Source organism: Pedobacter alpinus (assembly GCF_042684645.1).
GTDB classification, from domain to species: domain Bacteria; phylum Bacteroidota; class Bacteroidia; order Sphingobacteriales; family Sphingobacteriaceae; genus Pseudopedobacter; species Pseudopedobacter alpinus.
The window spans coordinates 1-115,343 of the sequence record NZ_JBHULV010000046.1 but is presented as its reverse complement, the minus strand read 5'-3'; the positions used below and the strand labels follow the sequence as shown (position 1 = coordinate 115,343).

The window sequence follows — 115,343 nt, the reverse complement described above, 5'->3', positions numbered from 1 at the left end:
ATCAACTGTTGTATGTCTAACTCCCATATCAAAAATGACTCTTCCTCTACCTTCGGCAAAAGGAATTTCCCACATAGATTCTAAACCCGCCCTATTGGTTTCGGCATTAAAAGTTTTAAAAACCTCCTCAAAACCTAACAATCTTAATTTACCACTATTAATAATATCCAAACATTCTTGTTTAGCAATTGCATACATTTTATCAGGAGCAAGATCCGGGTCAGTACTTAAACGGGTTTGACCATCTAAATGCTTAGAGAATCCACCAGCATACAAAGCTAATCTAGCTCTCAAACCTTTAGCAAAAGCTTTATTTACTCTTTCTACAGTACTAGTCGTAGCTGTTTCATTAGGCCAAGGTAATAGTGCAGCAGCTTCATCTAGATCTGCTAATAATTGTTTGTAAACAACATCTTTATCACTTCTTGGTAAGTACTGAGTTTCTGTAGTGATGGGTTCAAAACGGGCTGGAACATTCCCCCATCCCTTAACCAGATCATTATATAACACTGCTCTGAGAGTTAAAATCTCTCCTAATATTTGAGCTAATTGTGGGTTACTTTGTACATTTCCGTATGTTCTTAAGCCTACAATAGCAAGATTTGCCCTTTCTATTGCTTCATAAAATTTTGCCCAGGCATTGTTGCTAGTATTCATTTGCCCATTATCAACATTAGTATTATAGTTAGATAATCTGGCTTGTTCTGCCGTGATGTTTTTTAAACTGTTGTATACTTCTACATCATTATTAACACCATAATTAACCAAATACCTACCTCTATAAGAATTTGTTTCGCCAAAAGATTGTAATATTCCTGCTAATGCTGACTCTGCAAGAGCTGGTGTTGAGAAAACAACAGAGGCATCTAAGGCAGATACATTTGGAGCATCAAGGGTGTTTTTACAGCCACTTATAAAGTTAATGGCTGTAATTATTGTTAATATATATATTATCTTTTTCATCTTTCTAAAATTTAACTAAGTATTAAAAATTAACATTTAAACCAATCACGTAAGTTTTACTCTTAGGATATGCTGAATAATCAACACCTGGAGTTAAAGGATCGTTACGTCTTGTAGAAACTTCTGGATCAAAACCAGAGTAGTTAGTTAGTAATAATAAATTATAACCTGATGCATAAACTCTTAACGACTTCATTTTTAATTTTGTAGTTATACTTTTAGGTAAAGTATATCCTAAAGTTACAGTACCTAATCTTAAAAAAGAACCATCTTCTACTGCCCAATCACTTAAAACATATCTAGACATGTAAGGAGACCATAAACTAGAATTAGCATTTAAAGCCTCTAGCTCTGTAGGGTCATTACTAATGGTCCCATCAGGTTTTAGGTTATTCCAACGCTGACCGTTTTCCATAATAGTAAGCATGTTTCTTGAACTGTATTTACTTGTAGAAGTATATTCTATTTTATTGGCATTATAAATATCGTTTCCATAACTCCAGTTAAAATATGCAGCAATATCAAAATTATAAATTCTTGAATTGATGGAAAATCCACCAGTATTTAATGGTGTAGCATTACCAATAATTGTTCTATCGGTTAAGTTTACAAAACCATTTCCATCTGTATCTACCAATTTCATGGTACCTGGTCTTAAATTCCCTACAACACTAGTTGCATCTGCAACACCTGGTTTTAATACCCATTTATTGCCTACGTATCCTGTAAAATCAGACACTTCATAACGACCAGCATTTTGATATCCGTAAATACGACCAACAGAAGCACCTTCAGTTACTCTAAAATCTTCACCAATTTCTGTAGATGCCCAACCAGATTGTGCTGCATAATTTGCTAAACCACCTAAATCAATAACTTTATTTCTATTAAAACTGATGTTGCCATTAAAGCTTAAATCGAAATTATCTTTTCTTATTGCGCTCCAATTTAAAGCAAACTCAAGTCCTTTATTTTCTGTCTCTCCTAAATTACGATATTGATTGTCGTAACCTGTACCTGCTACTGGGAATAAGATTAATAAATCTTTAGTTCTATTCAAGTAAGCCTCAACTGTACCAGATATTCTTGAATTTAGTAAAGAAAAATCTAAACCTATATTTTTAGTAACTGTTGTTTCCCACTTCAAATCAGGATTAGCCATAGTTTTAGACGGCGCCAAAAGATTTGAATAACCGTTTGAATATATAGGTGTACTTGCAGAGTTTGGCTCTAACAACTGAACTGTTTGTCCTGGAGGAATATTGTTATTACCTGCAGTACCATAACTTGTTCTTAACTTCAAATCATCTAACCAAGATTTAGTACCTTCCATAAAATTCTCTGCAGATATTCTCCAAGCGGCTGATGCAGAAGGGAAATAACCCCATCTGTTTCCTTCTGAAAATTTAGAAGAACCATCTGCTCTAAAAGTAGCACTCAATAAATATTTACCTTTAAAGTCATAATTTGCTCTACCAAAAAAAGATAACAAATTATCATCAGGACTAAATGTTTTAGTGCTTTTGCTTTCTTTACCTTGCCCTGTTAAATTCTTAGCATTCTCAAAATTAAAAGATGACGGGAATCCATAAATTAATGTATTATAATCATTTTCCTCCCTCTTAATATATTCTTGACCTATAACTACATTTAAATTATTATTTTTATTTAAAATCTTCTTAAAATCGTAGTTTAAAGTATTTGTGTTTCTAAAAGTGTTTCTAGTTGTATTATTAAATATGATGGCAGGAAAACCTTGGAAATTTGCAACATTGTTTGTTACAAAATAAGTAGTGGTACCATAAAATCGATCTTGATCATTTTTATAACCATCGTAACCCAATTCTGTACGAAACTTCATATTCTTAACCACCTCATAAGTTAATGCCCCATTTAAATTGTACACTTTTCTTTGCACAAATTGGTCATTATCACTTATTGCTTCGCGAGGATTGTATAAGTTAAAATCAGGATCGGTTAAATCATTATCCGTTAAATCTCCTACTGGAAATGGTGGATAAATCATCGCATATTTTAAACGAGAGTCTGCAGATGATTTCTCATTTTGCTCATTAGCTCCTCCACCTTCAGTTTTCGTGTCAGCATATCTAATTCCAAAATCTAAAGTCAATTTATCATATAGTTTATGATTTAATTTAAAATTCAAGTTTTGTCTTTCGTAGCCAGAACTTAACATAATTGCTTTATCTTTCACAAAACTATGGCTTAAACTAAATTTAGTTTTTTCACCACCACCGCTTATATTTAAATTTTGATTATAAGTAGTTCCTGTACGTCCAAAAACAACATTTTGCCAATCATTTGGTACTACTTGCTTATACAAGTCTATATCTTGAAAATTACCAAAATATCTAGTGTAATCATCAGGGCTATTGTCTAATAAAGATCTTTCGTATTGAAAAAGAGCATAGTCATACGGAGTTAAAACATCTAAAGTTTTTGATAACTCTCTAATACCTGTAAAAGAACTCAAACTAATTGCTGTTTTTCCTGTTTTGCTGTTTTTAGTAGTTACTAAAATAACCCCATTTGCGCCTCTCGAACCATAAATAGCTGTTGATGAAGCGTCTTTCAATATATCAATAGATTCAATATCAGCAGGTGCAATATCAGAAATTGAAGCTACCGGAAATCCATCGACAATATATAGTGGAGAGTTATCTCCAGTCAAAGATCCACCTCCTCTTACTCTTACAGTAAGCTCAGCATCAGGAGAACCTTCAGTAGATGATATATTAACACCAGCAACTCTACCTTGAATTGCTTGTATAGCAGAGGAAACAGGTTGGGCAGCAATAACATCAGCACTCACTGAAGAAACAGCTCCTGTTAAATCTTTCTTTCTCACAGTACCGTAACCGATAGCAACTACTTCATTTAACTGTACAGATTCACTCTCTAATGAAATACTAACTACTTTTTGATCAGTTAATTTTACTTGCTTAGACTTATAACCTAAATATGAAAAAACCAAAGTTTCTCCAGTTTTTGCTTTAATGGAATATGATCCATTAACATCAGTTAATGTTCCGGTAGATGAGCCTAAAATAGAGACTGAAACACCTATTAAAGTTTCTTTGTCGTCGGTTACCTTTCCGGTAATTACTCTTTCTTGAGCAAATGAAATTCCAAAACTGAAATTTACAATTGCCAACAGGAGTAGTAGTTTTTTCGTCATAGTTTTTAATAAATTGGTTTTATAAAAATTAAACCCAAAAAAATACATCCAAAAATTTTAAAATTTACTAAGATGTAAAAGAATTTTCTTCGGTTTTTTTGTAATTGGTTATAACAATGATAAGTACTTTAAATGCTAAAAAAGAGGGATATTAGGTAAATAACTGTGCAATCGATGCCGGCAACGTTATCGATTGTTTTTTAAAATAAATTTCACTTTAAATTTCTTAATTTAGCAATACACTCATCCAGTAAAATAATTAAGATATGTTTAAGCCAGTTACTATTAAAGATATAGCTAAAGAACTAAAATTATCAACTTCAACAGTTTCTAGAGCATTACGTGGAGGTTATGAAATTAGCGATGAGACTAAAAAACTTGTACTGGATTATGCAGAAAAAATCAATTTTAAACGTAATCCAATTGCCTTAAGTTTAAAGGAAAGAAGAAGCTATTCTATAGGAATTGTGGTATGTGAAGTAGCTAATGTTTTTTTCTCGCAAGCAATTGATGGTATAGAGTCTATTGCGTATAGTAAAGGTTACAACACAATTATTTCTCAAAGTCATGATAAGTACGAAAGAGAGGTAATTAATATGGAGCATTTGGCTAACAGATCTGTTGATGGTATCATCATATCTTTAGCGGCAGAAACAAAAAACTACGAGCACATTGAAAAACTACATAAACAAGGTTTACCAATTGTGTTTTTCGATAGAATTTTAGAAAGTATGCAAACCCATAAAGTAACCAGCAATAATGTTAAAGGTGCTTTTGAGGCTACCGAATATCTGATTAAAAAAGGGTGTAAAAAAATTGCACACTTAGCCAATTCTGAGCAGTTATCAATTACTGCGCAGCGGCAAATTGGTTATAAAGATGCATTAACTAAACATCATATACCTTTTAAAAAAGAGTATGTAAGATATTGTGAACATGGCGGAAGCATGAAAGATGAGGTTGAACAGGCAATGATTTCTTTATTAAATTTGCCTGAAAAACCTGACGCAATTTTTGTGGCAAGCGACAGATTAAGCATGGGATGCTTAGCTGCATTAAAAAAACATCATTCTGAGAACATTATTGTAGCAGGTTTTAGTAATTCTGATGTAGTTGAGCTCTTTAGCCCATCGCTATCTTGTGTTAGACAACCGGCTTTTGAAATGGGACAAATTGCAACTGAAATGCTAATTAGTATTATTGAAGCAAAATACCCTGTAGAAGAATTTGAAACAAGAATATTAGATACCACTTTTAGTCCAATTGCTTAGTGATTTTTAAAAATGATTTTAAATTCCGCAGTCCATCTAATCCAAAATTTTATAACTAAACATAACTAACTGAATATTATTTAATTACAAAAAATTGGTTTAAAAAAAGTTTGGTGTTTATTTAAATTTTCCGTGATAATTTCCTTATTAAAGGCAATAAAAAAAATCCCAACATGGTTATTAGCAGTTGGGATTTTTTTGAAAGTTGCTACCTAATTTAACTTCAACAAATAGTTGATCTATTTTTTTATAAATTTTGCAACAGATTTCTCTGCTCCGTTATTAAATACCAATACATAAGTTCCTGATGGAATTGCTGATAAATCTACTTTTGTAAAAGTTGAAGTAGATTGGACCAAAATACTCGCTACCTTTTTACCATTCATAGAAATAACTTCAATTGAAGCTTTTTCTGAAGCCATAGCATGGGTGATATTCAACTCGCTAGAAACTGGATTAGGGTATAAACCCAAGTTAATATTCCCCGAATTATTTACCACTTTTAAATCGCTGTATTTATTTTTTCCATCTAAATCAATTTGATTTAGGCGGTAATAAGACTGTCCAATTAGCGGTTTAGCATCAACAAAACTGTAGGTATGAATTCCAGAAGTATTAAACGCTGCAACAGTTCCTACTTTTTCAAAAGTTTTGCCATCAAATGTTCTATCTAATTCAAAATTAGCAGTGTTTTTTTCGTTTGTTGTTTTCCAAGCTAAGTTTACTTTTGGAGCTAAATCTTTTGCTAATGTTGCTGTAAAAGACAATAAATCTAAAGGTAAAGTTTGCACTGCATTGGCCATTTTACTTAGTGCGCCAAATTCGCCAACTGCTTGTACGGTATAATTATAAGCTGTCCCAGGTACTTTGGTTGCATCAGTATATTGACTATTTAAAGTAAAACCAATTACATTATTATTCCTAATAACAACATACAATCTGGTATATGCAACTGCATCCCAAGTTAAGCTAGCACCACTAAGTTGTAAGTTAGCTGGCTGGTTTGGTGCTTCTGCCATTAAACGAGGATCCCAAGAATCTCCACTACGTAAAATCACGTTTTCGTAAGTGTAGTTTGCTGCTTCTTGATCTGTTAAAGTCTTTTGTGCTGTTCCGGTTACTGTACCTGTTACTACTCCGTTAGCATCTTTAGTATCATACTCGTAATTAGAAATACGTTGACTTAAATCAACTGGGTTACCTGCACTATTTACAGTATTGTAATCTGCAGCAATAGCCGGAATAGCACCAAATTTATAGAACCAACCAGCAGGATAAATATTTGTGTTTTGCCCCAATTTTGAATTTAAAAACACTGTTTTTGGAGCATTTTGCCACTGACGACCAAAGTAAACATTAACTGTAGATGGGATAGATTTATTAATGATGCAATTGCTAAAAACATAACCCCAAGCTGTACCCACACCATGACTTGGAGCCACAATATAACCACCATCTGCTCTGTTAACAGTAATTGTATCTCTATCAAAAAACACATTACCACCTCCATAAATAAAATCTACCGCACCTTCTATTTTAGTGTCTTTTACATAATGTCTATCTGCAATATTGCTATAAGCTGTTAGATAAGTATCTTGATAACTACGTAACCAGCAATGATTAATTGCAAATTTATCTGTTATTGAATATAAAGCTAAAGCTTGTGGACCTGCCAAATTCTCATAACCAAAACTGTTTTCTAAAGTAATATTTTCAAAATAACAATCCTTAGAATTTACCACCATTGTAGCTCCTAAACTAACATGAACAGCTGTTGGCCCTCCACTTAACAGATTATCAGAAATAATAACACCTTCTCTGCTTTGTCCTATCAAATGAATAAAAGGCTTGGTTGAAGGAATATCATGGTGACCAGTGTATTTACCATTTTTGATGTAGATTAACCAAGGTGTTGTACGATTTGATGGCGCTGCTGAAATTGCCGCAATAACACTTAAATAGTCACCAGAACCATCTTTAGCCACAACAGCATCAAATAGTTTTTTTGTGGGTTCTACTCTTACCCCAGTACTAAATGTTAATGTTGTACCAGCAAATGAATTTCCTGATTGGTCTGTTAAAGCTCCTGCCGGAACAGTTAAAGTGTATTGAGTATTGTAATTTAGTTTTTCGTAAGTAAATGTGGCGGTTTTTGAGCCATAAACTCCTGTTAAAGTCTTTCCATCCAATGTGATAGCCCCGGTACCAGCTTTAACTTTCTCATTAAAAGTTAAAACAACAGAACCGTTTATAGTAGCCGTAGCAGAAGCAGCAGTAGGAACAGTGGAAACTAAGGTTGGTGGAGTTACATCATTTACAACCACTTTATCTGCAAATACAAAAATATTGGTAAAAGCGGTACCGTCGTTATCAGCTGTGGTTCCTAGTATTGGGCTAGATACATCTGCAATCCACTTTAAATAAACTATTGTTTTACCTTCGGCATCAGCTGGTAAAGTAATGTTTAAGTCTTTCCAAGTTGAATTATATGCAGTTGTTATATCAACCGATGCTAGATCTGTATAGGTTACATCGTCTAATGAGTATTGTAATTTTTGGATTGCATAGCACTGGTAATTGCCAGATACTAAAGATTGAACTTGTAAATTTTTATACCCAGCTGTTGAAAATGAAGCTTTTAAATATCTACGTGTAGTTGCAAAGTTGGCTGCTGCTGTCCAAAATCTAATAGCTGGATAAGATGGACTAAAAGTTCCGGGGCTTGAAAGCCAATTTACAGCTATTCCTGTTGGTTCGTAAACAGAAATTGTGCCCGTATTTGTACTTTCAGAATAAAACTCGGCGGTTTTATTTTGCTTAATAGCTTGGTCTTTAAAATCCCAACCTACTATAAAAGGTATTTCATCAAACGTAGCTGTATAAGTTGCATCTGCATTTACAATTACTGTGCGTTGTAATGCGGTAGAATTATTTTCCCAAAAGCTAAAAGTTGTCACCCTGTTTGGCACAACTGTCATGGTAACTTCTGTTCCGTCTTGGTACTGTCCTCCTACTGGTTCCGGACTTAATGCTACTTTACCCCAAATAGAACCTACTACATTCACAGTAAAATTACGAAGTACTACCGATTTAAATACCGCTTTTAGGTTTTTTGCCGCATCCATTGTTACGGTGTAAGGATTTGAAGTGGAAAGTTGGGCATCACCATTTGCTGCATCTACCCATTTTACAAACTCATAACCAATATTAGGTGTTGCCGTTAAACTTGTTGTTGCATTTAATTCATATTTATCACTTGATGGTAAGCTTGTTATCGCACCAGAATTAACCGGACTAACAGAAGTAGTTAATATTTGTGGATTTAAGAAGGTATAGTTACCATAAATTTTTAAATCAAAAAGATAACCATTTTGCGCATCATTTATATTAGTAAACTTTAATGCCACATTACTTTCGTTGATGTTTGCAATAACTTCTTGCCCAGCAGCAGGATTTGCAGCGGCAGAAGATACCAATACCCAATCAGCATCTGTACTGTTTTTTTTCCAAAGTTTAAACCCTCTACCACCTCCTGTTGCACCATGTTTAAAAATTACTTTAGTAACGGAATTTAATGGTGAAAGTGTGATGTAAGACCCGGCTACTTTTTGTGATTGAGCATAACCCAAACTTACTTGTGTACCTCCGGTTGTTGGAGTGTTTGGTGGATAAACAAACCTAGTAGCATCTGCACCTGTTGGTACTACATTTACTTGAAAAAATTTAAATGCAATGGTTTCATTAGAGAAATCTGTTGTTTTGTTTACAGTTTGCTCTGTTGTAGATGTTAATACTGCCCAGTTCTGGAAATCTGTTGAATAAAGCAGTTTCTCTTCTTGAGCTTTCAATTTTCCTACACAAAGGAAAAAAGTAAAGAAGAATAAAAAGTAAAGTTTTCTTTTCATAATTGTTTAATAAAATTGGTTAGTAATTGGTTGGTTGTATTTTTGGATTGGATAACTATTTTATTTTCCAGCCACTTAAAATTGCATCCTTAGTGTAAGATTTCACTTCTTCATCTGTTAATTGATGAGACCAATCGACTCGTTTATCTGGCGTAAATCCTAATCCTTTGTTTTTATATTCGGCGTAAAATGCGGTTGACTTATTGGCTTCCTTTCGCCAAAAATCCCATCCTTCTGGTTTTATAAATGCTGGCATTTCACAATTTATGTAAACTACCTTCGCATACGGCCGCCAGGGTCTTCCTAAATAATAGGAGATCCCCTCATCGCCTGTTATTTTACAATCTAAAAAGACATACCCAAATTTTGATTTTTCTGGTGTTGATGCTGCAGTAATAAATTGACCTCCTTTTTTACAGAAAATCTCGCAATTTTTAAATAATGCAGTGGCAGGTCCGAATATAAAATCAGTTGTTCCTTCTATATAACAATCTTCATAAAACTGGCGACTTCCTGCTCCATAAGTATAAAGTGTATCTTGAAATCCTAGAAAGCTGCAATTTTTAAAATGTGCCTTATCGCCAGCTACCCAAACGGCTACAGCCTGCCCTACTGGGCCTGCAGAATTTTCAAATGTGATATTCTCGGCAGAAAAACCTTCGCTATAAATGTAAATTGAAGATGAACCTGATGTTCCTAAAGATTTTCCTAAATCGTTAAGCGTTCCAGCAAAATTATCATAGGTGAGGATGGTTTTATTTTTATGTTCACCTATAAATTTCACATTCTTTTTGGTTACAGAAACAACTATCCGTTCTTTATAAATACCTTCTTTAATATAGATTGTAGTTACCTTATCGGAAATATCAGCAACAGCATTAACCGCCGCTTGAACGGTTCTAAAATCTCCAGAACCATCGGTTGCTACCACAAAATCATGTGATTTCGCAGTTACAGATGACATTAGAAATAAAAAAATTACGAGAAATGTTATGTTCTTCATTACTTCAACTGATTATCTGTAATGTTTTTAACCAAACTATTGATGTAAACTTCTATATTGGTATAACCTGTACTTAAATCGAAACTGGCCGCATTAGCAATTTTAGGATCTAATTTTTTTTCAGTTTCCCAAGCATCTGGCATTCCGTCATTATCGGTATCTGTCAAAACCGTTCCTTGAGTCAATTCTGGCCACCCGTCAACATCAGCTTGGGTATCAATAATACCATTAGTGCTGCCGTTTGAACCCGCTTTAAAAAATGTTCCGTTGCGAGTGTGCAATATTATTCTGGTATCAATAAAATCTCTTTTTAAAGATGCACCAGCATAATTTAATACACTCTCATAAGCTTGTAGCGCAGTTTGTGTAGTTACATTATTATTGATAGGATGTTGCGTATTTAGTTTCATTGCTATTTTATCAGCTTCTGAAACTGTACCATAACTACTATGGAATTGATTTAAAACGCCAAAAGACCAGTTATTAGCCGTAGCGTTGGTACTTCCTGCAACATAATTACCCTCAATAAAAAACTTACCCCAAATATCGTACACCTCTGTACCTACATTTTTATTTTTATCGATAGAGAAAATTCGTTCTTTTTTGCCTGTAGCTGGGCCTGGTTTATAATAATTATTGACGATGTTGATATTCATCCCTTCGCCACCGTAAGAGCTATTATTACCCCAATTATAAATAACATTGTTGCGGTAATCTACCAAATCTGTTAATGCATAAGCTTTACCTGCTTCTTCTCCAAAGCGGGGATTACGGCTATCGTGATTTGCCATTAAATTATGATGGAATGAAGCTTTTTTACCTCCCCATACACCTCCGTAACCATGCCCGCCTTTACCGTGGACAGAATTTCTTAAACTTTCGGAAATGATACTCCATTGTAAAGTGAAATTTTCATTTGCATAAAAAGAAACACATTCATCTGTTGACCAGCTCATTGAACAATGATCAACCATAATATTCTTATGGAATCTTCCTCCAAAGGCATCACCTTCAACTTTTGCAACATCACCCATTCTAAAACGGAGGAATCTATAAATCACATTATCAGCATCATTTACTACATCATAATCTGCTAAACAAATTCCATCGCCTGGAGCGGTTTGTCCGGCAATGGTGATATCTCCATTTCTTATCTGTAACCTGCTTTTAAGCCTAATAGTTCCAGAAACTTCAAACACAACTATTCTTTTTCCGCTTTGGTTAATGGCATCTCTTAAACTTCCGGTACCGCTATCATTAAGATTTGTGACTTTAATTACTTTACCGCCTCGCCCACCGGTAATATCTTTTGCAAAACCTTCGGCTCCGGGAAAAGCATAAGCCGTTTCTGTAACTTTTACTGGCTTATCATCTGTAATAGGCTTTACAGGATTTGTAATTCCTGTATCATCATTACCCTTACTTTTCTTTTTACAAGCGGCATTTAGTCCACAAAAAACAAAAAAGAGTATTAAAATTTTTATATTACTTTTCATTTATCTGTTTATAATAAACATTTCTAAAAAAACTTGAAAACAGGTTATAATTTGATGTCGACAAGATTGCGACATGGTTTACCAAAACTAGTTATAGGGAGAAAAATAGAGGTTCTAATTTTGGTACAATTGGTTTAAATTTTGGTACTTAGGGATAAAAAACTCACCTAAAAAGCTTTATTCCATCGCTCAGCCATAATTTGTTTAAGATTTTTTTTGAAGAAGTTGCTGGAACGATGGTAAAATAATTTGTTAAGTAATAAGATTTAAGCTATTTTCTTATCATTGCCATTTCATTAGCGGCCATTATAAAAGCGCCCATTCCTTTAGGGTCGTCTTGAATTACAGGTTCGCTCAAGTAATAATCATAAGAACCACTTCTGTAAGGCTTGCCGCCTAAACCAGAAACTTGAACCGTCCCGTTTAAATGCAACAAACCATTACTATCTTTCTCTAAAAAAGTTTTTTTGACACCTGAAAACCCAGTTTTAGCAACCGAAATATAGTTTTTTGGAAGCACCCCTAAACGTACTCCTTTTGCTAAGGTGTAAACAAACATGTTTGATGCAGAAGCTTCGGGGTAATTGCCTTTTTCATTTTGTTTATCTAGCACTTGATACCACAAACCATTATTACCTTGTACCTTTTTAATTGCATTAGCGAATTCCTGTAAAATTTCTTCTAAAACTTTTCTTTTGGGGTGTTCTATTGGAAAAAACTCTAAAACATCAACCAATGCAATACCATACCAACCCATTGCCCTACCCCAAAAATTTAGAGAAGTTCCGGTTTCTTTATTTGCCCAAAGTTGCTCTTTAGATTCGTCCCAGCCATGGTATAATAAACCTGTTTTAGGGTCTTTGGCATGTTTGTTTAATAAGATGAACTGATTTGCTATATCGTTAAAGTTTTCAGGTTCATTAAATATTGCCGACCATTCTGCATAAAACGGTTGCCCCATATAAATACCATCTAACCACATTTGGTGTGGATAAACCTTCTTATGCCAAAACCCACCTTCTTTTGTGCGTGGGTGAGTTTTTAATTGTTCTCTTAAATAACTTGCGGCTTGTTTATATTTTTCTTCTTTGGTTTGTTTGTACAAAAAAAGTAAAACACTTCCGTTTTTAACGTAATCTATATTATAACTTTCTAAACTATACCTATCAATTTCTCCATTAGGTTGTACAAATAAATCCATAATGTGTTGCATGTACTTAATATACTTTTCATCATGGTTCCGTTTGTAAATTCCTTCCATTCCTTTAAAAAAAACGCCTAAATCATACGACCATTTTGCGGGTTTTCCTTTTTCATGTGTTAAAGAATCTGGCCATTTTACCATAATGGTTTTAGCCATATCCTCTGCAAGTTTACCTGCTTCTTTATTTTTATTTTGAGCATTTGCAGTAAAGGCAAAAAGCAATACTGAAGCTAAAAGTAAGTTTGTAGTTCTGTTATTATTGAACATCCTGTTTAGTTTAAAATTCTTGAGGTGCTTTGATATTAAATTTTAATAAGTCAACATTTTTGAATCAGCACCATGATTAAAGACAGCCTTAACATCTTCTTTTTTTCTATCTAAGTTTTTAAGGAGAATGTTTTTGGATGATATGCCGTTTATATCTAAAGTGATTTTATTTTTCTTATCAAAGTTTACTTTATCTAATAAAATATTCGAACCATTTTCTATGTAAACGCTTGGTACATTTTCCTTGGCAATAATTTTAGAATTTTCAATGGTTATATGGGTAGCATCTTTAATTTCTATTGCCTTATTTACATTCAAATAAAGGTTATCCATTTTTATGTTGTTGACCGCCATTTCTGGTAAGCCTCTTATAAAAACCCCTATTTCTGCTCCATTACAAACAACATTACTAATTTCTATATCTTTAAACTGCGGTGTTTCTACAGAAACTTTTGGTACTTCAACTTTTTGATTTGGCAGCGGAGGTTTTGTCCAGTAATACATATCAAAGTAAATGGCTTCATGCACAATATTAGACATGTTGATGTTTTTGATATAAATTTTCTCAACCACTCCTCCCCTGCCTCTAGTTGATTTAAATCTTAAACCTTTATCTGTACCAATAAAAGAACAGTCGGAAACAAAAATATTTTTTGCACCACCAGACATTTCGCTACCCACAACAAAGCCACCATGACCAGCATAAACAATATTGTTTCTGATGATGACATTTTCCGTAGGCATATTGCGTTTTCTACCTTCTTCATCTTTGCCAGATTTTATACAAATGGCATCATCACCAACATCAAAAACGGAACCTTCTACCAACACATTTTTACAAGACTCAATGTCAAGCCCGTCGCCGTTTTGCGCATAATCTGGGTTTTTGATGTTTAAATTTCTTATAGTCAAATTACTAGACATAAGTGGATGCAAATTCCAGGCTGGAGAATTTTGTAAAGTAACGCCTTCTAAAAGAACGTTATTACAACGTGTTATTACCACCAAGTTTGGTCTTAAAAAATCTTTTATAGGTTCAAAGTCGCTCAATTTTGCATTAGGCAATAATAGAACAGAACTTTTTTCAAGGTAGGCTTTTTTAGTTTTTTCTGTAGGAATCCAAATTTTACCATCATCGCTTACCAATCCACCAGAAGCTATTTTAGCTTTCCATTCGCGTTCTGTCAGTTTATCTTTACCAACCATTCTCCAAGCATCTCCATTCCCATCTATTATCCCTAAGCCGGTAATTGCTATATTTTCTTGGTCTGTTGCCATAACAGGAGATTCATTTCTAGCAGATGGTTTCCCTTCATAATTTCCTTCTATAATTTTATATTGATTAAAATCTGATGTAAATTGAAGAAAAGCATTACTTTCCAGATGTAAATTCACATTGCTTTTTAATTTTATTGGTCCGCTTAGCCAATAACCAGCCGGAACTAAAACAACACCTCCCCCTTTGCTACTACATGTATTTATAGCTTTATTTATACTTTCGGTATTTAGCGCAATCCCATCAGCTTTTGCTCCAAAATCTTTGATATTAAATGTATCTGTTTTAAAAAATGGTTCATTTATTTTTGGAAGATTGTCCCAACTATAATTATTAGTTTGTGCTTTAAGGCCATTGATTGAGCAAAAAAGAGCAGTTATACCTATAATTATTAAACTGTTTTTTGATTTCATTTTATGATTTTTTAATGTTATTTAATCTATTTAATTACTCCTGTTTTATTAACCATTGTTCGCAAAGATTAACCTATAAAGCTGTTGAACTAAGATTATTTCTTATTGCAACTGTAGATATACCTTTAGTAAAAACTTTATCTAAAACCAAAAAAGCATACAAACTTGGTAATTTATCAGGTTTAAAATATTTTGATTTTAGGTATATATTGGTTACACAAACTTAACGGATTTTAATTTCATTAGCCTGTAATCAAGTGCTTCAATTGGTTCGAAAATTGGTATATAGTGTTAAATTTTTGGTAAAAACTTACAGTAGTTAATTATTTGAACTAAAAAACCTTTAAACATTATTAAATTTTATTGTTGGTGTATGTTGTAGGACTAACTCCGAATTTTGCTTTAAAGCAGGTACTAAAATATTTAGGGTTGTTAAAACCAATGGCGTAAGCCACTTCAGAAATGTTTTTTGAGCCTGTTTCTAACATTTCTTTTCCTACATCTAGTCTGGTATCTCGCACAAATTCAACAGGTGCTAAGTTGGTTAAACTTTTAAATTTTTTGAAAAAAGCAGATCTACTCATATTCATCAAATCTGCAACAGTATCAATATTAAAATCTTTATCCTCTAAGCGCTCTTTCACCACTTTAATAGTTTTACTCAAAAACTCTTTATCTTCTGCTGTAATTAAGTTGTTTTCAGTTATATCCTTTTGTTCAGAAGTAGCTTCTCTATCTAAAACAGATTTAAAAATGGTTTTTCGTTGCTTAATAATTTTGTCAATTGCAACTGTGAGCAATTGCATATCAAATGGTTTTGGTAAATAATAATCTGCACCGTATTTTAAACCCGTAATATGGCTTTCGGTTGAGTTTTTTGCTGTGAGTAAAATAACCGGTATATGACTTGTTAGTGAATTGTTTTTTAGCTTATCCAGCATTTCCATTCCATCCATTTTCGGCATCATCACATCCGATAAAATTAAATCTGGCTGGATATCTAAAGCTTTTTTTAAACCTTCTTGGCCATTTTCTGCAGTTTCTATTCTAAACTTATCACTAAATTTATCAGATAAAAAGTTTCTTAATTCAAAATTATCATCTACTATTAAAACTAAAGATGGTTGTAATTCTTCAATATGAGGTTCTAAAATTTCATTAAAGTCTTCTTCATTAAAATCAATTACTAATTCGTCTTTTTCTAAATCTGCCACAAAAACAGCAGTTTCAGAAATAGGATTTTCCATAAACCTATTTAACTCAATAGTAATTTTTAATCCTCCAGCGTTATTATTTTGGGCATAAATACTTCCATCGTGAAGCAAAACTAACTCCTTAGCTAAAGCCAAACCAATACCAGAGCTTTTTACAGCTACTTTATTATCTCCTTCATAATAAATATTAAATATTTTCTGTAATTCAGTATCCAAAACACCCGGCCCTTGGTCTGATATTTCTATTTTACACCTTTTACCGTTATCAAATTCTTCAATATTAACATTTACCTTACCGCTAATTGGAGAAAATTTTATTGCATTAGCTAATACATTATAGATGATAATTTCAATTTTTTCAATGTCCCAATGACTTTTTAAACTGGTTAACGTAGAGGTTATTTGTACATTCAAATGTTTTTTACTGATGGCATCTTCAAAATAGCCGATTAAGTTTTTAACAAACGAAATTACCTCAATATCTTGTAAATTAAGTGTTGCTTTTCCACTTTGTACTTTCCTAAGATCTAGTAATTGATTTACTAACCTACTCATACGATTTGCATTTTTAAGCACAAGTTTAGCGTATCTTCTGCCCTTATCGCTTAACTTTTCATTGTTCAAAACCTCTGCTATCGGGTTAACAATTAAGGTTAAAGGAGTGCGTAGTTCGTGTGATATTTGTGTGAAAAAATCTACTTTTAACTCCGCCATTTTCTTTTCAAGTGCAATACCTTGGCGTAACTTTAACATGGTATAAATTACCCGCTGAATTATTATAATAGCAATTAACAATAAAAGAAAATATGTAGTATAAGCCCACCAAGTTTTCCAAAACGGTGGATTTATAACAATACTAATTGAACGAAATGGGATTGGGCTATAAAGCTCTTCGTTTAAACTCTTAACTTCAAACACATATTTACCCGGCGGTAAATTTGTATAAGTTACTGTCCGTTGTCCATTGGTGTTTCTCCATACATTATCAAAACCTAAAATTCTAGTTACGTAAACTTGCTTATCTGTAGCACTAAAATCAAGCGCTGCGAAATCTATGGTTACAATGTTTTGATTGTAATCTAAATTGATATTACTTAAATAACTAATATCATTTTTTAAGAAATCAGGGTTAAAAGTTCTTATATCATCTCCATTAATCTTTATACCCGTAAAAACCAAATTAGCCTTTGCTTTTTTTGAAAGAATTTTTGAAGGATTAAAGCTTAAAAATCCTTGCGTATTTCCAAACACTATTTTCCCGTCTGCCATCCTTACGCCAGAACTTTCAGAAAAACTCGCCTCTTCAGCTAATCCGTCAAAATAATTGAAATTTTGATGCTTTTTGGTGATTATTGAAAATTTTGAAATTCCGTTTTGGCTAGCAATCCAAAGATTTTTTTGATCATCTTCTGCACAACTCAGCAAAAAATCGCTTGGCAAACCATCTTTGGTAGAAAAATTTTGGAAAGTTAATGTATCAAGCGGATTATTTCCTATCGCCAAGTTAAGCCCGCCAGAAGAAGTAAGAACCCACATCTGATTTTTAGAATCGCGGTAAATAAATTGAACATCATTACCTCCCAAACTATGAATATTACCAGGCTGCTTTTTATATATTTTGAATTTGTAGTTTGTAGGAGAGCCGATATTAGGGTCAAAAACTACAAGACCTTCTGTTGTAGCTACCCATATTTTGCCATTTGCATCCTCCTTAATATTACGAATACGATTAAAGTTTCCGGCAGGATAATTTTTAAATGAATTATCAAGTGTTAATGCTTTGGTTTCACTTCCGTTTTTTTGCAACAAAATTAAACCTCCACTAAACGAGCCAGCCCAAATTCTACCTTTGCTATCTTTCAAAATAGTATATATGGAATTATCACCGCTATTTTTTAAAATTCTCTTTTCAAAATAGTGGTTGCTTAGCTTATATTTTTGTTGCTGCGCATCAACGGGTACAGCTTTAAATAACCCATTAGATTTTGTACCAAACCACATTGTTCCATCCTGTTCTCCATAAATGGCATAAATCCCAGAATTGAAAGGAATTTGGTGAACAAATAAATTATTTAATGGAATATTATTTTTAAGCACAATTAATTTTTGACCTTTTGTGCCCACCCACAAGCGTTTATGTTGGTCTGCGTAAATCCCCCTTACCTCATTATCCATCATAAAATTGGTATTGGCTTTTACCCTTTGTTGGTTAAATTCATATTGTTTAAGAACAACTTTATCAATCCCGCCTTTATCTCCTAAAACCCAAACTACATTTGGAGAAAAATAGAAAGTATGAAAAATTGAGCTACTCAATTGCCTTACTCCAAGCTTTTCCTCATCAGAAATATTTTGCATTTGTTGTTGCTCACTGTTGTAAAACATGAGTCCATATCTGCCTAAAGCTATCCAAACAATTTTATTAGCATCTTCATAAATGCTATAATTTGGCGTATTATCTTTGTCAAAAGCATATACCTCTTGCGGAAAAAGAGTGATAAGTTGCTGTGTTTTTTTATCAAAAAAAACAACGCCATAACTTTCTGATGTTATAAATAAATTACCATCACTGCTTTCAAAAATTGTATGTAATGCCGATTGGTTTTTAGTTGCAGCTAATAATTTGATTTTTCCGTTTTCAGTTACGGCTATTAGTTCTCCTTTATTTGTAGAACAAAATAGGGTATTACCGTCTTTTGATACTTTTATAGAAGTTATTATTCCGGTTGTTAGTTGATAGGATTTTATTGTGCTTTGATTATATTTTACTGAAAAAAGTTTACCAGCTGATGTGTACCAGATAACACTTTTTCCGTCATCCATTTTTTCAGTGTTAAGCCCGCGTGTTTTTTCCAAAAAGCTTGTAACGTAATCACAATCATTTATTTTTTTAAGCACACAAACTCCTTTAGGTGTTGATAACCAAACATTCTGAGCTTTATCTATATGGAAGAATGAGATTTTATCAAATCCCTTTTGGTTGATGTCAAACTTTTTATACTTGGGATATTTGCCTAAAGCATCCTGAATTAAAAAAACTCCTTTGTTTGCCGATAATAACCAAACCTGGTTTTTGGCTACTGCTAAAATTCGAGTAAATACCAATCCTTTTATAGACTCATCGTTTAATAATTCGTAAAGCGGTGTAAATAAACCAGTGCGTTTGTCAAACCTGTAAACCTGACTATCGTATGCTTTTATCCATAAAAATCCGCCTTCTTTATCTTCAACAATAGCATCAATTCTATTACTTTTTAAGCTAGAATTATCGCCAGGGTAAGATTTAAAGTTAATGAAGTTTTGGCCATCAAACCTGCTTATACCTGCCCAAGAACCAAACCAAACAAACCCATCTCTATCTTTTATTGCGGTTGTTACTTTATTATCGGAAAGACCATCTAAAGTAGAGTAATGCTTTATGCTAACCAAATTTTGCGCAGTGCTATGCAATGTCCAAAGGATGAACATCAACATTGAGTAAAATTTGATATTTAAAAACATTAAAGTTTCTTATTTAGTTTGAAAAGAGATGTCAATCTTTCATTGCATTATAAACTAATTTAGCAACTTCAACACCTCCTTCTGTTTGAAAGTGTGTATTGTCTTTTTGCCCATTTGGATAAGCATCATATTCTCCAGAATCTAAATTCATAAAATATTTATTACTCACATATTCTTCTCCTTTAGATGAAAAGAAAATCATAGAAAGCTCATTTAAATCAACCAGTTTTACGTTTAATTCTTTTGCAACTTCTTTTACTGCTTGTGGATATTCTCCGTGAACATTGCTAAGTTTTCCGTTTTCCCAAGGATAATTTCTTGCAACTGGCGTTAATAAAATTGGTAAAGCTCCTTTATCTCTGGTCTGGCTAACATACAAACGTAAAAATTCTTTATAACCGGGAATATCAACAAAGCGTTCTGGTTTATCTTTAGATGCATCATTGTGTCCAAATTGTATCATTACAATATCACCTTTCTTTAGGCTTTTGTAAACAGCAGACCATTTCCCTTCCTCAAAAAAAGTACGGGTACTTCTGCCACCTTTTGCTCTGTCATCTACTTTTATGCTGTCGGCTTTCGTTATATTTCTAAGTTTGTATAAACTATCTTTTAACAAAAGTGGTTGAAAAACCTGACCCCATCCTACCTGCGGAAATCTTTTTGATTGATAATCGTTTTCCAAAGAATAATCTGCCACAGTTGAATCGCCGATAAGGTAAACCGTTGCAATTTTCTTTTTAAAAATTGTAAATGATGCAAAAAGAATTAATGCCGGGATTGTTAAAAATTTAATTTGTTTCAATTTGATTATTTTAAAGGTTCTACCCTAAACCAATCAACATCTACATATCCCGAGTCGTTAATTTGAGTTTGTCTAACTGCATACAAGCCAATTTTTGCACCAACCCATTTTCCGGGTGTTGCAGTAAAAGTGGTTCCGGCATCAACAAAGTTTTTATTATCAAAACTATAAAACCAATTACATTTTGCGCCTTCACTTACTTTTACACGAACGTAAATAGCATTTGTTTTTAGCTTTAATAAAGCCGTTTCTTTTTCTTCTTTACCTTTTACTGCGCCTTCGCAAACTCCATAATTTAGGTATAAGCCATCTGCTTTACTTTTAATAGAAAGTGTGCTATAATCCTGACCTAAAATTACCAAACCAACACGCTCATTCTCTAATTTTTCATTTGGGGTAAAAGTTAGTTTGGTGGTAACCATAAATTCATCTGCTGGGAATTTTTGTCCTAAAATATTAGGCACATCCCATAAGTTTTTAGCTTCTTGTGGAACTTGCTTGGTATATAATCTTAAACTGCCATGGTTACTTGGCATTGCCCAAGTTCCGTTAGGGTTTGCTTGCCATTGCCATTGATTTCCTAATATTGGAGATTCAAACTCATCTGATTCTGCTGGCGTAACCATTGGCCACTTTTTGCCAACATTTGGTTTTTTGTATTCCAAAACAGGTTCTCCTCTACCGTCGTCATCTTTATCTAAACCTATTACAGGCCAGTCTTTTACCCATTTCATAGGTTGTAAATGCATTACCCTACCATAAGCTTCTTTATCTTGAAAGTGAAAAAACCAATCCTCACCAGTTTGCGTGTCCACCCAAGCACCTTGGTGAGGCCCATTTACAGATGATTTCCCTTGATCCATTACATTTTTACGCTCATAAGGGCCATAAACATTTTTTGACCTTAAAATTAATTGCCATCCGGTTGGCACCCCGCCCGCAGGTGCAAAAATGTAGTAATATCCGTTTCGTTTATAAAATTTTGGGCCCTCAATGGTTGGGTCGGTTTCATGTCCATCGTAAACAATAATACTTTCACCGGTAACTTTTGTACCTTCTAAGTTCATTGGTGCAATAGCAATTACACTTTTTATACCTGCCCTACTTCCTGCATAAGCATGAACTAAGTAAGTTTTTCCATTTTCGTCCCATAATGGGCAAGGATCAATTATTCCCTTACCAGCATAAACTAGCTCAGGTGCAGACCATGGTCCTTTTGCATTTTTAGCTCTGGTAAGATATATTCCAAAATCTGGATCAGGGTAATAAATGTAAAACTCGTTATTATGATAACGTATAGACGGTGCCCAAACTCCGTTACCGTGTTGTACTTTGTTAAAAACTTCTTCTGGAATTTGCTTTTGCAATACATGAGTAAGTATTGTCCAATTAATCAAATCTTTTGAATGTAAAATTGGCAAACCTGGCACATGATTAAAACTGGAAGATACCATATAATAATCCTCGCCCACTCTTATTGCATCCGGATCAGAGTAATCTGCATTTAAAACCGGATTTTTGTAATTACCATTACCTAAATCAGAAACCCAAACTTTAGAAATATAATTTGATTCTGACGGCTTACTTTCTTGAGCTTGAGCAATTGATAAACTTAGCAAACAAATAGGCGCTAAAAAATAACTTTTCATATATAATTTTTAATTAGGAATTCCTTTTTGAAGGAATATAACTGGGTTACTGTAATAGCAATTTTAGCTATTAAGTTAAACAATATGAAGAAAAGCACCGGTTTAATCTGTGCAAACGTTGCCGGGAAATAAAAAAAGGAGACTATTTTAAATAAAGAACTTAATTGCTTTTATAAAAAATATAGAATTTAAGGCGTTTTTATTTAATGATTTTAGAATAATGCAGTCCGCCGTTTCATAAAAAAAGTGGAAAGAGTACATTTCCACTTTTTTATAATTTTAAACAAGCTATATACGTAAAAACATAAAAAAGCCTTTCCGTTAAATATTTGAATTGCGAATTTTAAATTTCGGTATTAATTAATGACTGGGATTTGGCACTTTTAAGCAAAGCATCTATTACTTTCATATTGTTTTCGGCATCGTTTAGGGTAAACGGTACTTTTTCATCATTTAAAATAGCATCAGCAAAAGCTTCACATTGTAACTGATATTGATTGGCATTAAATATCATTTCCTTTTTACCAGCATCATTATTTAAAATAATTTTGCATTCGCCACTGGTTGGTGCATTACAAGGAACTTCAATTTCAATATGCCCTTTATCGCCTAAAACATGACAGCGTTGGTAACGATAAGCTTGAGTAGTACAAGAAAAGGTAGCTACAACTTGGTTATCGAAGTTTAAAATACCAGAGGTTAAAAAGTCAGTTTCAAAAACAACATCATGTGCAATTGAAGCAAAAACACTAATAGGTTCTTTATCTAAAATAAATCTTGGGTAAGAAATGCAGTAACAACCAATATCCATTAAAGCACCGCCACCTGCTTCTTTCCTGTTTCTAATATTATTACCATCAGCATTGTAATAAGAAAACAAGGTATGAATTGCTTTTACGTTGCCAATATCTCCCTTTTTTATAATTTCTTTAACAGCTAACCATTGCGGATGAAATTTATACATAAAACCTTCCATTAACTTTAAGTTAGGGAAATCTTTAACGTAGGCATTTAACTCAGCAGCTTCTTTAGCATTTAAGCCAATTGGTTTTTCGCAAAGTATGTGCTTCCCTTTTTTTAAAGCTTTTAAAGTATACTCTAAATGTAAATTATTTGGTAATGGGTTGTAAATAGCATCAATTTCATCGTCTAAAAACAAATCTTCGTAATTATTATAAACTTTCGGAATATTAAATTCGGCAGCTATTTTATTTACTTTTTCTGTATTAGAAGAGGCAATGGCTGCAACTTTACCGTTATTACTTAAATTAATTGCAGGAATAACATGGTTTAAGGCAATATTAGCTGTACTTAAAACTCCCCACTTAACGCTTTTACTCATCGTTATAATTAATCTACTTTTACAGTTAAAGGATTTTTTAAGTTTTCACTAAAGTTTTCTAAATAACTAAACCAGGCTTCTGGTTTTTCAAAATTCCCGCTTTTGCTCCATCCACCACCTTGGTAATAACTCACATTTTTATTTTTATCAGGTTCTACAACCATAAAAACATGTTGGTCAGATTCTTTTGTTTCTTTTACATTTGATAAAGGATACACCACTCCCACTCCCATAAATCCGTTTACAGTTCCTCCGTCTGCTTGGTCCCAATAGGCTACATAATTTGCAGCTTTATCCATTTTTTTTACGCCGTTATTCTTATGTTTTGTAACCCCAGCTGCAATTTGCAATGCCCCATCAGTAACATAATTATTTACAACTTTATTTAATTGACTGCCAGCATCTAACGAAATAGTTTTGGTTTCTGTTACATTTTTTCCATTCACTAAATATGGTTTATAACTCAATTTAAAACTGAACCTTATTGGGCCGTTATCTAAAATTTCATATTCAGAATAGTTAATAGGATAAATTATTTCGTTACCAACAATTGGCGATGCATTACCAGCTCCTAAGGTTATGCCCACGTGATATGCATCTACTCCTTCGCCATTATCTTTATGGTAATTATCAGATTTATACCATTTATTAATTACTAAACCTGATGTTCTTTTTGCCCAAAAATCAATCCCTTTTGCCATACCAGCCTTACCTTCTAAAGCTTCGCCATACATCCTAAAAGCTACTTTATCATTTTCCCAAGCAAAATCATCAAATCTTTCTGGTACTTGCCGACCGTAAACTTTAGTTTCATATTTAGCAGGCGTACCTTTTGTAATTAAAAACTTTTGGCTGCTTTGTGCATTAATATTGGTTTGAAAAATAATAGATTGAGGATTTTTTTCTCCGTTATAGATGATTTGAGAAGGAATTTCTTTGCCGCTACTCTCCTCTTTTACTATAATTTCATTAAAATTTAAATCTTTAAGTTTTGATAATCGCTTCCAATCAATTTCTATAGTTTCTGCAGTTTTATTCAATTTTGAAGAATTTTCCACTGTAACTGTAATAGGCTGATCTAAATTTTTTATGGAACTACAAGAAATAAATGTTGCATTTATTAACAAACATATAAACGCAATGGAGGCAATATTTTTGGGGAATTTCATATAGTTCTATTTAGGATTTTGAATTATTTTGAAAAATTTTATCTATTTAATTGATATTTAAAGCTTTAAAAACCTTTTAACTGACACATTTTTGCATAAAGTATTATTAAGCCTAAAAATAGAAATAAATTCTGTGAAACAATTTATTAATAGATAATGAATGCGTTTTATAATTGCATTTAGTTACTTTACATAAATAATGAATAACTTAAAAACTAAACAAATAAAATATGCTGCAACTGTTACAAGTTTAGTTTTAGCTTACTTAGCATTTGGTTATTTTATTGACGATAGAACAAATATTATAGCAATATGGGCGGCTCTAGCAGTTTGTTTTACATTGTACTTTATCATATTGAAAAAATACAACAACACCTTTTTAAACGATTATAACTTTAAACTTGCTTTAGCATTAAGGTTTGTATTTCTGTTTTCTTTTCCGCTTTTGAGCGATGACATTTACCGGTTTATATGGGATGGTAGCCAATTATTAAATGGTATAAACCCTTTTGCCTTTACCCCTACTGAACTGATAAATAATAATTACACTTGGTTAGATGTTTCACTTTTTGAAAAGATGAACTCGCCTGTATATTATTCTGTTTATCCGCCAATAAATCAATTGGCTTTTTCGGTAAGCGCTATACCCGGAAAAGGCAATTTAGTAGCTTCAATAATTATATTACGATTAATAATTATAGCTTTTGACATTGGTAATCTGATAATCATCAAAAAACTTTTAGCATTTTATAACAAAAACCCAAAGCTGCTTTTTATTTATGCGCTAAACCCTTTGGTAATTATTGAGTTTGCAGGTAATTTACATTTTGAAGCTGTAATGATATTTTTTAGTTTATTAAGCTTTTGGTTTTTACTACAAAACAGGTGGATTTTAGCTGCAATTGCCTTAGCTTTTGCTGTTTGTGCAAAACTATTACCGCTTATATTTTTACCATTATTTATTAAACAAATAGGCTTTAAAAAATCTATATATGCTGGCTTAATATGTTTGGTGGTAATACTTACCTTATTTTTACCGCTCATTTATAACATAAATCTTGCTCAAAATTTCGTATCAAGTATTCAATTATATTATGGTAAATTCGAGTTTAATGGCAGCATTTATCAGGTATTTAAACAAGTTGGCTGGAGCCTTTTAGGCTATAACCCAATCGCTTACACCAGTAAAATATTAATTACTTTAACCCTAATTGGTTTTTTAATTAGCTATTTAAAAACCGAAAACATATTGGTTAGCGCATTTTGGATGCTATTTACTTATACCATTTGTGGCGCAATTGTGCATCCTTGGTATATTTTATTTTTAATTACCTTAACTCCTTTTGTAAAATGGCGTTTTGCAATTTTATGGTCTGTACTTATTTGTTTAAGCTATTATACCTATCATACAATACCTTATCAAGAAAGTTTGCTCTTAGTGATTATAGAATATATTTTACTTTTCGGATTTATAGCTTACGAAGTTTGCTTTAAGAAATTACCCTTAAAAAAAATATACTAATTTTGTATTCCATCTATCAATATTTAGAAAATGTTAAGCAAAAACCCGCAATTAGAATTAGCTTCAGAATTTGTACAAAATACAGATAGAAACATCTTTTTAACGGGAAAAGCAGGAACAGGGAAAACCACATTTTTACATCAATTAAAAAAAACCTGCCCAAAAAGAATGGTAGTTGTTGCACCAACTGGCGTAGCTGCAATTAATGCTGGCGGTAGTACCATTCATTCCTTTTTTCAATTACCATTTGGTCCTTTTGTACCAGGTCAGTCAGAAAAGAACAATCAAAATCGCAAAATGAACCGCGATAAAATAAACCTGATTAAGAGCTTAGATTTATTAGTGATTGATGAAATTAGTATGGTTAGGGCTGATACTTTAGACAGTATTGATGAAGTTTTACGCCGATACAGAGACCGTACTAAACCTTTTGGTGGTGTGCAACTATTAATGATTGGCGATTTGCACCAACTTTCGCCAGTGGTAAAAGACGATGAGTGGGCTTTGCTAAAAGATTTTTACAGCAACATTTATTTTTTTAACAGCAATGCTTTAAAACAAACTTTTCCAATAAATATTGAGCTAAAACACATCTACCGCCAATCTGACGATTTTTTTATTGGAATATTAAACGCAGTGAGGGAAAATAAAATTGATGCTGAAACTTTAGCAAAGTTAAATTCAAGATACATCCCAAACTTTAATCCTCATGAAGATGAAGGTTATATTACTTTAAGTTCTCACAACTATTCGGCAAATCAAATTAATGAGGTTAAATTAGAAAAGCTAAAAAGTAAAGCTTATAAATTTACAGCTGATGTTAATGGAGATTTCCCCGAGTTTTCTTACCCTAACGCTTTTGAATTAACATTTAAAGTTGGTGCTCAAGTAATGTTTGTTAAAAATGATGTATCAAGAGAAAAACTTTATTTCAACGGAAAAATAGGGACGATAACAAAAATTAAGGAAGAAACAATTTTTGTAAAATGCCCCGGAGATTACCAAGAATTGGTAGTTAATAAAACAGAATGGCAAAACTTTAAGTATGAACTTAATACTTCAACCAAAGAAATTGAAGAAAATATAATTGGTACTTTTTCTCAGTTCCCTTTAAAATTAGCTTGGGCAATAACCATACATAAAAGTCAAGGTTTAACCTTTGAAAAAGCTATTATTGATGCAAACGCAGCTTTTGCTCATGGACAAGTTTATGTGGCTTTAAGCCGATGCAAAACTTTTGAAGGTTTGGTATTGCACTCCCCTATTAGTTTCAATAGTGTAAAAACCGACGGTACAGTTGCAAATTACACCAGAAATGCAGAAGAAAATGCACCAGATAAAAATCATCTTACGCAGTCTAAAATTGTATTTCAACAAAATTTATTGTACGATTTATTTGATTTTAAAACCTTAAAAGGAGCATTATTTTTAATAAAAAAACATGCAGAAGAAAACCATCAAACCATTAATGATGGCTTTTTAGATGATATTAATAAAATTAGAGAATTAGGCGATACAAAAATATATGATGTTGCTGAAAAGTTTAAACGTCAAATTCATGCTCAATTGCAAAACAATGTGTTACCAGAAGAAAATGACGATCTACAAGAACGTATAAAAAAGGGTTGTAACTATTTTTCGGAGCAATTAGAAACCATAAGCCAAGCCTATAAAGAACTTACTTTTGATGCTGATAACAAATCGGTTAAGAAACAAATTGAAGAAGACTTAGAAAACTTAAATAAGGAAATATTTATTAAACAAAGCGCTTTAAAATTATGTAGCGATGGATTTAAAACATTATCGTATTTAAAAACTAAAGCTAATGCCGAAATTGATTTTAATAATACGAAAAAAGCAGAGGCAAACATAACACCTAAACAAAGAGTAACAGTGGCGCCAGCTGGAGTAAAAAATGGTTCTCTTTTTCAGGTTATTAAAAAGTGGAGAGATGAGCTAGCAAGTGATAATGGCGTACCAGTTTACCAAATTTTACCACAAAAAGTATTAACAGATTTGGCTAACAAACTGCCATCTAACTTTGAAGAATTAGAAAGTATTAAAGGCATTGGTAAAATAAAAGTAAAACAATACGGTAACGAAATATTGACCATGATTGCTGATTATTGCCAAAGCAACGATATTAAGCAAGCCCCATTACAAAGTTTACTGAGTGCAGATGTAAGCAACAAAACAGATACAAAAAGAGTAAGTTTAAATTTGTTTAAAGAAGGTAAAACAGTAGCAGAAATAGCAATACAGAGAGGTTTTGTAGCTTCAACAATTGAAACTCACTTAACGCATTACATAGAAAGTGGAGAGATTTCTATTTTTGATTTTATGGATAAAACAAAAATAGATTTAATTACAGATTATATTGCTGAGCATAACCCAAACGCTATCAACCAAACAAAAGAAGCTTTAGGAAACGAAATATCTTACGGAGAAATTAGGGCTGTAATGAAGCATCTACAAATGCAGGAATAAAAAAAGGCTCGATTTTATTCAAATCGAGCCTTTTTTGCATAGTTGGATTTTAATTATAAAATCCAGCTAAATTTATATTCCATATTTGGAGTTTTAATTCTATCAGCAATTCTTAAAAGTCTGTTTGGTAAAGCAACTACATAATCTCTTGCTTTTTCTCCAGCTTCGTTCAAATCTTTCATGCTTTCCACATTCCAATCCTCAATTAAGTTTTTCAAAATGTCAACATAATCTACCGCAGTGTAAACACCTAAACGTTGTGCTGCATCAGTAAAATGCCCAAAAGTGTGCCCAATATTAGTACCAAACTCTCTTAAAAAATGCGCTGGCATTACAATTTTTTTGCGCATCATATCTTCAAAAGCTATCATTACTTCACTAGCATCAACTTCAAAAGCTTTGCTTATAAAAGCTTTATATGCTTTAGCATGACGAGCCTCGTCTGCAGCAATCACACCGCACATTTTAGAAAGTTGTTTATCGCCCGCATTTTTAGCTAACATGGCAACTCTTCTGTGCGAAACGTTTGTAGCAATTTCTTGAAAAGAAGTATAAATAAAGTTACGATAAGGATCATGACCTGTACCAATATCAAAACCATCTTGAATTAAGTATTGAGTAGATGCTTCCATCGCTCTCATATTCACTCTTCCGCTTAAATAAAGGTATTTATTTAATAAATCACCATGTCTGTTTTCTTCGGCTGTCCAAGCTCTTACCCACTTCATCCATCCACCTTGTTCGTTTCTTGATATATCATCAACCATAGTTAACCATGATTCATAGGTTGGTAAAGCTTCTTCGGTAATAGTATCTCCTACTAAAACGGCCATCAAATCATAAGACAGCTCTTTAGCGTTTCCTTGTAAATCTTTTACTTCATCAAAAAAAGTATCTTTGCTAGAGTCAGGTAAAAAATCGGCTGGTTGCCACATTTCTTCAACTGGCTTTAAATAATCTGCCATTTCATTCACCATAAACGGTTCTAAATAGCTTAGTACTTCTTTTCTCGATCCAATTGGTAATTCTATCATAAAAATATTTGAGAAACAAAGATAATGATATGCACAAACAATAACGAGTATTGCCACATAATCTTTACCGGTAAATGTAAAAAAAAATTAGTCACTTGTTAATTATAAAACAAACCAATACTTTTGCGGGTGATATGTTAAAACGCTTTATTTGCATATTCTTGGTTATTTTAATGGGCATTTCAACCTTTACTAGGTTGTTTTATTTTGCTGGCTACGAAATAAATAAAGATTATATAGCTAAGGTGCTTTGTATCAATAAAAACGTACCTGAGCTAAATTGTAACGGTAAATGTTTTTTATCAAAAAAAATTGCCGAGGCAGAAAAAAAAGAACAATCTGCTGAACGAAATACTCAAAAAGACATTACACAGCAGGTTATGCTGATTTCGACCTTTAATTTCTTATTTAAAGATACACAAACAACTATTCTACAAAAAGAATACCTTAACAATTATTCCCTTTTAAATTACTCTTCATTTTTTCAGCCTCCGCGTTTTTTAAGCAATATTTATTCTATTGGCTAATTAATTAGCTATCAATTTATTGTAAAAAAAAACAAAATATAAATGAAAAAACTATTTATAATGGCTTTTTTAGCCATTGCTATGGTGTCTTGTAAAAAAGAAGATACTGCAATTGTTGGAACCGGAACTTTAGATTTCGATTTTGAAAACGTAGTTAATAACGCTCCTCTGGTATTAGGAAATCAATCTTACACCAATGCACAAAACGAAAGCTTTACAGTGAGCACTTTTAAATATTACGTATCAAATATTGAATTAACTCATACTAACGGCACTATTTATAAAGCCCCAGAAAATTATTTTTTAATAGACCAATCTCAAAGCGAAACCTTTGCTCAACAATTAACAAATATACCTGCCGGTGATTATCATAAAATCTCTTTCACCATTGGTGTAGATTCTGCCCGTAATTTCGCTGGTGCACAAACGGGGGTTTTAGCTCCTGAGAAAGGAATGTTTTGGACATGGAATTCTGGCTATATTTTTTTAAAGATGGAAGGTACTGCTGATGCTTCTACTAAATCTACTAAGGCTTTGGCATTTCATATTGGTGGCGCTACTGCAACAACAAATGCAATCCGTAAAGTTTCTTTTAATATTCAAAATACGTTAAGAGTGCGTACTACATCAGCACCAGAATTGCATTTTAAGGTCAATGTTGCAGCAATGTTTACCGGAACCGAAGAAATATCTTTTGCACAATACAATACGATACATGGCGGTGCAAATGCACTAAAAATTGCAAATAACTACGCTCAAAGTATGTTTAGTTTAGACCATGTGCACAATTAAACATTTTTGTATTTAAAGTAAACCATTTATATAAAATAGCTGAAAAAAATATCAGCTATTTTATTCAAATTTTAAAAGATATATCATGAAAAAGGCAAGCATTTTTTCGATTATAGGTATCATCATTTTTATGGTTTCTTGTGCTAAAGACAACGACATCAATAAAATTATTAACGTGGTAATTCCAAACGGTTTTCCAGCTTTAGAGTATGATTTTAAGGATAATCAACCTACTCAAAAAGGGTTCGATTTAGGTAAAAAGTTATTTTACGACCCAGGTATTTCTAAAGACGGTACAGTTTCTTGCGGCACTTGCCACCAACAATTTGCTGGATTTGCAAATTTAGACCATACTACCAGCCACGGAGTTGATAATTGCTTCGGTAAAAGAAACGCCCCGGTAATGTTCAATTTAGTGTGGAGAGATAATTTTTTACATGATGGCGGCATAAAAAACCTAGAATTAGTGCCATTAAATGCAATGGTAGATGAATGTGAAATGGCTAATGATGTAATTACAATACTTAATTATTTAAAATCGAAGCCCGATTATCTAACGGCTTTTAGAAAAGCATTTGATAGTGATGAAATTACGTCGCAAAAAATGTTGAAAGCTTTAGCACAATTTACAGGTTTAATGATTTCTGCGGACAGCAAATATGACAAAGTTAATGCTAAAAAAGAAAGTTTTACCCCACAAGAACAAGCTGGTTATGCTTTGTTTTTGCAAAAATGTGCTAGCTGCCACACAGAACCATTATTTAGCGACAATAGCTTTAGAAACAACGGCTTGGACTTAGTTTATTTTGATAAAGGAAGATCAACCATAACAGATTTAGCTACCGATGATGATAAATTTAAAGTCCCAACTTTAAGAAACATTGAATTAAGCAGTCCTTACATGCATGACGGAAGGTTTAAAACTTTAGAGCAGGTATTAGATCATTATCAAAACAATATTAAAAACAATAAAAATTTAGACCCTGTTTTTTCTAAAAGCTTAGGCCTAAGTAATGATGATAAAAATAATATCATCGTTTTTCTAAAAACATTAACAGATTATACGTTTATTAAAAACCCAATATTCAGTGAAAATTAAACTCGTTATATTATTAACAATCATAACTTCAAGTACTTTTGCTTGCGATATTTGCGGTTGTTTTATGGGAATTACACCTTATGACAACCAAAGCAATTTTGGAGTTTATTACCGTTACCGTTCTTACAATGGGTACACCGGGCAAAAACAACAATTTTTTCCGTCAAATAGTTCTTTTTTACCAACAAAAAATCAAACAACTTTTTCGCAAGGACAACACAATGGCTTAAACAGCGATTATGAGATTTATAGAACCACGGAAGCAAGAGGTAAATATTTTATACAAAAAAGATGGGAAATTAATGCCATTATCCCTTATTTAAACAATTCTGAACGTTACAACAATCAAACTAGCACAATTTCTGGTTTGGGGGATATTAATGTTTATTCTGGCTATCATTTAATCAGAAAATTAGACCGAAAAATAAATCAACGTTTAATTACTGGTTTAGGAATTAAAATGCCAACGGCAAACCATACCATAAAAAGTGACGCAGGTATTACTTATTCTACGCCTTTTCAGCCTGGCACTGGCAGCACAGATGCTTTTATTTATGCCAATTACATATTAGGTTATAAAACTTGGGGGTTTAGCATCAATTCGTCTTACAAAATTAACGGAGAAAATAAGGAACAAGAGTCTATAGCAAATAGCACCACTAATTTTTTAAGTGTTTTCAAAAAAATTGAAATTAATAAAAATGTTAAAATTATACCTTCTTTACAAGCTGCTTATGAATATTCTAAAGGAGAAATGTATAAAGGAAATTTAACTGGAGAGCATGAAACAAATAATTTACTTACTGGTGTTGGATTAGATATATTTGTAAAAAACATAGCATTTAATACAAGCTTGCAAACCAATACATGGTCTGCAGTAACAGATCATCCGCGTAGCAGCGGGCGTTTAGTTTTAGGAATTACTTACAATATTAATCAACTTTACTATGCAATTAAATAAATTATATACTGCATTATTAGCAGTAACGTTACTATTTAGTACTTCTTGTAATAATGAAAAAGAAGAGCAAAAAGAAATGCAACACAAAGTAATGCATACCCATGATGAATTAATGAGCCAAATGGGCTTATTAATGGAAAACAAAAACAAAATAAAGGTTGTTTTATTAAAGTTAGATAGTCTAAAAAACACTAACCCAGATACAGATACAACGCTTGTTAAAAACAATTTAATGGCTGCAACTAAAGAATTAGAAAAAGCAGACGAAGACATGATGGATTGGATGCATGGCTTTAATCCAGATTATACTGGCAAAAAACACGAAGAAGTAATGGAATACTTAAAAGAGCAGGAAATTAAGATTCTTGTTGTTGAAAAAACCTTTAAAAACGTTTTAATAAAATCAGATTCTTTAATTAATAAATACAAATAAATGAAAAGATTATTCTTAGTTATATTTTCTATATCAATCATCTCTGCTTGTTCGCAATCAGAAAAAAAACTACCAATTTTAGGTGAAAGAGAGGCCGTAGAAAAAATAGTTGATGGAAAAACAGTGGTTGATACAGTTTATAAAACAATTCCGGATTTTAGTTTTTTAAACCAAGATAGCATTGTTATTAATAGCGATTCTTTAACTAACAGTATTTACATAGCTGATTTCTTTTTTACCTCCTGCCCTTCTATTTGCCCAATTATGAGTAAAAATATGCTTTCAATTTATAATAAGTATAAAGGAAATAATGAGGTTAGGTTTTTATCTTACAGCATTGACCCTAAACATGATACTATACCAGTTTTGAAAAAATACGCTACAAAATTAGGCGTTGAAGGCTCGCAATGGAGTTTTTTATTGGGTGATAGGGATACAGTTTATAACTTAGCAAGAAACGGATACATGTCTTACACTAAAGAAAATGCTGACGCTCCTGGAGGTGTAGAACATTCTGGTTACTTTATTTTAGTTGATAAAGAAAAAAGGATTAGAGGTGCTTATGATGGTACAGATAAAACTCAGGTAGAAACATTAACTAATGATATTGATATTCTTTTAGCCGAGTATAAAACCAATAAATGAGAAAAGCTTTTTTAATACTCACTTTCAGTTGTTTTGTTTTAGCCATATTTTTAACTGCTTGTGTTAATGAGGATAGTATTAAATATCAGCGTTATTATGCAGATGGCTCTCAACTTTACAAAACACATTGTGCAAACTGCCACATGGATGATGGCAAAGGCTTAGCGGCGCTAATACCACCATTAACAGACACTACCTATTTGATTAAAAATAGAGAAAAGTTGGTTTGTTTTATTGTTTATGGAATGAAAGATAGTATTGTTATTAATGGCATAGATTACCAAGGTGTTATGCCTGCTGAAAAACATTTAGCACCTATTGATTTGGCTAAAACCCTAACCTATATCACTAATTCTTTTGGCAATAAACAAGGTATTTATGATGTAACAGAAGTTGATAAATTTTTAAAAGCGTGTAACTGATAATATTTATACCTTTGTAAGGCAAATGGCTCTATCGCTGTTCTGATTTAATTATTAGGATGGAGGAAAGTCCGGGCAACATAGGGTATCCTGCTTCCTAACGGGAAGGCGTTTTGTAATAGAACGACAGAAAGTGCTACAGAAAATATACCGCTACGTTTAGGCGAAGTAAGGGTGAAAATGTGAGGTAAGAGCTCACAACTTTGTATGGCGACATGCATCGTGGTAAACCTCAGGAGTTGAAAGATCAAATAAATCTCAAACGTCAGGGCGACTCGTTCTGCTGTGTTAAATCACTATTGAGAAGGGTAGATCGTTAGACTGTAATAGCAATATTATGGCAAGATAAATGATAGAGACATTCCGAATTGTTATGGGATGACAGAACCCGGCTTACAAATTTGCATTATTACAAGCATTTTGAAGTCCTGCAGCAATTGCAGGGCTTTTTTTTTGTTTAAAGAATTTTTAATTGTCCAAAATTATATACACTTTTATATTATAGAAAATTATTTTATGGCAAAAATATTAATCATTGACGACGAAAGAGCAATTAGAAACACGTTAAGAGAAATTTTAGAATATGAAGACTATAAAGTTGACGATATAGACAATGGTGGTGATGGATTAGAGATGATGAAAAACATTGGTTACGATTTGGTATTATGTGATATCAAAATGAACAGAATGGATGGTATGGAAGTACTTACAACAGCCCAGGCTTCTCATCCAGATCTTCCTTTCATCATGATATCTGGCCATGGAACTGTAGAAACCGCTGTTGAAGCTTCTAAAAAAGGTGCTTTTGATTTTATTTCTAAACCGCCTGATTTAAACAGACTTTTAATTACCGTAAGAAATGCTTTAGATAGGGGTAGTTTAGTTACAGAAACTAAAGAGCTAAAACAAAAGGTTTCCAAATCTAAAACACGTGAAATCTTGGGAGAATCTCCTGCGATAGCTAAAGTAAAAGATACCATAGAAAAAGTTGCTCCAACTGATGCAAGAGTTTTAATAACTGGCGCAAACGGTAGCGGTAAAGAATTGGTTGCAAGGTGGTTACACGAAAAATCAAACAGAGCTAAATCTCCTTTAATTGAAGTTAACTGTGCTGCTATTCCTTCAGAATTGATAGAATCAGAATTATTTGGACATGAAAAAGGTTCATTTACATCTGCCATAAAACAACGTATTGGTAAATTTGAACAAGCAAATGGAGGAACCATATTCTTAGATGAAATTGGTGATATGAGTCCATCTGCCCAAGCAAAAGTGTTGAGGGCTTTACAAGAAAATAAAATAACCCGAGTTGGTGGTGAAAAAGAAATTGATGTGAATGTTAGGGTATTGGCCGCAACAAATAAAGATTTATTAAAAGAAATTGAGGCTGGTAATTTCAGGATGGATTTATACCATCGTTTAAACGTGATAAACATCCATGTTTCCCCGTTAATAGAAAGAAAATCTGATATACCATTATTATCTGAAAGCTTTTGTCATGAAATTTGCACCGATTACAACATCCCTGTGAAAAAAATTACAGCTGCTGCACATGAAACTTTAAAGGCTTTACCATGGACTGGAAATATACGTGAGCTTAGAAATGTGATTGAAAGGTTAATTATTTTAAGCGATACTAGTATTACGGAAGACAATGTAAAAGCTTTTGCAAACCCAAGCGGAAGTATTTACCATCCAGAAAATATTTTTGAAAATACAGCAGTGCCAGAAAAAGGTTTTGATTTTGAAGCTTTCCCTAACTTTCAGGATTTTAAAGACCATGCAGAAATGGAATTCATCAAGTTTAAATTAGAGAAAAACAATTGGAATGTATCAAAAACTGCCGAGGATATTGAAATACAAAGAAGTCATTTATACAGTAAAATAGACAAATTTGGATTAAAAAGAGCTGAATAATATTAGTGCAATTTTATCTTAGAGAAATCCTCAAAGTTTTGAATTTTGAGGATTTTTTTTGTTATGAGTGAATTGATTAGGCTATTTGCATCTTAAATACGCTATTTTGATAGCTTTAGAATTTTAAATGCACCTTGCCCTACAATAAAAAACACAATTGTTCCAACAATCAGGTCGGGGTAATTTGAGTTTGTCACATAAACAAGAACACCTGCTATAATTACACCAAAATTTACAATCACATCGTTTGACGTAAAAATCATACTTGCTTGCATGTGTGCTTCCTTGCTTTTGCTTTTTTGTAGTAAATACAAACATAGTCCATTACCAATAAGTGCCAGAAGCGAAATAATAATCATTGGCTGAAATGATGGAATTGTTTCTGCCCCAATAAATCGTCTAATTACTTCAATTAAACCAAAAAGGGCAAGTACAAACTGAAAATATCCAGCAGATTTTGCTATTTTCTTTTTTCGAGTCAACGTTCCTCCTACTGCAAAAAGTGCAAGCGCATAAACAAGACTATCAGCAAACATATCAAAGCTATCAGCAACAAGTCCCATCGAGTTTGAAATAAATCCTGTGGTAATTTCAAGCGCAAAAAAGAATAAATTAATAATCAATACCTGCCAAAGTAATTTTTTATCATGGTTTGTATTATCAGTTGATGGTATATAATTATCTACAGAAATGCTGTCAATAATTGAAGTATCAAATTTTAAATTATGAAGTCGTTGTAAAATTTGGTGGTGATTGTTGATATGAAAAACGGTAAGTTGCCTATTAGCAATATCGAAATCCAACGAATTAATATTAGTCAAATCTGCTAAAGTCATCCGTATCATTTGTTCTTCGGATGGACAGTCCATTTTTGATATTTTAAATGTAGTTTTCTGCATTGCTTTGTTAGGTTATGCCCCCTTATAGTTACAAATAATTAAACCAATACACCCCGCTCCTTCTTTAGTACTAAAAATAAAACCACAAAGCCTATTATAAAAAACACACCTAAACTTAATGCACTATTTCGCATATTCCCCGTTAATTCTTCAATAAAACCAAAACTGAATAATCCAGCAACAATTGCTAATTTTTCTGTAACATCGTAAAAACTAAAGAAAGAAGCTGTTTCTGCAATATTTTCTGGTAAATATTTTGAAAATGTAGAACGAGACAAAGATTGAATGCCACCCATAATTAAGCCAACTACAGCTGCCAAACCATAAAATTGATACTCGTTTTGTATAAAATACGCTGCAATACAAGTTGTAATCCAAATTAAAACAACAAACATAAGTACTTTAATATTACCATAAACTTTAGATAAACGAGACATTAAAAAAGCACCAAAAATAGCCACCAACTGAATAATTAAAATGGTAGCTATTAATTTAGAAGTTCCTAAATTCAAAATTTTCTCGCCAAAGTTAGCTGCAACCAACATAATGGTTTGCACACCCATTGCGTAAAAAAAATAAGCTAACAAAAAGGTTTTCAACACAGGCATTTCTTTTAATTGACCCCAAACTTTCCTTAATTCTTGATAACCATTAGCTACTTTCATTTGTATCTTTTTGTTATAACTAGGGCTGCTTTTTGGCAATACTGTAAAAGGAATATAAGAAAAACCTATCCACCAAATACCAACTAGTAGAAAGGATAAACGGGCCGGAAAAGAAGCGTCTGTTATCCCAAACAAATCTGGCATTAGCACAAAAACAAAACAAATAATTTGCAAAATTACGCTACCTATATAACCGTAAGCAAAACCTTTAGCACTTATTTTATCTTGCTGGTCTGGTGTGGCAATATCTGGTAAATAGGAATTGTTAAACACCATACCACCGCAGTAACCTATGGCTGCAATGGCAAATAAAATTACCCCAAGCTCTAAAGTACTGGCTTTAAAAAAATACAAACCACAACATGCGATAGCACCAATCCACGTAAATATTTTCATAAACAACCGCTTGTTTCCTCTAAAATCGGCAGTTGCTGTTAAAAAAGGAGTGATGATAGCAATGATTAAATAAGCAATAGCTAAAGCATAATTTGATAAAGCTGTGTTTACAAACGTTAGCCCAAAAAAATTAACCTTATCATCTGTTATCACTCCATCAATTTTTGTAGTAGTAATTGCAGTATAGTAAGCTGGGAAAATAGTAGAGGTAATAACGAGGTTATATGCAGAGTTTGACCAATCAAACATTGCCCAAGCTTTAATGATTTTTTTATCGTTTTTGGCGGTCATGGGTTAAATATATTTATCCATATAATGGATACAAATTATAAATAAAAAGGGCCAAGAATATTCTCAGCCCTTAAATATGTATAAATTAATTTACCTTTTAAAGCGTTTCTTTTAACCATTCAAAAAATTCACGTTGCCAAACAATTCCATTTTGTGCAGATAGTACCCAATGGTTTTCTTCTGGCAGGTATAGCAGTTTACTTTTAATTCCTTTTAACTGTGCTGTTTGAAAAGCGGCTAAACCTTGTTCAATCGGCACTCTATAGTCAACCCCACCTTGGATAATCATAATTGGTGTGTTCCAGTTATTCACAAATTCTACTGGGTTAAAATCTTTGTAAGATTTTGAAGCATCTTTTGTCCAATAAGGGCCTCCAATATCTTTGTTAGCAAAAAACAGTTCTTCGGTAGTGCCATACCAACTTCTCAAATCAAAAAGTCCATCATGTGCAATAAAAGTTTTAAACCTATTTTGATGAATGCCAGCCAACATAAAAGCAGAATAACCACCATAACTTGCACCAACGCAACCTAAACGACTTTTATCTACATAAGGTTCTTTAGAAATTTCATCTATTGCAGCTAAATAATCTTTCATTGCTTGTCCGCCCCAATCTCCACTAATTTCTTTATTCCAAGCTACACCGTTTCCTGGCATCCCTCTCCTATTTGGTGCAACAACAATATAGCCTTGTGCTGCCATCAATTGAAAGTTCCATCTTACAGAGTAGAACTGAGACAATGCAGATTGTGGACCACCTTGGCAATATAATAGCGTTGGATATTTTTTGGTTGGGTCAAATCCTGGAGGATAAATAACCCATGTGAGCATATCTTTTCCATCAGTAGTTTTAATAGTTTTAGCTTCAATTTCACTCATAGCCAAACCATCATAAACTTTCTTATTTACATGAGTTAGCGGAGTTAAATCACCTGAATTTAGATTGACTGTAAAAAGCTCTGCGGCATGATTCATATCTGTACGTGAGACCACCATGGTATTTCCGCTTTGCCCTATCATTCCATTAATGTCCCATCTTCCGTTGGTAACCATACGGATGTTTTTTTCTGTATTTTTTGATAAATCTTTTTCTAAATAAATTTCAAACAATTGCTCTGTTCCACTTTTATAAGCTAAAAAATAAATTTTAGTATTATCTGCACTCCAAACAAAACTACTCACAGTTTCATCCCAATTTTTAGTTAAATTGTAACATTGGTTTAGATTATAATCAAAAACCACGATGTCATTTTTATCAGACTCATAGCCATCCTCTGCCATGCTGGTCCAAGCTAGTCTTGAACCTTCATTATTAAAAGCAGGTTGCGTATCATAACCTAACATGCTAGAGGTTAAATTAACAGTATGTTGATTTTCTAATTCATACTTATAAATATCTGTATTGGTACTTTGGGCATAATCTTTACCATATTTCTTTTTAGTAACGTATAAAATTGCTTTACTATCTGGCGCCCAAATAATATCTTCCAAACCTCCAAAAGGTTTTTGCGGACAATCATAAGGTTCATCTTTCATAATGTCAGTTTCATCGCCAATTACACCATTATTGTAAGGAGCATAAAAAACATGAGAAAATTTTCCATCTTCCCAGGTGTCCCAATGTCTATTATTTAAATCTGTATAGATATATGCATTAGCTTTAGGTAAATCTGTGTACTTTTCATTAGCAACATTTTTAACCATGGCTACCTCTTTGGTAAATAATATATGTTTGCCGTTTGGCGATATTCTTACATTTTCTAAGCCTTCTTTGTAATTAGTAATTTGCTTAGCAGATGTACCATCAGTATTCATTTCCCATAACTGACCCTTGTAGCTGTAAGTTATTTTCCCAGTTTTGTAATCAGTTTTTACAACGCTTTCACTTCCAATACCATTTGTAATTTGTTTAGGTGCACCGCCATTTAAAGGAATAGAATATAAATTTCTTTCAGATTTATTGGCTTTTAAATCTGTTTTAGATATCCCGAAAATGACTTCCTTTTTATTTGGACTTAATGTTTCACCACTAACCTTACCCAGTTGCCATAGCGTTTCTGGTGTAAGGCTATTTTGTGCAAATGAACTTGCACTAGCCAATAAAAAGACTATTAATAGTTCTTTTTTCATGTTTTATAATATTAATTTAATATGATTTTAATTTAGGGTTTACACCTAATTTTAACGTAATTTAGATGTAATAAAACTCTTTTTTAAAGCTTAAATCCAGCCATTTTTAATGGCTTTAGAAGAAGCTTCAAACCAATTGCTACTATCCGTCTTTTTTAAAATATTTTTTCTGTGGGTATTAACTGTATGTACAGATATATTTAGTAGATGAGCAATTTTAGCACTTCTATTTCCTTCTGCTACTAACTTCATAATCTCTTTCTCTCTAACAGTAAAAACCTCTTTAACTGGAATAAAAGTGTTTTGATCTAAAGGTACATTATAATAAGATGGCTCACCGTCCATTCCAATAAAAGAAAGTAATGGTTCTCCTTTTAAATTTAAGTGACTAATATCACTATGAAATCCTAAAGATTTAGTAAAATTATTCTCAATATTATATTCTAAAGTAAAGGTTTGATGTAATATGTTTTTGTAATTACCAAAATTATCTAAAACCCTAAAAGTATATTGAAACTTATATTTCGTAAGTTTTTCGGCACTTAAGCTATGGTAAAATGAATGAATTTTGTGCTCAAAAGCAGCAAAAAAAGGTTGATCTTCTGGATGTATTTTGTTTACAAAATCATAAGCATTTATTTCGTTAGGTTGATAACCTAATATTTCGAAAATCTCTTTACTAATAAAATCGAATTCCCCAACACTCAAATTAAATATAAAATAATAGGTTGGCCCAGGCTGAAAAAAGTTGATAAACTTTTTTTGGGGATCTATTTCACTAGCAATTGAAGTTTTAGAAGGTATAGGTGTTAAACTATTCCAAACTTGTTTTGCTTTATAATAAATGTTATTCACAAATAAAAATTAGGGTAGATGTTTAAAAAATTATAAAAGAAAAAATTATCAATTTATAATTAAAAATATATTAAAAAATTACAGATTAATAACCGTCATTTCATCGTTTAACTTGAAAGCTACACAAACAAATTTAACCCTCAATCTTAAAGGTGACTGCTATAAAATTCAGCCATCACTTCTTGCGCTTTTTTGTTTTGCGGTGTCCAATCGTGGTTATTATTGGGGTCCATGCGCCTAAAAGAACTATACCATTTCCATGCAAAACCTCCGGCAAACCATTTTTCTTTCCAAAATGTTTTGTATAAAGCTTCATAAGCGATGGCTTGCGCTTCGTTATTTATAGGTCTTTCTTGATATTCTAATTCCCAAGATCGCCATGCTGGCTGATCCATGCTACGGTAACCGTACTCTGTAAATAATATTGGTTTTTCTTCTTTTTGGCTAAACTTCTGTAGTTTTTCTTTAATTGGTATCCAAGCTTTTTCTAACTCTTTAACGCTTGGTTTTTGTGCTTCCGAAAGTGGAAAATATGCGCTAACACCTACAAAATCTAATGCTTTCCAGAAAGAAACATCTTCATAATCGTCCCAATTTGCACAATAGGTAAGCTTTCCAGAATATATAGCTCTAATATCTTTGGTTAATTTAAGCCAAAAAGCTGGTCGTTTTTTAACAGCGTTCCTGTATTCTGTGCCTATACAAATCATCTCCACATTTTCTTCTGCAGCAAGCTTTGCAAAATACATGATGTACTTTTCATAATCTGCTTCCCAAATTTTCCACTCCTCTTCGGTATTTAAGTCAAAATCGCCAATCCAACCCCCTCTTTGCATCCAAACTTGAGGTTTAATCATCACTTTTAAACCTGCCTCATGCGCTTGTTTTACATTGGTTCTTAAACCTTCAACAGATTCGCCCCAATGTTGCCTTTCGGCAGAATAATTAACTTGAGGTAAATTTGGCCGACTGTAAGCATAAGGAATTAGTGAAGTCCAACCAACATTGATGTTTTTTAAATCATTGGTCCATTGGTTGTCAATTTCCCTTGGTGGCGCAACAAAGTTTACTCCATTAATTTTTGGCTGTTTTATGTAATTAGTACTTGCTTGCTTCCGCTGAGATTCTGCGTTAGTACATGAAAAGAGAAAAATGACAACAGTGAAAAAATATTTTAGTCTAATCATCATTTTTTGCATTGAAGTTTTTCCTAATAATTAATCGATTGATTTTTTTTTGATGGTTTTTGATAATTTCTAAACCAGCTTCTTATTTTTAATTCTATCACACCTAAAAACGCTTCTCTAAAAATTTTAGTGCTCATTTTAGAAGTTCCCTCTGTTCTATCCGTAAAAATAATGGGTACTTCTAGTACATTGAAACCATGTTTAATGGCTGTAAATTTCATTTCAATTTGAAAAGCATAGCCAACAAATTTAATTTTCTCGAAACTGATGGTGTCTAAAACTACCGCTCGGTAGCATTTAAAACCTGCTGTGGCATCTTGTATATTTATCCCGGTAATAAAACGTACATAAACAGATGCAAAGTAAGACATCAACACTCTGCCCATAGGCCAATTTACTACATTTACACCCTTAATATACCTAGAACCTATTGCTAAATCAGCACCGTTTTCACAAGCATTTTTAAGTTTAATTAAATCTTCTGGATTGTGCGAAAAATCGGCATCCATTTCGAAAATATAATTGTATTGATGTGCTAAAGCCCATTTAAAACCATGAATATAAGCTGTACCTAAACCCAGTTTTCCTTTACGCTCTTCAATAAAAAGATGTCCGTTATATTCGCCTTGTAGATTTTTAACAATTTGGGCAGTTCCGTCTGGAGAACCATCATCAATAACTAATATATGAAAACCATGTGCTAAAGAAAAAACCTTATGAATAATCTTTTCAATATTTTCTTTCTCGTTGTAAGTAGGGATGATGATTAAGCTATCGGGCACTTTCTATTGTGTTTTTTATAAAGTAAAGGTAATATTAATAGTGGATTTTGATATACACTAATATGGTTTGTTTTTTGTGATCCTCAAAAACATTTAAACAAATACGCCTCAAATAAAACTTTGAGGCGTATTTTTATTTTCACATCCAATGATGATGGAAATATCAAATAGAATAAGAATCTCTAATGAGCCGCGGTTTTAAAATCTTCGGCTCCGTGTGCCAACCTTTTAAGCGGTTTTAAAAGCAACAATACCAAAGCACCAAAAATGGTACAAAAAATGGCTATTCCTACAAATATCTCCATCTCACCTGCTGTTTGAGAATATTCTCCAACCCAACCCGCTATGTAATTACCCATTCCGGTAGCTGCAAAATAAGCGCCCATCATTAATGATGCATATTTTAGAGGAGCTAATTTGGTTACATAAGACAAAGCTACTGGAGAAGCACAAAGTTCGCCAATGGTATGAAATAAATAAGCTAAAACCAACCAATACATAGCAGAAGAACCATTTTCTTGATATTGCATAGAAGCTGCCGTCATAAATAAAAAACCCCAGCCCATAATTACAATACCAATTGCCATTTTAAAAATTGATGACGATTCTTTACCACTTCTTTTCCTGTTAAACCAAAATGCAGCAACAGCAGAACCTAAAGTAATGATGAAAAATGAATTTACTGATTGAAACCAAGGTGCAGGAACTTCAAAATTAACGAATGAAAGCATTCTGTTTGTTTTTTCACTAGCGTAAAGATTCATTAACCCACCAGCTTGTTCAAAAGCACCCCAAAAAACAATAATCATAATGAAAGATAAAAACATCACAATCATTCTGTCTTTTTCTACTTTAGTTAATGGCTTATTTACTGCCAATCTTTCTGCTTCTGGCAATGCTTTGGTAGCTTCACCAACTCCTACTAAATATTTTTGTCCATATAAAAAAACCACCTGCCCAATTGCCATTCCTATTCCTGCTAAGCCAAAACCATAATGCCAACCGTAATTAATACCTACAGAACCCACAATTACACCCGCCAATAAAGCACCAACGTTTATACCAATGTAAAAAATAGTAAAACCTTTATCACGTCTGTCATCACCTTGAGCATACAAACCACCCACCATTGTAGAAATATTAGGTTTTAAACAACCAACACCAGCAACAATTAACGCAATACCTGTATAAAAAGCCCATTCGGCTTGTATTGCTAAAATACCATGTCCAGCTACTAATAACCAACCGCCTAACATCACAGTTTTCTTTTGACCAAGTAACTTATCTGCCAAAATACCACCTGGTATAGATGCTATATAAACTAAAGCAGTATAAATACCATATAAACTAAGTGCTTCTATCTTTGTCCATCCAAATCCAGGATTTACATCAGTAGTGGAGGCAACAAGAAACAAAACCAACAAAGCCCGCATACCGTAGTAGCTAAATCTCTCCCATAATTCTGTAAAAAATAGGATGTACAAACCTACCGGATGTCCAAAAAGTTCTTTTTGATTGTTCATATATTGTTGTTAGAAATTAATGATTGTTTTTAAAAATAATGTTAAATATCAATTATAAAAATTTTTTCTTGTTTAGAAACAACCACTATTGATATTAATACATTTGTTATGGAATTATTACAAATTATAGAAGTTATTCTTTAATTACTGAATTTGTATTTTGAGCATCAAGAGCGGGATCAATAAAAAACTCATCAGCTTCATCTGGTAGGTTTTTCAATTTCATGTTTTCCTGAAAAATCCATTTACCTTGTTTCAATTTAAAACCATCATAAGATAAATCTGGTGCATATAAATCTGATATTCCTTCAGCTTTTTTAGACGGTGCAACTAAATGGTCAAATACAATTAGATTTTCACTTTTTACGTAACGCAACATCATAGATGCGCTTTTTGTATAATCAAAAATATGCCTACTATTGAAAGTATTTGTTTTCGCACCACTTTCTAAAACTTGTGTACCAAAAACAGGTTTATCATTTACAAATTTTAAGGTTTCAATTACTTTACTATTGGCTAAAGCCGATTTACCTTTCCAACCTAACAATAAATAATAAGGCTCTCTAATACCCGTAACTGGCACAATTTGGTAATAAACCGCCCCCAACCATTTGTTGGTTTGTAAAGTGGTATCGTTTAAGTTAATTAGGTTTTTTAAACTTTGGCTATTGTCTAACAATGGATATAATTCTAACTTATTAGGATTATTTACTTGTATTGCACCAAAATATCGGTAATCTCCGTCATTTGCTTGCGTAAACCACGAAAAAACTTTCAATTTATTATCATCAGATTTTTTAATGGATATAAAATCATGTAATTGATTAAAAGGATAGTAATAAGAGTTTTTTTCCTTTAAAGCGGCTACTAAAGTTTTTATGAAATCGTAATTTGCTTGCGTTCTGTTTATTTCTAAGGTATCTGTTGTGATAATTAAACCTAAATTTTTTAGCGAATCTTCATAAATTGCCAATTTACTTTGACCAAGTAAAAAGCTTGTTTTTAATAAAATTACCGATAAAATAATTATAATTTTTCTCATGTAAAGCATTAACGCATGTTTTCTATTACAATTGCACTGGCTCCACCACCGCCATTGCAAATACCTGCAACGCCTAATTTACCATTATTTTGTTGTAAAGTATTAATTAAAGTAACAATTATACGAGCACCCGATGCACCTAAAGGATGACCAATAGAAACTGCACCACCGTTAACATTTACATTATCGGGGTTTAATTGCATTTCTTTATTGTTGGCTATAGAAACCACAGAAAATGCTTCGTTAATTTCAAATAAATCAATATCTGCAATAGTTAAATCAGCTTTTTTTAAAGCTAATGGAATTGCTTTTGACGGAGCCGTAGTAAACCATTCAGGCTCTTGTTGAGCATCAGCGTAAGCAATAATTTTAGCCAATGGTTTTAAACCCAAAGCCTCTGCTTTTTCTTTACTCATTAATAAAAGTGCAGCTGCACCATCATTTAAAGATGATGCATTTGCTGCGGTAACCGTTCCGTCTTTTTTAAATACAGGTCTTAAACCAGCTATTTTATCAAAAATCACATTTGCAGGTTCTTCATCTGTGTTAATTAGAGAAACATTTCCTTTACGGTCTTTTATTTCTATATCAATAATTTCTTCTTTAAACTTTCCCTCTGCAATGGCAGCTTGTGCTCTTTTGTAAGATGTTATCGCAAAATTATCTTGATCTTCTCTGCTAATATTGCATTCTGCAGCGCATAACTCAGCCGCTGACCCCATGTGATAATCGTTATAAACATCCCACAAACCATCTTTAACTAAGCCGTCTGTTAATTCCCCATTTCCTAATTTGTAACCAGTACGGGCTTTGCTTAAATAATAGGGCACATTGCTCATGCTTTCCATCCCTCCTGCTACCACTACATCTTTATCACCAATGGCTATACTTTGTGCTGCTAACATTACGGCTTTCATACCAGAAGCACACACTTTATTTATTGTGGTATTAGGCACATTTGGTAAACCTGCAAATTTTGCAGCTTGAGTGGCCGGTGCCTGCCCTAAATTTGCTGATAACACATTTCCCATTAGCACTTCTTCAATTTCTTGAGGATTGATTCCTGTTTTGTCTAGCAATGCTTTGATAACAAAACCGCCTAATTGTGTTGCGGTAAATGATGCTAAACTTCCTCCAAAACTACCAATAGGTGTTCTTAAAGCTGCAACTATATATACTTCTCTCATGATATTTTAAATTTACTGGTTAATGCAAAATAGCCAATTAAAAATGGGCATTAAAATATTAGACCTATTATATTGAGAATTTTACTTTAGGATTGGGGTTTGTAAAGTTAAAGCATAGAAATTGATTTGGGCGTTTAAACACGCTTTACACTTTATCTTCATGCCCGAAAAAGGGCATAAAGGATGCCGTTTCAATCGTTAACGCGGAAAGCGTTTCACCGTAATACAAGGGTTTAGCAATGTGTTTTGTGTAGTCTAATTTTGCAAATTAAACCTATAAGGTTTCAAAAACCTTATAGGTTTCTGGTAAATGTGGTAATTTGTACGTCCTAAGCATAAAACAAGAGAGAAAAATATTGCTTTTAATTAGCCAATTGTTAGCCAAGATAAAATAGGATAACAAATAGTGCTAGCAGTTTTGTAAATAGCTATCTACCTCTGCTCTCAATTTTATAAGATCTCTTGATACAATTGCCCAAATAATTTCATCAGAAATATTATCATAAAATGAATAATTCTGTTTCGGGTGCCAATAATACTTTTAGCATTTAGTAATTCAAAATTTGGTTGCTGTTTCAAAATTCTTCCAACAGCTTCACCTATAATCTCTAAATTTCTTTCTACAGCTTTCTTAGTTTTTAAGTCATTTTTATAAGATATAAAATCTCTTTTATCTCCTAAAAAATCAAATATTTCATCAATGCATTGTTCAATATCAGCTAACCAAGCTTTAATCTTAATGTCCATAGATTTTAACTTTTGTTGCATCTAATTCTTGTCTAAAAAAACGATTTTTTACACCACGTTCTTCTATCAGGTCAATCTGTCTTTTTAAAAGATTTTCTAAACTTTTTTTTAAGCTAGAGTATAAATCTGCATACTTAAATGGGTCTGTTTCATCAAAATCAACAACCAAATCAATATCAGACTGCTCATTAAAATCTTTACGTAAAACAGAGCCGAAAGCAAATAAGGATTTCACATGATTACTTTTGCAAATGTTTTGTATCTCTTTTATTTTAAGTTGCTGAATACCCATATTCAAAAATAGTAATTATTATGTTGCTTTACTATTGTAGTAGCGACAATAAATTCCGCAAATATACCTCTGGCGGCATTATAAAAAATCTGAAACGCTCCAACGCCAAAAATCTAATAAACTATACACAGTAGAAACACCATCGTTACTAATGCATTCTGTACCTGTTTTTATAGTAGCTTTAATTTGTTTGAGGTTATTTTCCATTAGTTTGGGTATTTGTAAATATGTTTACCTCAAAATTCAGGATTTATAAGGTTCATATTCTTCATCTAAAACGAATAAACCTCCTTCATGCAGATATTCCCAAGTTGTACTGTTGTCTTGAAATGGTAGGGAGTGCCAATAATTCTCTATATATTCTACTTTTGGCTCTTCAAAATAAGCTTCAACCCATCTATAATCAACCTTAATTATTCTTGCTAAGCCAGCAATATTGACCAATATAACTTTAGGTTTTAATCGTTTTTCAGAGAACATTGATGCTATATTTTCTGAAGAAGCTAAAGTGTCGTCCATTAAGTAAATCGCAGATAATCTGCTTGGCGCCCAATCACAAATCTCTCTTCTTTTATTTTCAAAACTTAGTTCTATTTCACAATTCTTTAAAAGAAGTAATTCTTTTTCATTGTAGCCTTCTTTTTTATCTTTTCTTAATTTTGATGCTTCTATTAAATACCTATATCCTCGTGGTGACATAAATTCAACTGGTTTATCAGACATATCATTTCTTAATTCTTGCATTGACATCAAGTAAACGAACGGTTTATCTATTTTTCTTAAGAATGTAATCATTGAAGGAGTGAAAAAAGCACCTACTTCATTAGCAAACATTTGTGTTACTCCATCAGATAAATCAATACAGTGAATAAATTTTTTGTCGTTTATTATAATGTTTCTTACGTCCAGTATATCATTAGTCTGACAAAATGGAACTCTATTTGGACCATAAGTAAATAAAATATTATTATTTCTTAATTCTGTAAAAATACACTTGGTATCTACTAGGCTTGGTGTTTGGATATATAAAGTATTATAGTCACACACATAATCTCTACATTCATTTGTTTCTTCTATTAAATAATGGTATGGTGAACCCTTTTCCCTGTAAATACTACCTATATTGTCTTTGGCTAGAAGTTTTCCGAGGTCATTAAGTTTATTTTCTTGTTTCATATTTGAAATCCATCAGCTAGATAAGGTTATTTACTTTATTTGTTGATTTCGACTAAAGTTTAAGATGATTGATTTTGGATGTAAGGCATCGGAATACCTATTTTAAAAACCCTATTATAAGCTTTAATTTCCTTTTTAGCTTTTAATTCATCCTCAAAATTAAACTCAGGTTGTACTTTAATATCGCCAGCACTTGGATAAATAATCAAACAATCTATAATATCCGTTTTAGTTTTTGTGGACTTTAACTCTTCATAAACCTTTTTTAATCTAGCATAACCAGAAACTTGTCTAATATCTTGATGAATTTGACTAGCCTGATAGCTCACTTTATATTTGGCATCAACCACCATCTCGCTGCCTTCTGCGGTGATTAAAAAATCAAGCTGATTGCCGTAAGTTGAATATTGGACCTAACATAATTAGAAAATAATTTAATAAGGCAAATAAATTAAAATGAAATAATGTATGATTTCGATACATTAAACTCTATTTCTTTTTATTTCTATTCAATTCTTCTACAAGCTGATAAACTGTAGTACAAGGGCAATGCTTAGCATAGTTTTTATCAACTCCGAATTGCTTATGTAATTTTTTCGCCCTCCTTATTGCTAATTCTTGAGATGCGCCATTAAAATCATTATGCCTATCATAATGACCTTTACAATATTCAATAGTTTTTGCAGTATTATGAAAGCTTACCAATTGCCATTTAACTTTTAGAATATCATAAAGTTCTTCTCTTGTTATATTACTCTCAAGTTCTTGGTAGTGTAAAACAAACCATAATTCAAAAGCATCATTAGACCATGCTACTTTTAACCCATTTTGCTCTGCTTTATCTATAGAGCTGTTAAAATCTTGAGGTTGTGTGGCTGCTTCATCAGGTTTTATGTCATAATCAAACACACACCAAACCTCTCTATCTTTATTTTCTTCTTCTTGGCTCTTTTTTATTGCAAAATCAACCAATTTATTTTTGGTATTACACCCTCGCTCTATTATAACAGACTTTGAGGGTACTGGAAAACCCTCAAAGTAACAAGGCTCTGTATTTTTCCCTTCACAAATAATTAAAAATTTCTTTTTCTGTTCAATTTTTTCCTCAACGTAAGCAGTATTATTTACAAAAGCAATACTCCTTAGATAGGCTTCATATCTAGCTTCCTTACTTTGACTAATCGCCATAGTTTAGCTGATTTTCTTTAACTACCCAATCCATTTTATCTAGAAATGGAACCGCAGAATAACTACCTTGTAAATATTCTTTATCATAAGAGGCATCTTTACGCACTCCTTTAAATTCAATAAGACTAGTAGTTGAGCTTATACCAAACCTATTCTTATCTACCATGCAAATCTGGTCTCTTCTTAGTTTTGCTCTTCTAAGTAAACTTGCATCATGTGTAACAAAAATCAATTGAGCATGAAGTGGATTTGTTAATTCACTATTGAAAATTTGCACAATTTTTAACGTAAGATTAGGATGTAATCTAGCATCAAATTCATCTACTAACATTATACGCCCAGTTGCCAATGCATCTAAAATCAAAGAGCCTAGTGAAAATATTTTTGCAGTACCTTGCGATTCCCATTCTCCAAAAGGAACCGATATTTTATTAATAAATTCTCCTTTTTCATTATACCTAGAATGTAAAGAGAATAAGCTCACAGCCTTCCCTTTCTTTCCTTCTGAGATATTATTATTCATGTCTTTATGCAATTCCTTATCAACTAAATGATCGGGTAATTCGCCTATTTCTAATCCTTCAACTCCTGTGTCTGCAGCTATCATAAGTTCCTTAAGTGCCTCTTTCTCCTTTTCATTACCTTTCACTAATTTCCGCATAGCAGCACTAATTGCGTTGTCATCATAAGCACCATCAGCAGAAATAATTTTACGTATTTCATTCCGTAATCCCGAAAAAAGTAGGTTACCGCTCAATGCTCCAGCGGTTAAAAAAAGTGAGTCGGGCCTATATAGTTCAGTATTACCCTCAATGGCTTGGCTAACAAAAGGATCAGAATGAGATAGAATATCTTCATTTACTTTTACCCCATTGGGAGTTCGCATAAAATATTCAATTTGATCTTTCTCGCTATTTCCAGAAAATAACCATTCAAAATAGACTTTATCCTCAAATATTTGAAAGCCATATCTATAAACAATGCTTTGGTGTAAAAAAGAATACTGAAAAAAGACGGGTTGCTCATCCCATTCATTATCTGCTAACTGAAACCTATCGTCCCATATTTGAGCAGGAATACCTTCATTAGCTACAGAACGACTAACCATGTAGGTGAAAGCAGAGATTGCTGTAGCTAAATTACTTTTACCACTGGCATTTCCACCGAATATGGCTTTCGATTTCAGTAATCTTAAGCTGTCTTTTTCAAAAACATTTTCTTCTTCTAAACCTCCGTCATTTGCTCTTAAGGAACTAGCTTCTAAGCTGAATTTTTGAGGATCTTTGAACGAACGAAAATTCCCAAAATTGAATTCTATAAACATAATCCAAATGTAATATTATAATTGTGATTTTTTCACAATTATAAAGTCATATTTAAAATTAACTAAAGGGAGATTTAGAAATCAATTTTTTATTAATTTATTTATATCTCCCCCATACCCAACCTCCGGCTCCGCAGCTACATTTAAACCCTCCTCAACTTCTCCAACTTTTACCTGCCCATTCATTAACATAGGCAATAACCAATCTCTTAACTCTGCTAGTTTTTGGTTTTGTTTTAAATTGACTTGTCGTTTCTTTTCGTAAAGGGATGTAATATTCTGGAACTTCGTTAATAAGTTTTCTTCAGGTACTGCAACTATATAATTATTGACAAACATTTCAAAAAGTAAATTTTTGATCCCGCTTGTTTTGCCTTCAAAACCAAAGAGTATTCCATTATCATACGCTCTATTCCAAGAGTTTACAAAAAAGAAGAATTGATTTTCAGATTTTAATGAAACAGCTTTACAAAAGTTTGAGCAAATTAAAGGATTATCAAAACGCTCCAATACTTCCTTAGTAATAAATCCTAATCGTCCTGTAGATTGAGTTGGGCTACCTCCAGATATCTCAACCACTAAATCAAACTCTAACAATATTTTATGCTCATTCTTCTCTAGAATAAATCTTGTTGGAGCTTTAACTTCACCTTTTCCATTTATTCCATTAATATCAGCTCCCCTAATACATTCTACCTTTATAACGTAGTTTCCTTCGCTTTCCTCTTTACCCCAATCTCCACTTTTATCATTTAAAATAAAATTTGCCAAACTCTTCACCTCCCACCCCTCAGGAATCTCCCTTTTCAAAACCTCATTATAAACCATTTTACCACCAGAACTTTTATAAGGTTTACCATTGGCATCAGGAAAATCAAATTGAACAAACCAATAATCATAAAGCAATTTAGCCATGCCCTCCAATTCTTGGTTGATGCAGTTATTGAGTTCTATTTTATCATCTAATGCAGAAAGTACTGAGGCGATTTGTTTTTGGGTGGGGTATCTTTATAGCAAAGAACCTTAATAGGATGCAAATGATTTCTATTCATAGTTGGCACACCAGAGCCACTTTTATAATCATTTAATTTTAGTGATTTTAAGAGGTAAAAAATATATTTCACATTATTTCCTTTAAAATCCTTAATAAATAAAGACGTATTATGAGGAAAAAAATCCTGTTTAATCAAATGTGGTAAACCCACAGTACCACTACGGCCAATTGTAATACCAGGTGATTTTACTTTTGCAACATTATGATATCCTAAAACTCCATTTGATGATATAACTGGGATGTTACCTGTTTTAAATTCACTTTTCGGGAGGTCATACCCTCTTTGAAATTCTACAAGCTCACCTAATTCCGTGGTAGTTATTTTAATCATATCTCAGCCCCTTCAAAGCTTCCTCTATCTTTAATTCCAAAGCATTACTCTCTTTAAACAAATCAGCCAAGCTACTTTCAAAACCATTCATTTTAGCTTTAAATTCATCAGCTGTAATATCTGTATATTCAATTTTTACTTCAAAATACTGCCCAGCACTTAAAGAATAATTTTTAGCTTCCACTTCGGCAGCGGTTACCACTACACTAAAATCTTCTTCAGCTCGCTTTTCATTAAAAACATTAATAATTCGGGCTTCTTCATCAAAAGTTAAAACCGTACGTTGGTTTTTACCATCTTTTACAGTTTCGCCTAGCTTACTGGCATCCATTAAAACAATATGTTCGCTATCGCTCTGTTTATCCAAAAACAAAATAGAAACATTGGTGCCCGTACTGGCAAAAATATTACTAGGCATACTCACTACGCCACGTAACATATTGCGTTTTACTAAGGCTTCGCGTATATTTTTTTCTATTCCACTTTGTGCGGTAATAAAACCGGTAGGCACTACAATGGCGGCTTTACCTTTTGTGCTTAAGCTATGCATAATGTGCTGTATAAACAGCAAGTAAATGGCCATGCTTTCTTTTTTGGTTTTTGGCACATTGGGAATGCCAGCAAAAAAGCGACTTTTATTAATATCTGTATCTAAGGAGGCGCTAAAATCAGAGAAATCTAATTTAAATGGCGGGTTAGATACAATATAGTCAAATTTATTGTCTCGGTAATAAGGCTCTGCAATGGTATTGCCTTTAATAATATGCGGGATAGAATGCGAAAGGTTATTCAATACCAAATTTAAACGCAACATATTGCTTGATTTTTGCGAAATATCTTCACAGTAAATGCTGCAATTTTCCTCGCCAATGGCATGGGCAATATTCATGAGTAAAGTACCAGAACCCGCACTAGGATCATAACATTTTACGTTTTGCACTTTATCTGTCACCAATATAGCTGCCATAATACGGGCAACGGCATGTGGCGTATAGTATTCGGCATATTTACCACCGCTATCGGTATTGTAGTCTTTAATCAGGTATTCAAAAATGGTGGCAAAGAAATCATACTTCTCGCTAAACATGTGCTCAAAACTAAATTCGAACAGTTTGGAGATTAAAGCTTTGCAAAAATTATCGCGTTGCGAGGAATCGGATATAAAATTACTCAACTCGTCAAACATTTTATTTTTAGCGCCCGAGCTAGATTTTACCGAGAATATAGCCGTATTTTGAATGCTAATTTCTCTTAGCGTATCGTCAAATAGTTTGGCAAATTCGGGCTTATTTTGCCTATTATGTAAATAAGTAATGGTTTGGTGTGCTTTAATTTGTGGCGTATCGGCATTTACAAAGGATAGTAAAAACTGGTATTCCTCTTCTCCTATGGCTTCTAATGCTTCCTGAAAATTTTCGGCATTTTTTAAAATCTCGCTTTCTTTTTTTATTTCATACACAAACTTATCGTTGATAAACTTGTACAAAAAAACTTGGGTGATGATTTTAAATTCGTTGCCATCGTTACCTAAACCGTAATTGGCGCAAACACTTTTTAAGCTGTCAATTAGTTTTTTGGTTTGGGTAATAAAATTAAGGTCGGTCATTTATAGTCTGTTGTGGTATTGGTTTAAATATTCGCTGGCTATTAAGGTGTTAATGGCTTGCGTGGTGTTAAAATCTAATTTTATTTTCTGGTTTTTCACAAACTCGGTTGATACCAGGTTTAATAAATTGCGGTTAAAATAAGCTTCGTTATCTAACAGATTATGGTTATTTAACAATTGGGCATCGGCTAAATTTTTAACGTTGTACAAAGCATCATACAATTGTATTTCTTTGGTGCTTACATCGGCCCTAGCCAAAATGCGTTTATGTACGCGAGCATATTTTTCGTCATGCTCATATTTTGCTTTTAACAAATTGTTTTTTCGGTTCAGTTCTTTTGCTTTATCGTATATGGCATTTAACAAAAAAATGTTTTCTCGCATATCTTCCTGCCCTACTTCGTCTAAATTCTTTTTCTTAAAAATGCGTTCTAGTTCTTGCTTTAGGCTGATGAATGCCGGGTCTTTTGGGTCGAAATTATCTTGTAATGCCTCTCTTGTTTTTTTGAGCTGATTACGCAATTGGTCGGCTATAATTAATTCTTCTTCAGATACTTTTACAAACTGAAAGAAAATATCTTCTAAGGCACTATTGAGTAAATTGGTGGTATCGGCGTCGTTATTAATGGCATCAATAAGGTTTAATTTATCTAATTGTGCTTTGGTAATACCTAATAATTGGTTCAGTTTAAAGAAATCTATTTGCGCTAATAAATCATCAAATCCTTGTAGCCTGATGATGTTTTTTAACTCTTTGGCATTTTGCAATACCTTAATTAATTCGTTTAAATCTTTCTTGTTTTTTATCTGCTCTATTTGCAGTCTAAAAAGTTCGGCATTTTTAATATCGTAGCTAAATACAGCTTCTTTAATTTCTTGTATTTCTGATGCTATTTCTTCTTGCGATTTAAACAAACTGGTATAGTGAGACATTTCGTCGCCCAATTCGCTTTGCAATTCGGCAAAATAATTATCGTTGGTTTCTTTAAATGCCTTGCTGATATCGGCAAAATCTACCACATAGCCGTAGCGGTATTTTTTATAAGGGCGATTTACCCTGGTTAGCGTTTGTAGTAAATTATGGTCTTTTACCACTCTTGCCAAATACAATTTCTTTAAGCGATGCGCATCAAAACCTGTAAGCAACATGTTAAAAACAAACAGCATATCTATCTCACCTGCTTTAAAAGCTTTTACAGCTTCTTTTCTGAAATCTCTATCGTTTACGTCATGAAGAATTAAAGCGGCTTTTAATTTTTTATTACCGTATTTTTCTTCTGGTTCGGCAGCTAAATTAAATTCGGTAATGTTTTGTTGGCCATGTAATTCTTCAAAATAGCTAAACAATTCTTTGGCTTGGTCTGATGTATCGCAAACCACCATAGCCACCCAAAGAATGATCGGATTCTTTGTTTCTAAAACTGATTAAATCTTTCAGGATATAATCTAACATGGGTTTCACAAATTTTGGATGTGCAAAAACCTGACTTTTAGAAATATCGCCTTGTTGTATTTTTATTTGATCCAATACATCTTGCATTTGCATTTTGTATTTGGTATCAATCCCTTCTCTAATTAAGCGTAAAGTATAACCATCTGCCACAGACATATTGTAATAATACTTGTGGATATAATCGCCAAAAAGCACTTTAGAATCAAAATCTTTAGCTACTTCTTTTAAAAGCGGCGTACCTGTTAAAGCTATACGGACTGCGTTTTCATCAGATTTTAGCAAGTTGACCAAAAAGCTTCCTTTAGGGTTATAACTGCGGTGTGCTTCATCAATAAAATATACCCTTTGGATATTCACATCGTAAGCTAAATCTTTAGGTACGCTGGTTTCTTCTGTAAATTTTTGAATGTTTACAATGGAGATTTCGGCCTTGCCTGTATGGTTATGGATGGTGCTTACTTTCTTAATATCGGCTAAAAATTCTTGTCGAGAGTTTACTTTGTTTACAGTAAGTCCGCGTTTTAAAAATTCGTTGCTGGCTTGGTCTGCTAAATCAATCCTATCTACTATAAAGTAAAATTTAGCAATGGTATTTCTTTTTTGGTAGTAATCTGTTAAAAAATTGACGTTATAATAGGCCAAAGCTGTTTTTCCGCTGCCTTGGGTATGCCAAATAATGCCCTTTTTGATGCCTTTATCTAGTACTTTTTCTACTGCTTTTGTAGCAAATATTTGCGGATAGCGCATAATGTGCTTTTGCAAAGTGCTTAGTCCTTCGGCTTTATCTTCTACATAAGCAATGGCATACTTTAATATAAATTTTAAACGCTCTTTGCTAAATAAAGAAGTGCTTATTCTATTTGTTGGCGTGTTGTAATCTTTATTGGTGATAAATTCTCCCGAATATTTAATCGCATTGACATGATTATCTTTTAATATCAGGTTTTCAATATCCTCGTTCTCGGGTTTTAATAGTGTGGTTAAGTTTAAATTTTCTTCTTCTCTAAAATAATTGAAATGCAAATTTGCATAAGCCGAAGTGGCATAATAAGCACCTTGAATAGGTTCTATAACGCCATCTTCGTAATTCATATTGTTAGAAAAAACCATCAGCTGGGTAATGTTAGCAAAACGCTTAAATTTCTTGTTCTGAAACCGGCTGTTCATTCGGTTACGTTCTGCTAAAATCCCTTCGGTATTGTTTGGCTTTTTTACCTCAATAAATACCAGTGGCATTCCGTTAATTAAAAGCGTAATATCTGGTCTAAATTCTTCGTCGCCGTTTTTGCAGGTTAATTCGGTAGTAACATGGAAAGTGTTGTTTTCAAAATTCTCGAAATCTATGAGTTTAATCCCCGATGTTTTGGTGAGTTCTTGATAAAAAGCCCTACTTAAATCGTCGTAATCTAGTTTTAAAGATAGTTCAATCAATAAACGACCGACCTCTTCTTCTGTAATTCCTTTATTAATGTTTAATAACGCACTTTTAAATAAGGCAGGAAAAATATTTGTTTCTTCTGCTCTAATTTGTTCTTTACGTGGGATATAAGTATAGCCCAAACGTACTAAATGTAAAAGTGCTGGTATTTTTACTCTCGAATCTTCGTTAAAAGCCATTAATAATTTAATATTGCAAAAGGTAATTTTTCATGTTTTAAATAGATAAAGGCATCTATTAATTTAGCTTGTGGGTAAAGATATATTTTAGAAAAGGTTTTTGCAAGGCATGTTTTCAGATTGTATCATTATGCTTTTTTCGATTTAAACGCTCCTTTTTTCTATTACAAAAACCTTTTTGGTTTAGCTTAGAAATATGTTTTTCCTCCCACAACCCTCTCCAAAGGGAGAAACTTATGTTATGGTAAGAAACAGCGTGAATTTGTATTTAATTATTGCCATTTGATATTTCCTAAAAATTAAACCTATAAGGTTTCAAAAACCTTATAAGTTTGTTTTAAATTGATATACTATATGAGGCCACAGTTGGAGGAAAAAGGCTTCATCTTTGCTAACAATTAATTGCGTACAATATCCAAAAAGATATTTCTTAAACTTTACTGAACAAGAAATAAGATCGAAGTCAAAAACATTTTTTAAAATCAATTTATTATAAGCCTCTTAAATTCATGATCAAAGTTAAATTATCTCTACTTTTTCTCTTAGGCATTGCTTTTAATGCTTGTGTAGATTCTAACCTAAAACAAAGTACCAGCGCAACGGAAAAAGATAGTATAAGTGGTTTAGAAATAGATTCCGCAAAAATAGATTCCACAAAAACGGTAAAATCAGAAGAAATTGAATATGCTTTGGCATTAAGTGAAAATGCGATAAAAATTGTTAATGCCAATAATGGTTCTACCAGCGATATTACCTTGGGGATGCCTTTTGAGCAGGTGGTAAACTCGGTTAGTAAAGTCTTAAATTCTAGTCCTAATATTAACATCAATAGCGAATGTGGTGCTGGTCCTTTAAAATTTGCAAGTTTTAACAATGGCTTAAGCCTTCTTTTTCAAGAGAAAAATGCAGAATGGTTATTTGCTGGTTGGGCAGCTAACCAAATACAAAAACCAATATCAAAATTAAGCACCATGGCGGGAGTAGGCATTGGCAGTACCAGAAAAGAAATGGAGAGTGCTTATGTGATTACCGTATCAAAAACTAGTTTAGGAAATGAATTTGCTACCAAAGGCGGCAATCTTTTTGGGATTTTTAATGGCCCAAGCCAAGATGCCAAAATTACTAATTTATGGAGCGGACTAAGCTGTAACTTTAGGTAGGTAATTACCATTAAACATTGCATATCAAAGTCAAAAGAATTGATAGGTCAGACAATTATTTACAATGCAGGGAAGCCTCTGCTTTGATTCTAAAGAAAAAACCTATAAGGTTTTAAAAACCTTATAGGTCTGCTAAATCAAAAATCAAAGAAATGTTTTCTTACCCCAAATCTCCAACTCTATTTCACATTCTTAGGTACATCAATCATCCCTTTAAAATCGCTTGGCATGTAAATGTTTTTGGTAATCTCATTACTTTTAGAAACTTGTTTAGTACCATTTACTCTGAGATTAGAATTTGATGAATTCACAAATCTGTTGTTAACTATATAATTAATTGCTGATGCTAATGAAAGTTCATTTGGGTTTCCGAAATCTCTTCTAACATCATCATCTTCTTCATAATTTGGTACAATACCCGCAAAATAATTCCCTTCCCCTAAAGAGTTTCTGGTAGAAAATGAAGATAAATAAAGTTCATATTTATCTATGCGCACCGGAAAAAAACCAACTGGCTTGCCGTAAGATTTACTACCAACAGTTTTAACATCTAAATATGGTTTTAATGAATTTATTACCAATTCACTTGCAGAAGCTGTATTTTCTGTAGTGATAAAAACCACTTTGCTAATGTTATTTAAGCCACCAGCTTTTGAAAAATAAGAAGTATTTGAAGCTTGATCATAAGAAACATTATCTGCATAATTGGCTACCTTTCCGTTAACAAAAACAATTTTATCATCTTGATCTCTGATAGGTTGGTTTTTTAAAATACTTGCCCTACCAGCTTGCAAAGCTGCATTGTAAGTTTCTATAAACATTACCTTGCTATTTAAACTTGAAGGCGCAATAAGATTTAATAAATCTTCTGCTGTGCTAACAAAGCCACCGCCATTATACCTTAAGTCGATAACCAAGTCAGTTACATTTGCAGTAGCAAATTTCGCAAAAACGTTGGTTAATGCAGCTTTAGAATTTTTTTCGTCTGTAAATTTAGCATAAGCCAAATAACCTATTTTTTTTGAGCCATTGGTTAAAACGGTATCCTTGTATATGGGGCTGCTGGTGTATTTTGTTTTATTCAAAATGTAACTATAGGAAGTACCATCCTTCTTTTTACCTTCAATGGTTATGGTACTGTTATTAATTGCAGTATTAATAAAATCAGACTCAGCATTAAAGTTAGTGCCAATTGTTCTTCCATCAATTTGATCTATATAGTCGCCCCTACCTAAGCCTTTTAAAGCAGAAGGCGAACCTGGTGAAGCAAATTGAAAGTATATTCTGTAATTATTTAAACTGCCAACTAAAGCTAAAGAAAAACCAAAATCATTTCCTTCGCCGCTATTATTTATAGCACCTGAAGTATTTGGTACAGCAGTTAACTTACCACTTGTAATTAAATCTTCTATGTATGCATATTTAGTATCATTTGGGTCTTCTTCGTTAAATTCATAAGGCCTGCTATTTAACGGGTTAATTCCAAACCGAGTAATGGCAAAAAGTTCGTCTTTTAATTGTGTAATTAGATCTCCTGAATTAAATCTTCCTCTAGGGTTAAATACATTATAGGTAGGTAAATCTGTGTTCCAGAGGTACAATTCTTTGGCATACAGAAACATGGAATCTTTCGTTAACTCATCTCTACTGCCAGTTGCTATTGGAGAATCATTGTTAGATATATTGTCTTTTTTGCAAGCACTAAAAAAAGCACTTATTAAAATACTTACTAAGGTTATTTTTATGAATGTTTGTCTCATTAGCTTTTTTTAAACTTATTTACGTCAAACGCTAGTTTTGGGTTTTTTATTCCGTCATACATAAACTATAATTTTTTTCATCCAAACCTAACTGAAAAAACAAGCCTTTTAAACTATTGTTTGCTAACAACTAATACATTATCAATTTGAAGGTTATTTTCTTCAAGCAAATAATCAAGTGCTGGTGTTGTTGATGTTTGAGAAAACTCATCTGTAAAGTAGAGTTTCAAATATTGCTCTAAACCATTCCATTCGGTTTGCTTAATTTTATTGAGTTGTTGTTCTGGTTTGCCTGTAGTTAAAATAAATATTTGTTTTCTATTAATAACCAATTCTTGCAAAAGCTCTAAAGCCTCTTTATAAAGCAATAATTTTAGTGGTAGGTTTGCATTTGTAAATAGTAAATCAAGGTTTTCTTTATACTTTTTATCAATACCAAAGGCATTAACAACTTCTTCAAACATATTTAAGTTACCATGCACTTCGTATCTTTTACTTATAAAATCTAACATTTCTTGTGGTGGCGGAAAAGTTTCTAAGTATTCGATAAAATTGGCAAACAGATAATAAACCTGTAAATCGTAATCTTTTTTAGGGACAAGCACATTATCAAATTCAAAAACAACGGCTGTTTTATGGGCTTCAATATCTTTATAATTTATCATCTATAAGGCAGCATTTTTTATTCTAATCATTTGATTATTAACGGAAACAACATGCATCAATCCTTTTAATTTATTTTGCGATTGTATATTGTTTAGTTGAGCCAAAGTTTCAGCACTAATATTTGCATAGCTCAAAATTTTATTTTCATATATGAGCACATAAAATTGCTGGAGCATACCAGTTACTTTATGCAATTGCAATTTTTTAAAACTGCTTTGATTAAACCATTTCCCTAATTGGTTAAAATTGATTCGATTTATCTGATTCCAGATTAAGGAATTATCGTTTACAGCATCATCTAATAAAATCATGTCCCCACAATTTTCTGCATCAGCAATTGCAATTGTTTGATTTGGGTAGCCTAAAGCAATTAATCCAGATGATAATTCTGCAAAAGTGCTAACTTCTTTATCAAATACATTGAAATGATTTAAATTATTTGGCGTTAGCATAATTTCTATTCCATACTCGCTAAATAAAACCTCTGATTCTAAAAGAGGTATTATTTCTGAACTTCTTAATGGATAAAGTTGTTCTATTTGATGGTCTAAGCAAAAAGCCAACAACTGATGAGCAATAGCATTACTATTTGATGGCGGAAAATTTTCAAAATTATCGCCAAATAAAACTTCTTCGTTTTTTAATAAATAAGCTAATTGGTAGCTTGCAAAATGACTTGCGGTAGTTATAAGTACTTTCAATTTGTATATTAAAATATTAAACCATCTTTCATCACAATTTTTCGATCGGCCATATCAGCTAGTTCCTCGTTGTGAGTTACAATGATAAAAGTATGGTTAAAACGGTCTCTCAAATCTAAAAAAAGCTGATGTAGCTCTTTTGCATGTTGCGAATCTAAATTACCAGAAGGTTCATCGGCTAAAATTAAATCTGGTTTGTTAATTAAAGCTCTTGCTACGGCAACACGTTGCTGTTCTCCTCCAGACATTGCAGCTGGTTTATGGTGAATTCTATCCTTTAAACCCAAAAGTGTAAGCAATTCTAAAGCTCTTTTTTCTGCATCTGCTTTTGATGTTTTAGCAATAAAGGCTGGGATGCAAACATTTTCTAAAGCGGTAAATTCTGGCAATAGATGATGAAACTGAAAAATAAATCCAATGTTCTTATTTCTAAAAGCACTTAAATTTTTCTGACTTAATTTTGTGATATCACTATCATTAATAAAAACCTCACCTTTATCTGGCTTATCTAAGGTTCCTATAATATGCAATAAGGTACTTTTACCGGCTCCAGATGCGCCAACGATGCTCACAATTTCTCCTTTTTTAACCTCTAAAGTTACATTCTTTAGTATTTGGAGTTCTCCGTAATTCTTCTCAATGTTTAAAGCTCTTAGCATTTTTCAAAAATAAACAAAAGAATTATCAAATAAATGTTATTAAAATCAATAAAAATGAATTTAATGCTGTTTTAGGTTTTGTTTTTAGGATGGTATTTGTAATTTCACATCAAATTTTTAGAAGATGAACATTCACGAATATCAAGGTAAACAAATTCTTAAAAGTTTTGGAGTTCGCATACAAGAAGGAATTGTTGCTGAAACACCAGAACAAGCTGTAGAAGCTGCCAAAAAATTAAAAGAAGATTACAACTCTGATTGGGTTGTGATTAAAGCACAAATTCACGCAGGTGGAAGAGGAAAAGGCGGCGGTGTAAAACTGGCTAAAAATTTAGAGGAAGTAAAGCAAAGAGCAACCGACATTTTAGGTATGCAGTTGATTACGCCACAAACTAGTGCCGAAGGTAAATTAGTTAGAAAAGTTTTAGTAGCACAAGATGTTTACTATCCAGGTGCTTCAGAAACTAAAGAATTTTATGTTTCTGTATTATTAAACCGTTCTACAGGCAAAAACATCATTATGTACTCTACCGAAGGTGGAATGGATATTGAAGAAGTTGCAGAACACACTCCACACTTAATTTTTAAAGAAGAGATTGACCCTAAAGTTGGCTTACAAGGTTTCCAAACTCGTAAAATTGCTTTTAACTTAGGTTTATCTGGTAACGCTTTTAAAGAGATGACTAAATTTATAGCTGCTCTTTACAAGGCTTATGATGCTACAGATTCTTCAATGTTTGAAATTAATCCAGTATTAAAAACATCTGATGATAAAATTTTAGCGGTTGATGCTAAAGTTGACATTGATGATAATGCTTTATTCCGTCATCCAGATTTTGCAGCAATGCGTGATACTGATGAAGAAGACCCAACTGAAGTTGAAGCATCTGCAAGCAACCTAAACTATGTTAAATTGGACGGAAACGTTGGTTGTATGGTTAACGGTGCTGGTTTAGCAATGGCTACAATGGATATTATTAAGATTGCTGGGGGTGAGCCTGCAAACTTTTTAGACGTTGGTGGTACAGCTAATGCAACAACTGTAAAAGCTGCTTTTCAAATTATTTTAAAAGACCCTAAAGTTGAGGCAATTTTAATTAACATTTTTGGAGGCATTGTACGTTGCGATAGAGTAGCACAAGGTGTTATTGATGCATATACTGAAATGGGAAACATTAGTGTGCCTATTATTGTAAGGTTACAAGGTACAAACGCAGTTGAAGCTAAGAAATTGATTGATGATTCTGGTTTGAAAGTGTTCTCTGCCATTTTATTAAAAGAAGCTGCTGATTTAGTATCAGAAGTTTTAGCATAATTTTTAAACTTTCAAAAGCCTTATAAGGCTTTTAATAACACAAAATCCTGATTGAAAAATCAGGATTTTGTGTTTTATATGAGATTTTTTATAAACTATGTTTACTGCAAACCTCTAAATCATAAAAGTTTCGCCTTCATTAGCCAAATAAGTTTCACTAAAAATATCTCTGGCTTCTAACAACATTGGAGATAAATCTCTATACCTTGCAGAAAAGTGACCAATCAAAAGCTTTTTAACCTTCATTTCTTTAGCTATTTGAGCTGCTTCATAAGAAGTGGTATGAAAAGTTTCTTTTGCTCTATCAACCATATCATGCATAAATGTAGATTCGTGATATAAAGTATCAACTTCTAATAGTTGCTCAATATATGAACCATCAGCAACTGTATCAGAACAATAAGCATAAGCTTTTGGAACATCCGCATCTAAAGTTAAATCTTCTGCTTTATGATTTACGCCATTGCTATCTTTAAAATCTATACCTTTTTTTAATAAGGCATAAAATTGTTGTGGCACATTTAATTCCTCTGCAAGTTCTTTATTGATTTTTCTTAATCGCTGTTTTTCTTTAAAGAGGAACCCAGTACAAGGTAATCTATGGTTAAGAATAATTGTCTCTACAATTAAATCATTGGTTTCTAAAATCACCTCAGATTTATTGGTATGTGTAAACTTATATTCAATTGGGAATTTTATAATTGTACCAGAGTGTTTAAATTGTAATTCTAATATTTCTTGAATTTCTTTTGGCGTGTACAAAAACAAAGGCTTGGTTCTTCCATTTAAATGCATGGAAGAGATTAAACCAATAAGGCCAAAGAAGTGATCGCCGTGTAAATGACTAATAAAAATATGGTCTATTTTATGATACTTTATGCCGTAACGAAGCATTTGCTGTTGAGTGCCTTCACCGCAATCAATCATCAATAGCTTTTCGTTAATATTTAATATCTGAGAAGTAGGGTTTCTATGAAATATAGGTGTTGCCGAACTACTGCCCAAAATTGTGACTTCAAATTTCATAGGTTCGGTTTGGATTAGAAAATTAGAGCTTATTTCATCTCTCTTTTTAGTTGTTTTTCAACTTCTTCCATAAAAATTAAATCTATGGCTTCTTCTACTTTAGGTACAATTGTAATTACGTTATCTAACTGCGAAATAGTAATTAACCTTGATACTGCCTCGTTAATTCCTGTTAAAATAAAAACGCCATCAGCATTTTTACATAACCTGTGGCCAACTAATAAACTACTTAAACCGCTAGAATCTGCATATTTAACATGAGACATATCTAAAATAATATTTCTTTGACCTTCTGTGTTAGTTAAAATCAATTCAGATTTTAATTGCGGAGATACCAAAGAGTTTAGTTTAGCCTCGTTTAACTTTATTAAAATGTATTTTTCGTGTTTATCTACAGTAAATTTCATATCAATACTTAATTGTCTAAGTTAATTATTTTATTTAAAAAAAGAATATAATAATTAAAGATGATTTAATACGTTTAAAACGTTGTTTTCTACCCTATTATAAACATCATTTGCATCTTCTTTTATAAAAGGTTTACCAGTAATTTTCTCATAAAGCTCAATATATCTATCAGAAATTGATTTTACTTTATCCGCATCCATAATTGGCACTTGCTGTCCCTCTTTTCCTTGAAAGCCATTTTCTATCAACCATTTTCTAACAAATTCTTTCGATAATTGCTTTTGTGGCTCATTTTTATCTTGTAAATCTTGGTAGCTATCTTTATAAAAATATCTTGAAGAATCAGGTGTGTGAATTTCATCAATTAAATAAATTACCCCATTGGTTTTTCCAAATTCATATTTAGTATCAACCAAAATTAAACCACGTTCAGCAGCTATTTCTGTACCTCTTTGGTATAATGCTCTGGTGTACTCTTCTAACTTCAAAAAATCTTCTTCACTAACAATTCCTTTAGCTAAAATAGCTTCTCTAGAAATATCTTCATCATGTCCAACAGATGCTTTTGTTGTAGGCGTGATAATTGGCTCTGGTAATTTATCGTTTTCTTTTAAACCTTCTGGTAATTTAACGCCACAAACTTCACGTTTTCCTAAAGCATACTCTCTGGCTGCATGTCCTGCTAAATAACCTCTGATAACCATTTCTACTTTAAATGGTTCGCAAATTTTACCAATTGTAACACTTGGATCAGCAACTTTAACCACCCAGTTTGGCACTATGTCTTTTGTGGCATCTAAAAATATAGCTGCAATTTGATTTAAAACTTGCCCTTTATAAGGTATAGCTTCTGGTAAAACCACATCAAAAGCAGAAATTCTATCACTAACAACCATTACCAAATACTCATTGTTAATGGTATAAACGTCTCTTACTTTACCTTTATAAAACCCTGTTTGGTTAGGGAATTTGTAATTTGTTTCTTTTATTGCTTGCATTGTTTTTTAGATGTGAGTATTGAAATATGAAAATTGAGAACTTTTATAGTTTTCTATTTCAAATCATTACTCAAATTTTTATTCGTTTTTTATTCTATTAGCTATGAAATTTGCAAATCAGTCTCAAATCTAGTATCTCAAATCTACTTTACTGAATATCTCCGTAAGCTTCTAATATTTTAACCACTAACTTATGACGCACCACATCTTTACCACTTAAATAAATCACATCAATACCTTTAATTCCATCTAAAATTCTTAGGGCATTGTGTAAACCAGATTGTTGTTTTTTAGGTAAATCTATCTGGGTAACATCTCCGGTTACAATAAATTTAGCCGATGGTCCCAACCTTGTTAAAAACATTTTTAACTGCATATCGGTAGCATTTTGCGCTTCATCCAAAATTACAAAACAATTATCTAAAGTACGGCCACGCATAAAAGCTAATGGCGCAATTTCAATGGTTCTATTTTCTAAATAGGTTTTCAGCTTGTCAGCAGGAATCATATCATCCAAAGCATCATAAAGCGGACGCAAGTAAGGGTCTATTTTCTCTTTTAAATCACCAGGTAAAAAACCTAAATTTTCTCCTGCTTCTACTGCGGGTCTGGTTAAAATAATTCTTTTTATTTCTTTGTTTTTTAAAGCCCTTACTGCCAAAGCTACCGCAGTATAAGTTTTACCAGTTCCGGCGGGGCCTATTGCAAATAAAACATCATTTTTAATAATACTGCCCACCATACGCCTTTGGTTATCGGTTCTGGCCTTCACCATTATTCCGTTTGGTCCAAAAACTATAACCTCCGATGATGAATTTGCAACATCAGCACCTTCTGTATTTTCTGATTTCACAACAGGTCTTGCAGATTCACCTAAAATTGCAGATACATCGTTAGTAGATAAATTTTGATATTTATCTAAGTGCTCAATAATAGCTGTTAATTTTTCATTAAAAATGGTGAGCTCTTTTTCATCGCCAATTGCCTTAACTTCATTACCTCTGGCAACTACTTTAAGTTTTGGAAAAGAGCGTTTTATTAATTCAAAATACTCATTATTTGGCCCCCAAAGCACTGCTGGGTTAACGGCTTCTAAAGTAATTTTCAGTTCGTTCATTTATAGATTTTACGTTTCTGATATTAATATGAATTAAAAATTTGATATTTGTAGCATTAATCTTGTGATACAAGATTAAGAATAAATATTCACAATATTGATGGCAATTATTACTTTAACCACAGATTTAGGTTATAAAGATTTTTATCAGGCAGCGTTAAAAGGTAGTATTTTAAATACACTACCTACAGTGAATATTATTGACATTACCCATGAGATTGAAGCATTTAATATTTCTAAGGCTGCATTTTTATTAAAAAACAGTTTTTATTACTTCCCAAAAGAAACTGTACATTTAATTGGCATTGATACTGTTTACAGTGCCGCTAATAAATATTTGGCTGTTAAATACCGCGACCATTACTTTGTTGGGTCTGATAATGGTATATTTTCTTTAATTTTTGAAGAAACACCACAAGAGGTTGTAGAAATAAACATTTTACAAGATTTAAAGTTTTTACATTTTCCGCTTGCAGATATTTTTGTAAAAGCCGCTTGTCATTTAGCTGCTGGCGGTTTATTAAAAGATATTGGCGAACGTACTTTTGAAATTGAGCAAAAGATGAATTTTCATCCTGTAATTGAGAAAAACTTAATTAAAGGTTCTGTTATTTTTATAGATTCTTTTGAAAATGTAGTCACCAATATTACTAAAGATTTATTTAATAAAGTACAAGCCGGACGTAAATTTACGTTACATTTTAAACGTAGCGAATCCATCTCTCAGCTTTCTTGGCATTATGATGAAGTGCCTGAAGGAGAAAAATTATGCTTATTTGGTATATCAGACCATTTAGAAATTGCAATTAATAAAGGGAAAGCGAGTGGCTTATTAGGGCTAAAAGCTAACGACACCATTTTAATTGATTTTCATTAATGATTTTGCGATTGGTTAAAATGCACTTTATAGAAACAGAAATACATTATTTTAAAACTATTTTTGAACAAGCGCAACCAAAAATATTAGAAATGCCAGGTTGCAAAAGTGTTGAATTAAAGCAAGACCTTAATCAACCTCAAGTGTTCTTTACTTTAAGTAATTGGGAAAGTATTAACGATTTGGAGAATTACAGAAACTCTGAGTTATTTATAAATACTTGGAAAAAGGTTAAACCTTTATTTTTACAAAAAGCAGAAGCTTGGACATTTAATTCTTAATTATGAAAAATTTACTCTTAATATTATTAACCCTATTTTCTTATAAAGCTTTTTCTTTTCAAAATGCAGATAGTTTAGCTTATGAATTACAGAGAAATAAAATTAATAGCATGTTAGATGCTAAAGCCGCAAAATACGGTCAGTTTTCTGAAAGCTTAAACCAAAAAACTGGAATTTTTGGTTTAAAAACTAAAAAAGATATGCAAAAAAGCATGGATATTTTGCAAGCTATTATTGAAACTGACAATGCAATATTAAAAGAAACAAAAACGCTCTTAGATTTTAAGACCTACCAACAAGAAACGATAAGTTATAAATCAAAAGAATCTGAAAGTAGAAATTTAGCTTACATGAGTACCATTAATAAGCTTCAAACAGAAAACGAATTGGTAAAAGCCGAATTGAAAGAACAGCAAAAAAGTAAAAAATTTTACCAATTGGTAACTTTTGCTTTGGCTTTGGCAATTATTAGTTTCGCTGTGTTTGCGTTCCGTAAAATTTCTCTAAAATAACTTAAAACCTAATTTTAGTTTTAATTTCGTAATAATTTAATAGGCATGGTTTGCCTAAACAACTCTTATAAATGGCAAGAAACGGATTAAATAGCAGCTCATCCCCTGCTCAAGAATTCTCAAAATCAAAAATAAATTCAGAAAACATAAAGAAAATAAGTGCTTTAATTAGTTACATAAAGCCTTATCAAACAAAATACATTATTGGTACCGTATTTTTATTAATTAGCAGTGGTGGCGCATTGTTGTTTCCTGCTATTATACAGGTAATGATTGATGTAGCTACTGATAAAGCTCCAAAATATGGTTTACCAAATTCTATCAACCAAATTGGTTATATCGCTTTTGCAATTTTATTTATACAAGCTTTTGTTTCTTTTTTTAGGATAAGGTTATTTGTTGAAGTTGCTGAAAAAGCTTTAGCTGATATTAGAAGAGATACTTATTTTAAGATGATTACCTTGCCAATGAACTTTTTTGCAAACAGAAGAGTTGGCGAATTAAATAGTAGAATTTCGGCAGATTTATCACAAGTTCAAGATACTTTAACCACCACCTTAGCAGAAATGGTGAGGCAAATTATTCTTTTGGTTGGTGGTATTGGCATATTAATTTACGTTTCTGGCAAGCTTACCTTTTTTCTATTATGTATTTTCCCAGTTATAGTTGTGGCTGGTGTGTTTTTCGGAAAAGCTTTACGTAAAATATCTAAAAATGCACAAGATAAATTAGCAGAATCTAATACCATTGTTGAAGAAACACTACAAGGTATTTCAAACGTAAAAGCTTTTGTAAATGAAGCTTTTGAAGCAAATCGTTATGAAAAAAGCTTACAAAAAGTTGTGAAAATTGCTTTAAAAGGTGCTAACTATCGTGGCCTTTTTGCTTCCTTTATTGTTTTTTGCTTATTTGGAGCAATAATGGGTGTTTTATGGTATGGTGCTGTTTTAGTAAAAGAAGGCAGTTTAAATGTAGCAGATATTGTTGCTTACCTTTTATATTCGTTTTTTGTGGGTGCTGCAATGGGTAGTTTTCCTGAGCTTTACGCTAATGTGCAAAAAGCAATTGGTGCTTCTGAACGAGTTTTAGAGATTTTACAAGAAGAAAACGAACCTATCTCAATAAAAGAATCTGAAAACGAAATTAAAGAAGTGTTAAAAGGTAATTTATCTTTTAACAATGCAATTTTCAATTACCCATCAAGAAAAGATATTACTGTTTTAAATGGCGTTTCTTTTGAAGCGAAGGCAGGAGATAAAATTGCAATTGTCGGTCCATCTGGTGCAGGAAAATCTACCATTGCCAGCTTAATTCTTAAGTTTTACAATTTAATAGAAGGTGATATTTTGTTTGATGGTAAATCGATCAAAGATTTAGCACTTACAGATATTAGGCAGCAAGTTGCGATAGTACCACAAGATGTGATTTTATTTGGAGGCACTATAAAAGAAAATATTGCTTATGGTAAATTAAGTGCTACTGATGATGAAATTATGGAAGCCGCTAGAAAAGCAAATGCACATCAGTTTATTACTGGTTTTCCAGAAGCTTACGAAACTGTAGTTGGAGAAAGAGGTGTTAAATTATCTGGCGGACAGAGACAGCGAATTGCTATTGCAAGAGCATTATTAAAAGACCCTGCTATTTTAATTTTAGATGAAGCTACTTCCTCTTTAGATTCAGAATCAGAAAGATTGGTGCAAGAAGCTTTAGAAATTTTAATGAAAAACAGAACTTCTATCATCATTGCCCACCGTTTATCAACCATTAGAGAAGCGGATAAAATTATTGTTTTAGATAAAGGCATAATTGTAGAAAGTGGTAACCATCAAGAACTTTCATTAATTGAGGACGGTTTATACAAACGTTTAAGCTCTTTACAATTTGAGGTTTAAGATTGAATAAAGAAAGGAAGAATAGAATGAGTGAAGGATGAATGTGGGAATTATTCAATACTATAAACTAAAATAGGTTTTGCGTTAACGACAGAAATGGCATCCTTTTTTGCCGCTGATACGTGAGCAAATGGCAAAAAAGATATAATGGAAGGCGTGTTAAAACGCCCAAATAAAACAATCGCTGAAATCTGTGTAATCAGAAAAAACCTTTAACTAAATATGAAATTAACAATTTGGGGAGCGGCTCAACAGGTAACCGGCAGTATGCACCTTTTAGAGGTGGAGGGTTATCATATTTTAATAGATTGTGGTTTAAATTATGAAGGCGGAGTAGAGCTTGCAGAAAATGAAAACTTTCCGTTTTTTCCGTCTGATATTGATGTAGTTGTTTTAACCCATGCCCATATTGACCATAGTGGTAATATCCCTACATTAATAAAAGCAGGTTTTGAAGGACAAATTTTATGCACCTACCCTACTGCAGATTTAACACAATTATTGTTATCAGATTCTGTAAATATATTTTTAAGGAAACAAGATAATAAACGTGGCCGAGGAAAATTTAAACATAAAAGATTTGTAAACAACAACAGTCAGCCACTTTATTTACAAAGGCATGTAAATGATACCGCTGATAGAACCGTTGCAATAGCTTACCATAAAGAGTTTAAAATTAATAACAACATTACGCTAAAGCTGATACCAACTGGTCATTTGTTAGGTGCAGCTGCTGCGCATTTTACCATAAATGATAATGGGGTACAAAAAACCATTGCCTTTACAGGCGATATTGGTCGAGCTAATTACCCTGTTTTAAATAACCCTGAATATCTACCAGAAACACAAAATTTAGTTTGCGAATCTACTTATGGTGGCAGGTTCCATACTGCAAAAGAAAGTTTACAAAACACCCTAATTAATGTGATTACAGAAGCTTGTATTGACCAACCCGGCAGGTTAATTATTCCAGCTTTTAGTGTTGGGCGTACGCAATCCTTGGTTTTTACCCTCAACAAAATATTTACAGCAGGGCTTTTACCTCCAATTCCTGTTTTTGTAGATAGCCCAATGGCAACTATGGCTACAGATATTTACAGAAAACACCATGCTTATGTTAGCGAAGAGGCAAGATCTTTTTATAACAAAAATGGTAGCGAATTTGAATTTGATAATCTAAGCTACGTTAAACAACTAAAGGAAAGTAAAGAGATAGCTAATTACTTTGAACCTTGTATCATCATTTCATCTGCTGGAATGCTAGAAGGCGGCCGCATACAAGACCATTTATTCCATAACATTCAAAACTTATATGCTACTATTTTCTTCATCGGTTTTTGTGCCAGAGGAACTTTAGGCCATCGTTTATTAAGAGGAGATTCTTTTGTAAATATTAAAGGCAAAGAATTAGCTGTATTTGCGACCATCAAAAAAACTGATTTATTAAGTGGACATGGAGACCATCAAGATATTATGGAATATGTAACTAAAATACCTAACCAGTCTTTAAAGAAAGTGTTTTTAGTGCATGGCGAGCTAGAGAGCATGAACGCCTTAAAGGTAAATATGGAGCTAAATAGATTGGAAGTTGTAATTCCTGAAAAAGGGATTACTTATGAACTATAATCTAAAACTTCTCTTCTACACCCAATCCAAATAAAGCATAATCATATTTCACTGGGTCATTTGCATCTAATTGTCTTAAGTTTTGAGTCAGCTCTAAAGCGGTTTGCCAATCGGTTTGCTTTCTGCTAATTAAACCTAATTTACGGGCAACTCTATCAACATGTACATCACAAGGGCTAATTAATTGGTTCGGTTTTAATCTATTCCAAATCCCAAAATCAACGCCTTTATCATCATCACGCACCATCCAACGTAAAAACATATTTAACCTTTTACAGGTAGATTTTTGAGCTGGTGAAGAAACGTGTTTAATAGTACGACGTGGAAAATCCTCCAAAGAAAAAAAGTAAGACCTAAAGAAGTTTAAATTACTTTCAATAGTATTTTCAGCTAAATCAGAACCAAAACTAACAGTATGTTTTTTAAATTTTGAAATGCTGTTAATCTCCTTAAAACTAGACCTAAATTCCCCTTCTGCAAATGGCAAAAAAGCATCTTCTAAAGAATCAAAATTGCTGTAATGCTGACGAAAAAAATGAATAAAATATAATGTATCTGTAGCGTTAAAGGTTCTATGTTTAAAGTTTAAAAACCTTTTTAAGTCAGTTTCCTGATGGTTGATGATAAAATCATGAGGTGCACCATCCATTAAAGTAATGAGTTCTTTACATTTGTTTATAATGGTAATTCTTTGACCCCACGCTAACATGGCACTCCAAAAACCCATAATCTCTATATCCTGTTTTTTTGTAAATAAATGCGGAATACAAACCGGGTCGTTAGTGATAAATGATGGCTGGTTATATTGAATCACCTTAGCATCAAGAAAGTCTTTTATATTTGGGAAATTAATGTGAATATTCAACGTTAGGTATTTAAGTTTTCAAACATAAAACTGTTGTTATAACAATTTGTTTAAATTTATAATCTAAATATTAAAATGATGTATAAATTATTGATAAAAAATAAAATCGTTCTTGGTTTTTCTATTTGTATCCTTTTTGTTTCGTGTCTTAGTCAAAAAGAAAAGGCAGCATATAAAAAATCTGTTGAACAAGCTATTACAGAAAATAGATTTAGATTTATTCCTCAACAAGTGAATCCTTTAAGAGCCGGTTTAATAATATCACCACAATTATTACAACTTGATGGTACATATAGTTTAAAGGTGACTCCAGATAGCCTTATCTCCTATTTACCTTATTTTGGAGTTGCACAACAACAAGTTGATTATGGAGGTAGAGATAGTGGTTTAAGTTTTACAAGTACAGATTTTACATATAATAAAAAGGATGGTAAAAAGGGAGGTTATGAAATTACCATTCAGCCAAAAAATAGTAACAATGCAAGAACAATGTATTTAAGTATTACTGAAAGCGGTACAGCTACACTAAATATCAATAGTAATAACCGAGACGCTATCAGTTTTAATGGTGTTATTGAGGCTAAATAAAAATTTAAAATATCAAAATACAAAACCTTAGCTTTTAGCCTTGAGCATTAAGCTTTAAGCCTATTTAAGCTAAAGCTTGTCTTAAATCATCAATTAAATCTTCAATATCTTCAACGCCTACACTTAAACGTAAAAGATTATCAACCACACCTACTTTCTCTCTTTCTTCTTTTGGGATAGAACCATGCGTCATACTTGCGGGGTGATTTATTAAAGACTCTACTCCTCCTAAAGATTCGGCTAAAGTAAATACCTTAAAAGATCCTGAAATTCTAAAAGTTTCGGCTAAATCTGCATCTTTCAATACAATAGATATCATTCCACCAAAACCACGCATTTGCTTTTTAGCAACTTCATGATTAGGATGATCTATAAAACCAGGCCAATAAATCTTTTCAATTTTAGGATGATTTCTTAAAAAAGCAGCTACTTTTTCGCCATTTTCACAATGAGCCATCATTCTTAAGTGCAAGGTTTTTATCCCACGCAAAACCAAAAAAGAATCTTGCGGACCAGGTGTTGCGCCACAAGCATTGTACATAAACCACAGTTGCTTGTACAACGCTTCATTATTGGTTAATAATGCTCCCATTACCACATCAGAGTGACCAGCAATGTATTTAGTTACAGAGTGCATCACCAAATCGGCACCTAAATCAACTGGGTTTTGTAAATATGGAGATGCGAAAGTATTATCAACTACTAATGTTAAACTATTAGATTTGGTAATAGCCGCAACAGATTCAATATCAACAATCTGCATCATTGGATTGGTAGGTGTTTCTAACCAAACCATTTTAGTATTTTCGTTAATAAAAGCAGAGATATTTTCAGGATTTGTTAAATCTATAAAATGAAACTTAATGCCATAGTTTGCAAAAACCTTGGTAAAAATACGGTAAGAACCACCGTATAAATCATTCCCGGTAATTACTTCATCACCAGGTTTTAACGTTTTCATTACGGCATCTGTAGCACCCATCCCGCTTGAAAAAGCTAAACCGTATTTACAGTTTTCTAAAGCTGCCATACAATCTTCTAAAGCTTTACGAGTTGGATTTGTACCCCTAGAATACTCGTACCCTTTATTATCTCCTGGTGTTTTTTGCCAATAGGTAGAAGTTTGATAAATAGGTGTCATTACAGCTCCAGTAGTTGGGTCTGGATGCTGACCTGCATGTATTGCTTTAGTTGCGAAACGTAATTGCCTCACCCCAACCCTCTCCGAAGGAGAGGGAGTACTTATATTGTTGTTCTTGTTTTCTGTCATATCTAGTTTATTAAAATTTACATTTTACTATCAAATTCAATTTCCACAGAATAAGAAAAGTCCTTCTCCTTCGGAGAAGGATTTAGGATGAGGCCCCTTAATAAGCCAAAGCAAATAACACTCTTTCTTTAGAAGGTTTACCTGTTACCATACAGACTCCTTCTTCTTGTTTGTTGTTTAAAGGTATGCACCTAATTGTTGCTTTAGTTTCTTCTTTAATTTTCGCCTCTGTTTCTGAAGTACCGTCCCAATGTGCAGCAATAAAACCACCTTTTTCTGTTAATACTCGTTTAAATTCTTCATAAGAATTTACTTCAGTGGTCATTTCAGTTCTGTAATCTAATGCTTTTTGATAAATATTATTTTGAATCTCTTCTAATAAGTTTTCAATTACGTCAGCAATACCATCTCTAGAAATAGTTTCTTTTGTTCTGGTATCTCTTCTTGCTATCTCAATTGTATTACTTTCTAAATCTCTGCCACCAAATGCCAACCTAACCGGAACACCCTTTAACTCATACTCGGCAAATTTAAAACCAGGTCTTTGTGTATCTCTATTGTCATATTTAAAAGAAATTCCTTTGGCTTTTAAAGCCGATGTAATCTTTTCAACCTCCGCAGATATTTTAGCTAATTCTTCATCACCTTTATGAATTGGAACAATAACAACCTGTATAGGAGCCAATTTAGGAGGCAATACCAATCCTTGATCATCTGAATGCGCCATAATTAAAGCACCCATTAATCGTGTAGAAACACCCCAAGATGTAGCCCAAACATACTCCTGCTTTCCTTCTTTAGTAGTAAACTTTACATCAAAAGCTTTAGCGAAATTTTGACCTAAAAAGTGGGAAGTACCCGCTTGTAAAGCTTTGCCATCTTGCATTAAAGCTTCAATACACATGGTGTCTAAAGCACCTGCAAAGCGTTCGTTAGCTGTTTTTTTACCTTTTATCACCGGCATAGCCATAAACTCTTCAGCAAAATCCGCATATACATGTAGCATTTGTTCGGTTTCTGCAATAGCTTCTTCAGCAGTTGCATGTGCAGTATGCCCTTCTTGCCATAAAAACTCAGTAGTTCTTAAAAATAGACGCGTACGCATTTCCCAGCGTACCACGTTAGCCCATTGGTTAACTAATATTGGTAAATCTCTATAAGATTGAATCCAACCTCTGTAAGTGTTCCAAATAATGGTTTCAGATGTTGGACGAACAATTAATTCCTCTTCTAACTTCGCATCCTCATCAACAATAATATTTCCGTTGCCATCGTTCTTTAACCTATAATGAGTAACTACGGCACATTCTGTAGCAAAGCCCTCAACGTGAGAAGCTTCTTTAGAAAAAAATGACTTAGGGATGAATAAAGGGAAATAAGCGTTACTATGACCCGTATCTTTAAATTTTTGGTCTAAAACTGCTTGCATTTTCTCCCAAATGGAGTAACCATAGGGTTTTATTACCATACAACCTCTTACAGAAGAATGTTCTGCAAGATCTGCTTTGGTAACTAATTCGTTATACCAGTGAGAATAATCTTCGGATCTACTTGTTAAGCCCTTGCTCATATATATTTTGGAATAATTTTTGTATTTTTATAAATGTAATTGTACTAGGGTCAAAGTTATAAATTTAATTAGTAAAGCTTAGAGCGTTTAAACCTATTTAGCCATGAATAATATACCAACATACAAAATTTTAGCAATCAGTGCTATTGCTGCGCTGTTTAGTGCTTGCTCTAGTGGCAGATTAGCTACACAAAATACAGACGATGTTTATTTCTCTGATGTAGAGGCGAACAAAATTAATTACGCTGTCAATAATTACTATAGTGAAGATGATAATAACTATGTAGACCAAAATGGTTACGATAGAAATAACGATTCCTATTATGATGGTTATGATAATATATCAAGATTTGACCGTAATAATTGGAATAATAATTTTACATGGAGGGATTATTATTACAACAATAATTTAATGTTTGATCCTTTTTGGGGTCCGCAAAATTTTGGCTTTAATAATTTTTACGGTAATGGCTGGGGCGGTGGATTTGGCTTTAATAACTTCTACGGCAATGGCTGGGGTGGAGGGTTCAATAACTTTTACGGAAATGGCTGGGGCTGGGGCGGTGGATTTGGTTTAGGCTTTAATAATTTTTATGGTAACGGATGGGGTGGAGGATTTGGATTTAACAATTTCGGTTTTGGTAACTCACCTTATTGGGGAATTTACTCCTTTTACCAACCAGGATTTTTTGGTAACGGCTTTATAGGTAATGGTTTTGGAAATCCTTATTTCGGAGGTGGCTTTGGTAGTGTAGGCAGAAATTTAACCCCAAGACCAAACGGAAGTTATGACAATATGAGACCAAGAAATGCGGATGGAGGCTCTATTCAGATGCCACCAAGCAGAAGTCCAAGACCAACTTCTATTGGAAATAATGGCAGACCTTCTGTGGAAAACTCAAGAAATGATGGTTCTTATAATCCTTACGGAAGACCAAGTCGTTCATCATCAGGTTCATCAACTTCAGATAGGAATACTAATAGTCAGCCTGCTAGAACGCCAAGTACCAACAGCAGACCAACTAGACCATCAACTAGCGAAGGAACAAGACAACCAAGTTCTCAACCTACTAGCAGACCAACAAGAAGTGATGCTCCATCAAGTTCACCTTCAACGCAAAGTGGAAGATCATCATCACCAAGCTCTGGTGGTTCATCAAGTGGCGGTGGCGGTTCTTCATCAAGACCAACAAGAGGCGGAAATTAATATATCTATCTAAAATGAAATTAAAAAAACAATTATTATTAGCAGTTTTTATAATTATTGCACAAACTGCCTTCTCACAGTACACAGCGGACGCTCTAAGGTTTTCGCAATTTGAAAACAGTACTACAGCTAGATTTGGCGGAATGGGCGGACAAAAAGCTGCAATTGGTGGTGATATAAGCTCAGTTTATGGAAACCCTGCTGGTTTGGGAATGTTTTCGAAATCAGAATTCAGCTTAACTCCCGAAATAAGGTTTGGAAATAGTGATGTAAACTTTTTAGGTACCGACAGTAAATTAAGTAATTCTAACGTTGATTTGAGTAATGTTGGAGTTGTTTTTCATACCAGAACATACAAAGAAGGTGACTTAAAAAAGGGTTTATTGAGTTTGAATTTTGGTATAGGTTATCAAAAAAGAGCTGCCTACAAAAATAATTATTCATTTGCAGGAGAAACAAACTTAAATGGTTTAGGCGACTTTTTTGCACAAGAATCTAACGCTGATAGGCTTAACGGAACACCAAGAGCTCCAGAAGATTTAATATCTAATGTAAACAATGCAGCATTTGTTTCCTTTTTAACCGATTATAATGCTGCTGGAAACCCTAATTATTTTCCCATAACATTTACAGATACAGACCAAACTTACGACGTCTTGAGAAGCGGAGGTAGCTCTGATGTGAATTTTTCTGTAGGTACTAATTTTAGTAATAAAGTGTTTTTTGGAGCATCTGTTGGCTTATCTTCTTTTAGATACACTTCTATGGAAACAACAAACGAACAAAGCTTATATGTTGACCCAAATAATGGTAATAGTGTAGATTATAATGTTAATTACGCAAGAAATTTTGATACAGAAGGTTCTGGAGTAAATTTAAAATTGGGATTAATTTTAAAACCAACAAAAGAATTAAGGGTAGGTTTAAATTTTGAGTCTCCAACTTGGTTTAGAGTAACAGACAATTATTCGGAAGAGTTTTCTGACAGAAACACAGGTGCATCAGCATCTGATTCGTATCCTTTTGAATACAATTTGAACACTCCACTTAAGTTAAACGGGGGTTTGGCTTATTTCTTTAGCGATAAAGGTTTCTTATCAGCTGATGTAGGTTTTGTTGATTATTCTTCCATTAAATTTAGTTCCAATAACAGTTCGCAAGATGTAAGCTCTAACAGAGATATTATGAGGACTTATCAAAACGTATTGAATTATAGCGTTGGTGGTGAAATTAAATTGGATGAAAGCTTTTTATTGAGAGCTGGTTTTCAATCATCTGGAAACCCCTACAAAGATTTAAATAATTCGGACTATACCATTAATAGTTTTAGTGGAGGTATAGGTTATAGATTTGGCGAGTATTATTTAGATGCAGCTTTAATTAATAGTAATAATTTCTTGGAATATAGAAATTATGCATTAAATAATGGTAACGAACCTAGAGCAGGTATTGAAACAAGAACCAATAGAGTTTCTATAACTTTTGGTGTAAGGTTCTAAAATTAAAATTTTACATAAGCGGGCAAAACTTAAAAACTTTGCCCGCTTTTTATTTGCAATAATTTTGGTTTAAGGGTCATTTTTTAATGGCAAAATACCTCTCCAATTGAAAGTTTATGAGTTTCAATAGGTATCTTCTTTAATTGTGATTCTTTTGTTTCTTTCATCATTCATAAACGCAATTAAAACATACGTATCGTTAAAAAAAACTACTAATCTCTGTCACAAAATTTAAGCTTAAATTAGTTTAATACCTAACAACTCAAAACATTGTCTAGCTTTCTTTTCTTAGAAACTTAAATTGTAATAACGTGAGTTCGATAATTTTTGCTAGTTTCTAATGTCCCAAGCCAAGTTTTTTAATTATTCAAGAGCGTTAAAGATGGAAGCGGCATCCTTTTTTGTAACCCTGAGCGGAGTCGAAGGATAAGCCAAAAAGATACAGCGAACAGCGTGTTAAAACGCCCAAATCATCTTAATTTAATCATTAATTATCGAACTGAGGTTAATAACCTGAGTTCGATTATTATTGAGGATTAATTTTACTAAGTTTATTTAAAGTACAAACATTAATTACAGTTAATTCGCCCTTGTCTGGTGCGGAATAGATGAAACTGCTAAAGCACTTCCGTTCATAGCATCGGACGCAGGCGAGAGTTTTTGGGAACTTTTTTCGGAAAAAAGTGCCTGCCAATGCCCGGCATGAGGGCAGGAAAGCCTGTGCGGTTTTGGATTTAAATTTAAAATTATGATTATTAACATGTTAAATATGAATTAATAATCGAACTGAGGTTAATAGGTAATTTTATTGAAAGTACACCCTAAAAAATCAATCGTTTAATTTAGCTGGTCCAAATAGATATTTGTTTACTCATAGATGAAAGAAACATAATAGGATGAAGATTCGTAAAGAGATTTTCTAAAGTCTTTTTTAAACCTATAATTTAATGTCTTCTCTTTTAAGTTTTAAAACAAAAAAAAGGGTCCTAAAAACATGAAGTTTTCAGGACCTTTTTAAACGTAAGAATAAATTATTTTCTAACGTAATACCTTTGTGCTTCAGGTAAATATTTTTTAATATCCGCAATTCTTGTAGCATCACTTGGGTGAGTACTTAAAAATTCTGCGGGCGCTTGTCCATTACCTTGCGCAGCCATCCTTTGCCAAAAATTAACTGCCTCTTGTGGATTGTATCCGGCCATAGCCATAAAAGTTAATCCTAATCTATCAGCTTCTGATTCCTGCTTTCTTGAATTAGGCAACAATACCCCAGTTTGTGCGCCAATTCCAAAAACTTGGTTAAAAACACCCATACCTGCTTCCGTTTTTGTAACTGCAGATCCAACAATTGCCCCTAAACCTTGAGCTATCATTTGCTGAGAGTAACGTTCATTAGAATGTTTTGCTATAGCATGTGCAATTTCATGCCCCATTACTGTTGCTAAACCTGCATCAGATTGGGTAACTGGTAAAATACCTGTAAAAACAGCTACCTTACCGCCAGGCATACACCATGCGTTAACGTCTTTACTTTCAATCAAATTAAATTCCCAGTTAAAACCAGCAATTTGATTACCGTAACCGTTATCATTCATATACTTAGTTACAGAATTCTGGATCTTCGCACCTATTTCTTTAACTTTTCTACTTTGTGAATTGTTTAAAACTTTGGTGCCTGGGGTTGTCAAAAATTCTCTATAACTACCCGCAGCCATCTGCTGCATTTCTGTATCACTCACTAAATTAGCTTGTCTTCTGCCCGTTAATGGCACAGTAGAACAAGCCATTAATAAACTCGCAGTTCCGATTACTGCAATTGCTTTAATATTCATAAAAATCAATTAATTTAAATTTGTTTCTTTTTAAACAGATTTACTTTTGATTCTTTGCCATGTAAAAGTCTTTCTATGTTTTTTTGGTGAGTTACTAAAATTAATATACAAATGCACATACCGTATATAACTATTGCTTTTACAGATACTTGATAAATAAAAATCACACTAAATGTGAATGTAAAACCAGCACTTATACTACTTAAAGAAACATACTTTGTTAACAACAAAACTATTACAAATACAAGAACGCACAGCAAAGCTGACGGAAGGTGCACTGCCAATATCATACCAAATAAAGTAGCAATACCTTTACCGCCTCTAAAACCTGCAAAAATTGGAAACAAATGCCCCATTACCGCAACTATACCTAATGCTAATTGATAATTTACAAATTGAATAGAATTTTCTGGACCGGTAACAGATAAACCAATAAAAGAAACCAAGTTAGTAGCTGTCCACCCTTTTAAAATGTCTAAAAGCATAACCGGAATTCCTGCTTTTTTGCCTAAAACCCTAAAAGTGTTTGTTGCACCAGCATTTCCACTACCATATTCTCTAACGTCAATTCCGTAAAATGCCTGCCCAATCCAAACTGCTGTTGGAATCGAGCCAAATAAATAAGCCAAAAGCAATGCTCCTATGGAATAAGCAGAAATCATAAAGCTATATTAAGATTAAAATATCTATTTCTCAAAATGTATTAATTAATAACTGCTTTTAAACTCATATCTAAACTTTTTACAGAGTGAGTTAAGGCACCCATAGATACATAATCAACACCGCATTTTGCGTAATCTAAGACAGTATCCTCTGTTATACCGCCAGATGCTTCTGTAATAAACTTACCGTTAATTAATGCCACAGCTTCTTTTAGTTGGCTGTAATTAAAATTATCTAATAAAATTCTATCTACATGCCCAACACCCATTACCTCTTTTAATTCATTTATGCTTCTTACCTCAATTTCAATTTGGAGATTTAGGTTCTTGTCTTTAAGATATTTTAGGGCTGCATTTATAGCTTCAGAGATACCACCAGCATAATCAACATGGTTATCTTTAATTAAAATCATATCGTACAAACCAAAACGGTGGTTTACACCTCCTCCAATTTTTACAGCTTGTTTTTCTAAAAATCTCAAATTAGGAGTAGTTTTTCTGGTATCTAAAACTTTCGTTTTTGTACTACTTATCAATTTCACAATTCTGTTAGTCGTAGTTGCAATACCACTCATTCTTTGCATAGTGTTAAGAACCAATCTCTCTGCTATTAAAATAGATTGAGAGCTACCTGTTACGTAAAAAGCAATATCTCCGTATTTAACAGGAGTACCATCTTTAATTAAAAGTTCAACTTGTAAAGTTGGGTCAACAGTTTTAAAAACTTCCATTGCAAAATCTATACCTGCAATAATACCGTCTTCTTTAATTAAAAGCTTTGCTTTACCTGTTGAAGCTTGCGGAATGGTAGATAATGAGGTGTGGTCGCCATCACCAATATCCTCTTTAAGAGCATTATCTATAAATTGTTGTAATATTTCTTTGTCCAAAATCTATATTTTCTATCCCAAAAATATAAATTTTATGATTGTATTAACCTTTATTTTCTTCAATTCTAATTTGAGACAGTATAAAATTGTCTGAATTGTTTTTAAACTCAAAGCTAATTCTGAAATTTCCTTTACTTGTAGTGTATAAAATAACACCAAATTTAAAATTAGGATTAGATGTTACCTTATGAATAATTTTTGTACTTAAAGATGGATGCTTAGCAAAAAAATCTTTTAAAATGAGTGTGGCCTGACTAGATGAGTATATATCTTCTTTTTCTAAGATTGATAACTCTACAGTAGTAGAGAAATATTTTGCAACTTGTTTAGCATCACCGTTTTTAAAGGTAGTTGCAACATCGTCTATGACATCACTAGCCATAGTGCATTTCATTATAAATATCAAAATTAACGTAATTGTATATTTCATTGTTACAAACTTATAAATTTATTGCCCATAAATTATGCCATAATTAATTAAAAATTAATAACCACTGGTTACGATGTCTTCTTAAGTAGTTTTTTTATATTTGCTTTGTGAAAGATAAAAAAGTTGCACTTCTTATCCTAGATGGCTGGGGATATGGAAATAATGACTCTTCAAACGCCATCATAGCTGCAAATACCCCATTTTTTGATAAATGTGTTGCAGAATATCCAAATTCTAGATTAGAAGCTTCTGGTGAAGCGGTTGGTTTGCCAGCCGGGCAAATGGGAAACTCAGAAGTTGGGCACATGAATTTAGGTGCTGGCCGTGTAGTTTACCAAGAATTAGGGCGTATAAATAAAGCTGTAAAAGATAGCGACTTTAAAACTAACCCTGTTTTAGCTCAAGCTTTTGAATATGCCAAATACAATAATAAAAAAGTACATTTTATAGGTTTACTTTCTGATGGTGGAGTACATTCTCATACTTTACACCTTAAAGGTTTGTGCGACGCTGCAAATTTTTACGGTTTAAAAAATGTTTTTATTCATGCGTTTACAGACGGACGAGATACAGACCCTAATGCAGGTTTTGATTATTTAACTAATTTAAATGATTACTTACAAAACTCTACCGCACAAGTTGCCAGTGTTATTGGAAGGTATTTTGCCATGGATAGAGATAACCGATGGGAACGTGTTAAATTGGCTTATGAGTTAATGGTAAATGGTGTTGGCGAAAAAGTAACTGATTTAACTACTGCGATTAATCAATCTTATATAGATGGTGTAACTGATGAGTTTATAAAACCTTTAGTTAAAACAGACATATTAGGAAACCCAGTTGGGAATATTGAAGAAGGTGATGTGGTAATTTGCTTCAATTTTAGAACTGATAGAGGGCGAGAAATAACAGTTGCACTTACTCAAAAAGAGTTTCCGGAATTGGCAATGAAGCCTTTAAATCTTCATTATGTTACCATGACTACTTACGACGAAACTTTTAATAATGTTAAGGTAGTTTTTACCAAAGATGATTTAGTGAAGACTTTAGGGGAAGTTTTAGAGGATAAGCACAAAAATCAGATTAGAATTGCCGAAACAGAGAAATATCCTCACGTTACATTTTTCTTTTCTGGCGGACGCGAAAAAGAATTTGTGAACGAGAAGCGTATCATGATTCCTTCGCCAAAAGTGGCTACCTATGATTTGCAGCCAGAGATGAGTGCAAACGAAATAAAACAAGCAATTATACCAGAACTTGAAAATGGTTGGGCAGATTTTATTTGTTTAAATTTCGCAAACCCTGATATGGTTGGGCACACCGGTGTTTTTGAAGCTGTAGTTAAAGCTGTAGAAACCGTTGATGCTTGTGCGCAAGCTGTTGTAGAAGCTGGTTTAAAAAATGGTTATTCCTTTATAATTATTGCCGACCATGGTAATGCAGATTATATGATAAACGCTGATGGATCTGTAAATACTGCACATACCACTAATTTAGTGCCTTGTATTTTAATTGACGATGATTATAAAACAATCAAAAACGGTAAACTAGGAGATATTGCTCCAACTATACTTAGGTTATTAAATCTTGAAATCCCTGCTGAAATGACTGGCGAAGTTTTAATTTAATGATTAAATTTTTTTATTTATTCATCATTGTAATATTGTTTTCGGGTTGTAATTCATGTAATGAACCTACAACTCGGAAACAAATTTATTATTTCGATTTACAGGCATACTTTGGCGAACAAGCTGTACTATTAAAAAATAAAAGCATTGTTAAAACAGTAGCTAAAAATAAAGTTGCCGAGAAACAGAATTTGATTATCAGTAATTGGGAACAAGAGTTTTCTTTATTCACAGAATCAGACATTAATAAAGCCGCTTGGAAAGATAGTTACACTAAAGACTCTACAGCAAATAAAATTAAATATACCGCTAAGGAAGTTGACTTAAGGGTTAGAAGTATTGAGATTAATTTACAAAACTTAAAGCCATCCAAAATAACAATAGTTAACCAAGGTGATAATTATCTTTATCATACAACAGATACTCTTACCTACATTCCCGATTCTTTATATCAGATTAAGAAGCACCAGAAAGTTATTTTATTAGGATTAAACAATTACGTAATAACTGGATTAATTAAATAATCTCTGCTTTTATTTTCTGCGTATTTATCAAAAAAGAATGACCAATTTATACAAACAAATTTATAATGAGTAAAGAAGCTGTAATTATTTTTTTGAAATATCCTGAATTAGGAAGATCTAAAACCAGATTAGCAGCTAGCGTTGGAAACGAAAAAGCACTTAAAGTATATATTGAACTTTTAAATCATACTAACCTGATTACTAAAAATTTAAAATCAGACAAGTATTTGTTTTATGACAAGGTGTCAGAAAATAAAATAGCTTGGGGAGAACCTATTTACCAGACTGCTTATCAAAAAGAAAGCGATTTGGGTGGCAGAATGCAGGATGCTTTTGAACAGCTTTTTAAAAAAGGATACGAACGAATTTTAATTATAGGTTCTGATTGTTATGAGCTAAATCAAGAAATTATTGAACAAGCCTTTCAACTTTTAAAAAGCACCGAAGTTGTAATTGGCCCTGCAAAAGATGGCGGTTATTATATGCTTGGCTTAACTAAAATGGTGCAAGAATTATTTACAGATGTAGCTTGGAGCACAGATGAAGTTTATACAACTACTACAAGGGTTTTAGAAAATCTAAATATTACTTACGCTACAACACCAACTTTATCTGATATTGACATTATTGATGATTTACCAAAAGATTTATTAAAGTTAGTTGAGGAAAATTAAATCCTCAACAAACTTAAAATAGTAGTTAACCCTATTTCGTCATCTTTATCAAAATGGTTTAAATGTTCACTATCAACATCTAAAACACCTATTACTTTATCATTTTTAAAAATAGGAAGCACAATTTCTGATTTAGAAAGGCTACTGCAAGCAATGTGACCCGGAAAAGCATCAACATCTGCAACAATTAAAGTTTGAGCTTGTTGCCAAGCTGCACCACAAACACCTTTGCCCAACTTTATGCGGGTACAAGCTACTGGTCCTTGAAAAGGAGCTAGTACCAATTCATCTTCTTTAATCATATAAAACCCAACCCAAAACCAATTAAATTGCTCTTTAAGTGCAGCACATACATTTGCCATATTAGCAATTAAATCAGTCTCTCCTTCAACAAGTGCTTTAATTTGAGGAATAAGACCATTATACTGATCTGTTTTACTTCCCTTTAAAATATTTAAATCTTCTGCCATTTGCCAAATTTACAAGAAGATATTTGATTAGATTAATAAAATTAGTGGCTGTAAAAATTTTTACATAATTAAGATTTACAGTTTTTAAAAGCACATCCCAAAAGAAATATCTAACCTCGACGAATTATCTTTATTAATTCCTTTATCAATTAATTTATTGATTCTAAAACCTCCAAAAAATTTATAAGTGGTATTCAAATCTGCACCAATACTCATAAAAGAAGGTTTTTTATAATCCGGATCTACAGAATCATTCTTCACTTTTACTACAGAAATATCGTAGTTGATATACCCATCTAACCATAATTTCTTATTAATAACGTAAGAAGCCATTATTGCTGGACCAACCGCAAAATAGTATCCATTAGGGTCATAATCCTTTTTACCGTTTCCTTTATCATACCTTGAACCATAAATATAATCTCCCATAGTAATACCGGGGCTAATAATTAATTTACCGCTTGTGTAAGCATTAAGATAAACTTGATACCAGCCTAAAAAACCTCCTCCATGAGCATGGTCGTCATATACTTCTTTTGTTGAAGTACCATTTTTAATATCTTTAGAAAGGTTAACAATTGAGTAAAATAAATCGCCTAACGTTGGGTTTTCATATCGAGTTCTTAAACCCCATTTTTTAGAATTATCTTCTCTTATGGCTACATTAATGGTAAAACCACTATAATTTGGCGTGTATTTACTATTAGCAGATGTATAGCGAACAAAAACTTTCAGCCAATCTTCCTCGAAAGCATTTTTGCCATTTTTCCTTTTTAAATCATCAAAAGATTGTGCAGATAAATTTGCAGAACCTAATAATAAAAAGAGAAATAAAAATTGTTTTAGTATTGGTTTTAGCATGATATTGTAATTTAGGTTTAAATTTTAAGCCTAAATTACAATTGCTATTTTCGGAAATAATGTGTGTAAATTGGTATTTTTAACTACGTAATATTACGTATTCCTTAAATTAATTAGGCTTTAGGAATAAACTTCATACTTAAAGAGTTTACGCAATGCCTGGTGTTTTTCGCAGTTAATCTTTCGCCTTCAAAAACATGCCCCAAATGCCCGCCACAATTTGCGCAAACTATTTCTACTCTCCTGCCGTCTGCATCTGGTAAACGTTTTACAGCGCCAGCAATTTCATCATCAAAACTTGGCCATCCACAATGAGATTCAAATTTACTTTCTGATGTATATAAGGGTGTATTGCATTGCCTGCAAATATATGTTCCAGCTTCTTTGGTACTCGTGTATTCTCCTACAAAAGGTCTTTCAGTTCCTTTATTAATAATTACGAATTCTTCCTCGGGTGTTAATTTATTGTATTCCATTTTATTTCTTTTTAACAATTTAAGCATTAAAATTACGATTTTAAGGCTTTAACATCTTTTGATATTCCTGTTGCAATTCTATCAAACAATTAGCACACATACAACCATCATAATTTTCAGAAATATATTGTACCTCGTTTAAGTTAAGCTTAACTGTACTACATTGGCATTGTGTATAGTTATTTGCTTTACATTCAACTTTTATACCACAGCGTTCACATGCTATAATTTCATGTTTGGTATAAAGCATGGTTAAACTGATTAAAGGCATTTGAAATCTAATTTTTACTATTACTCAAATATAAAAAAGGTTAAATCTTAAACAGTCCAAAAATTATGATGAAATTTCGGACTGTTTAAGATGGAATTATGCACTACAAGACAAACAACCTTCTTCCATACTACAGCTTTCACCTTCTGCTATATCTACTGTAGTTTGCATCACCGGGTCAATTTCTTTAACCGCCTGACTTTGTACACTAAATTTAACAGCTTGTGAGGCAGCTTGAGTACGCAAATAATACATTCCTGTTTTTAAACCTTTTTTCCAAGCGTAAAAATGCATTGATGTAAGTTTGGATGCTGTTGGTGCGTTAATAAATAAATTTAAGGATTGAGACTGACAAATAAATGCTCCTCTATCCGCAGCCATATCTATAATGGTACGCATTTTAATTTCCCAAACGGTTTTATAAAGTTCTTTTATAGGAGCTGGAATACTATCTATATTTTGGACAGATCCATTTGCCAAAATGATTTGCTCTTTCATTTTATTATCCCACAAACCTAATTCTACTAAATCTTTTAATAGATGTTTGTTTACAACTACAAATTCTCCACTTAACACTCTACGAGAATAAATATTTGAAGTATAAGGTTCAAAACACTCGTTATTACCTAAAATTTGTGAGGTTGAAGCCGTTGGCATGGGTGCTAAAAGTAAAGAATTACGTACACCTGTTTCAACTACTTGCTTACGGAGTTTTTCCCAATCCCATCTATTACTTGTTGGTTTTACGTTCCATAAATCAAACTGAAATTTCCCTTCTGATAAAGGCGAACCTTTAAAAGTTTCATAAGCACCTTCTTTAATGGCTAAATCTGCTGATGATTGCATTGCTGCAAAATAAAGCGTTTCAAAAATATCAATATTTAATTTAGCTGCTGCTTCGCTTTCAAAAGGCATTTTCAACAGCATAAAGGCATCCGCCAAGCCTTGTACCCCTAAACCAATTGGGCGGTGACGGAAGTTTGAATACCTTGCTTCTTCTACTGGGTAGTAATTATTATCTATTATTCTATTAAGATTGATAGTAATTTGATAAGCAACTTCATATAATTTTTGATGATTAAATTCGCCATTTTCTATATAAGCTGGTAAAGAAACCGAAGCTAAATTACAAACTGCAACTTCTTCTGGAGAGGTATATTCTAAAATTTCTGTACAAAGATTAGAGCTTTTTATGGTTCCTAAGTTTTGTTGATTTGATTTAGCATTTGCAGCGTCTTTATACAATAAATATGGAGTACCTGTTTCTATTTGAGCATCTAAAATGGCAAACCATAACTCTTGCGCTTTAATTGTTTTACGAGCTTTACCTTCTGCTTCATATCTGGTATAAAGTTTTTCAAACTCAGCTCCATGGCAATCTGCTAATCCTGGAGATTCGTGTGGGCAAAATAAACTCCAATTGCCATCATCTTCTACCCTTTTCATAAATAAATCTGAAATCCAAAGCGCATAAAATAAATCGCGGGCTCTGTTTTCTTCTTTTCCATGATTCTTTTTTAAATCTAAGAAATCAAAAATATCTGCATGCCAAGGTTCTAAATAAATGGCAAAAGCACCTTTCCTTTTTCCACCGCCTTGGTCAACGTAACGGGCGGTATCATTAAAAACTTTTAACATAGGCACAATACCATTACTTGTACCGTTAGTACCACTGATGTATGAACCTGTTGCTCTTACATTATGAATACTTAAACCAATGCCGCCCGCACTTTGCGAAATTTTTGCGGTTTGAGTTAAAGTGCTATAAATACCCTCAATGCTATCGTCTTTCATGGCTACTAAAAAACAGCTAGACATTTGTGGCTTTGGTGTTGAAGCATTAAAAAGCGTAGGCGTGGCATGTATAAACCACTTTTCGCTCATTAAACTGTATGTTTTTATAACACTTTCTAAATCGTTTTTATGAATACCAACAGCTACACGCATAAATAAATGTTGTGGACGCTCGGCTATTCTTCCATTAATTTTTAATAAATATGAACGCTCTAAGGTTTTAAACCCGAAATAATCAAAACTAAAATCTCTGTCGTAAATAATGGTGCTGTCTAATAAATCGGCGTTGTCGCTAATAATTTGCATTACATCATCAGCAATTAATGCAGCATTTTTCCCTGTTTTAGCATCAATGTAACCATGCAAATTTCTCATGGTTTCTGAGAATGATTTTGTCGTATTTTTATGCAGATTGGATACTGCTATACGCGAAGCCAACAAAGCATAATCTGGATGACGAGTAGTTAATGAAGCTGCTGTTTCTGCCGCTAGACTATCCAATTCAGAGGTAGTTACACCATCATAAATACCATCAATTACTTTCTTTGCAACCTCGGCAGCATCTATAAAGTCTTGATGTAAACTATAGCTCAATTTCTCTATTCGAGAAGTTATTTTATCAAATTTTACGGTTTCTTTTCTACCGTCTCTTTTTATTACGTACATTTTTTAGTTGGTTAGGTGGTCAGGTTGTTAGTTGGTCAGGTGGTCAGGTTGTTAGTGGTTAGTTTGTTAGGTTGTAAGTTGTTGTCAGGTTATTAGTGAAAAATTTAGTGATTTGTTATGCGTTAGAATGTTCTAACAAACTAACCATCTAACAAACTATTCAACTAGAAATCCTCTTCTAAAGAAAAAGCCTGACTTCCTGCTTCGCCTAAAACACCACTTTTTTGGTAATCTCCTACCCTTTTTTCAAAGAAATTTGTTTTTCCTTGTAAGGATATCATTTCCATAAAGTCGAAAGGATTTGTGGCGTTGTAAATTACAGGATAACCTAATTCTGTAACCCATCTATCAGCAACAAATTCAATATATTGTTGCATTAAACGGGCGTTCATCCCTATTAAATCTACTGGTAAAGCATCGGTTACAAACTCTTTCTCAATTTCTACAGCTTCGGTAATAATATCATAAATTTCTTGCTTCGTCATTTTATTGGCAAGCATTCCATAAAGCAAACATGCAAATTCGCAGTGCAAACCTTCGTCTCTTGATATTAGCTCATTACTAAAAGTTAAACCTGGCATTAAACCTCTTTTCTTTAACCAAAATATTGAGCAAAAGCTTCCACTAAAGAAAATTCCTTCAACTGCTGCAAAAGCCACTAATCTTTGGGCAAAAGTTCCGTTTTCGATCCATTTAAGCGCCCATTCTGCTTTTTTAGTAACACAAGGAACCGTGTCAATAGCATGTAATAAATGTTGTTTCTCTTTTGGATTTTTAATGTAAGAGTCGATTAGTAGCGCATAAGTTTCTGAATGGATGTTTTCCATCATGATTTGGAAGCCATAAAAACACCTAGCTTCTGGTACTTGTACCTCTCGCATAAAGTTGATGGCCAAATTTTCATTTACTATACCATCACTTGCAGCAAAAAAAGCTAATATGTGACTAATAAAATGACGCTCTCCGTCTGTTAAATTATCCCAGTCTTTCTGGTCGGCAGATAAATCGATTTCTTCGGCCGTCCAGAAACTTGCCTCGTGGCGTTTGTACATTTCCCAAATTGCGGGATAATTAATAGGTAAAATTACAAAGCGATCTTTGTTTTCTTTGAGTAATACTTCTTCCTGTTGCATGTTTAAAGCTTAAAAATTTAACAAACAGGAATTGACAAAAGATAAAAACACTGTTGAAAAACAGTATTTTCATGTGCTTTTATCAAAACCTTTTACGTGAAAGTTTTGAAAAAACTTATTTGGCAGGTCTCCTGGCTTGTCTGTTTGCAAAACGTCTTCCCATTTTTTTAATGTGAAATAGTGACTACATGTTTTACAAATTTTTGGTTTCAACTAGAACATTGAAAAAACAGATTTACAGTTGCATCGTCAGCCCATGATTTTAACATGGTTCCCTTTTAATTTTGACTTAAAAAGCCCGAAACCTAAATAAGCATTTAAATAACTGAACAAAAATAAGCTTAAAAAACGATGCCTGCTTAAACAAGTTATAAACAGGCATTAGGTTTATTAACAAACATGCTTTTAAGGCACAAATAATAGTTTATGGAATGTCATAAGTTATTTTACAAGGCGCTATACCTTTACCATACAATCCTATTTCTTTAGCTGCAATGGCAGAAACATCAATAATTAAACCTTTTCCATAAGGTCCTCTGTCATTAATAAATACAATCACAGACTTTCCGTTATTAAGGTTTGTAACTTTTACTTGTGTACCAAAAGGTAAGGTTTTATGTGCTGCTGTATATTTTTTAGCATCATAAACAGCGCCACTTGTTGTTTTACGCCCTTCAAATTTTTTAGCATAATAGGTTACTTTCCCAATCTTAGAAACGCTATCTGCTGGAGCGTTAAAACTAGAAAGATAAAACAATGTGATTGCTAATAACTTCATTTAAAAATAATTAAGATTTTAAATATGCAAAAAATTGTCGAGGTTGATGCAATTTTTATGTTAAAAAATTTGAAATCTGTTCATATTTAACTCATAAAATGTATTTATATTTTATAATAAATTATACCATAAAAATTGGTTAATGTAAAATAACTTAAGCAAACTGATGATATTTTAAACCTAATGTAAAATAAGAACCCAATTTTAAGCTACATAAATTTGAAATGTAAAATTGTATATTTGCCGCATTATGGGTTACGCAAAAGAAAGAGGAAAGCTTGAAAAGCTATCAACAAAAGTTAGTGGTTTAACAAATTACGATGATAAAAGTCTGACTATTATTACTGATATTTTTGAGCAATATTCTCATTCTATTAGGATATTGAAAAATAAAAACCCAGAATCTTTTAACGAATTATATTTGAGTGATTTGGAAGAGGTAAAGCTTGCTAAACGTTCTTTAAAATTAAGTGAGGAAGCAGATAGAGAAGAGCTTTTTGTAAAGTATAAAGATGCATTGCTTAATGTATTAAAGAACGCTATAAAAGCAACTAATAAAGCTGTTTAATTAACTGATTATTTTATTTAATCATTGCGTATTGATAAAATAATTAAAAATAATAAACGAGGCTCTTTTCAAAATTGAAAAGGGCCTCGTTTGTTTATGCTAATACTTAAGGCTATTTAACGTCTTCAACTTCAACAACTTTCTTATTTCTACTAAAATAATCTTTCATTTTAGCTCTAATTAAGTACATAGATGGTACTAAAATTAAAGTAAGGAAAGTTGCAAAACTTAACCCAAAAATCATAGTCCAAGATAATGGACCCCAAAAAGCTACGTTATCGCCACCGAAGTAAAGATGTGGATTTCCGGTAGATAATAATGCGGCAAAATCTAAGTTTAAGCCAACTGCTAAAGGCACCAAACCTAACATTGTTGCTGTGGCAGTTAATAAAACAGGGGTCATACGAGTTCGTCCGGCTTCTAAAATTGCATCATAAGCATTCATGCCTTGTTCCATCATTAAATCAGCAAACTCTACCAATAAAATACCGTTACGCACTACAATACCCGCTAAAGCAACAATACCTATTCCCATCATTACAACAGACATTTCCATTTGGAAAATAGTAATTCCTAAAAGCACTCCAATAATACTAAATACAATTTCGCTTAAAATAATTAATGGTTTACCTATAGAGTTAAACTGAATTACCAGAATAATTAATATTAAAAAGAAAGAAACTCCTAAAGCTAAACCTAAAAAGGCTGATGTTTCATCTTGTTCTTCTTGAGCACCGCCCATTTTAATAGTAACACCAGTAGGTTCTTTAAAATCTTTTATAGCGCTCTCTATGTTTTTATTTACTTCTCCTGGATTAAAATCTGCTAAAACGTTTGAAGATAATATCACTATTCTTTTGCCTTGTTTACGTTTAATACCTCCGTAAGTATTTACATATTCAATATCTGCAAAAGCAGAAATAGGAACCTGGCGTATTGCACCGCCCATTGCCATATCTCTAAAAGTCATTTGCATGTTTCTTAAAGCATCTAAGCTATTTCTTTGTTCTTCAATGGCTCTTACGTTAATTTCGTAATCTTCGTCTAAATCTCTAAACTTAGAAGCTTCCATACCAAACAATGCCGATCTTAAGTTATAAACCACATCTCTAGTTAAAACTCCTTGACGATTAGCTCTTTCTCTATCGATATCGAAAATAACCTCTGGCTTATTATTTTGAAAATCAGACTTTAACTCTTCAATACCACCAATTCCTTTAGATACCAAATAGCTTTTTAACCTTTCAGATGTTTTCACTAATGAATCTAAATCGTCTCCAGTTATTTCCAAACTAATAGGTTTTGCTGTTGGTGGGCCTGATTGTTCTTGTGTTACCGAAATTTCTGCTCCAGGAATACCTTGTATTGCATTTCGGATAGCTGTCAAATACTCGGTAGAAGATTTTCCTTCACGGTCGCCAAATTCTTTAAAAGCAACTGTCACTTTACTTTTATTCGGATAATTACCTTGATCTTCGTCTTGAGGGTCTGTAACACCAACTGTAACGTTTGAGATAATTGAAGATACATTGTGACTACCCAAACTGTCAACAACCGCAGTTACTCTTTTCTCAATTTTTTTAGTGATTTCGTTGGTGTATTCCTGATCTGTACCTACTGGTAAAGAAGTATAAACATATACAAAGTTAGGATCTGATGTTGGGAAAAACACAAACTTTGGTGGAATAATACCTGTTAATACAATAGAAAAAATAAGCAAAGCTAATGTGCTCCCTAAAATAGTGTATGGACGATGCAAAGCCCAATTTAAAAAGCGAACATATTTTGTTTGAAACTTTGGCCAAGAGTTATTTTGAAAATTCCTAATTACATTTTCTAAAACAAAATGTTGTAACAGATAAAATAAAGCGAGAATGACTACAAAATTACCAAACCCGAAGTTGATGATGTAAGCTATAACAGCGGCTATACCCAAATACATTAAGGTTTTCTTTACTTTTTTATCAAATTTTGGTTTGTACTCTTCTTCAGGATCATGAGATTCCATAAAATCAACAGCAAAAACTGGATTAATAATATAGGCCACAACTAAAGAAGCTAAAAGCGTAATAATTAAAGTAATTGGTAAAAAGAACATAAACTTACCAATTACACCAGGCCAAAATGCCAAAGGAACAAAAGGCGCAAGTGTGGTCATAGTACCAGAGAAAACAGGTAAAAACACTTCCCCAGCAGCCATTTTAGCTGCTTGTTTAATGGTTACTTTTCCGTTCTGAAAAATACGATGCGTGTTTTCTATCACCACAATGGCATCATCTACTACAATTCCTAAAGCTAGTAGGAAAGAGAAAAGTACAATCATATTCATAGTAAAACCAATAGTTGGCATCACTAAAAAAGCCACACACATTGATAATGGAACTGACAATGCCACAAAAATAGCATTGGTAATTCCCATAAAAAACATCAGAATTAAGGTTACCAAAATAAAACCAATAACAATGGTATTAATTAAATCGTGTAACGTAACTCTGGTTTTATCAGACTGATCTCCAGTGGCAACAATTTCCAATCCTTTGGGGAATTGTTTTTCCTTCATTTCGGCAATAATTTCTCTAATTTTATCTGAAGCTTCAATTAAGTTTTCTCCAGAACGTTTCTTTACGTTTAAAGTAATTACGTTTTTACCGTACAATCTAGCATAAGATTCTTGCTCTTTAAAACCATCAACTACCTCGGCAATATCTCTTAAATAAACATAACCACCTACTGGTGTAGTAATGATGGTATTAGAAATTTCTTCTGCAGACTTGTATTCTTTCTTAATATTTAAGGTTCTTCTTACTCCATCAATTGGAACAGTACCGCCAGATGCAGAAATATTTTCTTTTCCAATTGCACTAGAAATATCATAAAAAGAGATTTTAGCCGCAGCCATTTTATTTAGGTCCACGTTAACTTGCATTTCGGGGTCTAAGGCACCAACAATATCAACACCAGATATTTCTGTTAAAGCCTCTATCCTATCCTGCAAATCATCTGCATAACCCTTAATGGTTTTTAAGTCGTAATCACCAGATATATTAAGGTACATAATTGGCAAATCAGACAGGTTGATATCCTGTACAACAGGATCGTCTGGTAAATCTGTAGGCAAATCTGTTTTAGATTTATCTACAGCATCTTTTATACGTTGTTTTGCTACAACAATATCTACATCAGTATTAAACTCTGCAGTAATGATAGAATAATCTTGGTAAGAATTAGAAGTTACTTTCTTTAATCCTTGGGTAGATCTGATTTGTTTTTCTAATTGTTTGGTTACCAAATTTTCCATATTGCCCGGCGATGTTCCAGGATATATAGTTGTTACGAAAATTTTTGGGATAGATATCTCAGGGAAATTTTCTTTTGGCAAACTTAAATAGGCAAAGTAACCTGCAATTAACAACATGGTTGTTAATACATAAATTGCCGTTCTATTTTCTACAGCCCAACTTGAGGGCTTAAATTCTTTTTCTAAATCTTTCATTTAGCTATATCTTTTAAAGATGTATTGCCGTTTATTAATTTTATTTAGCTAATTAAAGTTTAACGGTATCGCCTTCGTTTAACCCGTTTAAACCAACTACAATTACCTTGTCTCCAGCTTTAATTCCGTTTAAAATCTCGGCCTCGCCATTGTAAACATTACCCACTTTTACAGCTACTTTTTTAGCTTTACCACCTTCTACCAACATTAAAAAATCTCCTGATTCTGATTTCTGCAAAGCCTTAATAGGAACAACTGTAGCATCATTACGGCTATAATCAACAATTTTTAAAACCGAAATCATATTTGGGCGGAAAAATTTTTTACTTGGTAGCTTTACTTCCACATTAAAGCTTCTGCTCATAGGGTCAATAGTTTTTGATGCAAAAGATATTTTAGTTTTTACAGAATCATTTGCATCTGGTAAAATCACAAGCACTTCATCACCTTGGTTAATTTTGCCTGCATAACTTTCAGAAACTAATGCTTTAGCTTTTAAATCGTTAGCGTTTACAATTCTAATACCTGGCGCACCTGGTTGTACAGCTTGCCCAACTTTATAATCCATTTGATCTACCGTACCAGAAATTGGTGCTTTTACTTTATACATGGCAGCTTGTTGTTTTAAAACTCCCATTTGTCTTTCTAAACCATCTCTTTGAGATTTCGCATTTAAAAACTGAACTTCTGTCCCAATTTTTTGATCCCAAAGATTTTTTTGACGGTTGTATAAATTATTTGCTAAATCTAAAGAGGTTTGTAGTTGAGCAATGTTTTGACGTAAAACTGCATCGTCAATTTGTGCTAAAACCTGTCCTTTACTTACATTTTGGCCAATACTAGCATAAACATTTGTTATCACACCTTGTGCTTGTGGGTTAACCTGAACGTTTTGTTCTGCATCAACCTTGCCTTGTATTTGAATGTAATTTTTAAAACTTGCAGACTTTACTTCATAAGCTTCTACATCTTTAACAACTTCTTCTTTTTTACTTCCTATTTCCGCTTCTAACTCGGCAACTTTCTCGTTAATAGCTGTTTGCTCTTTTTTTAGTTTTTCTAATTGAGCTTTTTTATCGTCTTTATTGCCACAAGCTGCTAGAAACAAAACAACTGATGCGATTAATATTTTTTTCATGATTTTATATGAGATTAAGGTTTGATTCTATTTAATAAGTCCGGTTGCTTTTTCTGTATCTACTTTAGAAATTAAAGCATCGTACAAAGCATTGATATAATTATTTTCTGCTTCTTTAAGCGATGTTTGAGCTTGTGTAACTTCAATAGAAGAACCAACACCTTGCTCATACTTTATTTTTGTTACTCTTAATACTTCGCTAGCTAAATCCAAGTTTTTTTGCTGACTTTCTAAGGAAGTAACACTGTTTTTATAAGTTGTAATACTGTTTTTAATATCTAAATTGATTGCATTTTTAGCGTTATACAAATCGTTATTAGATTTTAAAACTGTGAATTGTGCTTGTTTGACTTTTTGCAAACGCTGCCCTCCACTAAAAATGGGTACATTTAACTGTAAACCAATTACTGTAGTTGGGAAACTTCTATCATATAAATCTGCAAAAGAATTGTTTTGATATTGCAGAGAACTGTTCCCAAATGCAGCTAATGAGGGTAAATATTCAGATTTATATCTTTTTAAATCTAATTGGTTAAGTTTTAACTGAGTTTCTGCCAAATTATACTCTATTCTATTTTTATAAGTGCTGCTATCTGCCATCAAATCAACCTCATCAAGTTTAATAGCTTCAATAGAACCATTTAAAGTAAGTTCATTCTCAACAGGCATGCCCATCTGAAACTTTAGCATTGCTTTACCTAATTCCAAAGACCTTAAAACATTTGTTTTTTCTGTTGTTAGGTTATTAAACAGTACTTTCAACCTATCAGCATCAATTTTTTCTGCAAAACCATTATCAAATAAAGCTTGCGTTTGGTCTAACTGAGCTTTTAACTGGCTTATGTTAGCATCTAATAATTCTACTCTTTTGTTATTTACTAAAACCATGTAAAAAGCCTTTTTTACAGCAACATTAGTTTCAATTTTAGATCTGTTATACGCTCTTTGAGAAAGTTCTTTAAAGGTTTTTGATGCTTGTAAACCCACAATATAACTTCCGCTAAAAAGTAATTGATTTACAGATACACCTACACTTGAGTTGTACTTTACGCCAAATTGAACTGGCTGGAAAGTTCCTGCAGTGCCACCAAAAATCTCAGCTGGAACTAGAGATACAGGTATTTTTAAAAAGTCTCTTAAATCAGCCGTTCCGTTAATTTGTGGTAAACCAATACCTATTGTTTCTTTTACTTTAGCATCTGCAATTTTTTGATCAATGCCTGCATTTAATAAAGCTGTTTGATGCTCGTAAGCATAATTGATGCACTGTTCTAAATTAAAATTATAAGCTTTTGGGGTTTCGGTTTGTGCCCATAAACTTGCAAAACTTAACATTAAAACGGCTGTTAATAGCACTCTTATTGTTTTCATTATATGGTTTGTTTATTCTTATTTGTATAGTTATTAATTAGTATATGTCCGCTAAGGGTACAAATTCCGTATAAAAAATGTGTAGTTAATTCTTGTATCACTTCATACAAACTGTACTTTCCACTTCTTATTAACTCTGCTTCAAAAGTCCAGTTAATTTGCTTTACCCTTGCTTGTGCTAAAATTTCTGTATTGATATCTTTTCTAAAAATATTTTCACTAATTCCTCTTTCTAAATTTGCTTTTACGCAGTTGTAAATATGTGTTTCATGAAAACTCATCATCAACTTATAAGCTTCATTATGGTATTTTTCTAAATCATAAAAAACAATAGGATTAATACCTGCAAGCATTTGCTTTAAAAAATCCATCATTAAAAAAATTTCATCAATAGCATCTTTTGCATTGCATTGGCACTCCACCATATTACACTCATCTTTATGTAGCATGTTGGTAATCATGTGCATTACCATTTCATTCTTATCCTTAAAGTTTACGTAAATAGTTTTTTTACTTATGCCCAAATGTTTTGCAATGTCATCCATGGTTACACTGCGCATCCCAAACTTCATAAAAAGTTTTTCTGCTTCATTTAAAATATGTTCTTCCACCTTATCCATCTAATTAATTCCGCGGCAAAACTAAGGAAACTTTATTCATTTCCAAAGTTTCCGTTAAGAAATTTTCTTACATCAATATTTTGATAAATGTTTGACAAACAGATATGTATTTAAAGAGTTTCACAAAGCCACTCATTTTTGTATTTTTGCAACAAATTATAAAAAATGAATATTTCTACATTAAATGCGATATCCCCAATAGATGGGCGTTACCATAACCAAACTGCTGATTTAGGAGCTTATTTTTCTGAGGCTGCATTGATAAAATACCGAGTTTTTGTTGAAGTAGAATATTTTATTGCCCTTTGCGAATTACCATTACCAGCACTAAAAACTGTAGCAGCAGAATATAATTTAGATGCAATTAGGTTAGAAATTAATAATTTATCTGAAGAAGATATTTTAGAAATTAAAGAGATAGAAAAAATCACTAACCACGATGTTAAAGCAGTTGAATACTTTATTAAAAGAAAGTTTGATGCTTTAGGTTTATCAGAATTTAAAGAATACATTCATTTTGGTTTAACATCTCAAGACATTAATAACACCGCCATTCCATACTCATTTAAAGCAGGCATGGCTGTTGTTTATTACCCACAATTGCAAGAGCTTTTAAATACCTTAAATGCATTAGCAAAAGAGTGGAAACATGTTTCAATGTTGGCACATACACATGGCCAACCAGCTTCCCCAACTCGTTTAGGTAAAGAAATTATGGTTTTTATAGAACGTTTAGAAAACCAAATAGAATTACTAAAAGCTATTCCTTACGGAGCTAAATTTGGTGGGGCAACAGGAAACTTTAATGCGCACCATGTTGCTTTTCCTTTAACCAACTGGAAAACTTTTGGAAACAACTTTGTAGAGAAAAACTTAAAGCTAAAACGTTTACAAAACACCACTCAAATTGAGCACTACGATTATTTAGCAGCTCAGTTTGATGGTTTAAAAAGAATTAATAATATTATTTTAGATTTAAACCGTGATTTTTGGACGTATATATCCATGAATTACTTTAAACAAAAAATAAAAGAAGGGGAAGTTGGTTCATCAGCAATGCCGCATAAAGTTAACCCCATAGATTTTGAAAACTCTGAAGGTAATATTGGGATTGCAAATGCTTTGTTTGAGCATTTAGCAGCAAAACTACCGGTAAGTAGGTTACAAAGAGATTTAACAGATTCTACAGTTTTAAGAAACATTGGAGTACCAATAGCGCATACAATTATCTCTTTAAAATCTACTTTAAAAGGATTAAACAAGCTTTTATTAAACCAAAAAGTGATACAGCAAGATTTAGAAGACAATTGGGCTGTAGTTGCAGAAGCTATACAAACGGTATTGAGAAGAGAAAATTACCCTAACCCTTATGAAGCTTTAAAAGATTTGACCCGAACAAACACACAAATAAATGCAGAGGTTATGGCCAATTTTATTGCCACACTTCATGTTAGTGATAGTGTTAAAACCGAGTTAAGAGCAATTAGTCCATCAAGCTACACAGGTATTTAAAAAGTCATTAAGAGGTAAAAACAAAATTGCTATGCCTTTGTTAGCTTAATGATAATTACTTTTACCAAAAAAAGAAGAAAATGAATATCACAGTATATACAGAATCTACTCCCAACCCAGCAACAATGAAGTTTATTGTAAATAAGCTTTTAATTAATGGTAGTGTAGATTTCCCAACAAAAGAAAGTGCAGAAACTTCAAAATTTGCTACAGAACTTTATAAATTCAACTTTGTAAATGGTGTGTTTTTTGCAAGCAACTTTGTAACTGTTACCAAAACAGAAGACGCAGATTGGAATGACATTGAGCCTCTTTTAAAAGAATTTGTTAAAGGTGCAATTGAATCTGAATATGCTGTACAAGAGAATGCTACAGAAGAAGATTTGAACTTTACTGGTACTGAAACTGAAATAAAAATTCAGCAAATTTTAAATGATTATGTACGCCCAGCTGTTGAGCAAGATGGTGGTGCAATTAGTTATAAATCTTTTGAAGAAGGCGTTGTTACTGTTGAGCTAAGAGGTTCTTGCAGTGGTTGCCCATCTTCAACTATTACGCTTAAGTCTGGTATTCAAAGCCTATTACAAAGAATGGTGCCAGAGGTTAAAGAAGTAGTTTCTGAAGCTTTGTAGTTTAAAAAATCATGATGAAAAAGGGTTTCGAAATATTTGAAACCCTTTTTTTATTTTAAAAATTAAAGTTTGATTTTTGTTATTTCTGCTGAAATTATGAAAAATAAAAAAAGTGAACACATTATATACATCTGTACGGGCAGCAAATGCGACAAAAAAGGTGCTAAAGAATGCTATAAAAAAGTTAAAAAGGAAATTAAAAAATTAGGGAATTCTGAAATTGAGGTAATTAAAACAGAATGTACAGATAGGTGTAGTTGTGCCCCAGTTTTATGTTTACAACCTGTTAATAAATGGTTGCTAAATTATGACCAAGATGAAGTAACTAAAATTGTACTTCAACTTGGCCGTAAGTAATTTAAACTTTATACTTGTTCATTGTTATAACTAATGGTTGGTATTACTTTATCAATTTCCCATAAACCAGTTGCTTCTTCGCCAATAATGGTAAATAATTCTAAAGCTCTTCTTGCTTTATATTCTTCTTCACGTTGCTCTTTTAAAAACCAGTTTAAAAATTCTACTGTAACAAAATCTTGTTCTTTGTAGCAGGCCGCAAATATTTTTTTAAACGATTGGGTGATGGCAATTTCCATCTCTAAAGCTTGTTCAAATATTTCTTTAAAGCTATTAAACTCATGCTTAATGTTTTCTATATCAGGAGACATTGCTTGCCCACCCATATCTAAAACATACTTAAACAACTTTAATTGGTGTGTTCTTTCTTCGTTAGATTGTGTAAAGAAATAATCAGCACTGTTATCAAACCCATTTTGATCACACCAAGAAGCCATTGCCAAATATTGAGAACAAGAATGAGCTTCTTTTTTAATTTGATTATTTAGTAAAGCTTCAATTTCTGTAGAAATTAAGCTTTTAACGCGTAGGAGGTCTTTCATTTATTTAAATTTTATACAAAATACACAAAACGAAATTTGAAAAGGAATTTTAATTTAATACAGAATTAATCTTATTAAACCATTACAGCATAATGCAACCTATCTTTAAGAGTTTGGTTAAGGTGTAAAATAAAGAAAGTTTCATCAAGTAGTTCTCTGAAACGTATAATTTGAAGAGGATTTAGAATGTAGCAATAATCTGTAGTAGAAATGGTGATAATTTCTGTACCCGATGGATTTAGAGAATCAACAGAAAAAATTTCTTCAATTTTAAAATTAGAAAGTTTTTGCTTTAACTGATATAAATTTTTTACTGAATATTTTGCTGTTTTACCTTCAAATTCTACATAAAAACAGTAATCTCTATCGCACTGATATATTGTACCAGATGCGTTTTTAAAAATTACTTCTAATGCTTCAGAAATCATGTCACAAAAATAAACCAATTTAGATTAAATCCAAATAAATTAATGGTTTCCCTTTAAATCGAGTGATAAAGAAGTATGTCATTTGAACATTTAATTGGCAAACGCTTATTTATTTTAAACAAAAAACCATAGATTTTGCCGATAACGGCAAGAACTAGGGTTTGGATGTAACAGTTAAACACTGTTAAAAGCTGAAAATTTATCAACTAAGAAATCTGTTCTGCCAATAGCTTCATTTCTGTATGTGGCGAATGTCTTTCATATAAAATTGCATAAACTGCTCTGGCAATAGGCATATTTACTTTAAACTGCTTGTTAATTTGATGGATACTGTTAACTGCATAATAACCTTCTGCAACCATGTTCATTTCTAATTGAGCAGATTTTACGGTATAGCCCTTCCCTATCATATTACCAAAAGTACGGTTACGGCTAAATTGCGAATAAGCAGTTACCAATAAATCTCCCAAATAAGCAGATTCTTTAATATCTCTATTTATAGGGTGTATAGCATCAACAAAGCGACTCATTTCTCTAATTGCATTCGAAATTAAAACCGCTTGAAAGTTATCACCAAAACCTACACCATGGCAAATACCACTGGCTACTGCATAAATATTTTTTAACACAGCACCATACTCGGTTCCGTAAATATCATCAGAAATGTTAGTTTTTATATAACGGGTATTTATAAGTTTAGAGAACCTACAAGCCAATTCCAAATCCTGGCAAGCAATGGTTAAATAGCTCAATTTCTCTAAAGCAACTTCTTCTGCGTGGCATGGGCCACTAATTACAATAATATCTTCTAAAGGAACTTCATATTTATCATGTATAAACTCACCAATAATTTGATTTTCATCTGGTACTATGCCTTTAATTGCCGATATAATTTTCTTTCCTTTAAAATCTTCTGTAGTTAAACCCTCAAAAGCTTGTTTTAAAAATGCAGCTGGTACGTTTAACAAAACCATGTCGGCAGCTTTTATAGTTGATGTAATATCTGTAGAAACCTTATTTGCATCTATTTTTAGTTCAACAGAAGAAAGGTATTTAGGATTGTGCTTATACTTAGCGATATGTTCTACAGCACTTTCGTCCCTCATCCACCAAAAAATCTCTTTCTCTTCAATATTGTCGGCTAACATTTTAACTATGGCTGTTGCCCAACTTCCTCCACCTATAATAGCTATCTTGTTTAAATTACTATACATACAAAAATTAATGAACCTTAAAAGTATGGTCTTTAATTCAATTTAGTAAAATTAAATCAAAAAAAAACCCGATTTGATTTCTCAAACCGGGTTAGTATCACATTTATACGTACTTAATCTTTTTTATCGGTACTAAATAACTTGCTTTTTTCAACCACTTCAACTTCCATTTTATCTTTTAAAGTTTTAGATATAGCAGAATAAGGTGCGCTAACAACTTGTTGCCCAGCTTTTAATCCAGAAACAATTAAAATATTTTGATCATCTTGAATACCAGTTTTAACCTCTACTTGTTTTACCTTACCGTTTTCAACAACAAAAACATATTCTTTTGCTTTCACTTTGTTTTTTTCTTTTTTATCGTCCTTATCGTCAGCTTTTGGCTTATCTACTTTGCTATCCGTTTCTTCTTTCTTATCTTCCTCACGTACTGTAACAGATTGAATTGGAATGGTTAAACCTAAAGTTTTTTCTGTTTGGATATCAACCGTGGCAGACAAACCTGGTCTGAAGGGCGAATTTGTTAAACCTTTATTTTTTAAAGTTTCGTAAGATTCTGGCAAAATTCTAATTTTTACAGCAAAATTAGTCACTTGGTCTGCACTAGCACCTACCACATTTGCAGAACTTGCTATCTCTGTAACTATACCTTTAAATTTCTTATCTAAAAAGGCATCCACTTCAATAATTGCAGTGTCTCCCAAACTTAAACGGTTAATATCATTCTCGTTAACATCTACATTTACCTCCATGCTGTTTAGGTTTGCAATGGTCATAATTTCTGTACCACTCATTTGTGCTGTACCTACAACACGTTCTCCTTTTTCTATAGAAAGTTTCGAAACCACACCATCAACTGGGGCATATATACTGGTACGAGCCAAATTATCACTTGCTTCTTTTACTACTGCGCCAGATTGTTGTAAACCAAATTTGGCTCCAACAACAGCTTGTTTAGCAGCTTCTAAACTTGCCCTTGCAGAAGTGTATTCAGCTTTTGCAGCGTCATACTCAGCGGCAGAAATCACTTTATCTCTAAATAACTTTTCGTTTCTACGAAACCTAGCTTCAATGTTTTTGAAATTAGCTTCTGATTGTAACAATTGCTGTTGACTACTAGCTACGGAAGATTTTTGGGCATTATAAGAAGCAACTGTACGCTCATAACCTGATGCTAAAATATCTGGTTTAATACGGCATAGCAACTGACCTTTCTTTACAACATCTCCTTCTTTTACGGTAAGTTCTACTATCTCACCAGATACTTCTGGACTTAATTTCACCTCTACTTCTGGTTGTATTTTACCACTAGCAGAAACTGTTTCTACAATATTTGCTTGTGATACTTTGGTTACTGCAACTTGAGTAGTTTTGCCTTTACCTACCCAGCCCATTTTATTGGCTACAACTGCTAGTATCACTAAAACACCAACTATAATGAGTACATTTCTAAGCGTCTTATTCATATTTATATGTATTATTAATTTTAATTATAAGGTTAATGGGTTGCCTAAGTAAAAGTCGATAACTTTTTGTCTGAAAATAACGTTGTATTTAGCTTGTATAAAATCAAATTCTGCTTTGTTGTAATTAGTTTGTGAGGTATTTAATTCAATTACATTTACCAAACCTACATCGTAGCGTTGTTTAATAACATTAAAAGCTTCTTTTGATGAGTCAAACGCACTTTTAGTAGCGCTATAACTTTTTATCGCCGATTTTAAATCTTGAGCTGCCTGATTTATAATTTTATTCAAATTATTTTTTGCCAATTGCTCAGAAATTATGGTGTTCTCATATCTTATTTTAGAGATGTTATAATTTGACCTGTTACGGTAATTATTAAAAATTGGAATAGACAAGTTAAACCCTAAAAACTGACCAAAGTTATTGTCAGTTATTTGTGTAGAAAAAGGAAGTGCATTAGCGCTTGAATAACCTGTACTTAAACCGCCACCAAAACTTAATGTAGGATATAAATTTGCTTTGGCAATGTTAATTGCAAACTTTGAAGCTTGCGTATTTGCTTCTGCTAACTTGATATCAGGATTAATTTGCAATGCTTTGGTATAAACTTCATAAGCAACGTAATTATAATCTATTGAAGAAGGATCGGCAATTGCAGGAATAGCAACTTCAATATTACGTTCTGGTGCCATTTCCATTAATTGTTTTAAATCTAATATCCCCAATTCATAAGCATTTTCTGCATTGGTTAAATTTAATTCGTTTGTAGCAACTTGCGCTTTAGATTGTGCCAGATCTGCCAATGTATTATTTCCTACATCAAACTGTTTTTGTGCAAAGTCTAATTGTTGCTTTGATAATTTTAACTGGTCTTTACTAGCTTTAATCAAATCCTGATTATTTAAAACTCTTAAATAAGTGCTTACGACTAAAAGACTTAAATCATTTTTAGTTTTAGCAATATTGCTAGAATCTGAAGCTAAAAAGGCTTTATTTTGTTTAATCTGATTCATTAAAGAACCTCCACCAAACAACACTATAGATGAATTTAAACGACCGTTTACTTGATCTACACTAGAGTTTATTAACCTACCAGTTTGCTGATCAAAAAACAAACCATATTGTCTGTTTGCTGATGCGCTGGAAGTTACGCTTGGATATAAAGCAAATTTAGACTGTGTTAAGTTTTGTTCAGAAATAGTTAATTGGTTTTGAGCTTGCTTAATTTGTAAATTGTTTTGTAAAGTTAAATTTACAGCTTGCTCTAAAGTTATTTTTTCTACTTCTTGAGCGTTTGTTACATTATAAGTTAATGCTAAAAAACACAAGCTAAAAAAGCTTAGCTTTAATTTATTTGCAATATACTTAGCAGTCATTTTATAATTTGTCATCTTTAATTTTGTTGTGCTATCAAATTTATCTTTACTTTAGTTCTTATTGCTATGTATTTAATAAAAACTCCGTTACTTTTAAAAAAACTTTATCCTAATTCTTTAATTTGGAACAAGCCAAGAGCAGATAAATCCATTTTTCTCACTTTTGACGACGGACCTACACCTATTGTTACACCATGGGTATTAAAAACTTTGAAAAAATTTAATGCCAAAGCTACATTTTTTTGCATTGGAGATAATATAAATAAAAATTATAAGATTTTTGAGCAGCTTAAAGCAAATGGACATGCCATTGGCAACCATACTTACAACCATTTAAAAGGGTGGAGAACAGATGATGAAACTTACTTAGCCAATATTAAAAAATGCCAAGAACTAACCCAAACTCATTTATTTAGACCACCTTACGGAAGAATAAAAAAATCTCAGATAAAAATGATTTTATCAGAGAAGCAAGAACAAAGAGCCAAGAGTAAAGACAGCTTGCAAAATCCATGTACCTTTAACCCTAAGCCTCCAACCTCAATAATTATGTGGGATGTGTTGAGTGGCGACTTTGATACTTCCCTTTCGCCAGAAAAATGTTTAAAGAATGTTTTAAAGCATACAGAAAACGGTTCTATAGTAGTTTTTCATGATAGTTTAAAAGCTTGGGACAGGTTAGAATATGTTTTGCCGAAAGCATTAGAAGTTTGGCAAAATGAAGAATATGAATTTAAAACTCTGTGAATTCCAAAATTATCTAATAAAAAATACTATTTGCTAAATCTTATTGCCTAGTAATCAATCAATTTATTAATAAAATTTCAAAATATTCACTTTAATTTTTAATTAATAAATAATATATATCCTATATTATTGAAATTTTATTAAAAGTAAATTTTTCTCCTACCAACGCAAACTATGTTTACTTTTATTTTGTTTAACTTTTATATTAAAATAATTAAACAAAATAAATTCAAACGTCATGAGCTTAACAACATTAAACTTTCTGTCAATCCCAGCAGGGGATTCAGCAGCATTAGACAGAATCATCAATGGTGATCCTATTGCTATAACCTTTTTTATAGGGTACATGGCTATGCTTGCATCTTCAGTATTTTTCTTCTTTGAAAGAAGTTCTGTAGATCCTAAGTGGAAAATTTCTCTTTTAGTTTCGGCATTAATTACCGGAATTGCAGCGGTACATTATTACTACATGAGAGATTTTTACCTTGCAACAGGCGATAGCCCAACAGCTTTCCGTTACGTAGATTGGACCTTAACAGTTCCGTTGATGTGCGTTGAGTTTTATTTATTAACTAAGCCATTTGGAGCAAAAGCTGCTACCTTAGTTAAATTAATTATTGGTTCTGCAGCCATGTTAATTTTTGGTTTCATTGGAGAAACTTCAGGTATTGAAAATAACGTAATGTGGGGAATACTTTCTACTTTAGGTTATTTATACATTGTATATGAAGTTTTTGCAGGTGATGTAGCTAAATTGACAAAACAATCTAACAGCCCTGCTTTAGCAAAAGCAATGTTCTTATTAAAGATTTTCATCACTTTAGGATGGTCTATTTACCCAATTGGTTACATGGTATTACCAGGAAACTTATTAGCTGGAGCGTTTGAAGTAAGTTCAATCGACTTATTTTACAACTTAGCTGATGCTATTAACAAAATTGGTTTTGGATTAGTCATCTATTCAGTAGCTATTTCAGAAACAGCTAAAGCAAAAGGTGTAACTGCATAACTAAATGCAAACCTGCCTAATAAGTATTATTAAGTATTTAAGTTTAAAGTCAAAGTATAGTTTTACAATCATACTTTGACTTTATTGTTTTTAGTCCATTAAATTCAAATTGTCAATGCAAAACAAACCCGTAAAGTTTTACAATTTCACCATTGTTGGCGCTGGTGCATCTGGATTATGGATGGCTTATTCCCTTTTAAAACAAGGATTGTTAGAAAATAAAACCTTAATTATTATTGAAAATGATAAGAAAAAAGCAAACGATAGAACCTGGTGCTATTGGGCAAAAGAAAAGTTAACTCACCATCCTTTAGAAAGTAAAATTTGGTCTTACTCTCAAAATGCCTCAAAACACAATAAAAACGGAAACTTATACCCTTATAATTATTATCACATTGCAAGCAACGATTTTTATACTCAAATAAAAGCCGAGTTAAATCAATCTAAAAATATATACTGGCTCTATTCTACCTACCAATCTAATTTTAACGGCGAGGTAAAAACTGCTGATGGCTTGTGGAAAACCGATAAACTTTTTCTCTCTAGCGTTTCTAAAAGTCAAAACATTTTTAATGATAATGACTTAAAAAGTTATTTAAATAACCACAGCGATAAACATATTTTACTTTGGCAATCTTTTATAGGGTGGAGAATTAAAACAAAAAAACCTGTTTTTGATGAATCCAAAATGACCATGATGAATTTTGATATTCCTCAAAATGGGCACACTCAGTTTGTTTACGAATTGCCATTTACACCACAAGAATCTTTAATAGAATTAACAAGATTTTCTAAAGAAAAGTTGACTATACCAGAGGCTCAAACTATTTTAAAAGATTATCTAACAAAATTCAACTGCGAATACAACATACAAAATATAGAAATTGGTGCAATCCCGATGACTACACATTTTGACAATAAAAGAAAGTTTATCAGTAAAGATGAAACCGTAATTTATTTAGGCACAATAGCTGGGGCATTAAAACCAACAACCGGTTATGGTTTTAAAAATATGGCCAATTATGCTCAACAATTAGCATTTGCCATATCTAAAAATGCTAATTTACCAACACATCATCGTAAATGGCGTTTTAAGGTTTATGATATTTTATTACTACAGATTCTTGATCAAAATCCTGATAGAGGTAAAGAAATATTTCAAACACTTTTTAAAACACAAACTACACCTAAAATACTGCGGTTCTTAGACGAAAAAACCACTATCTGGGAAGAAATCTCTATTTTTTCTAAATTACCGATATTATTATTTTTAAACTCTCTATTAAAATATATTTTCAGATAAATGTCGTACACCAATTCCATTTTATTTAAAGTTCAAATAATTGCGCAAGTAGCAATTATTTTAATTTTTTTTTCTTTTAATTTTGGGGCTAATTTACAAGCAGTTGTTTGTGGTATTTTATTATGCCTAATTGGTATTCCTCATGGCGCTAATGATCACCTTTATCGTAAAGATAAAACTGTAATAGGTATGCTAAAATTTCTTAGTGTTTATTTGGGAACTATGTCTCTTTATATAATATTATGGTACTTGATACCCATTTTGGCTTTAATTCTATTCTTTTTAGTTTCATTCCATCATTTTGGACAGTCAAATTTTGAAAACGATAAAGTTTGGTACTCCCCTTCTATTTTGTGGGGAATTATATTGATTGTATTTCCTGTTATTATTCATTTTGAAGAGGCCATCTTAATCTTCAAATCTATGGTTGGCTTAGGAGATTTTAATCAATTAATTTTCGATTCTAATTTTACTTGGCCTAACATTTGGCAATCTATAAGTTTGATTCTAATTAGCGTAATTTATTTATTCGCTTTATTAAAATATCAAAAACAGCACTTTATTTCATACTTTTTACAATTTCTACTGGTAAGTATTTGGTATTTTATTACTCCATTATTATTTGGTTTTATTGTGGTTTTTTGTCTTTGGCACTCTATGCAATCTATTAACCATCAATTAACTTTTTTCACAAGTAATTTTAAAAAGAAGAAAGAAAATTTCTTTATTGCTTGTTTACCCTTCAGTCTAACTTCTTTGTTAGGATTTGCTGCTTATTTATACTTTTTTAGTTTTAATATAGGAACTTCCTTTATATTACTATCACTAATCACACTTCCTCATGTGCTGGTTATGCACAAGCTTTACGAGAGCAAATAGCAATAAACAAAAAATCAAATCCTTTTAGTGTGCTACTCAAGCATCAATTAAATTTTAGCATATCACAATTTCACTATTACAGAAACCTTAAATTTTTAAACTGTAATTGCGTTAACGACAGAAACGGCAGCTTTTTTTGCTCTTACCAGTTAGCAAATAGCAAAAAAACTACAGTGTATGGCGTGTTAAAACGCCCAAAAAACTAAAAATCTAAATAGACTTGCAATTTGAATTTATTTCCATAAAACTATTTTTAAGTCCCCAATCTCCCCTTTATAAACAAATTTGAAATACTTTACACTAATATAGAACATGGCAACACATTTTTTTATAAATTAGCCGTTAAATTAATATTCGTACATAAAACCAAAAAAACCCATAAAATAATGGCTTTTGATTTCGACATGATTGAAAAGGTTTACGCAAACTTTGGTAGCAGAATAGAAGCTGCCCGTAAAGTTGTAGGTAAACCATTAACCCTTACAGAAAAAATATTATACGCCCACCTTTGGGATGGCGCCGCACAAGAAACCTACGAAAGAGGTGTTTCTTATGTAGATTTTGCACCAGACCGTGTGGCTATGCAAGATGCAACTGCACAAATGGCTTTGTTACAATTTATGCAGGCTGGCAGAAGTAAAGTTGCTGTGCCTTCAACCGCACATTGTGACCACTTAATACAAGCTAAAGTTGGTGCAGAAACTGATTTAAATAAAGCAAACACAGAAAGTAAAGAAGTTTTTGATTTCTTAGGTTCTGTATCTAACAAATATGGTATTGGTTTTTGGAAACCAGGTGCTGGTATTATTCACCAAGTAGTTTTAGAAAATTATGCTTTCCCTGGCGGCATGATGATTGGTACCGATTCTCATACAGTTAACGCTGGTGGTTTAGGAATGCTAGCTATAGGTGTTGGTGGTGCTGATGCTTGCGATGTAATGGCTGGTTTACCATGGGAGCTTAAATTCCCTAAATTAATAGGTATTAAATTAACCGGAAAATTAAGCGGTTGGACAGCTCCTAAAGATGTTATTTTAAAAGTTGCTGGTATTTTAACTGTAAAAGGTGGTACTGGTGCAATTGTAGAATATTTTGGCGAAGGTGCTATTGCGATGTCTTGTACTGGTAAAGGTACAATTTGTAATATGGGTGCCGAGATTGGTGCTACAACATCAACTTTTGGTTACGATGAATCTATGGAGCGTTACCTACGTTCTACCAACCGTAATGATGTTGCTGATGCTGCAAACGCGGTTAAAGAACATTTAACTGGAGATGATGAAGTTTACGCAAACCCAGAATTATATTTTGACCAAGTAATTGAGATTGATTTATCAACACTTGAACCACATTTAAACGGTCCGTTTACACCAGATTTGGCTACGCCAGTTTCAGAAATGAAAGCTGCTGCTGCTGCACACGATTGGCCTTTGACAGTAGAATGGGGTTTAATTGGTTCTTGTACAAACTCTTCTTACGAAGATTTATCAAGAGCAGCTTCTATTGCAAAACAGGCAATTGATAAAGGTTTAGGTACAAAATCATCTTTCGGTATTAATCCAGGGTCTGAGCAAGTACGTTACACTGCGGATAGAGACGGTTTATTAAAAACTTTCACAGATTTAGACGCTACCATTTTCACCAACGCTTGTGGCCCATGTATTGGTATGTGGGACAGAGTAGGTGCCGAAAAACAAGAAAGAAACACCATTGTACATTCTTTTAACAGAAACTTTGCTAAAAGAGCAGATGGTAACCCAAATACATGTGCATTTGTAGCATCGCCAGAAATGGTTGCAGCTATTGCTATATCTGGAAGGTTAGATTTTAACCCATTAACAGATACTTTAACCAACGATAAAGGCGAACAAGTAAAATTAGACGCACCAGTTGGAGATGAATTACCATTAAAAGGTTTTGATGTTGAAGACGCTGGCTACCAAGCTCCTGCCGAAGATGGTTCTGGCGTTGAAGTAATTGTTTCTCCAACATCGCACCGTTTACAATTGTTAGAGCCATTTACAGAATGGGAAGGAACAGACCTTAAAGGCTTAAAATTATTAATTAAAGCTAAAGGAAAGTGTACTACAGATCATATTTCTATGGCTGGCCCATGGTTAAAATTCCGTGGTCACTTAGATAACATTTCTAACAACATGTTAATTGGTGCCGTTAATTATTTTAACGAAAAAACCGACAATGTTAAAAACCAATTAACTGGCGAATACGGACCTGTACCTGCAACACAAAGAGAATACAAAGCAGCAGGGATTGGCAGTATTGTAGTGGGTGACGAAAACTATGGCGAGGGTTCTTCTAGAGAGCATGCAGCTATGGAGCCTCGTTTCTTAGGTGTTAGGGCGGTATTGGTAAAATCTTTTGCCCGTATTCACGAAACAAACCTGAAGAAACAAGGAATGTTGGGTTTAACATTTGTTGACACTGCAGATTACGATAAAATACAAGAAGATGATACCATTGAAATTAACGGTTTAACAACTTTTACTCCAGGTAAACCTTTAGAAATTGTTTTAAACCATGCCGATGGTAGCGTTGAGAAATTTAACGTAAACCATACCTATAACGCTCAACAAATTGAGTGGTTTAAAGCAGGTGCGGCACTTAATATTATCCGTAAAAACATAGTAGCTTAATAGCTTTAAAACTAATGATAAAACCTCGTTGATATTTTCGGCGAGGTTTTTTTATGTGCTTGTTTTTGATTGGGAAGAACAATGACTTGTGCTTTCTATAGAAGCCTGTCCCGGCTATTCACTGCAAATCCTCGCTGCGTTACACTCGCTGTGGGTTTTCCGTTGCTATCCGGCTTAGGTAGGTATGCTTATGCATGTAAGGATTATATAAATGGATAGCTAGTTTGCACTTTTATTTGTTCAATTATAATATATTAGATGAAAATAGAGATAAGTTATAAAACACCTTTATGGTTAGTTGTTTAGCTTGTTTGCAACATGGGCTTATTGCAGATATATTTAGGTTAGCAACGAATATAATAGAAAGACACGCAGGCAATACTAAATTTAAAAAATGAAACACAAGAGATTGACACTTTTAATATTTGGAATTTTACTTTTAGGCTGTAGTCAACCCGACAAAAAAACGAATTCCTGTACAAAAGAAATATCTTCCACTTCTATAGGCAATAAAGAGGGAATTCAGAATCTTATTCGCGAAACACTTAATTGGGCGAAATCCCAAAATTCCATCGACTTACTACCGACAATCACTGACCCTAAAGACAGCATTTATATCATATCTGTCCGAACAATTTCCGATTTCGTAAAACGGAATTATTAACTAATTGATTTACAGTTA

98 protein-coding genes, 1 other RNA gene and 1 riboswitch (1 of these 100 running past the window's edge) are annotated in these 115,343 nt (G+C 32.6%); of the genes, 34 read left to right on the top strand and 65 right to left on the bottom strand.

Annotated features, from left to right (window positions below; translation table 11 throughout):
• Positions 1–963, bottom strand: partial view of a RagB/SusD family nutrient uptake outer membrane protein gene (locus ACFSSE_RS13510; RefSeq protein WP_379040335.1) — the 5' portion only. The gene continues 807 nt to the left of window position 1, outside the view; only the first 963 of its 1,770 coding nucleotides appear in the window; its start codon is at positions 961–963; the stop codon falls past the left edge of the window.
• Between the two features lie 22 nt (positions 964–985).
• The gene (locus tag ACFSSE_RS13505) at positions 986–4,162 is read right to left on the bottom strand and encodes a SusC/RagA family TonB-linked outer membrane protein (protein WP_379040336.1); all 3,177 of its coding nucleotides are present in this window, start codon (positions 4,160–4,162) and stop codon (positions 986–988) included.
• A 266-nt stretch (positions 4,163–4,428) separates the two neighbouring features.
• Here ACFSSE_RS13505 and ACFSSE_RS13500 point away from each other — a divergent pair, with 266 nt between their 5' ends.
• A complete protein-coding gene (locus ACFSSE_RS13500) occupies positions 4,429–5,433 on the top strand; it encodes a LacI family DNA-binding transcriptional regulator (RefSeq protein ID WP_379040337.1) in 1,005 nt (334 codons plus the stop codon).
• A gap of 239 nt (positions 5,434–5,672) precedes the next feature.
• On the opposite strand, the gene ACFSSE_RS13495 is transcribed toward ACFSSE_RS13500, so the two are convergent.
• The 10 genes from ACFSSE_RS13495 to ACFSSE_RS13450 all read right to left on the bottom strand — a co-directional run bounded on the left by ACFSSE_RS13495 (position 5,673) and on the right by ACFSSE_RS13450 (position 24,677).
• On the bottom strand, positions 5,673–9,338 hold the full coding sequence (locus tag ACFSSE_RS13495; protein WP_379040338.1) for a pectinesterase family protein: 3,666 nt from the start codon (positions 9,336–9,338) through the stop codon (positions 5,673–5,675).
• Positions 9,339–9,393: 55 nt separating this feature from the next.
• Positions 9,394–10,302 (bottom strand): pectinesterase family protein, encoded by a 909-nt coding sequence (locus ACFSSE_RS13490; RefSeq protein WP_379040339.1) that lies wholly within the window; start codon positions 10,300–10,302, stop codon positions 9,394–9,396.
• A gap of 38 nt (positions 10,303–10,340) precedes the next feature.
• Positions 10,341–11,837, bottom strand: a complete 1,497-nt coding sequence (locus ACFSSE_RS13485; protein WP_379040340.1) for a pectate lyase family protein — start codon at positions 11,835–11,837, stop codon at positions 10,341–10,343.
• A gap of 271 nt (positions 11,838–12,108) precedes the next feature.
• The gene (locus ACFSSE_RS13480) at positions 12,109–13,308 is read right to left on the bottom strand and encodes a glycoside hydrolase family 88/105 protein (RefSeq protein WP_379040341.1); all 1,200 of its coding nucleotides are present in this window, start codon (positions 13,306–13,308) and stop codon (positions 12,109–12,111) included.
• 42 nt (positions 13,309–13,350) lie between these two features.
• Positions 13,351–14,997: a glycoside hydrolase family 28 protein gene (locus tag ACFSSE_RS13475; RefSeq protein WP_379040342.1), complete on the bottom strand. Its 1,647-nt coding sequence runs from the start codon at positions 14,995–14,997 to the stop codon at positions 13,351–13,353.
• 353 nt (positions 14,998–15,350) lie between these two features.
• Positions 15,351–19,685 carry a hybrid sensor histidine kinase/response regulator transcription factor gene (locus tag ACFSSE_RS13470; RefSeq protein WP_379100979.1) on the bottom strand — a complete coding sequence of 1,445 codons (4,335 nt, stop codon included), beginning with the start codon at positions 19,683–19,685 and terminating at the stop codon, positions 15,351–15,353.
• Between the two features lie 58 nt (positions 19,686–19,743).
• Entirely contained in the window at positions 19,744–20,517 is a 774-nt protein-coding gene (locus ACFSSE_RS13465; RefSeq protein ID WP_379040345.1) for a rhamnogalacturonan acetylesterase, read from the bottom strand.
• 5 nt (positions 20,518–20,522) lie between these two features.
• A complete protein-coding gene (locus ACFSSE_RS13460; RefSeq protein ID WP_379040346.1) occupies positions 20,523–22,166 on the bottom strand; it encodes a glycoside hydrolase family 43 protein in 1,644 nt (547 codons plus the stop codon).
• A gap of 343 nt (positions 22,167–22,509) precedes the next feature.
• Complete coding sequence (locus tag ACFSSE_RS13455; protein WP_379040348.1) at positions 22,510–23,508, bottom strand: Gfo/Idh/MocA family protein; 999 nt, start codon at positions 23,506–23,508, stop codon at positions 22,510–22,512.
• An 8-nt stretch (positions 23,509–23,516) separates the two neighbouring features.
• Positions 23,517–24,677, bottom strand: a complete 1,161-nt coding sequence (locus tag ACFSSE_RS13450; RefSeq protein WP_379040349.1) for a DUF4861 domain-containing protein — start codon at positions 24,675–24,677, stop codon at positions 23,517–23,519.
• A gap of 199 nt (positions 24,678–24,876) precedes the next feature.
• Here ACFSSE_RS13450 and ACFSSE_RS13445 point away from each other — a divergent pair, with 199 nt between their 5' ends.
• Together ACFSSE_RS13445 and ACFSSE_RS13440 are read left to right on the top strand one after the other, a co-directional pair.
• Complete coding sequence (locus ACFSSE_RS13445; protein WP_379040350.1) at positions 24,877–26,199, top strand: hypothetical protein; 1,323 nt, start codon at positions 24,877–24,879, stop codon at positions 26,197–26,199.
• Between the two features lie 30 nt (positions 26,200–26,229).
• Positions 26,230–28,686: a helix-turn-helix domain-containing protein gene (locus tag ACFSSE_RS13440; protein ID WP_379040351.1), complete on the top strand. Its 2,457-nt coding sequence runs from the start codon at positions 26,230–26,232 to the stop codon at positions 28,684–28,686.
• Between the two features lie 53 nt (positions 28,687–28,739).
• Here ACFSSE_RS13440 and ACFSSE_RS13435 read toward each other — a convergent pair whose 3' ends face one another.
• Entirely contained in the window at positions 28,740–29,720 is a 981-nt protein-coding gene (locus ACFSSE_RS13435; RefSeq protein ID WP_379040352.1) for an acyl-ACP desaturase, read from the bottom strand.
• 95 nt (positions 29,721–29,815) lie between these two features.
• Between ACFSSE_RS13435 and ACFSSE_RS13430 the strand changes: the two genes are divergently transcribed.
• From ACFSSE_RS13430 to ACFSSE_RS13390, 9 genes are all read left to right on the top strand, one after another.
• Positions 29,816–30,247, top strand: coding sequence for a hypothetical protein (locus ACFSSE_RS13430; RefSeq protein WP_379040354.1), 432 nt, complete (start codon positions 29,816–29,818; stop codon positions 30,245–30,247).
• Between the two features lie 42 nt (positions 30,248–30,289).
• A complete protein-coding gene (locus ACFSSE_RS13425) occupies positions 30,290–31,039 on the top strand; it encodes an MbnP family protein (protein WP_379040355.1) in 750 nt (249 codons plus the stop codon).
• A gap of 85 nt (positions 31,040–31,124) precedes the next feature.
• Positions 31,125–32,138 (top strand): cytochrome-c peroxidase, encoded by a 1,014-nt coding sequence (locus tag ACFSSE_RS13420; RefSeq protein WP_379040356.1) that lies wholly within the window; start codon positions 31,125–31,127, stop codon positions 32,136–32,138.
• Entirely contained in the window at positions 32,128–33,099 is a 972-nt protein-coding gene (locus ACFSSE_RS13415; protein ID WP_379040357.1) for a hypothetical protein, read from the top strand. Before ACFSSE_RS13420 ends, ACFSSE_RS13415 begins: the two co-directional genes overlap by 11 nt.
• Entirely contained in the window at positions 33,086–33,532 is a 447-nt protein-coding gene (locus ACFSSE_RS13410) for a hypothetical protein (protein WP_379040358.1), read from the top strand. Before ACFSSE_RS13415 ends, ACFSSE_RS13410 begins: the two co-directional genes overlap by 14 nt.
• Complete coding sequence (locus tag ACFSSE_RS13405; RefSeq protein WP_379040359.1) at positions 33,533–34,177, top strand: SCO family protein; 645 nt, start codon at positions 33,533–33,535, stop codon at positions 34,175–34,177. It begins immediately after the preceding gene.
• Complete coding sequence (locus ACFSSE_RS13400; protein ID WP_379040360.1) at positions 34,174–34,599, top strand: c-type cytochrome; 426 nt, start codon at positions 34,174–34,176, stop codon at positions 34,597–34,599. The genes ACFSSE_RS13405 and ACFSSE_RS13400 overlap by 4 nt, the downstream gene beginning before the upstream one ends.
• 18 nt (positions 34,600–34,617) lie before the next feature.
• An RNA gene (gene rnpB / locus ACFSSE_RS13395) (RNase P RNA component class A) lies at positions 34,618–35,011 on the top strand.
• Positions 35,012–35,115: 104 nt separating this feature from the next.
• On the top strand, positions 35,116–36,516 hold the full coding sequence (locus ACFSSE_RS13390; protein ID WP_379040361.1) for a sigma-54-dependent transcriptional regulator: 1,401 nt from the start codon (positions 35,116–35,118) through the stop codon (positions 36,514–36,516).
• 101 nt (positions 36,517–36,617) lie between these two features.
• Here ACFSSE_RS13390 and ACFSSE_RS13385 read toward each other — a convergent pair whose 3' ends face one another.
• From ACFSSE_RS13385 to ACFSSE_RS13285, 21 genes are all read right to left on the bottom strand, one after another.
• Entirely contained in the window at positions 36,618–37,352 is a 735-nt protein-coding gene (locus ACFSSE_RS13385; RefSeq protein WP_449304953.1) for a cation transporter, read from the bottom strand.
• Positions 37,353–37,453: 101 nt separating this feature from the next.
• Positions 37,454–38,767, bottom strand: a complete 1,314-nt coding sequence (locus ACFSSE_RS13380; RefSeq protein WP_379040364.1) for an MFS transporter — start codon at positions 38,765–38,767, stop codon at positions 37,454–37,456.
• 97 nt (positions 38,768–38,864) lie between these two features.
• Positions 38,865–40,898: a S9 family peptidase gene (locus ACFSSE_RS13375; protein ID WP_379040365.1), complete on the bottom strand. Its 2,034-nt coding sequence runs from the start codon at positions 40,896–40,898 to the stop codon at positions 38,865–38,867.
• A 90-nt stretch (positions 40,899–40,988) separates the two neighbouring features.
• Complete coding sequence (locus ACFSSE_RS13370; RefSeq protein ID WP_379040366.1) at positions 40,989–41,753, bottom strand: LuxR C-terminal-related transcriptional regulator; 765 nt, start codon at positions 41,751–41,753, stop codon at positions 40,989–40,991.
• Between the two features lie 146 nt (positions 41,754–41,899).
• Positions 41,900–42,943 carry a glycoside hydrolase family 113 gene (locus ACFSSE_RS13365; RefSeq protein ID WP_379040367.1) on the bottom strand — a complete coding sequence of 348 codons (1,044 nt, stop codon included), beginning with the start codon at positions 42,941–42,943 and terminating at the stop codon, positions 41,900–41,902.
• A 20-nt stretch (positions 42,944–42,963) separates the two neighbouring features.
• The gene (locus tag ACFSSE_RS13360; RefSeq protein ID WP_379040368.1) at positions 42,964–43,722 is read right to left on the bottom strand and encodes a polyprenol monophosphomannose synthase; all 759 of its coding nucleotides are present in this window, start codon (positions 43,720–43,722) and stop codon (positions 42,964–42,966) included.
• A gap of 182 nt (positions 43,723–43,904) precedes the next feature.
• Positions 43,905–45,245, bottom strand: a complete 1,341-nt coding sequence (locus ACFSSE_RS13355; RefSeq protein WP_379040369.1) for a peptide MFS transporter — start codon at positions 45,243–45,245, stop codon at positions 43,905–43,907.
• Between the two features lie 133 nt (positions 45,246–45,378).
• Complete coding sequence (locus ACFSSE_RS13350) at positions 45,379–46,287, bottom strand: hypothetical protein (RefSeq protein WP_379040370.1); 909 nt, start codon at positions 46,285–46,287, stop codon at positions 45,379–45,381.
• 8 nt (positions 46,288–46,295) lie between these two features.
• Positions 46,296–47,474, bottom strand: coding sequence for an acetyl-CoA C-acyltransferase (locus ACFSSE_RS13345; protein ID WP_379040371.1), 1,179 nt, complete (start codon positions 47,472–47,474; stop codon positions 46,296–46,298).
• Between the two features lie 450 nt (positions 47,475–47,924).
• Positions 47,925–48,221 carry a HepT-like ribonuclease domain-containing protein gene (locus ACFSSE_RS13340; RefSeq protein ID WP_379040373.1) on the bottom strand — a complete coding sequence of 99 codons (297 nt, stop codon included), beginning with the start codon at positions 48,219–48,221 and terminating at the stop codon, positions 47,925–47,927.
• Positions 48,211–48,513, bottom strand: a complete 303-nt coding sequence (locus ACFSSE_RS13335) for a nucleotidyltransferase family protein (RefSeq protein WP_379040374.1) — start codon at positions 48,511–48,513, stop codon at positions 48,211–48,213. The genes ACFSSE_RS13340 and ACFSSE_RS13335 overlap by 11 nt, the downstream gene beginning before the upstream one ends.
• 78 nt (positions 48,514–48,591) lie before the next feature.
• Positions 48,592–48,720 carry a hypothetical protein gene (locus ACFSSE_RS13330; RefSeq protein WP_379040376.1) on the bottom strand — a complete coding sequence of 43 codons (129 nt, stop codon included), beginning with the start codon at positions 48,718–48,720 and terminating at the stop codon, positions 48,592–48,594.
• Between the two features lie 36 nt (positions 48,721–48,756).
• Positions 48,757–49,689, bottom strand: coding sequence for a hypothetical protein (locus ACFSSE_RS13325; protein ID WP_379040377.1), 933 nt, complete (start codon positions 49,687–49,689; stop codon positions 48,757–48,759).
• Positions 49,690–49,748: 59 nt separating this feature from the next.
• On the bottom strand, positions 49,749–50,042 hold the full coding sequence (locus ACFSSE_RS13320; protein ID WP_379040379.1) for a hypothetical protein: 294 nt from the start codon (positions 50,040–50,042) through the stop codon (positions 49,749–49,751).
• Between the two features lie 136 nt (positions 50,043–50,178).
• On the bottom strand, positions 50,179–50,877 hold the full coding sequence (locus ACFSSE_RS13315; RefSeq protein ID WP_379040380.1) for an RloB family protein: 699 nt from the start codon (positions 50,875–50,877) through the stop codon (positions 50,179–50,181).
• Complete coding sequence (locus tag ACFSSE_RS13310; protein WP_379040381.1) at positions 50,867–52,201, bottom strand: AAA family ATPase; 1,335 nt, start codon at positions 52,199–52,201, stop codon at positions 50,867–50,869. The genes ACFSSE_RS13315 and ACFSSE_RS13310 overlap by 11 nt, the downstream gene beginning before the upstream one ends.
• Positions 52,202–52,282: 81 nt before the next feature.
• On the bottom strand, positions 52,283–53,116 hold the full coding sequence (locus tag ACFSSE_RS13305; RefSeq protein ID WP_379040383.1) for a hypothetical protein: 834 nt from the start codon (positions 53,114–53,116) through the stop codon (positions 52,283–52,285).
• A gap of 47 nt (positions 53,117–53,163) precedes the next feature.
• The gene (locus tag ACFSSE_RS13300; protein WP_379040385.1) at positions 53,164–53,586 is read right to left on the bottom strand and encodes a restriction endonuclease subunit S; all 423 of its coding nucleotides are present in this window, start codon (positions 53,584–53,586) and stop codon (positions 53,164–53,166) included.
• Positions 53,579–55,192: an HsdM family class I SAM-dependent methyltransferase gene (locus ACFSSE_RS13295; protein WP_379040386.1), complete on the bottom strand. Its 1,614-nt coding sequence runs from the start codon at positions 55,190–55,192 to the stop codon at positions 53,579–53,581. The genes ACFSSE_RS13300 and ACFSSE_RS13295 overlap by 8 nt, the downstream gene beginning before the upstream one ends.
• Positions 55,193–56,575, bottom strand: coding sequence for a type I restriction enzyme subunit R domain-containing protein (locus ACFSSE_RS13290; RefSeq protein WP_379040387.1), 1,383 nt, complete (start codon positions 56,573–56,575; stop codon positions 55,193–55,195).
• Positions 56,532–58,262, bottom strand: a complete 1,731-nt coding sequence (locus ACFSSE_RS13285) for a type I restriction endonuclease (RefSeq protein ID WP_379040388.1) — start codon at positions 58,260–58,262, stop codon at positions 56,532–56,534. The genes ACFSSE_RS13290 and ACFSSE_RS13285 overlap by 44 nt, the downstream gene beginning before the upstream one ends.
• Before the next feature lie 509 nt (positions 58,263–58,771).
• On the opposite strand from ACFSSE_RS13285, the gene ACFSSE_RS13280 reads away from it, so the two are divergent.
• Positions 58,772–59,422: a hypothetical protein gene (locus ACFSSE_RS13280; RefSeq protein ID WP_379040389.1), complete on the top strand. Its 651-nt coding sequence runs from the start codon at positions 58,772–58,774 to the stop codon at positions 59,420–59,422.
• Between the two features lie 179 nt (positions 59,423–59,601).
• Here the strand turns inward: ACFSSE_RS13280 and ACFSSE_RS13275 are convergent, their stop codons facing one another.
• From ACFSSE_RS13275 to ACFSSE_RS13260, 4 genes are all read right to left on the bottom strand, one after another.
• Entirely contained in the window at positions 59,602–61,182 is a 1,581-nt protein-coding gene (locus tag ACFSSE_RS13275; RefSeq protein WP_379040390.1) for a S41 family peptidase, read from the bottom strand.
• 113 nt (positions 61,183–61,295) lie between these two features.
• Positions 61,296–61,847, bottom strand: a complete 552-nt coding sequence (locus tag ACFSSE_RS13270) for a hypothetical protein (protein WP_379040391.1) — start codon at positions 61,845–61,847, stop codon at positions 61,296–61,298.
• On the bottom strand, positions 61,848–62,549 hold the full coding sequence (locus ACFSSE_RS13265) for a hypothetical protein (RefSeq protein WP_379040393.1): 702 nt from the start codon (positions 62,547–62,549) through the stop codon (positions 61,848–61,850). It abuts the gene before it with no gap.
• An 8-nt stretch (positions 62,550–62,557) separates the two neighbouring features.
• On the bottom strand, positions 62,558–63,208 hold the full coding sequence (locus ACFSSE_RS13260; protein ID WP_379040394.1) for an ABC transporter ATP-binding protein: 651 nt from the start codon (positions 63,206–63,208) through the stop codon (positions 62,558–62,560).
• 124 nt (positions 63,209–63,332) lie between these two features.
• Between ACFSSE_RS13260 and sucC the strand changes: the two genes are divergently transcribed.
• Positions 63,333–64,523 (top strand): ADP-forming succinate--CoA ligase subunit beta, encoded by a 1,191-nt coding sequence (gene sucC / locus ACFSSE_RS13255; RefSeq protein WP_379040395.1) that lies wholly within the window; start codon positions 63,333–63,335, stop codon positions 64,521–64,523.
• Positions 64,524–64,637: 114 nt separating this feature from the next.
• Here the strand turns inward: sucC and ACFSSE_RS13250 are convergent, their stop codons facing one another.
• From ACFSSE_RS13250 to ACFSSE_RS13235, 4 genes are all read right to left on the bottom strand, one after another.
• Positions 64,638–65,549 carry a ribonuclease Z gene (locus tag ACFSSE_RS13250; protein ID WP_379040397.1) on the bottom strand — a complete coding sequence of 304 codons (912 nt, stop codon included), beginning with the start codon at positions 65,547–65,549 and terminating at the stop codon, positions 64,638–64,640.
• 29 nt (positions 65,550–65,578) lie between these two features.
• Complete coding sequence (locus ACFSSE_RS13245) at positions 65,579–65,956, bottom strand: STAS domain-containing protein (protein ID WP_379040398.1); 378 nt, start codon at positions 65,954–65,956, stop codon at positions 65,579–65,581.
• Between the two features lie 54 nt (positions 65,957–66,010).
• Positions 66,011–66,955: a phosphoribosylaminoimidazolesuccinocarboxamide synthase gene (locus ACFSSE_RS13240; protein WP_379040399.1), complete on the bottom strand. Its 945-nt coding sequence runs from the start codon at positions 66,953–66,955 to the stop codon at positions 66,011–66,013.
• A 148-nt stretch (positions 66,956–67,103) separates the two neighbouring features.
• Positions 67,104–68,072: a PhoH family protein gene (locus ACFSSE_RS13235; RefSeq protein ID WP_379040401.1), complete on the bottom strand. Its 969-nt coding sequence runs from the start codon at positions 68,070–68,072 to the stop codon at positions 67,104–67,106.
• Positions 68,073–68,172: 100 nt separating this feature from the next.
• On the opposite strand from ACFSSE_RS13235, the gene ACFSSE_RS13230 reads away from it, so the two are divergent.
• The 5 genes from ACFSSE_RS13230 to ACFSSE_RS13210 all read left to right on the top strand — a co-directional run bounded on the left by ACFSSE_RS13230 (position 68,173) and on the right by ACFSSE_RS13210 (position 73,263).
• Positions 68,173–68,949: an SAM hydrolase/SAM-dependent halogenase family protein gene (locus ACFSSE_RS13230; RefSeq protein WP_379040402.1), complete on the top strand. Its 777-nt coding sequence runs from the start codon at positions 68,173–68,175 to the stop codon at positions 68,947–68,949.
• A complete protein-coding gene (locus tag ACFSSE_RS13225; RefSeq protein WP_379040403.1) occupies positions 68,949–69,230 on the top strand; it encodes a putative quinol monooxygenase in 282 nt (93 codons plus the stop codon). The genes ACFSSE_RS13230 and ACFSSE_RS13225 overlap by 1 nt, the downstream gene beginning before the upstream one ends.
• Before the next feature lie 2 nt (positions 69,231–69,232).
• Positions 69,233–69,742 (top strand): hypothetical protein, encoded by a 510-nt coding sequence (locus ACFSSE_RS13220; protein WP_379040405.1) that lies wholly within the window; start codon positions 69,233–69,235, stop codon positions 69,740–69,742.
• A gap of 71 nt (positions 69,743–69,813) precedes the next feature.
• Complete coding sequence (locus ACFSSE_RS13215) at positions 69,814–71,637, top strand: ABC transporter ATP-binding protein (protein ID WP_379040406.1); 1,824 nt, start codon at positions 69,814–69,816, stop codon at positions 71,635–71,637.
• A 222-nt stretch (positions 71,638–71,859) separates the two neighbouring features.
• Positions 71,860–73,263, top strand: a complete 1,404-nt coding sequence (locus ACFSSE_RS13210) for an MBL fold metallo-hydrolase (protein ID WP_379040407.1) — start codon at positions 71,860–71,862, stop codon at positions 73,261–73,263.
• A 1-nt stretch (position 73,264) separates the two neighbouring features.
• On the opposite strand, the gene ACFSSE_RS13205 is transcribed toward ACFSSE_RS13210, so the two are convergent.
• Positions 73,265–74,128, bottom strand: coding sequence for a TIGR02757 family protein (locus tag ACFSSE_RS13205; protein WP_379040408.1), 864 nt, complete (start codon positions 74,126–74,128; stop codon positions 73,265–73,267).
• 75 nt (positions 74,129–74,203) lie between these two features.
• Between ACFSSE_RS13205 and ACFSSE_RS13200 the strand changes: the two genes are divergently transcribed.
• Positions 74,204–74,716, top strand: coding sequence for a DUF4251 domain-containing protein (locus tag ACFSSE_RS13200; protein ID WP_379040409.1), 513 nt, complete (start codon positions 74,204–74,206; stop codon positions 74,714–74,716).
• A gap of 64 nt (positions 74,717–74,780) precedes the next feature.
• Here ACFSSE_RS13200 and ACFSSE_RS13195 read toward each other — a convergent pair whose 3' ends face one another.
• Both ACFSSE_RS13195 and proS read right to left on the bottom strand, forming a co-directional pair.
• Positions 74,781–75,986 (bottom strand): cystathionine gamma-synthase, encoded by a 1,206-nt coding sequence (locus tag ACFSSE_RS13195; protein WP_379040410.1) that lies wholly within the window; start codon positions 75,984–75,986, stop codon positions 74,781–74,783.
• A gap of 97 nt (positions 75,987–76,083) precedes the next feature.
• Positions 76,084–77,556, bottom strand: coding sequence for a proline--tRNA ligase (gene proS, locus ACFSSE_RS13190; RefSeq protein ID WP_379040411.1), 1,473 nt, complete (start codon positions 77,554–77,556; stop codon positions 76,084–76,086).
• Positions 77,557–77,659: 103 nt separating this feature from the next.
• Here proS and ACFSSE_RS13185 point away from each other — a divergent pair, with 103 nt between their 5' ends.
• Both ACFSSE_RS13185 and ACFSSE_RS13180 read left to right on the top strand, forming a co-directional pair.
• Complete coding sequence (locus ACFSSE_RS13185) at positions 77,660–78,763, top strand: hypothetical protein (RefSeq protein WP_379040412.1); 1,104 nt, start codon at positions 77,660–77,662, stop codon at positions 78,761–78,763.
• Between the two features lie 14 nt (positions 78,764–78,777).
• Entirely contained in the window at positions 78,778–80,262 is a 1,485-nt protein-coding gene (locus ACFSSE_RS13180) for an OmpP1/FadL family transporter (protein WP_379040413.1), read from the top strand.
• Between the two features lie 1,031 nt (positions 80,263–81,293).
• Here ACFSSE_RS13180 and ACFSSE_RS13175 read toward each other — a convergent pair.
• From ACFSSE_RS13175 to ACFSSE_RS13160, 4 genes are read right to left on the bottom strand one after another with little or no spacing between them, the layout of a single operon-like run.
• Positions 81,294–82,094: a M48 family metallopeptidase gene (locus tag ACFSSE_RS13175; protein ID WP_379040414.1), complete on the bottom strand. Its 801-nt coding sequence runs from the start codon at positions 82,092–82,094 to the stop codon at positions 81,294–81,296.
• Positions 82,095–82,108: 14 nt separating this feature from the next.
• Entirely contained in the window at positions 82,109–82,756 is a 648-nt protein-coding gene (gene plsY, locus ACFSSE_RS13170) for a glycerol-3-phosphate 1-O-acyltransferase PlsY (protein ID WP_379040415.1), read from the bottom strand.
• A 41-nt stretch (positions 82,757–82,797) separates the two neighbouring features.
• Positions 82,798–83,646 (bottom strand): carboxylating nicotinate-nucleotide diphosphorylase, encoded by an 849-nt coding sequence (gene nadC, locus ACFSSE_RS13165; protein WP_379040416.1) that lies wholly within the window; start codon positions 83,644–83,646, stop codon positions 82,798–82,800.
• A 43-nt stretch (positions 83,647–83,689) separates the two neighbouring features.
• Positions 83,690–84,028, bottom strand: a complete 339-nt coding sequence (locus ACFSSE_RS13160) for a DUF4783 domain-containing protein (protein ID WP_379100975.1) — start codon at positions 84,026–84,028, stop codon at positions 83,690–83,692.
• A 155-nt stretch (positions 84,029–84,183) separates the two neighbouring features.
• Here ACFSSE_RS13160 and gpmI point away from each other — a divergent pair, with 155 nt between their 5' ends.
• The 3 genes from gpmI to ACFSSE_RS13145 all read left to right on the top strand — a co-directional run bounded on the left by gpmI (position 84,184) and on the right by ACFSSE_RS13145 (position 86,902).
• On the top strand, positions 84,184–85,704 hold the full coding sequence (gene gpmI, locus ACFSSE_RS13155; RefSeq protein ID WP_379040419.1) for a 2,3-bisphosphoglycerate-independent phosphoglycerate mutase: 1,521 nt from the start codon (positions 84,184–84,186) through the stop codon (positions 85,702–85,704).
• The gene (locus ACFSSE_RS13150) at positions 85,704–86,228 is read left to right on the top strand and encodes a hypothetical protein (protein ID WP_379040420.1); all 525 of its coding nucleotides are present in this window, start codon (positions 85,704–85,706) and stop codon (positions 86,226–86,228) included. Before gpmI ends, ACFSSE_RS13150 begins: the two co-directional genes overlap by 1 nt.
• Positions 86,229–86,293: 65 nt before the next feature.
• Positions 86,294–86,902 carry a TIGR04282 family arsenosugar biosynthesis glycosyltransferase gene (locus tag ACFSSE_RS13145; RefSeq protein ID WP_379040421.1) on the top strand — a complete coding sequence of 203 codons (609 nt, stop codon included), beginning with the start codon at positions 86,294–86,296 and terminating at the stop codon, positions 86,900–86,902.
• On the opposite strand, the gene ACFSSE_RS13140 is transcribed toward ACFSSE_RS13145, so the two are convergent.
• From ACFSSE_RS13140 to ACFSSE_RS13110, 7 genes are all read right to left on the bottom strand, one after another.
• Complete coding sequence (locus ACFSSE_RS13140) at positions 86,899–87,372, bottom strand: GAF domain-containing protein (RefSeq protein ID WP_379040422.1); 474 nt, start codon at positions 87,370–87,372, stop codon at positions 86,899–86,901. The genes ACFSSE_RS13145 and ACFSSE_RS13140 overlap by 4 nt on opposite strands.
• Positions 87,373–87,456: 84 nt before the next feature.
• Entirely contained in the window at positions 87,457–88,233 is a 777-nt protein-coding gene (locus ACFSSE_RS13135) for a hypothetical protein (protein ID WP_379040423.1), read from the bottom strand.
• Between the two features lie 113 nt (positions 88,234–88,346).
• Positions 88,347–88,709, bottom strand: a complete 363-nt coding sequence (locus ACFSSE_RS13130) for a methionine-R-sulfoxide reductase (RefSeq protein WP_379040424.1) — start codon at positions 88,707–88,709, stop codon at positions 88,347–88,349.
• 40 nt (positions 88,710–88,749) lie between these two features.
• On the bottom strand, positions 88,750–88,980 hold the full coding sequence (locus ACFSSE_RS13125) for a cysteine-rich CWC family protein (protein ID WP_379040425.1): 231 nt from the start codon (positions 88,978–88,980) through the stop codon (positions 88,750–88,752).
• A 96-nt stretch (positions 88,981–89,076) separates the two neighbouring features.
• On the bottom strand, positions 89,077–91,440 hold the full coding sequence (locus ACFSSE_RS13120; RefSeq protein ID WP_379040426.1) for a ribonucleoside-diphosphate reductase subunit alpha: 2,364 nt from the start codon (positions 91,438–91,440) through the stop codon (positions 89,077–89,079).
• Between the two features lie 164 nt (positions 91,441–91,604).
• On the bottom strand, positions 91,605–92,573 hold the full coding sequence (locus tag ACFSSE_RS13115; RefSeq protein ID WP_379040427.1) for a ribonucleoside-diphosphate reductase small subunit: 969 nt from the start codon (positions 92,571–92,573) through the stop codon (positions 91,605–91,607).
• 104 nt (positions 92,574–92,677) lie between these two features.
• A riboswitch (cobalamin riboswitch) is annotated at positions 92,678–92,898 on the bottom strand.
• A gap of 99 nt (positions 92,899–92,997) precedes the next feature.
• Positions 92,998–93,351: a septal ring lytic transglycosylase RlpA family protein gene (locus ACFSSE_RS13110; RefSeq protein WP_379040428.1), complete on the bottom strand. Its 354-nt coding sequence runs from the start codon at positions 93,349–93,351 to the stop codon at positions 92,998–93,000.
• A gap of 250 nt (positions 93,352–93,601) precedes the next feature.
• On the opposite strand from ACFSSE_RS13110, the gene ACFSSE_RS13105 reads away from it, so the two are divergent.
• Positions 93,602–93,919: a hypothetical protein gene (locus ACFSSE_RS13105; protein WP_379040429.1), complete on the top strand. Its 318-nt coding sequence runs from the start codon at positions 93,602–93,604 to the stop codon at positions 93,917–93,919.
• A 112-nt stretch (positions 93,920–94,031) separates the two neighbouring features.
• Here ACFSSE_RS13105 and ACFSSE_RS13100 read toward each other — a convergent pair whose 3' ends face one another.
• The 4 genes from ACFSSE_RS13100 to ACFSSE_RS13085 are packed head-to-tail and all read right to left on the bottom strand — an operon-like array spanning position 94,032 to position 100,541.
• On the bottom strand, positions 94,032–97,412 hold the full coding sequence (locus ACFSSE_RS13100; protein ID WP_379040430.1) for an efflux RND transporter permease subunit: 3,381 nt from the start codon (positions 97,410–97,412) through the stop codon (positions 94,032–94,034).
• 52 nt (positions 97,413–97,464) lie between these two features.
• Positions 97,465–98,550, bottom strand: coding sequence for an efflux RND transporter periplasmic adaptor subunit (locus ACFSSE_RS13095; protein WP_379040431.1), 1,086 nt, complete (start codon positions 98,548–98,550; stop codon positions 97,465–97,467).
• A 27-nt stretch (positions 98,551–98,577) separates the two neighbouring features.
• Positions 98,578–99,921, bottom strand: coding sequence for a TolC family protein (locus ACFSSE_RS13090; protein ID WP_379040432.1), 1,344 nt, complete (start codon positions 99,919–99,921; stop codon positions 98,578–98,580).
• Positions 99,921–100,541, bottom strand: coding sequence for a TetR/AcrR family transcriptional regulator (locus ACFSSE_RS13085; RefSeq protein WP_379040433.1), 621 nt, complete (start codon positions 100,539–100,541; stop codon positions 99,921–99,923). The genes ACFSSE_RS13090 and ACFSSE_RS13085 overlap by 1 nt, the downstream gene beginning before the upstream one ends.
• Positions 100,542–100,706: 165 nt before the next feature.
• Here ACFSSE_RS13085 and purB point away from each other — a divergent pair, with 165 nt between their 5' ends.
• From purB to ACFSSE_RS13070, 3 genes are all read left to right on the top strand, one after another.
• Positions 100,707–102,053 carry an adenylosuccinate lyase gene (gene purB / locus ACFSSE_RS13080; RefSeq protein ID WP_379040434.1) on the top strand — a complete coding sequence of 449 codons (1,347 nt, stop codon included), beginning with the start codon at positions 100,707–100,709 and terminating at the stop codon, positions 102,051–102,053.
• A gap of 80 nt (positions 102,054–102,133) precedes the next feature.
• Positions 102,134–102,685: a NifU family protein gene (locus tag ACFSSE_RS13075; RefSeq protein ID WP_379040435.1), complete on the top strand. Its 552-nt coding sequence runs from the start codon at positions 102,134–102,136 to the stop codon at positions 102,683–102,685.
• A gap of 96 nt (positions 102,686–102,781) precedes the next feature.
• Complete coding sequence (locus ACFSSE_RS13070) at positions 102,782–103,042, top strand: (2Fe-2S) ferredoxin domain-containing protein (protein ID WP_379040436.1); 261 nt, start codon at positions 102,782–102,784, stop codon at positions 103,040–103,042.
• A gap of 8 nt (positions 103,043–103,050) precedes the next feature.
• Here ACFSSE_RS13070 and ACFSSE_RS13065 read toward each other — a convergent pair whose 3' ends face one another.
• From ACFSSE_RS13065 to ACFSSE_RS13045, 5 genes are all read right to left on the bottom strand, one after another.
• A complete protein-coding gene (locus ACFSSE_RS13065) occupies positions 103,051–103,584 on the bottom strand; it encodes a ferritin (RefSeq protein ID WP_379040437.1) in 534 nt (177 codons plus the stop codon).
• Positions 103,585–103,658: 74 nt separating this feature from the next.
• The gene (locus tag ACFSSE_RS13060) at positions 103,659–104,012 is read right to left on the bottom strand and encodes a hypothetical protein (RefSeq protein ID WP_379040438.1); all 354 of its coding nucleotides are present in this window, start codon (positions 104,010–104,012) and stop codon (positions 103,659–103,661) included.
• Positions 104,013–104,218: 206 nt separating this feature from the next.
• Positions 104,219–105,226 (bottom strand): NAD(P)H-dependent glycerol-3-phosphate dehydrogenase, encoded by a 1,008-nt coding sequence (locus ACFSSE_RS13055; RefSeq protein WP_379040439.1) that lies wholly within the window; start codon positions 105,224–105,226, stop codon positions 104,219–104,221.
• Positions 105,227–105,339: 113 nt separating this feature from the next.
• Positions 105,340–106,692 carry an efflux RND transporter periplasmic adaptor subunit gene (locus tag ACFSSE_RS13050; RefSeq protein ID WP_379040440.1) on the bottom strand — a complete coding sequence of 451 codons (1,353 nt, stop codon included), beginning with the start codon at positions 106,690–106,692 and terminating at the stop codon, positions 105,340–105,342.
• Between the two features lie 24 nt (positions 106,693–106,716).
• Complete coding sequence (locus tag ACFSSE_RS13045) at positions 106,717–108,084, bottom strand: TolC family protein (protein WP_379040441.1); 1,368 nt, start codon at positions 108,082–108,084, stop codon at positions 106,717–106,719.
• A 51-nt stretch (positions 108,085–108,135) separates the two neighbouring features.
• On the opposite strand from ACFSSE_RS13045, the gene ACFSSE_RS13040 reads away from it, so the two are divergent.
• From ACFSSE_RS13040 to ACFSSE_RS13020, 5 genes are all read left to right on the top strand, one after another.
• A complete protein-coding gene (locus ACFSSE_RS13040) occupies positions 108,136–108,816 on the top strand; it encodes a polysaccharide deacetylase family protein (RefSeq protein ID WP_379040442.1) in 681 nt (226 codons plus the stop codon).
• A gap of 238 nt (positions 108,817–109,054) precedes the next feature.
• Positions 109,055–109,825 (top strand): bacteriorhodopsin, encoded by a 771-nt coding sequence (locus ACFSSE_RS13035; RefSeq protein ID WP_379040443.1) that lies wholly within the window; start codon positions 109,055–109,057, stop codon positions 109,823–109,825.
• Between the two features lie 115 nt (positions 109,826–109,940).
• Entirely contained in the window at positions 109,941–111,128 is a 1,188-nt protein-coding gene (locus ACFSSE_RS13030) for a lycopene cyclase family protein (RefSeq protein WP_379040444.1), read from the top strand.
• Entirely contained in the window at positions 111,129–112,007 is an 879-nt protein-coding gene (locus ACFSSE_RS13025; RefSeq protein WP_379040445.1) for a Brp/Blh family beta-carotene 15,15'-dioxygenase, read from the top strand.
• Positions 112,008–112,393: 386 nt separating this feature from the next.
• The gene (locus ACFSSE_RS13020) at positions 112,394–114,661 is read left to right on the top strand and encodes an aconitate hydratase (protein WP_379040446.1); all 2,268 of its coding nucleotides are present in this window, start codon (positions 112,394–112,396) and stop codon (positions 114,659–114,661) included.
• The last annotated feature ends 682 nt before the right edge of the window (positions 114,662–115,343 follow it).

Coding starts and splice junctions, on each gene's coding strand:
- ACFSSE_RS13060 (WP_379040438.1), bottom strand. CDS start 104,012: ATGATTTCTGAAGCATTAGAAGTAATTTTTAAAAACGCATCTGGTACA.
- ACFSSE_RS13275 (WP_379040390.1), bottom strand. CDS start 61,182: ATGAGACAAACATTCATAAAAATAACCTTAGTAAGTATTTTAATAAGT.
- ACFSSE_RS13450 (WP_379040349.1), bottom strand. CDS start 24,677: ATGAAATTCCCCAAAAATATTGCCTCCATTGCGTTTATATGTTTGTTA.
- ACFSSE_RS13350 (WP_379040370.1), bottom strand. CDS start 46,287: ATGAGAAAAATTATAATTATTTTATCGGTAATTTTATTAAAAACAAGC.
- ACFSSE_RS13065 (WP_379040437.1), bottom strand. CDS start 103,584: ATGAAAGACCTCCTACGCGTTAAAAGCTTAATTTCTACAGAAATTGAA.
- ACFSSE_RS13105 (WP_379040429.1), top strand. CDS start 93,602: ATGGGTTACGCAAAAGAAAGAGGAAAGCTTGAAAAGCTATCAACAAAA.
- ACFSSE_RS13330 (WP_379040376.1), bottom strand. CDS start 48,720: ATGGAAAATAACCTCAAACAAATTAAAGCTACTATAAAAACAGGTACA.
- ACFSSE_RS13340 (WP_379040373.1), bottom strand. CDS start 48,221: ATGGACATTAAGATTAAAGCTTGGTTAGCTGATATTGAACAATGCATT.
- ACFSSE_RS13140 (WP_379040422.1), bottom strand. CDS start 87,372: ATGGCAGAAGATTTAAATATTTTAAAGGGAAGTAAAACAGATCAGTAT.
- ACFSSE_RS13135 (WP_379040423.1), bottom strand. CDS start 88,233: ATGCTAAAACCAATACTAAAACAATTTTTATTTCTCTTTTTATTATTA.
- ACFSSE_RS13020 (WP_379040446.1), top strand. CDS start 112,394: ATGGCTTTTGATTTCGACATGATTGAAAAGGTTTACGCAAACTTTGGT.
- ACFSSE_RS13295 (WP_379040386.1), bottom strand. CDS start 55,192: ATGACCGACCTTAATTTTATTACCCAAACCAAAAAACTAATTGACAGC.
- ACFSSE_RS13260 (WP_379040394.1), bottom strand. CDS start 63,208: ATGCTAAGAGCTTTAAACATTGAGAAGAATTACGGAGAACTCCAAATA.
- ACFSSE_RS13365 (WP_379040367.1), bottom strand. CDS start 42,943: ATGATGATTAGACTAAAATATTTTTTCACTGTTGTCATTTTTCTCTTT.
- ACFSSE_RS13305 (WP_379040383.1), bottom strand. CDS start 53,116: ATGGCTAAATTGCTTTATGATTATTGGTTTGTTCAATTTGATTTTCCT.
- ACFSSE_RS13245 (WP_379040398.1), bottom strand. CDS start 65,956: ATGAAATTTACTGTAGATAAACACGAAAAATACATTTTAATAAAGTTA.
- ACFSSE_RS13425 (WP_379040355.1), top strand. CDS start 30,290: ATGAAAAAACTATTTATAATGGCTTTTTTAGCCATTGCTATGGTGTCT.
- ACFSSE_RS13115 (WP_379040427.1), bottom strand. CDS start 92,573: ATGCAACAGGAAGAAGTATTACTCAAAGAAAACAAAGATCGCTTTGTA.
- proS (WP_379040411.1), bottom strand. CDS start 77,556: ATGAGCAAGGGCTTAACAAGTAGATCCGAAGATTATTCTCACTGGTAT.
- ACFSSE_RS13250 (WP_379040397.1), bottom strand. CDS start 65,549: ATGAAATTTGAAGTCACAATTTTGGGCAGTAGTTCGGCAACACCTATA.
- ACFSSE_RS13405 (WP_379040359.1), top strand. CDS start 33,533: ATGAAAAGATTATTCTTAGTTATATTTTCTATATCAATCATCTCTGCT.
- ACFSSE_RS13410 (WP_379040358.1), top strand. CDS start 33,086: ATGCAATTAAATAAATTATATACTGCATTATTAGCAGTAACGTTACTA.
- ACFSSE_RS13120 (WP_379040426.1), bottom strand. CDS start 91,440: ATGTACGTAATAAAAAGAGACGGTAGAAAAGAAACCGTAAAATTTGAT.
- ACFSSE_RS13225 (WP_379040403.1), top strand. CDS start 68,949: ATGATTTTGCGATTGGTTAAAATGCACTTTATAGAAACAGAAATACAT.
- ACFSSE_RS13095 (WP_379040431.1), bottom strand. CDS start 98,550: ATGAAAAAAATATTAATCGCATCAGTTGTTTTGTTTCTAGCAGCTTGT.
- ACFSSE_RS13180 (WP_379040413.1), top strand. CDS start 78,778: ATGAAATTAAAAAAACAATTATTATTAGCAGTTTTTATAATTATTGCA.
- ACFSSE_RS13385 (WP_449304953.1), bottom strand. CDS start 37,352: ATGACTTTAGCAGATTTGACTAATATTAATTCGTTGGATTTCGATATT.
- plsY (WP_379040415.1), bottom strand. CDS start 82,756: ATGATTTCTGCTTATTCCATAGGAGCATTGCTTTTGGCTTATTTATTT.
- ACFSSE_RS13085 (WP_379040433.1), bottom strand. CDS start 100,541: ATGGATAAGGTGGAAGAACATATTTTAAATGAAGCAGAAAAACTTTTT.
- ACFSSE_RS13505 (WP_379040336.1), bottom strand. CDS start 4,162: ATGACGAAAAAACTACTACTCCTGTTGGCAATTGTAAATTTCAGTTTT.
- ACFSSE_RS13040 (WP_379040442.1), top strand. CDS start 108,136: ATGTATTTAATAAAAACTCCGTTACTTTTAAAAAAACTTTATCCTAAT.
- ACFSSE_RS13240 (WP_379040399.1), bottom strand. CDS start 66,955: ATGCAAGCAATAAAAGAAACAAATTACAAATTCCCTAACCAAACAGGG.
- ACFSSE_RS13160 (WP_379100975.1), bottom strand. CDS start 84,028: ATGGCTAGTGATGTCATAGACGATGTTGCAACTACCTTTAAAAACGGT.
- ACFSSE_RS13030 (WP_379040444.1), top strand. CDS start 109,941: ATGCAAAACAAACCCGTAAAGTTTTACAATTTCACCATTGTTGGCGCT.
- ACFSSE_RS13400 (WP_379040360.1), top strand. CDS start 34,174: ATGAGAAAAGCTTTTTTAATACTCACTTTCAGTTGTTTTGTTTTAGCC.
- ACFSSE_RS13390 (WP_379040361.1), top strand. CDS start 35,116: ATGGCAAAAATATTAATCATTGACGACGAAAGAGCAATTAGAAACACG.
- ACFSSE_RS13270 (WP_379040391.1), bottom strand. CDS start 61,847: ATGATAAATTATAAAGATATTGAAGCCCATAAAACAGCCGTTGTTTTT.
- ACFSSE_RS13195 (WP_379040410.1), bottom strand. CDS start 75,986: ATGACAGAAAACAAGAACAACAATATAAGTACTCCCTCTCCTTCGGAG.
- ACFSSE_RS13495 (WP_379040338.1), bottom strand. CDS start 9,338: ATGAAAAGAAAACTTTACTTTTTATTCTTCTTTACTTTTTTCCTTTGT.
- ACFSSE_RS13320 (WP_379040379.1), bottom strand. CDS start 50,042: ATGGTGGTTGATGCCAAATATAAAGTGAGCTATCAGGCTAGTCAAATT.
- ACFSSE_RS13380 (WP_379040364.1), bottom strand. CDS start 38,767: ATGACCGCCAAAAACGATAAAAAAATCATTAAAGCTTGGGCAATGTTT.
- ACFSSE_RS13310 (WP_379040381.1), bottom strand. CDS start 52,201: ATGTTTATAGAATTCAATTTTGGGAATTTTCGTTCGTTCAAAGATCCT.
- ACFSSE_RS13050 (WP_379040440.1), bottom strand. CDS start 106,692: ATGAATAAGACGCTTAGAAATGTACTCATTATAGTTGGTGTTTTAGTG.
- ACFSSE_RS13090 (WP_379040432.1), bottom strand. CDS start 99,921: ATGAAAACAATAAGAGTGCTATTAACAGCCGTTTTAATGTTAAGTTTT.
- ACFSSE_RS13475 (WP_379040342.1), bottom strand. CDS start 14,997: ATGAAATCAAAAAACAGTTTAATAATTATAGGTATAACTGCTCTTTTT.
- ACFSSE_RS13100 (WP_379040430.1), bottom strand. CDS start 97,412: ATGAAAGATTTAGAAAAAGAATTTAAGCCCTCAAGTTGGGCTGTAGAA.
- ACFSSE_RS13070 (WP_379040436.1), top strand. CDS start 102,782: ATGAAAAATAAAAAAAGTGAACACATTATATACATCTGTACGGGCAGC.
- ACFSSE_RS13035 (WP_379040443.1), top strand. CDS start 109,055: ATGAGCTTAACAACATTAAACTTTCTGTCAATCCCAGCAGGGGATTCA.
- ACFSSE_RS13440 (WP_379040351.1), top strand. CDS start 26,230: ATGTTAAGCAAAAACCCGCAATTAGAATTAGCTTCAGAATTTGTACAA.
- ACFSSE_RS13290 (WP_379040387.1), bottom strand. CDS start 56,575: ATGGTGGTTTGCGATACATCAGACCAAGCCAAAGAATTGTTTAGCTAT.
- ACFSSE_RS13055 (WP_379040439.1), bottom strand. CDS start 105,226: ATGTATAGTAATTTAAACAAGATAGCTATTATAGGTGGAGGAAGTTGG.
- ACFSSE_RS13315 (WP_379040380.1), bottom strand. CDS start 50,877: ATGGCGATTAGTCAAAGTAAGGAAGCTAGATATGAAGCCTATCTAAGG.
- ACFSSE_RS13480 (WP_379040341.1), bottom strand. CDS start 13,308: ATGTTCAATAATAACAGAACTACAAACTTACTTTTAGCTTCAGTATTG.
- ACFSSE_RS13185 (WP_379040412.1), top strand. CDS start 77,660: ATGAATAATATACCAACATACAAAATTTTAGCAATCAGTGCTATTGCT.
- ACFSSE_RS13220 (WP_379040405.1), top strand. CDS start 69,233: ATGAAAAATTTACTCTTAATATTATTAACCCTATTTTCTTATAAAGCT.
- ACFSSE_RS13455 (WP_379040348.1), bottom strand. CDS start 23,508: ATGAGTAAAAGCGTTAAGTGGGGAGTTTTAAGTACAGCTAATATTGCC.
- purB (WP_379040434.1), top strand. CDS start 100,707: ATGAATATTTCTACATTAAATGCGATATCCCCAATAGATGGGCGTTAC.
- ACFSSE_RS13045 (WP_379040441.1), bottom strand. CDS start 108,084: ATGACAAATTATAAAATGACTGCTAAGTATATTGCAAATAAATTAAAG.
- ACFSSE_RS13355 (WP_379040369.1), bottom strand. CDS start 45,245: ATGAACAATCAAAAAGAACTTTTTGGACATCCGGTAGGTTTGTACATC.
- ACFSSE_RS13345 (WP_379040371.1), bottom strand. CDS start 47,474: ATGAGAGAAGTATATATAGTTGCAGCTTTAAGAACACCTATTGGTAGT.
- ACFSSE_RS13215 (WP_379040406.1), top strand. CDS start 69,814: ATGGCAAGAAACGGATTAAATAGCAGCTCATCCCCTGCTCAAGAATTC.
- ACFSSE_RS13125 (WP_379040425.1), bottom strand. CDS start 88,980: ATGCCTTTAATCAGTTTAACCATGCTTTATACCAAACATGAAATTATA.
- ACFSSE_RS13485 (WP_379040340.1), bottom strand. CDS start 11,837: ATGAAAAGTAATATAAAAATTTTAATACTCTTTTTTGTTTTTTGTGGA.
- ACFSSE_RS13375 (WP_379040365.1), bottom strand. CDS start 40,898: ATGAAAAAAGAACTATTAATAGTCTTTTTATTGGCTAGTGCAAGTTCA.
- ACFSSE_RS13145 (WP_379040421.1), top strand. CDS start 86,294: ATGAGTAAAGAAGCTGTAATTATTTTTTTGAAATATCCTGAATTAGGA.
- ACFSSE_RS13230 (WP_379040402.1), top strand. CDS start 68,173: ATGGCAATTATTACTTTAACCACAGATTTAGGTTATAAAGATTTTTAT.
- ACFSSE_RS13075 (WP_379040435.1), top strand. CDS start 102,134: ATGAATATCACAGTATATACAGAATCTACTCCCAACCCAGCAACAATG.
- ACFSSE_RS13200 (WP_379040409.1), top strand. CDS start 74,204: ATGATGTATAAATTATTGATAAAAAATAAAATCGTTCTTGGTTTTTCT.
- ACFSSE_RS13150 (WP_379040420.1), top strand. CDS start 85,704: ATGATTAAATTTTTTTATTTATTCATCATTGTAATATTGTTTTCGGGT.
- ACFSSE_RS13210 (WP_379040407.1), top strand. CDS start 71,860: ATGAAATTAACAATTTGGGGAGCGGCTCAACAGGTAACCGGCAGTATG.
- ACFSSE_RS13500 (WP_379040337.1), top strand. CDS start 4,429: ATGTTTAAGCCAGTTACTATTAAAGATATAGCTAAAGAACTAAAATTA.
- ACFSSE_RS13325 (WP_379040377.1), bottom strand. CDS start 49,689: ATGAAACAAGAAAATAAACTTAATGACCTCGGAAAACTTCTAGCCAAA.
- ACFSSE_RS13435 (WP_379040352.1), bottom strand. CDS start 29,720: ATGATAGAATTACCAATTGGATCGAGAAAAGAAGTACTAAGCTATTTA.
- ACFSSE_RS13280 (WP_379040389.1), top strand. CDS start 58,772: ATGATCAAAGTTAAATTATCTCTACTTTTTCTCTTAGGCATTGCTTTT.
- ACFSSE_RS13110 (WP_379040428.1), bottom strand. CDS start 93,351: ATGAAGTTATTAGCAATCACATTGTTTTATCTTTCTAGTTTTAACGCT.
- sucC (WP_379040395.1), top strand. CDS start 63,333: ATGAACATTCACGAATATCAAGGTAAACAAATTCTTAAAAGTTTTGGA.
- ACFSSE_RS13335 (WP_379040374.1), bottom strand. CDS start 48,513: ATGGGTATTCAGCAACTTAAAATAAAAGAGATACAAAACATTTGCAAA.
- ACFSSE_RS13130 (WP_379040424.1), bottom strand. CDS start 88,709: ATGGAATACAATAAATTAACACCCGAGGAAGAATTCGTAATTATTAAT.
- ACFSSE_RS13025 (WP_379040445.1), top strand. CDS start 111,129: ATGTCGTACACCAATTCCATTTTATTTAAAGTTCAAATAATTGCGCAA.
- ACFSSE_RS13445 (WP_379040350.1), top strand. CDS start 24,877: ATGAATAACTTAAAAACTAAACAAATAAAATATGCTGCAACTGTTACA.
- ACFSSE_RS13490 (WP_379040339.1), bottom strand. CDS start 10,302: ATGTCATCTGTAACTGCGAAATCACATGATTTTGTGGTAGCAACCGAT.
- ACFSSE_RS13285 (WP_379040388.1), bottom strand. CDS start 58,262: ATGGCTTTTAACGAAGATTCGAGAGTAAAAATACCAGCACTTTTACAT.
- ACFSSE_RS13300 (WP_379040385.1), bottom strand. CDS start 53,586: ATGATTAAAATAACTACCACGGAATTAGGTGAGCTTGTAGAATTTCAA.
- ACFSSE_RS13470 (WP_379100979.1), bottom strand. CDS start 19,685: ATGTTGATGTTCATCCTTTGGACATTGCATAGCACTGCGCAAAATTTG.
- ACFSSE_RS13460 (WP_379040346.1), bottom strand. CDS start 22,166: ATGAAAAGTTATTTTTTAGCGCCTATTTGTTTGCTAAGTTTATCAATT.
- ACFSSE_RS13420 (WP_379040356.1), top strand. CDS start 31,125: ATGAAAAAGGCAAGCATTTTTTCGATTATAGGTATCATCATTTTTATG.
- ACFSSE_RS13235 (WP_379040401.1), bottom strand. CDS start 68,072: ATGAACGAACTGAAAATTACTTTAGAAGCCGTTAACCCAGCAGTGCTT.
- ACFSSE_RS13175 (WP_379040414.1), bottom strand. CDS start 82,094: ATGAATATTAAAGCAATTGCAGTAATCGGAACTGCGAGTTTATTAATG.